General features: G+C 70.2%; 97 protein-coding genes, 1 pseudogene and 1 riboswitch (2 of these 99 running past the window's edge). Of the genes and pseudogenes, 50 read left to right on the forward strand and 48 right to left on the reverse strand.

Annotation, left to right across the window (positions count from 1 at the left end; all coding sequences use genetic code 11):
* Positions 1-915, reverse strand: partial view of a helix-turn-helix transcriptional regulator gene (locus F4560_RS27185; RefSeq protein WP_184924483.1) — the start only. It extends 1,743 nt beyond the left edge of the window; only the first 915 of its 2,658 coding nucleotides appear in the window; it begins with the start codon at positions 913-915; its stop codon lies off the left edge, out of view.
* 393 nt (positions 916-1,308) lie between these two features.
* On the opposite strand from F4560_RS27185, the gene F4560_RS27190 reads away from it, so the two are divergent.
* The 3 genes from F4560_RS27190 to F4560_RS27200 all read left to right on the forward strand — a co-directional run bounded on the left by F4560_RS27190 (position 1,309) and on the right by F4560_RS27200 (position 4,428).
* Entirely contained in the window at positions 1,309-1,830 is a 522-nt protein-coding gene (locus F4560_RS27190; protein ID WP_184924485.1) for a hypothetical protein, read from the forward strand.
* A 72-nt stretch (positions 1,831-1,902) separates the two neighbouring features.
* Positions 1,903-3,162, forward strand: a complete 1,260-nt coding sequence (locus F4560_RS27195) for a PepSY-associated TM helix domain-containing protein (RefSeq protein ID WP_184924487.1) — start codon at positions 1,903-1,905, stop codon at positions 3,160-3,162.
* Between the two features lie 96 nt (positions 3,163-3,258).
* Positions 3,259-4,428 carry an MFS transporter gene (locus tag F4560_RS27200; RefSeq protein WP_312869503.1) on the forward strand — a complete coding sequence of 390 codons (1,170 nt, stop codon included), beginning with the start codon at positions 3,259-3,261 and terminating at the stop codon, positions 4,426-4,428.
* Here F4560_RS27200 and F4560_RS27205 read toward each other — a convergent pair.
* The gene (locus F4560_RS27205) at positions 4,309-5,589 is read right to left on the reverse strand and encodes an isocitrate lyase/PEP mutase family protein (RefSeq protein WP_184924489.1); all 1,281 of its coding nucleotides are present in this window, start codon (positions 5,587-5,589) and stop codon (positions 4,309-4,311) included. The two genes, F4560_RS27200 and F4560_RS27205, sit on opposite strands and share 120 nt — an antisense overlap.
* A gap of 65 nt (positions 5,590-5,654) precedes the next feature.
* Here F4560_RS27205 and F4560_RS27210 point away from each other — a divergent pair, with 65 nt between their 5' ends.
* Positions 5,655-6,332 carry an ArsR/SmtB family transcription factor gene (locus F4560_RS27210; RefSeq protein ID WP_221483660.1) on the forward strand — a complete coding sequence of 226 codons (678 nt, stop codon included), beginning with the start codon at positions 5,655-5,657 and terminating at the stop codon, positions 6,330-6,332.
* A 15-nt stretch (positions 6,333-6,347) separates the two neighbouring features.
* On the opposite strand, the gene F4560_RS27215 is transcribed toward F4560_RS27210, so the two are convergent.
* A complete protein-coding gene (locus F4560_RS27215; RefSeq protein ID WP_184924493.1) occupies positions 6,348-7,100 on the reverse strand; it encodes a PP2C family protein-serine/threonine phosphatase in 753 nt (250 codons plus the stop codon).
* 55 nt (positions 7,101-7,155) lie between these two features.
* A complete protein-coding gene (locus F4560_RS27220; RefSeq protein WP_312869504.1) occupies positions 7,156-8,196 on the reverse strand; it encodes an ROK family transcriptional regulator in 1,041 nt (346 codons plus the stop codon).
* A gap of 52 nt (positions 8,197-8,248) precedes the next feature.
* On the opposite strand from F4560_RS27220, the gene F4560_RS27225 reads away from it, so the two are divergent.
* Positions 8,249-9,268, forward strand: a complete 1,020-nt coding sequence (locus F4560_RS27225) for a Gfo/Idh/MocA family protein (protein WP_184924497.1) — start codon at positions 8,249-8,251, stop codon at positions 9,266-9,268.
* Positions 9,265-9,729, forward strand: a complete 465-nt coding sequence (locus F4560_RS27230) for a heme-degrading domain-containing protein (protein ID WP_184924499.1) — start codon at positions 9,265-9,267, stop codon at positions 9,727-9,729. Before F4560_RS27225 ends, F4560_RS27230 begins: the two co-directional genes overlap by 4 nt.
* Positions 9,730-9,865: 136 nt before the next feature.
* On the opposite strand, the gene sigJ is transcribed toward F4560_RS27230, so the two are convergent.
* Positions 9,866-10,753 carry an RNA polymerase sigma factor SigJ gene (sigJ, locus tag F4560_RS27235; RefSeq protein ID WP_184924502.1) on the reverse strand — a complete coding sequence of 296 codons (888 nt, stop codon included), beginning with the start codon at positions 10,751-10,753 and terminating at the stop codon, positions 9,866-9,868.
* A gap of 153 nt (positions 10,754-10,906) precedes the next feature.
* Between sigJ and F4560_RS27240 the strand changes: the two genes are divergently transcribed.
* Entirely contained in the window at positions 10,907-11,422 is a 516-nt protein-coding gene (locus tag F4560_RS27240) for a carboxymuconolactone decarboxylase family protein (protein ID WP_184924504.1), read from the forward strand.
* 63 nt (positions 11,423-11,485) lie between these two features.
* On the opposite strand, the gene F4560_RS27245 is transcribed toward F4560_RS27240, so the two are convergent.
* Positions 11,486-12,589 carry a serine hydrolase domain-containing protein gene (locus F4560_RS27245; RefSeq protein ID WP_184924505.1) on the reverse strand — a complete coding sequence of 368 codons (1,104 nt, stop codon included), beginning with the start codon at positions 12,587-12,589 and terminating at the stop codon, positions 11,486-11,488.
* A 254-nt stretch (positions 12,590-12,843) separates the two neighbouring features.
* Between F4560_RS27245 and F4560_RS27250 the strand changes: the two genes are divergently transcribed.
* Positions 12,844-14,466 (forward strand): glycosyl hydrolase family 18 protein, encoded by a 1,623-nt coding sequence (locus tag F4560_RS27250; protein WP_184924507.1) that lies wholly within the window; start codon positions 12,844-12,846, stop codon positions 14,464-14,466.
* Between the two features lie 214 nt (positions 14,467-14,680).
* Here the strand turns inward: F4560_RS27250 and rfbB are convergent, their stop codons facing one another.
* On the reverse strand, positions 14,681-15,676 hold the full coding sequence (gene rfbB, locus F4560_RS27255) for a dTDP-glucose 4,6-dehydratase (protein ID WP_184924509.1): 996 nt from the start codon (positions 15,674-15,676) through the stop codon (positions 14,681-14,683).
* 68 nt (positions 15,677-15,744) lie between these two features.
* Positions 15,745-17,511 (reverse strand): M14 family zinc carboxypeptidase, encoded by a 1,767-nt coding sequence (locus tag F4560_RS27260; protein ID WP_312869505.1) that lies wholly within the window; start codon positions 17,509-17,511, stop codon positions 15,745-15,747.
* A 162-nt stretch (positions 17,512-17,673) separates the two neighbouring features.
* Between F4560_RS27260 and F4560_RS27265 the strand changes: the two genes are divergently transcribed.
* Positions 17,674-17,916: a DUF2630 family protein gene (locus tag F4560_RS27265; protein WP_312869506.1), complete on the forward strand. Its 243-nt coding sequence runs from the start codon at positions 17,674-17,676 to the stop codon at positions 17,914-17,916.
* A gap of 51 nt (positions 17,917-17,967) precedes the next feature.
* Complete coding sequence (locus tag F4560_RS27270) at positions 17,968-18,801, forward strand: MerR family transcriptional regulator (protein WP_184924513.1); 834 nt, start codon at positions 17,968-17,970, stop codon at positions 18,799-18,801.
* Between the two features lie 50 nt (positions 18,802-18,851).
* Here the strand turns inward: F4560_RS27270 and recD2 are convergent, their stop codons facing one another.
* Both recD2 and F4560_RS27280 read right to left on the reverse strand, forming a co-directional pair.
* A complete protein-coding gene (gene recD2 / locus F4560_RS27275) occupies positions 18,852-21,017 on the reverse strand; it encodes an SF1B family DNA helicase RecD2 (RefSeq protein ID WP_312869507.1) in 2,166 nt (721 codons plus the stop codon).
* 38 nt (positions 21,018-21,055) lie between these two features.
* Complete coding sequence (locus F4560_RS27280) at positions 21,056-22,024, reverse strand: hypothetical protein (RefSeq protein ID WP_184924515.1); 969 nt, start codon at positions 22,022-22,024, stop codon at positions 21,056-21,058.
* Between the two features lie 349 nt (positions 22,025-22,373).
* On the opposite strand from F4560_RS27280, the gene F4560_RS27285 reads away from it, so the two are divergent.
* The 5 genes from F4560_RS27285 to F4560_RS27305 all read left to right on the forward strand — a co-directional run bounded on the left by F4560_RS27285 (position 22,374) and on the right by F4560_RS27305 (position 27,273).
* Positions 22,374-23,048, forward strand: coding sequence for a response regulator transcription factor (locus tag F4560_RS27285; protein WP_184924517.1), 675 nt, complete (start codon positions 22,374-22,376; stop codon positions 23,046-23,048).
* Positions 23,045-24,064 (forward strand): HAMP domain-containing sensor histidine kinase, encoded by a 1,020-nt coding sequence (locus F4560_RS27290; protein WP_184924519.1) that lies wholly within the window; start codon positions 23,045-23,047, stop codon positions 24,062-24,064. The genes F4560_RS27285 and F4560_RS27290 overlap by 4 nt, the downstream gene beginning before the upstream one ends.
* A 122-nt stretch (positions 24,065-24,186) precedes the next feature.
* Entirely contained in the window at positions 24,187-25,524 is a 1,338-nt protein-coding gene (locus F4560_RS27295; protein WP_184924522.1) for a DUF4153 domain-containing protein, read from the forward strand.
* A 159-nt stretch (positions 25,525-25,683) separates the two neighbouring features.
* Entirely contained in the window at positions 25,684-26,823 is a 1,140-nt protein-coding gene (locus tag F4560_RS27300) for a mechanosensitive ion channel family protein (RefSeq protein WP_184924523.1), read from the forward strand.
* 48 nt (positions 26,824-26,871) lie between these two features.
* Positions 26,872-27,273, forward strand: coding sequence for a hypothetical protein (locus F4560_RS27305; RefSeq protein WP_184924535.1), 402 nt, complete (start codon positions 26,872-26,874; stop codon positions 27,271-27,273).
* Between the two features lie 79 nt (positions 27,274-27,352).
* Here the strand turns inward: F4560_RS27305 and F4560_RS27310 are convergent, their stop codons facing one another.
* A complete protein-coding gene (locus tag F4560_RS27310; protein ID WP_184924537.1) occupies positions 27,353-30,595 on the reverse strand; it encodes a S8 family serine peptidase in 3,243 nt (1,080 codons plus the stop codon).
* Between the two features lie 256 nt (positions 30,596-30,851).
* Here F4560_RS27310 and F4560_RS27315 point away from each other — a divergent pair, with 256 nt between their 5' ends.
* The gene (locus F4560_RS27315; protein WP_184924539.1) at positions 30,852-31,682 is read left to right on the forward strand and encodes a hypothetical protein; all 831 of its coding nucleotides are present in this window, start codon (positions 30,852-30,854) and stop codon (positions 31,680-31,682) included.
* Between the two features lie 291 nt (positions 31,683-31,973).
* Here the strand turns inward: F4560_RS27315 and F4560_RS27320 are convergent, their stop codons facing one another.
* Entirely contained in the window at positions 31,974-32,447 is a 474-nt protein-coding gene (locus F4560_RS27320; RefSeq protein ID WP_312869508.1) for a cupin domain-containing protein, read from the reverse strand.
* A gap of 71 nt (positions 32,448-32,518) precedes the next feature.
* Here F4560_RS27320 and F4560_RS27325 point away from each other — a divergent pair, with 71 nt between their 5' ends.
* Positions 32,519-34,174, forward strand: coding sequence for an FAD-binding dehydrogenase (locus tag F4560_RS27325; protein WP_184924541.1), 1,656 nt, complete (start codon positions 32,519-32,521; stop codon positions 34,172-34,174).
* A gap of 69 nt (positions 34,175-34,243) precedes the next feature.
* Complete coding sequence (locus tag F4560_RS27330; protein WP_184924544.1) at positions 34,244-35,068, forward strand: hypothetical protein; 825 nt, start codon at positions 34,244-34,246, stop codon at positions 35,066-35,068.
* Between the two features lie 16 nt (positions 35,069-35,084).
* Here F4560_RS27330 and F4560_RS27335 read toward each other — a convergent pair whose 3' ends face one another.
* Together F4560_RS27335 and F4560_RS27340 are read right to left on the reverse strand one after the other, a co-directional pair.
* Positions 35,085-35,876, reverse strand: a complete 792-nt coding sequence (locus F4560_RS27335) for a hypothetical protein (RefSeq protein WP_184924546.1) — start codon at positions 35,874-35,876, stop codon at positions 35,085-35,087.
* Between the two features lie 84 nt (positions 35,877-35,960).
* Entirely contained in the window at positions 35,961-38,690 is a 2,730-nt protein-coding gene (locus tag F4560_RS27340) for an AfsR/SARP family transcriptional regulator (RefSeq protein ID WP_184924548.1), read from the reverse strand.
* 221 nt (positions 38,691-38,911) lie between these two features.
* On the opposite strand from F4560_RS27340, the gene F4560_RS27345 reads away from it, so the two are divergent.
* From F4560_RS27345 to F4560_RS27355, 3 genes are read left to right on the forward strand one after another with little or no spacing between them, the layout of a single operon-like run.
* On the forward strand, positions 38,912-39,277 hold the full coding sequence (locus F4560_RS27345) for a hypothetical protein (RefSeq protein WP_312869509.1): 366 nt from the start codon (positions 38,912-38,914) through the stop codon (positions 39,275-39,277).
* Between the two features lie 13 nt (positions 39,278-39,290).
* Entirely contained in the window at positions 39,291-40,970 is a 1,680-nt protein-coding gene (locus F4560_RS27350; RefSeq protein WP_184924559.1) for a PPE domain-containing protein, read from the forward strand.
* A complete protein-coding gene (locus tag F4560_RS27355; protein ID WP_184924561.1) occupies positions 40,967-41,722 on the forward strand; it encodes an ESX secretion-associated protein EspG in 756 nt (251 codons plus the stop codon). Before F4560_RS27350 ends, F4560_RS27355 begins: the two co-directional genes overlap by 4 nt.
* A 111-nt stretch (positions 41,723-41,833) precedes the next feature.
* Here F4560_RS27355 and F4560_RS27360 read toward each other — a convergent pair whose 3' ends face one another.
* Positions 41,834-42,742: an NAD(P)-dependent oxidoreductase gene (locus F4560_RS27360; RefSeq protein WP_281391961.1), complete on the reverse strand. Its 909-nt coding sequence runs from the start codon at positions 42,740-42,742 to the stop codon at positions 41,834-41,836.
* Positions 42,743-42,951: 209 nt separating this feature from the next.
* Here F4560_RS27360 and F4560_RS27365 point away from each other — a divergent pair, with 209 nt between their 5' ends.
* Positions 42,952-45,054: a putative bifunctional diguanylate cyclase/phosphodiesterase gene (locus tag F4560_RS27365; RefSeq protein ID WP_184924565.1), complete on the forward strand. Its 2,103-nt coding sequence runs from the start codon at positions 42,952-42,954 to the stop codon at positions 45,052-45,054.
* Positions 45,055-45,198: 144 nt separating this feature from the next.
* On the forward strand, positions 45,199-45,681 hold the full coding sequence (locus F4560_RS27370) for a GNAT family N-acetyltransferase (protein ID WP_184924567.1): 483 nt from the start codon (positions 45,199-45,201) through the stop codon (positions 45,679-45,681).
* A gap of 11 nt (positions 45,682-45,692) precedes the next feature.
* Here F4560_RS27370 and F4560_RS27375 read toward each other — a convergent pair whose 3' ends face one another.
* On the reverse strand, positions 45,693-46,484 hold the full coding sequence (locus F4560_RS27375) for a hypothetical protein (RefSeq protein WP_184924569.1): 792 nt from the start codon (positions 46,482-46,484) through the stop codon (positions 45,693-45,695).
* 83 nt (positions 46,485-46,567) lie between these two features.
* Between F4560_RS27375 and F4560_RS27380 the strand changes: the two genes are divergently transcribed.
* Positions 46,568-47,878, forward strand: a complete 1,311-nt coding sequence (locus F4560_RS27380) for a hypothetical protein (protein ID WP_184924570.1) — start codon at positions 46,568-46,570, stop codon at positions 47,876-47,878.
* Positions 47,879-47,923: 45 nt separating this feature from the next.
* On the opposite strand, the gene F4560_RS27385 is transcribed toward F4560_RS27380, so the two are convergent.
* Positions 47,924-49,153, reverse strand: coding sequence for a class I SAM-dependent methyltransferase (locus F4560_RS27385; RefSeq protein ID WP_184924572.1), 1,230 nt, complete (start codon positions 49,151-49,153; stop codon positions 47,924-47,926).
* A 14-nt stretch (positions 49,154-49,167) separates the two neighbouring features.
* A complete protein-coding gene (locus F4560_RS27390) occupies positions 49,168-50,553 on the reverse strand; it encodes an FAD-binding oxidoreductase (RefSeq protein WP_312869510.1) in 1,386 nt (461 codons plus the stop codon).
* Positions 50,554-50,641: 88 nt separating this feature from the next.
* Between F4560_RS27390 and F4560_RS27395 the strand changes: the two genes are divergently transcribed.
* From F4560_RS27395 to F4560_RS27410, 4 genes are all read left to right on the forward strand, one after another.
* The gene (locus tag F4560_RS27395; protein ID WP_184924574.1) at positions 50,642-52,234 is read left to right on the forward strand and encodes an acyl-CoA dehydrogenase family protein; all 1,593 of its coding nucleotides are present in this window, start codon (positions 50,642-50,644) and stop codon (positions 52,232-52,234) included.
* A complete protein-coding gene (locus tag F4560_RS27400; protein WP_184924577.1) occupies positions 52,231-52,986 on the forward strand; it encodes a crotonase/enoyl-CoA hydratase family protein in 756 nt (251 codons plus the stop codon). Before F4560_RS27395 ends, F4560_RS27400 begins: the two co-directional genes overlap by 4 nt.
* 82 nt (positions 52,987-53,068) lie before the next feature.
* Positions 53,069-54,937 (forward strand): PPC domain-containing protein, encoded by a 1,869-nt coding sequence (locus F4560_RS27405; RefSeq protein ID WP_184924579.1) that lies wholly within the window; start codon positions 53,069-53,071, stop codon positions 54,935-54,937.
* A gap of 156 nt (positions 54,938-55,093) precedes the next feature.
* Positions 55,094-55,282: a nuclear transport factor 2 family protein gene (locus F4560_RS27410; RefSeq protein WP_221483661.1), complete on the forward strand. Its 189-nt coding sequence runs from the start codon at positions 55,094-55,096 to the stop codon at positions 55,280-55,282.
* A 32-nt stretch (positions 55,283-55,314) separates the two neighbouring features.
* Here the strand turns inward: F4560_RS27410 and F4560_RS27415 are convergent, their stop codons facing one another.
* The 4 genes from F4560_RS27415 to F4560_RS27430 form a co-directional block, all read right to left on the reverse strand.
* Positions 55,315-56,472: an acyl-CoA dehydrogenase family protein gene (locus F4560_RS27415; protein ID WP_184924581.1), complete on the reverse strand. Its 1,158-nt coding sequence runs from the start codon at positions 56,470-56,472 to the stop codon at positions 55,315-55,317.
* 3 nt (positions 56,473-56,475) lie between these two features.
* A complete protein-coding gene (locus F4560_RS27420; protein ID WP_184924583.1) occupies positions 56,476-58,392 on the reverse strand; it encodes an acetyl-CoA carboxylase biotin carboxylase subunit in 1,917 nt (638 codons plus the stop codon).
* 5 nt (positions 58,393-58,397) lie between these two features.
* Positions 58,398-60,002 (reverse strand): carboxyl transferase domain-containing protein, encoded by a 1,605-nt coding sequence (locus tag F4560_RS27425; protein ID WP_184924585.1) that lies wholly within the window; start codon positions 60,000-60,002, stop codon positions 58,398-58,400.
* A gap of 121 nt (positions 60,003-60,123) precedes the next feature.
* A complete protein-coding gene (locus F4560_RS27430) occupies positions 60,124-60,912 on the reverse strand; it encodes an SGNH/GDSL hydrolase family protein (protein WP_184924587.1) in 789 nt (262 codons plus the stop codon).
* Positions 60,913-61,101: 189 nt separating this feature from the next.
* Here F4560_RS27430 and F4560_RS27435 point away from each other — a divergent pair, with 189 nt between their 5' ends.
* Positions 61,102-61,677, forward strand: coding sequence for an SACE_7040 family transcriptional regulator (locus F4560_RS27435; RefSeq protein WP_312869511.1), 576 nt, complete (start codon positions 61,102-61,104; stop codon positions 61,675-61,677).
* A gap of 103 nt (positions 61,678-61,780) precedes the next feature.
* Positions 61,781-63,937, forward strand: coding sequence for a phospholipase A2 (locus F4560_RS27440; protein ID WP_184924591.1), 2,157 nt, complete (start codon positions 61,781-61,783; stop codon positions 63,935-63,937).
* A 9-nt stretch (positions 63,938-63,946) separates the two neighbouring features.
* Here the strand turns inward: F4560_RS27440 and F4560_RS46700 are convergent.
* The 4 genes and pseudogenes from F4560_RS46700 to F4560_RS27460 all read right to left on the reverse strand — a co-directional run.
* Positions 63,947-64,795: pseudogene (locus tag F4560_RS46700) on the reverse strand (acyltransferase family protein); the annotation flags it as partial.
* The gene (locus F4560_RS27450) at positions 64,795-65,463 is read right to left on the reverse strand and encodes an alpha/beta hydrolase (RefSeq protein ID WP_184924594.1); all 669 of its coding nucleotides are present in this window, start codon (positions 65,461-65,463) and stop codon (positions 64,795-64,797) included. The pseudogene F4560_RS46700 and the gene F4560_RS27450, both read right to left, overlap by 1 nt.
* Before the next feature lie 52 nt (positions 65,464-65,515).
* Positions 65,516-66,163 (reverse strand): response regulator transcription factor, encoded by a 648-nt coding sequence (locus F4560_RS27455; RefSeq protein WP_184924596.1) that lies wholly within the window; start codon positions 66,161-66,163, stop codon positions 65,516-65,518.
* A complete protein-coding gene (locus F4560_RS27460; protein ID WP_184924599.1) occupies positions 66,160-67,281 on the reverse strand; it encodes a sensor histidine kinase in 1,122 nt (373 codons plus the stop codon). The genes F4560_RS27455 and F4560_RS27460 overlap by 4 nt, the downstream gene beginning before the upstream one ends.
* Before the next feature lie 207 nt (positions 67,282-67,488).
* On the opposite strand from F4560_RS27460, the gene F4560_RS27465 reads away from it, so the two are divergent.
* From F4560_RS27465 to F4560_RS27490, 6 genes are all read left to right on the forward strand, one after another.
* Positions 67,489-67,989 (forward strand): hypothetical protein, encoded by a 501-nt coding sequence (locus F4560_RS27465; protein ID WP_184924601.1) that lies wholly within the window; start codon positions 67,489-67,491, stop codon positions 67,987-67,989.
* Positions 67,990-68,286: 297 nt separating this feature from the next.
* Positions 68,287-69,306 (forward strand): Gfo/Idh/MocA family oxidoreductase, encoded by a 1,020-nt coding sequence (locus F4560_RS27470; protein ID WP_184924603.1) that lies wholly within the window; start codon positions 68,287-68,289, stop codon positions 69,304-69,306.
* A gap of 43 nt (positions 69,307-69,349) precedes the next feature.
* Positions 69,350-70,924: an aklavinone 12-hydroxylase RdmE gene (rdmE, locus tag F4560_RS27475; RefSeq protein ID WP_184924605.1), complete on the forward strand. Its 1,575-nt coding sequence runs from the start codon at positions 69,350-69,352 to the stop codon at positions 70,922-70,924.
* Between the two features lie 42 nt (positions 70,925-70,966).
* Positions 70,967-71,320: an SSI family serine proteinase inhibitor gene (locus F4560_RS27480; RefSeq protein WP_184924607.1), complete on the forward strand. Its 354-nt coding sequence runs from the start codon at positions 70,967-70,969 to the stop codon at positions 71,318-71,320.
* 258 nt (positions 71,321-71,578) lie between these two features.
* Positions 71,579-73,495, forward strand: coding sequence for an ABC1 kinase family protein (locus F4560_RS27485; protein WP_184924609.1), 1,917 nt, complete (start codon positions 71,579-71,581; stop codon positions 73,493-73,495).
* 99 nt (positions 73,496-73,594) lie between these two features.
* Positions 73,595-74,080, forward strand: coding sequence for a glutathione peroxidase (locus F4560_RS27490; protein WP_184924611.1), 486 nt, complete (start codon positions 73,595-73,597; stop codon positions 74,078-74,080).
* 104 nt (positions 74,081-74,184) lie between these two features.
* Here the strand turns inward: F4560_RS27490 and F4560_RS27495 are convergent, their stop codons facing one another.
* Positions 74,185-75,711, reverse strand: a complete 1,527-nt coding sequence (locus F4560_RS27495; RefSeq protein WP_184924613.1) for an L-serine ammonia-lyase — start codon at positions 75,709-75,711, stop codon at positions 74,185-74,187.
* Between the two features lie 2 nt (positions 75,712-75,713).
* Positions 75,714-76,094 carry a glycine cleavage system protein GcvH gene (gene gcvH, locus F4560_RS27500; protein WP_184924615.1) on the reverse strand — a complete coding sequence of 127 codons (381 nt, stop codon included), beginning with the start codon at positions 76,092-76,094 and terminating at the stop codon, positions 75,714-75,716.
* Between the two features lie 140 nt (positions 76,095-76,234).
* Positions 76,235-76,331: riboswitch (glycine riboswitch) on the reverse strand.
* 204 nt (positions 76,332-76,535) lie between these two features.
* On the opposite strand from gcvH, the gene ald reads away from it, so the two are divergent.
* From ald to F4560_RS27525, 5 genes are all read left to right on the forward strand, one after another.
* A complete protein-coding gene (gene ald / locus F4560_RS27505) occupies positions 76,536-77,642 on the forward strand; it encodes an alanine dehydrogenase (RefSeq protein WP_184924617.1) in 1,107 nt (368 codons plus the stop codon).
* Positions 77,643-78,251: 609 nt separating this feature from the next.
* The gene (locus F4560_RS27510) at positions 78,252-78,626 is read left to right on the forward strand and encodes a hypothetical protein (protein WP_184924619.1); all 375 of its coding nucleotides are present in this window, start codon (positions 78,252-78,254) and stop codon (positions 78,624-78,626) included.
* A 48-nt stretch (positions 78,627-78,674) separates the two neighbouring features.
* A complete protein-coding gene (locus F4560_RS27515; RefSeq protein ID WP_184924621.1) occupies positions 78,675-79,997 on the forward strand; it encodes an ABC transporter ATP-binding protein in 1,323 nt (440 codons plus the stop codon).
* On the forward strand, positions 79,997-80,869 hold the full coding sequence (locus tag F4560_RS27520) for an ABC-2 transporter permease (protein WP_184924623.1): 873 nt from the start codon (positions 79,997-79,999) through the stop codon (positions 80,867-80,869). Before F4560_RS27515 ends, F4560_RS27520 begins: the two co-directional genes overlap by 1 nt.
* 96 nt (positions 80,870-80,965) lie before the next feature.
* Complete coding sequence (locus tag F4560_RS27525; RefSeq protein WP_184924625.1) at positions 80,966-84,715, forward strand: ABC transporter ATP-binding protein; 3,750 nt, start codon at positions 80,966-80,968, stop codon at positions 84,713-84,715.
* 15 nt (positions 84,716-84,730) lie between these two features.
* Here the strand turns inward: F4560_RS27525 and F4560_RS27530 are convergent, their stop codons facing one another.
* On the reverse strand, positions 84,731-85,666 hold the full coding sequence (locus tag F4560_RS27530; RefSeq protein WP_184924628.1) for a LysR family transcriptional regulator: 936 nt from the start codon (positions 85,664-85,666) through the stop codon (positions 84,731-84,733).
* 72 nt (positions 85,667-85,738) lie between these two features.
* Between F4560_RS27530 and F4560_RS27535 the strand changes: the two genes are divergently transcribed.
* The gene (locus F4560_RS27535; protein ID WP_184924630.1) at positions 85,739-86,164 is read left to right on the forward strand and encodes a nuclear transport factor 2 family protein; all 426 of its coding nucleotides are present in this window, start codon (positions 85,739-85,741) and stop codon (positions 86,162-86,164) included.
* 73 nt (positions 86,165-86,237) lie between these two features.
* On the opposite strand, the gene F4560_RS27540 is transcribed toward F4560_RS27535, so the two are convergent.
* Both F4560_RS27540 and F4560_RS27545 read right to left on the reverse strand, forming a co-directional pair.
* On the reverse strand, positions 86,238-86,723 hold the full coding sequence (locus tag F4560_RS27540; protein ID WP_184924632.1) for an SRPBCC family protein: 486 nt from the start codon (positions 86,721-86,723) through the stop codon (positions 86,238-86,240).
* Positions 86,720-87,100, reverse strand: coding sequence for an ArsR/SmtB family transcription factor (locus tag F4560_RS27545; protein ID WP_184924634.1), 381 nt, complete (start codon positions 87,098-87,100; stop codon positions 86,720-86,722). Before F4560_RS27545 ends, F4560_RS27540 begins: the two co-directional genes overlap by 4 nt.
* A 363-nt stretch (positions 87,101-87,463) precedes the next feature.
* Between F4560_RS27545 and F4560_RS27550 the strand changes: the two genes are divergently transcribed.
* Positions 87,464-91,174: a multifunctional oxoglutarate decarboxylase/oxoglutarate dehydrogenase thiamine pyrophosphate-binding subunit/dihydrolipoyllysine-residue succinyltransferase subunit gene (locus F4560_RS27550; protein WP_184924636.1), complete on the forward strand. Its 3,711-nt coding sequence runs from the start codon at positions 87,464-87,466 to the stop codon at positions 91,172-91,174.
* 72 nt (positions 91,175-91,246) lie between these two features.
* Positions 91,247-91,426, forward strand: coding sequence for a DUF6104 family protein (locus F4560_RS44980; protein WP_033439748.1), 180 nt, complete (start codon positions 91,247-91,249; stop codon positions 91,424-91,426).
* 79 nt (positions 91,427-91,505) lie between these two features.
* Here F4560_RS44980 and F4560_RS27560 read toward each other — a convergent pair whose 3' ends face one another.
* Positions 91,506-92,498, reverse strand: a complete 993-nt coding sequence (locus tag F4560_RS27560; RefSeq protein ID WP_184924638.1) for an aldo/keto reductase — start codon at positions 92,496-92,498, stop codon at positions 91,506-91,508.
* A 164-nt stretch (positions 92,499-92,662) separates the two neighbouring features.
* Between F4560_RS27560 and F4560_RS46295 the strand changes: the two genes are divergently transcribed.
* On the forward strand, positions 92,663-94,066 hold the full coding sequence (locus F4560_RS46295) for an O-antigen ligase family protein (protein ID WP_184924640.1): 1,404 nt from the start codon (positions 92,663-92,665) through the stop codon (positions 94,064-94,066).
* On the forward strand, positions 94,063-94,500 hold the full coding sequence (locus tag F4560_RS27570) for a hypothetical protein (RefSeq protein ID WP_184924642.1): 438 nt from the start codon (positions 94,063-94,065) through the stop codon (positions 94,498-94,500). Before F4560_RS46295 ends, F4560_RS27570 begins: the two co-directional genes overlap by 4 nt.
* A 42-nt stretch (positions 94,501-94,542) precedes the next feature.
* Here the strand turns inward: F4560_RS27570 and F4560_RS27575 are convergent, their stop codons facing one another.
* On the reverse strand, positions 94,543-95,439 hold the full coding sequence (locus F4560_RS27575; RefSeq protein ID WP_184924644.1) for a LysR family transcriptional regulator: 897 nt from the start codon (positions 95,437-95,439) through the stop codon (positions 94,543-94,545).
* 71 nt (positions 95,440-95,510) lie between these two features.
* Here F4560_RS27575 and F4560_RS27580 point away from each other — a divergent pair, with 71 nt between their 5' ends.
* Complete coding sequence (locus F4560_RS27580) at positions 95,511-96,413, forward strand: dihydrodipicolinate synthase family protein (RefSeq protein ID WP_184924646.1); 903 nt, start codon at positions 95,511-95,513, stop codon at positions 96,411-96,413.
* Here the strand turns inward: F4560_RS27580 and hutI are convergent.
* From hutI to F4560_RS27600, 4 genes are read right to left on the reverse strand one after another with little or no spacing between them, the layout of a single operon-like run.
* Positions 96,373-97,521 (reverse strand): imidazolonepropionase, encoded by a 1,149-nt coding sequence (hutI, locus tag F4560_RS27585; protein ID WP_184924648.1) that lies wholly within the window; start codon positions 97,519-97,521, stop codon positions 96,373-96,375. The genes F4560_RS27580 and hutI overlap by 41 nt on opposite strands.
* Complete coding sequence (locus tag F4560_RS27590; protein WP_221483664.1) at positions 97,518-97,718, reverse strand: DUF397 domain-containing protein; 201 nt, start codon at positions 97,716-97,718, stop codon at positions 97,518-97,520. The genes hutI and F4560_RS27590 overlap by 4 nt, the downstream gene beginning before the upstream one ends.
* Positions 97,715-98,551, reverse strand: a complete 837-nt coding sequence (locus F4560_RS27595) for a helix-turn-helix domain-containing protein (RefSeq protein ID WP_184924650.1) — start codon at positions 98,549-98,551, stop codon at positions 97,715-97,717. Before F4560_RS27595 ends, F4560_RS27590 begins: the two co-directional genes overlap by 4 nt.
* A gap of 51 nt (positions 98,552-98,602) precedes the next feature.
* Positions 98,603-99,871, reverse strand: a complete 1,269-nt coding sequence (locus F4560_RS27600) for a formimidoylglutamate deiminase (RefSeq protein ID WP_184924652.1) — start codon at positions 99,869-99,871, stop codon at positions 98,603-98,605.
* A gap of 104 nt (positions 99,872-99,975) precedes the next feature.
* On the opposite strand from F4560_RS27600, the gene F4560_RS27605 reads away from it, so the two are divergent.
* Complete coding sequence (locus F4560_RS27605; RefSeq protein ID WP_221483665.1) at positions 99,976-101,142, forward strand: RNA-guided endonuclease InsQ/TnpB family protein; 1,167 nt, start codon at positions 99,976-99,978, stop codon at positions 101,140-101,142.
* Here F4560_RS27605 and F4560_RS27610 read toward each other — a convergent pair.
* The 5 genes from F4560_RS27610 to F4560_RS27630 all read right to left on the reverse strand — a co-directional run bounded on the left by F4560_RS27610 (position 101,051) and on the right by F4560_RS27630 (position 106,927).
* Positions 101,051-102,229, reverse strand: coding sequence for an allantoate amidohydrolase (locus F4560_RS27610; RefSeq protein ID WP_184924655.1), 1,179 nt, complete (start codon positions 102,227-102,229; stop codon positions 101,051-101,053). The genes F4560_RS27605 and F4560_RS27610 overlap by 92 nt on opposite strands.
* Positions 102,222-103,865, reverse strand: a complete 1,644-nt coding sequence (hutU, locus tag F4560_RS27615; RefSeq protein WP_184924657.1) for a urocanate hydratase — start codon at positions 103,863-103,865, stop codon at positions 102,222-102,224. The genes F4560_RS27610 and hutU overlap by 8 nt, the downstream gene beginning before the upstream one ends.
* Positions 103,865-105,367: a histidine ammonia-lyase gene (gene hutH / locus F4560_RS27620; protein ID WP_184924658.1), complete on the reverse strand. Its 1,503-nt coding sequence runs from the start codon at positions 105,365-105,367 to the stop codon at positions 103,865-103,867. Before hutH ends, hutU begins: the two co-directional genes overlap by 1 nt.
* An 88-nt stretch (positions 105,368-105,455) precedes the next feature.
* On the reverse strand, positions 105,456-106,451 hold the full coding sequence (locus F4560_RS27625) for a hypothetical protein (RefSeq protein ID WP_184924660.1): 996 nt from the start codon (positions 106,449-106,451) through the stop codon (positions 105,456-105,458).
* Positions 106,448-106,927, reverse strand: a complete 480-nt coding sequence (locus F4560_RS27630; protein WP_184924662.1) for a SigE family RNA polymerase sigma factor — start codon at positions 106,925-106,927, stop codon at positions 106,448-106,450. Before F4560_RS27630 ends, F4560_RS27625 begins: the two co-directional genes overlap by 4 nt.
* A 45-nt stretch (positions 106,928-106,972) precedes the next feature.
* Between F4560_RS27630 and F4560_RS27635 the strand changes: the two genes are divergently transcribed.
* Positions 106,973-107,743 carry an IclR family transcriptional regulator gene (locus F4560_RS27635; RefSeq protein WP_184924663.1) on the forward strand — a complete coding sequence of 257 codons (771 nt, stop codon included), beginning with the start codon at positions 106,973-106,975 and terminating at the stop codon, positions 107,741-107,743.
* A 46-nt stretch (positions 107,744-107,789) separates the two neighbouring features.
* Here F4560_RS27635 and F4560_RS27640 read toward each other — a convergent pair whose 3' ends face one another.
* The 6 genes from F4560_RS27640 to F4560_RS27665 all read right to left on the reverse strand — a co-directional run bounded on the left by F4560_RS27640 (position 107,790) and on the right by F4560_RS27665 (position 114,641).
* Positions 107,790-109,490, reverse strand: a complete 1,701-nt coding sequence (locus F4560_RS27640; RefSeq protein ID WP_312869514.1) for a cellulose-binding domain-containing protein — start codon at positions 109,488-109,490, stop codon at positions 107,790-107,792.
* A gap of 268 nt (positions 109,491-109,758) precedes the next feature.
* Positions 109,759-110,643: an ABC transporter substrate-binding protein gene (locus F4560_RS27645; protein ID WP_184924667.1), complete on the reverse strand. Its 885-nt coding sequence runs from the start codon at positions 110,641-110,643 to the stop codon at positions 109,759-109,761.
* Between the two features lie 38 nt (positions 110,644-110,681).
* A complete protein-coding gene (locus F4560_RS46300; RefSeq protein WP_221483667.1) occupies positions 110,682-112,073 on the reverse strand; it encodes a zinc ribbon domain-containing protein in 1,392 nt (463 codons plus the stop codon).
* 186 nt (positions 112,074-112,259) lie between these two features.
* Positions 112,260-112,943, reverse strand: a complete 684-nt coding sequence (locus F4560_RS27655; protein ID WP_184924669.1) for an ABC transporter permease — start codon at positions 112,941-112,943, stop codon at positions 112,260-112,262.
* Complete coding sequence (locus F4560_RS27660; RefSeq protein WP_184924672.1) at positions 112,940-113,599, reverse strand: ABC transporter permease; 660 nt, start codon at positions 113,597-113,599, stop codon at positions 112,940-112,942. Before F4560_RS27660 ends, F4560_RS27655 begins: the two co-directional genes overlap by 4 nt.
* Positions 113,592-114,641, reverse strand: a complete 1,050-nt coding sequence (locus F4560_RS27665; RefSeq protein WP_184924674.1) for an ABC transporter ATP-binding protein — start codon at positions 114,639-114,641, stop codon at positions 113,592-113,594. Before F4560_RS27665 ends, F4560_RS27660 begins: the two co-directional genes overlap by 8 nt.
* Positions 114,642-114,744: 103 nt before the next feature.
* Between F4560_RS27665 and F4560_RS27670 the strand changes: the two genes are divergently transcribed.
* Positions 114,745-115,343: the start of a bis-aminopropyl spermidine synthase family protein gene (locus F4560_RS27670; protein WP_184924676.1), read on the forward strand. The gene runs 952 nt beyond the window's last position; 599 of the gene's 1,551 nt are visible here — the first part of the coding sequence; its start codon is at positions 114,745-114,747; the stop codon falls past the right edge of the window.

Consider the following 115,343-nt stretch of genomic DNA (forward strand, 5'->3'; position numbering starts at 1 on the left):
CCGGAACGACAGACCGGCCGTGCCGTCCACCAGCACGCCCGCCAAAGTCGCCTCCTGCAACGCGGGCAGCAGGTCCACCACCCGCATCCCCAGCACCGCGGCCAGATCGGCGACCGGGAAGTCCACGCCGAGCAACGCGGCGGCCACGAGCACCCGGCGCACCTCCGCGCCCAGGAACCCGATCCGGTCCGCGATCGCGGCCGACAACGACGGCGGCACGCCGGAGTCGGTCAACCGGGCGACCCCACGGGCGTCCACCTCGATCGCGCCGCCGCGCAACAGCGCCTCGACCAGCTCGACCAGGTAGAGCGGGTTGCCTCCGGCGTCCTCCGCGAGTCGTGCCAACGCCTCGTCCGGTGTGCCGCCGGCCAGTTCACCGGCCAGCTCCACCACGGCCGCCGACCCGAGCCGCGGCACCGATAATCGGGTCACACCCTTGCGCAACGCGGCCAGGTCGTCCCGGCGCGGCAACGGTCGCAGCACGCCGATCAGCAGCAACGGCAGTTGCGGCACGAGCCCAGCCAGCCGCCGCCACACCGCGACGCTGGCCTCGTCCGCCCACTGGAGGTCGTCCAGCACCAGCACCACCGGGCCGATCGCGCACAGGTCGTCCACCCGCGCCAGCAGGCGTTCGGCGGTGACCGCGGCACTCTCCGACCGGCCCGCGGCCAGCGCGTCCAACAGGGGAAGCAGTGGCAGGGGACGGCCCAGCTCGTCACCCGCGCCCCGGCAGACCCGGAACCCGCGGACCGCCGCCACGTCACACGCCGCGCGGACCAGCGCCGTCTTGCCGATGCCCGGCTCACCCTCCACGAGCAGCGCGGTGCCCCGCCCGTGGGACAGCTCGTCCACCAGCCCCAGTAGGCGGCCGATCTCCCGCTCGCGGCCCGCGAGACGCAGTGTGACGGCGCGCACACTTTGAGAATACGGCGCTAACGCCAGGTTAACAAGATGTTAAGTAACGGCGGATTAACCTGATCGTCGCGCAGTTCTCCGTTTGTTCACACCGATTCCGCCCGACGTGCCACGGTGCAATGCCACGGTAATCGCCGGAATTCCCCGACACCGTCGACCTGGAGAACACATGCGAAACGCACGAGTGCTCGTCGCCGCCCTGCTGGTCGCCGTCTTCACCACCGCCGCACAGGTGTCCACCAGCCCGTTCGGCGGAATGCCCTACAACTGACCGGCACTATTCCACGCGGGTTGTGCGATAACCCGCAATGGGGGTCGCGCGGACAACGGCGTCCGGCTACCCACCCATTCGCCCCTCCTGTCGCGGCGCTCCCACCGCTAGGCTGCGAAAGCGTGGCACCGGCCCCGACCCGAGGCGCCGCACGCGTGGTGCGCTGCGGTGCGGTCGGGCTGTCCACCGGCCTGCTGGCCGTGCTGGCGCACGCGAGCGGCGGCGGCCACGTCCCCTCCCTCCCGCACGTGCTGGTGTTCGCGCTGGCCATGGCGTGGACGTGCGTGCCGCTGACCGACCGGCAACTCGGGTTCGCCGAACTGCTCGGGCTGGTCGGCGTGGTGCAGGTGGCCGCGCACGTGTTCCTGGCCGTGCTCTCCCGGCACCCGCGTGACCTGCTGCCGGCGCCGTCGATGGCGCTGACCCACCTGGCGGCCACGGCGATCGTCGTCGCGGCCCTGGCGGGCTTCGAACAGGCCGTGTTCCGGCTGGCCGCCGCCCTCGCGTCCGTCCTGCCGCGCAGGCTCAGCCCACCACCGGCGGTCGCGCCGCTGCGCATCCCGATCGCCGCCCACGCGCCGCAGCCGCTGTCGGAAGTCCTGCGCCGCCGCACGCTGCCCCGCCGCGGCCCGCCCCACTCCTAGGTATGCGCCCTTCCCACCACCGTCCCGAGTCCGGGGACCGGTGGCATCCCCCCATACCCAGGAGTTCTCGCCATGACCGAGTCCTGGCGCGGCCTTGTGCTGCGCTTCCACTTCTACGCGGGCGTGCTCGTCGGCCCGTTCGTGTTGATCGCCACCCTGACCGGCGTCCTCTACGCCGCGACACCCCAACTGGAGTCGTGGCTCTACTCCGACCAATTGCGCGTGCCCGTGTCCACGTCGTCGGTGCCGTTGGCCGACCAGGTCCGGGCCGCGGTGGCGACCCGGCCGGACGACGACGTGGTGGCCGTCCGACCGGCGCCCGAACCCGGCGCGACGACCCGCGTGCTGTTCGCCGATGACGGTGAAGCCCGGCCGACGGTGTTCGTGAACCCGGCCGACGGCACGGTGGTCGGCGACCTGATGACCTACGGCACCACCGGCGTGCTGCCGTTGCGCACCACGATCGACGAGATCCACCGCAACCTGCTGCTCGGTGAACCCGGCCGCCTGTACAGCGAACTGGCCGCGTCGTGGCTGTGGGTGGTCGCACTGGGCGGTGTGTTCCTGTGGTTCAGCCGCCGGCGCACCCAGCGGACCAAGCCCACGACCCGGCGGCACGCCCTGCTCGGCCTGTGGGTGCTGGTCGGCGCGCTGGTCCTGTCCGCGACCGGGCTGACGTGGTCGACCTACGCCGGGGAGAACGTCGCCGACCTGCGCAAGACGCTGGGCTGGACCACACCGTCGCTCGGTGCGGGCGACCACGCCGGGCACGGCGGCATGACGTCGTCGGCGTCACCGTCCGATGTGGACGCCGTGCTGGCGACCGCACGTGCGGCGGGGATCGACGCGGGCGGCGTGGAGATCAGCCTGCCCGCGTCCGCCCACGCGCCGTGGACGGTGACCGAGATCGAACGTGGCTGGCCGTCCCAGGTCGACGCGGTGGCCGTCTCGGGCGGCACGGTGGTGGACCAGGTGCGGTTCGCCGACTACCCGCTGGCGGCGAAGCTCAGCCGGTGGGGCATCGACGCGCACATGGGCGTCCTGTTCGGCTGGCCGAACCAGGTGCTGCTGCTGGCATTCGGGCTCGGCTTGGTGGCCTTGGTGGTCCTGGGCTACCGGATGTGGTGGCTGCGCCGCCCGACCGGCGGTTTCGGCCGACCGGTGCCGCGCGGGCAGTGGCGGAAGGCGCCACGCGGTCAGCTCGTCGTCGTGCTGCTCCTGGCGGCGGGCGTTGGCTGGTTCGTGCCGCTGTTCGGGCTGAGCCTGGTGGCGTTCCTGCTGGTGGACGCGCTGCTGAGCCGACGGCGCGCGAAGGTCGCGGAGCCGGTTTAACCGCGTGACGGCCGAGCCGGGCGCGGGTTAGCCTGGGCCATGCCCTTTGGTTGACGCCCGTTACCGCCCCCGGCTCGGCCGCTCGCCCGCCTCGCGGTGGGCTGGGCGCTCCTGGCCGACACCGTGCCGATCTACCCGCTGTACGCGCTGCTGTTCGTGTCCACCGGGTTGTCGGATGTCGAGATCTCGGTCCTGTTCGCGATCTGGTCGACCGTCGGGGTCGTGGCGGAAGTGCCGTTCGGCGCGTTCGCGGACCGGTTCTCGCGGAAGTGGTCGATCGTCGGCGCAGGCGTGTGCCAAGCCGCCGGTTACGCGTTGTGGACGGTGTTGCCCGGGTTCACCGGGTTCGCGGTGGGTTTCGTGCTCTGGGGCGTGGGCGGCGCGATGTCGTCGGGCTCGGTGGAAGCCCTGTTGCACGACGGTCTCGCGGCGGCCGGCGCGGTCTCGCACTTCGGCAAGGTCCTCGGTCGGGTCACGGCGGTCGGCCTGCTGGCCCAGATCCCGGCCGCCCTCCTGGCCACCGTGCTGTTCTCGACCGGCGGATTCGTCCTGGTCGGTTGGGTGAGCGTGGCGACGTGCCTGGGCGCGGCCCTGGTGGCGACCCGGCTGCCGGAGACACCGCGACCGGAACGGGAGAGCTACCTGGCCACGTTGCGGTCCGGTCTGTCCGAGACCGCGCGCGTGCTGGACGTCCGCCTGGCGGTGCTGGTCGTGGCGATGCTGGCCGCGATCGACGCGTTCGAGGAGTACTTCCCGCTGATCGCGGCGGACTGGCGGGTGCCCGTGGCGCTGGTGCCGCTGGCGACGTTGGCCATCCCGCTGGCCGGTGCCGCCGGCGCCGCGTTGGGTGGCACGCGGCTGCCGTTGGGGGTGTTGCTGGGCGGAGTGGCGGTGCTGCTCGGCGCGGCCGGTCTGGTCGGCCACCCGGCGGGGTTGGCGGTGGTGGCGGTGTTCTACGGCGTGTACCGGCTGGTGTTGGTGACCGCCGAGGCCCGGTTGCAGGAGCGGATCACCGGTGACGCGCGGGCGACCGTGACGTCGGTGGCGGGGCTGGCGAGCGAGGTGTTCGCGTTCACCGTGTACGCGGCGTGGGTGTTCGGCGGCGTGGTCGGCGTGTCCGTGCCGGTGCTGGCGCTCGCGGTGTTCCTAGTCGGTCAGCGACTGAACCTCGCCGTACGTGGGGATGTCCGGCGGGATCGGGACGCCGTCGCGCACGGCTTGAGCGGTCCGGACGGCCTCGCCGAGCGCGGCGCGGAACAGGAGTGAGCCGGTGCTGACGCGGCGGACACCCAGGTCCTTCAACGTCCGGACGTCCAGCTGTGCCAAGACGTTCAGGGGCACGGGGACGGCCGCGACGACGTCGGCGATGTCCCGTTTGTCGGTGAGGCCGGGCACGAAGACGCCGTCGGCGCCCGCGTCCACGTAGCGGAGCGCGCGGTCGACGGTGGAGTCCCGGTCGACGCCCAGCCAGTGCGTGTCGACCCGGGCGTTGACGAACAAGCCGGGCGCGGCGTCCTTGAACGCACGCACGATCGCCGTCTGCTCGCCGGGATCGGCCAGGCCTTCACCGCGCCCGTCCTCGACGTTCACCCCGGCCACGCCCAGCTCCCACAGTTCGGCCGCCAACGACCGCACGTCACCGAATCCGGCCTCGACGTCCACCGTGATCGGAACCGGCAGCCGCACCAGCATCCGGGCCAGCGCCAGCGTCTCCTCACGTGCCACACCGGTCGCGTCCGGAATCCCGTGTGCCGCCGCGACGCCCAAGCTGGTCGTCCCGATGGCCGGGAACCCGGCCCGCGCCAACGCCGCCGCCGACGCGAAGTCCCACGCGTTCGGCAGCACTAGGAAGTCGTCGTGCAACCGGTGGAACGCCCGCGCCCCCTCGACCAACGCCCACGCGTGCGCCTGCCCCGGGCACTCATGCCGCCCGGCCCCGAACCACGCGTCGCTCAGGTCCACTTCGACCACCGACCCGTCCGGCGCGACCCGCCGCGTCACCGGCACCGGCGGCTCGACCCCGGCGATCAGCGCCCGCGTCGCGTCACACGCCTGCACCAGCAACCCGATCCGGTTGGCCGTCTCCTCGTCCCACACCCCGCCGCACGCCGCGACCAGCCGCGCGACCGCCTCATCAGCCTCAGGCGTCACGTCGACGTGCGGCTGGTAGCACCGGGCCGCCACCGCCACGTCCCCGGCGACCGACCGGGGCAATCCCAGCGCCTCGGCCAACACCGCCACCGGCATCCCCGGCCGCCGCAACGACTGAAGATCCACAGTGGACAGAGTCCGCTCCACGAACGCGCGCCGCCGCTCGTGGTCGGCGCCCTCGCTGAACCGCACCACCCCGGCCCGCAGCCACGCGACGCCCGACTCGGCCGCGGGCACCGGAGTCACCACGTAGGACTTGTCATGCAAGAAGCTCATGCGGCCAACGTAAGGCCCGGTTGCTTCGGCGCACGCCGAACCGTCGTCGGCGCACAATGGCGGGCATGGCAGCCGACGAACTGGCGAACCTGGCCGCGTTGCTGGCCGACCGCAGCCGTGCCCGGTTCCTGCTCGCGCTCATGGACGGCAAGGCGTGGACGTCCGGTGAGCTGGCCGACGCCGCCGAAGTCGCGCCGTCCACGGCCAGCGAGCACCTGAACAGGCTCGTCCACGGCGGTCTGCTGGTCGAACGCCGGCAAGGCCGCCACCGGTACGTCCAGCTCGCCGGTCCGAAGCAGGCTCAACTGCTCGAAGACCTGCTCGGCTACCTCGGGCCGACCGAACCGGCGAAACCCACGCTCCGCGCGTCCGCCGCCGACCAGGCTCTGCGGCGCGGCCGGACGTGCTACGACCACCTCGCCGGACGGCTGGGCGTGGCCATCACCGACGCCATGACGGCCCGCGGCCTGCTCACCGACGGACTGACGATCACCGACGACGGCCTGGCGTGGCTCGAGGCCGAACTCGCGTTCACCCCGCCCGGCACCCGCCGTCCGCTCGCCAGGGCGTGCCTGGACTGGACGGAACGCCGTTCGCACCTCGCGGGCACGGTGGGCGCGCACGTGTGCGCCCACCTCCACGCCCGGAACTGGGTGCGCCGGATCGGCACCGGCCGCGCCGTCCGCCTCACGCCGACCGGTGAAGCGGCTCTGCGCGACCTGCTCGGCGTGCTACCGGTCTAGCCGCCTAGGCGACGCTTAGACGCGCGTCAGCCAATTCGGCAGCCAGGAGGCGTTCCCCGCCGGCATCACGTCGACCACGACGCAGGTGATGTTGTCCGGGCCGCCGCCCGCGTTCGCCGCCTCGATCAGCGTGCGCACGGTCTCGTCACCGTCCGCCGTGGCCGTCAGCAGTCGGGCGATGTCCGCCTCGGCCACCACGTCCGACAGCCCGTCCGAGCAGATCAGGTACCGGTCGCCCGCCTCGACGTCCTGGAAGAACAGGTCCGGGTCGTGCGCGCTGCCCGCCTGGAGCGCCCGCATGAGCATGGACCGGCCGGGGTGCTCGGCGGCCTGTTCGGCGGCCATCCGACCGTCGTCCACCAACGCCTGGACCATGGTGTGGTCGCGGGTGACCTGGGTCAGCACGCCCTCGCGGACGACGTAGCAGCGCGAGTCGCCGATGTGCCCGACCGCGAACCGCTCACCGTCCCACCACAGCGCGGTGAGCGTGGTGCCCATGCCGCGCATGTCGAAGTTCTCCTCGGCCAGGTCGGTCAGCCGGATGGCGATCTCCCGCGCCGCGGCGGACAGCTCTCCGAGGGGGTCGTCGGCCTCCAGGTCGAGGTCGGCCAGCACCGCCACCGCGATCGAACTCGCCACTTCGCCGTACGCGTGACCGCCCATGCCGTCCGCTACGGCGAACAGGCGGTCGTTGAAGTACACGGAGTCTTCGTTCGCTTCACGGCGCAGGCCGGGGTCGGTGCCGACGGCGTACCGGAGCGCATACATGCCGCACAGTGAATCACCCGCACGAGTGCCCGTGAGCAGGGCATGTCCAATCCGGTCACCTGGGACGGCCGTAAAACTCGCTCAAGAGCAACATGGCCGCACCCGCCGCGACCACGTCATCACCCAGCGGGGTGATCGACACGTCCACCGGCAGCCACTCGTCCTTGGGCAGCCGGGCCCGCACGCCCTCGACGTAGGCGGTGGGCTCCGCGAGCACCGCGCGACCGGCCAGCACGACGTGGTCGATGTCCAGCAGCTGCACCAGGTCGGCCACCGCCACGCCCACGATGGACGTCGCCTCGACCAGGTCGCCCCGGGCGGCGGCGAGGTTGTGCAGCGCCTCGATGCACCCGCTCCGGCCGCACACGCACGGCGGGCCGTCGAGCTGGAGCGTGGTGTGCCCGTACTCGCCCGCGTTGGTCCGCACGCCCCGGTGCACGCGGCCGTCGAGCAGCATCCCGATGCCGAGGCCCGTGCCGACGAGCACGAGCACCGCGTCCCGCAGCTCCTCGCCGCGCCGCCACGCCTCCGCGACGACCGCCGTGTTCGTGTCCTTGTCGAGCACGACCGGCAGCCCGAGCTGCTTCTCCGCCATCGCCCGCAGCGGCACGTCGTGCCACGCGGTCAGGCCGGTCGGGTAGTGCACCACGCCGGTGCGGTGGTCGAGCGGTCCGACGAAGCCGATGCCGACGCCGAGCAGCCGGTCACTGCGCAGGCCGTCCACCAGGCGGTTCAGCTCGGCCACGAACGTCGGCGGGTCGAAGTCGCACGGCAGCGGCGCGACCGCCCGGTCCAGCACGGTGCCCGCCAGGTCGGTGAGCACGACCCGCAGCTCGTCCCGCTCGACCTGGGCGCCGAGCGCGAGCCTGCTGTCCGCGACGAGCTTCAGCAGGGTGCGCGGCTTGCCGACGCCGACGTTCCGGGTGCCGGACTCGACCAGCAGCCCGTCGTCGATGAGCCGGTTCACCACCTTGGACACCGCCTGGGGCGTGAGCCCGCTGCGGTCGGCCAGCTCGACCCTCGTCACCGCGCCGGACCGTGCCAAGCCCAGCACTACCGCGTCGTTGTATCCCCGCAGGAAGCGCAAGTTGGGCACGGGTCCATCATCGCATCTAGCAATTACTAAACGACGTTGCTTTAATCCCTCCATGCTTCTCCGCACCGGACTGCTCGGCTACGGCATCGCCGGCCGCGTGTTCCACGCACCGCTGATCGCCGCGACGCCCGGCATGGAGCTGAGCGCCGTCGTCACGACCGACCCGGCACGGCGGGCGCAGGCACAGGCCGCGTTCCCCGACGTCCCCCTGCCGCACACCGCCGAGGAGCTGTTCGCGCTCGACCTGGACCTGGTCGTGATCGCCACTCCCAACCGCACGCACGTGCCGCTGGCGCTGTCGGCGATCGAGGCGGGCCTGCCGGTCGTGGTGGACAAGCCGTTCGCGCCCACGTCCGCCGACGCCCGCCGGGTGCTCCAGGCGGCGCGCTACCGGGACGTGCCGGTGACGGTCTTCCAGAACCGGCGGTGGGACTCCGACTTCCGCACGATCCGGTCGCTGGTGGCCGACGGCGCGCTGGGCGCCGTGACCCGGTTCGAATCCCGGTTCGAGCGCTGGGTGCCGGACGTCTGGGACAACTGGCGCGAGTTGGGCGCGCCCGAGGAGGCCGGCGGGCTGCTGTACGACCTGGGCGCGCACCTCGTGGACCAGGCGATGGAGCTGTTCGGGCCGGTGGCGACGGTGTACGCGGAGCTGGACCGGCGACGGCCGGGCGTCGAGGTGGACGACGACGTCTTCGTGGCGTTGACGCACATGAACGGCGTTCGCTCGCACCTGTGGGCCAGCGCCGCCGCGCCACACCACGGGCCGAGGTTCCGGGTGCTCGGGTCGGCGGGCGCGTACGTTTCGGACGGCTTGGACCGCCAGGAGGACGCGCTGGCGGCCGGCAAGCCGTTCGACGACTTGTCGACATCCGGCCGGTTGGTCCTGCCGGGCGCGACCGAGGAGATCGTCGGCCTGCCGGGCGCCTACTCCGAGTTCTACCGGCTGCTGGTCGCCGCGCTCCGCGACGGTGGCCCGGTGCCGGTGGAACCCGAGTCGGCGGTCTGGGCGCTGGAAGTCATCGAGGCGGCGTTCACCTCCGCCCGGACCGGACAGGTGGTGTCGCTGTGAGCTTGCTGGAGACGTTGGCCGAGCAGGAGTCCCGGCTGGTGTTCCCGTCGTTCGACAACGAGGTGGCGCTGGCGTTGGGCGCGTTCCTGCTGTCGGCCGCCCGCGAACGGTCGTTGCCGGTGACGATCTCGGTGCGGCGCGGGCAGCAACGCCTGTTCCACGCGGCGCTGCCGGGGACGTCCGCGGACAACGACGAGTGGATCGACCGGAAGAGCCGGGTGGTCGACCGCTTCGCCCGCAGCTCGTACCGGGTCGGCGAGAGCTTCCGCGCGGACGGCAAGACGTTCGAAGTGGACTCCCGCCTGGACCCCGACCGCTACGCCGCGCACGGCGGCGTGTTCCCCGTGATCGTCGCCGGCGTGGGGATGGTGGGCACCGTCGGGGTGTCCGGCCTGCCCCAGGCCGACGACCACGCGTTCGTGGTGGAGCAGTTGGAGGAGTTCCTCGCCACCACGGCCTGACCCTGGCGCACCGGCTGCCGCCCAGCCGGCGTGCCCATCCCCACCCGACGAGCGTCCTGCCCCCGGACGGCCGTCGGAAAGGCGGTGAGGGGCTTCCCACCCCTGGGAAGCCCTTCACCGCCTTGGAACCGCTGGACTACAGCTCCGGACCGGCGAGGTCGAGGCGTGCCAGCCGCTCGGGGTCGGAGAGGATGTCGATCCCGACGATCCTCTCGTCGGCGATCGTGAAGCCGATGATCGAGATGAGTTCGCCATCGACGGTGTTGACCAGTCCGGCCACGCCGTTGACCAGGGCCGGGCGGGTGGTCGAGGTGGTCGCCATGCGGTGGAAGGTGGCGAGCTGACCGGCCACGGCCTGTGCGCCGTGCAGGACCTTCATGCCGCCGGGTAGTGCCTTGCCACCGTCGGCGCGCAGCGTGACGTCCGGGTCCAGGACGGCCAGAAGTGCGGTGAGGTCGCCACCGCGGGCGGCGGCCAGGAAGGCGTCGACCACGCGTCGTTGAGCGGCCGGGTCCGGGTCCGGTGCGGGTGCCGCCCCCTGCACGCGTTGACGGGCACGGCTGGCCAGTTTCCTGGCGGCGACCGGTGTGCGGCCCAGGATCGGCGCGATCTCCTCGAATGGCATGCCGAACAGGTCGTGCAGGACGAACGCCAGCCGTTCGGCGGGGTTGAGCGATTCCAGCACCACGAGCAGCGCCAGGCCCACCGAGTCGGCCAGCACCACTTGGTGCTCGGGATCGACCACCTCGTCGGTGACGACCGGGTCGGGCAGGCGGTCCTCCAGCGGGTCCTCCTGGCGCAGGCGGCGTGAGCGCAGCATGTCCAGGCAGACCCGGCCCACGACGGTGGTCAGCCAGCCGCCGAGGTTGTCGATGTCGTCGGACTCGGAGCGGGCCAGCCGCAGCCAGGCCTCTTGGACTGCGTCGTCGGCCTCGGTCAGCGAGCCGAGCATCCGGTAGGCCACCGCCTTCAGGTGCCCGCGGTGTGCTTCGAAGCGCCCGGCCAGGAAGTCGCTGTCGTTCATGGTCACCCCTCGTGTCGGCGGCCGGAACTGCCGGCGTTCACGACGATGACGAACGGAACGTCCGCGATGTGACCGCCGGGATCCGGTCACATCCACCGCTCGCCACGCGTCAAGGCGGTGACAGCAACGAAATCCGGAAGGACGCATCCCACCATGACCACCACGCAGGACACCCGGACCACCACGCAGGACACCCGCCAGTCGCGTCTGCCCAACCCCGCCGTGCTCGTGCCCGAGATGGGGCAGGTCGCCGGAGCCCTGTTCAAGGCCGTCGGCAACGGCTCGGTCCCGCAGACCACCGTCGGCCTGGTGCACCTGCGCGCCGGGCAGCTCGTCGGCAACACCTACCTGACCACGCTGCACACCGGCAACCTCCGCAAGGCCGGCGAGACGGAGGACCGCATCACCGCCGTCGCGTCGTGGCGGGACGCACCCCACTTCACCGCCGCCGAACGTGCCGCGCTGGCACTCGTCGAGGCCGTGCTCACCCCCAACCCGCACGGCGAGCGCGTCCCCGACGAGCTGTACGCCGAGGCGTCCGCCCACTACGACGACAAGGCGCTCGCCACGCTCGCCATGGCGATCGGCCAGGTCTGCTTCTTCATCCCCGTCGCCCTCATCGGCAGGCCGCTGCCGGGCGTCGCGCCCGCGGAGCAGTGGAGGGACTGAGACGCCGAGCGGTGAGGGCACCCGAACCCGGGTGCCCTCACCGCTTCTACCCGTGCCGGATCGTCAGCAGAACACCTCGTTCAGCACCTCGTTGTAGCCCTCCAACTCACCGGGGTCGGGGGCGGAGGTGATGGACGCGGTCAGGCGGGTCTTCGTGTCCGGCGTGCTCGCCATCACGCTGGAGTAGCCGGGGATGCCGCCGCTGTGGCCCCACACCGTGACGCCGCACGGCAGTTCGGTGGACGTGAAGCCTAGGCCGTAGCCGTGCGTGTTCGGCAGCACCGACGTCAGCTCCTTCTGCTCCGCCGGACCGAGCAGACGGCCGTCCAACAGGGCGTCCACGAACCGGTCCAGGTCGCCGGTCGTGGAGATCATCTCGCCCGCCGCGTACGCGATCGACGGGTTGATCTCGGTGATGTCGACGACCTGCCCGGCCACCCGCACGTACCCGTGCGCGTGCGGACCGGGGATGCCGATGCGGGTACCGGGCACGGACGTCGCGCCCAGACCCAGCGGACGCAGGATGCGCTGCGCCACCGCGACCTCGTACGGCCGTCCGGTGACCTTCTCGACCAGCATCCCGGCGACGACGTAGTTCGTGTTCGAGTATTTCCAGTCGGTGCCGGGCGCGAAGTCCAGCGGCTTCGCGGTGGACAGGGCGACCAGCTCGGCGGGCGTCCACGTCTTGTAGCGGATGGCCTCGAACTCGTCCGGGTTCAGCGGCAGCGCGTTCGTGTAGTTGTAGAGGCCGCTGGTGTGCTGGAGCAGGTGCCGCACGGTGATCTTGTCGCCGTCCGGCAGCAGGCCCGGCAGGTACCGCTGCACGGGCGCGTCGAGATCGACCTCGCCCTCGCCGACCAGCTGCAGCACGACCGTCGACACGAACGTCTTGGTGATGCTGCCGACCCGGAACCGGCCGTCCGTCGGCACCGGCCGCGACGAGTCGACCTTCGCCGTGCCCGCGCGGGCGGTGAACTGCTGCCGTCCGTCGGTGACCCGGATCTGCACCCCCTGTGCCCCGGTGCGGGTCATGTCGTCCAACGCGCGCTGCACGACCTTCCGGTCGATCCGGTGGTCAGCGGTCCCCGGCTCCGCTACCGCCGTCCCCCCGATGCCCACGGCCGCCAACCCCACGACGGCGGCCAGAGCGATTCCCCTCTTGCCCATCAACGTGTCCTCCCTGTTGACGTTGAGGACACCGAGTCTTGCCGTCCGGCGACGTCCGCACGTCGGCCCCTGGTCTGGGAGTGGGCGCGACTTTAGGCTGATCCACCCCTAGTGGTCGCGAAGCTGCGGAACCGGTTCCGAGGACCCTGACACTAGTCCATTCGAGTGACGAGAATGGTCTAGACCTTGACCGTGAAGTGGTCTGAACCACATGGTGGCGTCAACCCTGCACTCCTTTCCTGACAAGGAGCACGATGTCCAAGATCCGATGGCATGTCACAGCGTTGTTCGTGGCGGTCGCCACGTTGGTGGTGGGGCTGGTCGTCGCGCCCGCGGCGAGCGGCGCGGGCGGCGTTTCGGCCACCTTCAGCAAGGGCTCGGACTGGGGCACCGGGTACGAGGGCAAGTACACGATCAAGAACGGCGGCACGTCCGCCCTCACGTCGTGGACCGTCGAGTTCGACCTGCCCGCCGGCCACCGGGTCGGCTCCCTGTGGGACGGCTCGTACACGGCCAGCGGCCAGCACGTGACGGTCAAGAACACGTGGAACGGCAGCGTGGGCGTCGGCGGCACGGTGAGCTTCGGCTTCAACATCGCCTACTCCGGCGCGTACTCCGGCCCGGCCAACTGCAAGCTGAACGGCGCGTCGTGTGACGCCGGCGGGACCAACCCGACGACGACCACTACCACCACGACGACGACCACGACCACGACGACCACCACGGGTCCGACCACGACCACCAGCAACCCGCCGGTCGGCACGCGGAAGAACCTCGGCTACTTCACCCAGTGGGGTGTCTACGGCCGCCAGTACTTCGTGAAGAACATCCACACCAGCGGTTCGGCCTCGAAGCTGACGCACATCAACTACGCGTTCGGCAACGTGCAGAACGGCCAGTGCACCATCGGCGACTCCTACGCCGACTACGACATGGCGTACACCGCCGCGAACTCCGTCGACGGTGTCGCGGACACGTGGGACGCCGGTTCGCTGCGCGGTTCGTTCAACCAGCTGCGCAAGCTGAAGAAGATGTACCCGCACATCAAGGTGCTGTGGTCGTTCGGCGGCTGGACCTGGTCCGGCGGCTTCGGCCAGGCGGCGCAGAACCCGGCCGCGTTCGCCGAGTCCTGCTACAAGCTCGTCGAGGACCCGCGCTGGGCGGACGTGTTCGACGGCATCGACATCGACTGGGAGTACCCGAACGCCTGCGGCCTGACCTGCGACACGTCCGGCTTCAGCTCGATGAAGACGGTCTCGCAGGCCCTGCGCACCCGGTTCGGCGCCAGCTACCTGGTAACGGCCGCCATCACGGCGGACGGGTCGAACGGCGGCAAGATCGACGCGGCCGACTACGGCGGCGCGGCGCAGTACCTCGACTGGTACAACGTCATGACGTACGACTACTTCGGCGCGTTCGCGGCGCAGGGTCCGACGGCGCCGCACTCGCCGCTGACGGCGTACCCCGGCATCCCGCAGGCCGGGTTCAACTCCGACGCGGCGATCCAGAAGCTGAAGGCCAAGGGCGTGCCGGCGGCCAAGCTGCTGCTCGGCATCGGGTTCTACGGGCGTGGCTGGACGGGCGTGACGCAGGCTGCTCCGGGCGGCACGGCGACCGGCGCGGCGCCGGGCACGTACGAGGCCGGTATCGACGACTACAAGGTGCTGAAGACGAAGTGCCCGGCCACCGGGACCGTCGCGGGCACGGCGTACGCGTTCTGCGGCAACCAGTGGTGGAGCTACGACACCCCGGCCACCATCGGCGGCAAGATGACGTACACCAAGAACCAGGGTCTCGGCGGCGCCTTCTTCTGGGCGCTCGACGGTGACACCACCAACGGCGAGCTCATCACCGCGATGGGCAACGGCCTGCGCTAGCACTTCCCTGCACACACGGCACACACACGACGGGCCCTGCGGGCATTCCCCCGCAGGGCCCGCCGCCGTCCCGAACGTTGAATTCACCCGTCCCGAACGTAGGACTCACGCGTTCTGAACGTAGGACTCACGCGGTGGTCGCGTGAGTCCTACGTTCGCGTCGCGTGAGTCCTACGTTCGGAACAGGCGTGTCCTACGTTCAGGACCCCCGAATTCAACGCTCGGGTGACGGGGTCCAGGACGTTTCGGAGACCGGGCTGCGGTCGCGCAGGGGTTCCCACCAGGAGCGATTGTCGGCGTACCAGCGGATGGTGTCGCGGACGCCGGTGGCGAAGTCCACCCGCGGCTCCCAGCCGAGCTCACGGCGGATCTTGGTCGAGTCGAGCAGGTAACGGCGGTCGTGCCCCGGACGGTCCGGCACGGTGGCCTTGCGCGACGACGGCAGGCCCAGCTCGTCCAGCACCAGGTCCGCGATCTCCTCGACGCTCGCCTCCACCCCCGTCCCCACGTGGTACGTCTCCCCGACCCGCCCACGCAGCAGCACGGCCTCGATCGCCCGGCAGTGGTCGAGCACGTGGATCCACTCGCGGCGGTTGTCCTTCGACGCGTAGACCGGCAGGTCGCCCCCGTCCAACGCCCGCGTCGTGAACAGCGGCAGCACCTTCTCCGGGAACTGGTTCGGCCCGTAGTTGTTCGCGCAGTTCGTGATCGTCACCGGCAGCCCGAACGTCTCGTGGTACGCCCGCACCGCGTGGTCCGCCCCTGCCTTGCTCGCGTTGTACGGCGTCCGCGGCCGGTACGGCGACTCCTCCGTGAACGCCGACACAGCGTCCAACGCCAGGTCCCCGTACACCTCGCACGTCGAGATGTGGTGGAACCGCCGCACCCCCGCCCGCCGCGCCGCCTCCAGCAACGCCTGCGTGCCCATCACGTTGGTCCGGAAGAACCGGGTCGGGTCCAGCACCGCCAGGCTGTTGTGCGACTCGGCCGCGAAGTTCACCACCACGTCGATCCCGCTCAGGTCGAACGACGCGATGTCGCCGTGCACGAACGTGATCCGGTCCCGCACGTCGGCGAGGTTCGTCTCCGTCCCCGCGTACGTCAGCGCGTCCAGCGCCACCACCCGATCGGAGGGATGCTCCCGCACCCAGTGACGCGTGAAGTGCGACCCGATGAACCCGGCCGCGCCGGTCACGAGAACTGATGTCATACCGCACGCTACCCACGTCGACGGCCCGCGTGCCGGAGCGCGCGGGCCGTCTACAAGACAAAGCCGGCCTAGAGCGTCAGGCTCCAGGAGTTGATGTGCCCGGTGTCCGCCGAGTACACGTCCTGGACCCGCAGCTTCCACGCGCCGTTGCGCGCCTCGGACGAGACGTTCGCGGTGTACGTGGTGTCGATGTTGTCGCCGGAGTCGTTGTTCGACGCCTTCAACCGGTACGCCGAGCCGTCCGGCGCGACCAGGTCGATCACCAGGTCACCCCGGTAGGTGTGCACGATGTGCACCTCGACCTGCGACGTCGCCGAAGCGTTGCCCTCACACCCGGCGATGGTGATGGTGCTGGTGACGGCCGCCCCGTTGTCCGGGATCGCCACATCGGCGTCGTTGGTGGCCTTCGCGCACCCGGGCGGCGGGGTGCCACCGCCGTACGGGCTGGTCGCCTTCTTCGCCGCGTACATCAGCATCGGCTTGACCTTCGGCCAGAACGTCGACGCCTGGCACGAGTACGTCGGGAAGAAGCCCGAGCAGGTGCCGGACGACGGCCCGACCTCCCACACGAACGACGCCACGCCCAGGTCGTCGTACACCCAGTCGTCCGTCGCGCCGGCCGCGTTGTACAGCACCTCGCCCGGCTGCCCGTACTGCCAGCCACCGGCCAACGTCGCCATGTCCCGCGCCATCCCGCGCAGCGCCGCGTCGTTGCCCGTCTTGTACGACGTGGTCCAGCCCCACGGGAACAGCACCAGGTTCGAGTAGCTGTGCATGGAGATGACGACGCCGGTCGTGTCGGCGGGCGCGGCGTCGGTGACGGCGGTGCCGCGCCGGTCGCGGTACAGGTTGCGCCACAACCCCTGCAACGCCCGCGTCTCGACCTCGGAGTTCGCCGACGGACCCTTGTAGGTCTGGGCGCACGGGTCGGACGACGTGCCCGCGCCACCCCAGTGCGAGTCGGTGTTGCGGTTGAGGTCGATGCCGATCTGCGACGACGACGTGCCGGAGCAGCTCGACCCGTTCGTGGTGTTGGCGTTCTTGCGCTGGTAGCGCGGCGAGTTGCCGCCCTGCTGCACGATGTTCACGCCGTCCGGGTTGGCGATCGGCACGACCCACACCTCGGTGGTGTCGAGCAGCGCGGTGACCTCCGCGTCGACGCCGTAACCGGTGGTCAGGTGGTCGATCCAACGCCAGGCGATGTCACCGGTGGACAGCTCGCGGGCGTGCAGCTGACCCATCACGAAGAACCGGGGCTTCGGCGCGGACGTGTTCAGCGCGCAGTCGCCGGCGTTCTTCTTGGTGATGCAGATCGCGCGCAGGTCGTACCCGCCGGCGCCCTGGGTCTTGCGCCACGAGTCGCCGTAGTCGACCAGCGTGGTCAGACCCGGGTGCTGCTGGCCGACCAGGTCGAGGTGCGACCAGTGGGCGTTGATGGTGCGGTAGCCGCCGTAGTACGTCTCGTTGATGTCCGCCGCGTCGAACGTCGGCGACTGGGACTTCTTGGCCGGCGGCTGCCACTCGGGCGCGGGCAGCACCTCGTCGATGACGGCGGTGAAACCGGACTGCTTGAGGCCTTGACCGGTGTCCTTGTCGCCGAGCACGAACAGGTAGTCACCGTCGCGGTCCTCCAGCACGTCGAAACCGCGCCCGAGCAGGTTCTGGGCGGCGGCGCCGAGGGGCGCGTGGACCTTGTAGACGTAGGTCGGTCCGGCTTGCACGGCGGCGACCTCGGGTGCGGGACCGGCGGTGCCGGGCGTGCCCCCGGTGACCACCGCCGCCGCCGCGACACCGGCTATGGCCAGCGTCAGCAGTGAACGTCTGGTCGACTTCACGGTTGTTCCTCCTTGGCAGGGTGAATCGGAGGATGGGGTATGGGGACCTGCTTGCACACCCGCCATCCGGCCATACCTGGTCGTGGCGGCCGGGGGTTGCGGCCCGGGTTTTGACGGATGACGGTGAGGTACCCCGATCTTGGTCCGGATGGAGGAGGAGTCGTGACGGACGAAGAACTAGTCGAGCGCATCGGCCGGCTCGTGGAGGAAGAACACCGGCTGGAGGGTTCGCGCGTCGGCGAGGGTCTGAGCGCTGGTGACGCCCGGCGGCTGCGCGACCTCGAAGTCGCCCTGGACCAGACGTGGGACCTGCTCCGCCAGCGCCGGGCACGACGTGCGGCCGGTATGGATCCGGACGCCGCCAAGCCCCGCGACCCCGACACCGTGGAGGGTTACCGACAGTAGTCGCCGCGCCGCCTTGACCCGGCCCCTGGGGCAGCCCGGATGGTCGTCGCCATGGAGGATGTGCGGGTGGCACGGCTACTGGGCATCGGGGAGTTCGCCCGCCGGTCGAGGCTGTCGGTGAAGGCACTGCGGCTGTACGAGCGCCAAGGCCTGCTGCGGCCCGCCGAGATCGGCGAGGGCAACGGCTACCGGTGGTACGGCGAGGAGCAGTTGGCCGGGGCACGCCTGGTCGCGCTGCTGCGCAGGCTGGACATGCCGTTGGCCGACGTCGGCCGGATCGTCGCCGCGCCCGAGGACGAACGGGCCGACCTGGTCGCCGACTACTGGGCCGAGGTCGAGCACCGGATGGCCGTCCGGCGCGGGCTGGCCGCACACCTCCGTGTCGTGTTGTCCGGAGGAAAGGGCTTGGTGGACATGTACGAGGTCAAGCAGCGTGAAGTGCCCGAACAGGTGGTTTTGACGGAGCAGCGGCACGTGCTCCAGCCGGGGTTGGTGGACTGGATCGGCGCCGCGATGGCCCGCTTGGAGAAGGCGGCCCAGGCGTACGGCGGGGTCTCGGCCGCCCCGTTCGTCATCTACCACGGCGAGGTGAACGAGGACAGCGACGGCCCGGTCGAGGCCTGCGTCCCGATCAACCCCCCGACCGACTCGGGTGACCCGACCACCGCCTACCGAATCGAACCGGCCCACAAAGAGGCCTATGTCAGGCTGACAAAAGCCCAGGTGGTGTTTCCGCAGATTCTCTCGGCCTACGACGCCGTCGCCGTGTGGTTGAAGGAAAACGACCTCACAATCGCGGACTCGCCCCGTGAGGTCTACTTCGAGAACATCACCGAGGCAGGTCCGGACGACGTGGCCTGCGACGTGGCATTCCCGATGCGCTGACCGCGCTGACCGCGTTAGACCGCCGTCGGCACATGGCACTGGACGGAGCTTCAGAGCAGCTTCGCCAGCCGGTGGTCCAGCGCCGTGTGCCGACGGCCGGCCCCCACCGTGCGGACCGCCTGCCCGATCGCCTTCCGCGACCCGACCAGCACCACCAGCTTCTTCGCCCGCGTCACCGCCGTGTACAGCAGGTTCCGCTGGAGCATCATCCACGCGCTCGTCGTGATCGGGATGACCACGCACGGGTACTCGCTGCCCTGCGAACGGTGGATCGTCATCGCGTACGCGTGCGTCAGCTCGTCCAGCTCGCCGAACTCGTAGTCGACGTCCTCGTCCTCGTCGGTCCGCACCGTCAGCTTCTGCTCCACGAGGTCGATCGCCGTGACGACACCCAACGTGCCGTTGAAGACGTTCTTCTCGTAGTTGTTGCGCATCTGGGTGACCTTGTCGCCGACCCGGAACACCCGGCCGCCGAACCGGCGTTCCGGCATGTCCGGTTTGGACGGTGTCAAAGCCTCTTGCAGCAACGTGTTCAGCCCACCCGCGCCCGCCGGCCCTCGGTGCATCGGCGCGAGCACCTGCACGTCCGTGCGCGGCTTCAGGCCGAACTTGCGGGGAATCCGGTTGGCGACGACGTCGACCACGAGCGCCGCCGCGTCCTCCGCCTCCTCCGCCGGGAACAGGAAGAAGTCCGGCATCCCTTGCACGATGGGATAGTCACCGCTGTTGATCCGGTGCGCGTTGGTCACCACGCCGGATTGCTGCGCCTGCCGGAAGATGTGCGTGAGCCGGACGTTCGGGATCGGGCTCCCGTCCGACAGCACGTCGCGCAGCACCTCACCGGCGCCGACGGACGGCAGCTGGTCGACGTCGCCGACCAACAGCAGGTGCGCGCCCGGCGCGACGGCCTTCACCAGCTTGTTCGCCAGCAGCAGGTCGAGCATCGACGCCTCGTCCACCACGACGAGGTCCGCGTCGAGCGGTCGGTCGCGGTCGTAGGCGGCGTCACCGCCGGGCTTCAGCTCCAGCAACCGGTGCACGGTGCTCGCCTCGTGCCCGGTCAGCTCGTTCAGCCGCTTGGCCGCACGGCCGGTCGGCGCGGCCAGCACGACCTTCGCCCCCTTCGCCACCGCCAGCTTCACGATCGACCGCACGGTGAAGCTCTTGCCGCACCCCGGACCACCCGTCAGCACGGCGACCTTGCTGGTCAGGGCCAGCTGGACCGCGTCACGCTGCTTCTCCTCCAGCGACGCGCCGAGCCACGCGAACGCCCGTTCCCAGTCGACCGACTGGAACGCGGGCATCCGCTCGTCACCGGTCCTGAGCAGCCGCAACAGCTGGTTCGCCAACGAGATCTCGGCCCGGTGGAACGCGACCAGGTAGATGCCCGGCTCGCCGTCCGGCATGATCTCGCGGACCACGCCCTCCTCCGTCACCAGCTCGGCCAGGCACTCGATGACCAGGCCCGCGTCGACCTGGAGGATCTTGATCGCGTCGCCGATGAGCTCGTTCTCAGGCAGGTAGCAGTTGCCGTTGCCGGTGGCCTCGGACAGCGTGAACTGGAGCCCGGCCTTCACCCGCTGCGGGCTGTCGTGCGGGATGCCGACGGCCTTGGCGATCACGTCGGCGGTGCGGAAGCCGATGCCCCAGACGTCGTTCGCCAGGCGGTAGGGCTCCTGGCGGACGACGTCGATCGCCTTGTCGTTGTACTGCTTGTAGATGCGCACGGCCAACGACGTCGACACGCCGACGCCCTGGAGGAAGACCATGACCTCCTTGATCGCCTTCTGCTCCTCCCACGCGTCGGCGATCAGCTTGGTCCGCTTCGGGCCGAGCTTGGGCACCTCGATGAGGCGCTGCGGCTCGTGCTCGATGACGTCCAGCGCGTCGACGCCGAAGTGGGTGACGATCCGGTCCGCCAGCACCGGGCCGATGCCCTTGATCAGCCCGGAGCCGAGGTAGCGGCGGATGCCCTGGATCGTCGCGGGCAGCACGGTCGTGTAGTCGTCCACGTGGAACTGCTTGCCGTACTGGGGGTGCGAGCCCCACCGGCCGCGCATCCGGATCGACTCGCCGGGCTGCGCGCCGAGCAGCGACCCGACCACGGTGATGAGGTCGGCTCCTCGGCCGGTGTCGACGCGGGCGACGGTGTAGCCGGTCTCCTCGTTGGCGAACGTGATCCGCTCCAGCACTGCTTCGAGGATCGCGTCAGCCACCGGGTCACCCTAGGACGTGCCACCGACGACCAGCGCGGTCAGGGCCACAGGACCGCGCGTCCGCCGTACTCGCCGACCACCACGCCGTGGTCATTGATGCCCTGGGCGAAGCCGTAGTTGCCGTCCGGTACCGGCAGCAGCGTGACCTTGCCTGATTTCGACCACCTGATCGGGCGGTTGTACCTGCTGATCGCGGTGCCGGCGGCCTCGCCGTGGTCGTTGAGCAACGTCACCTCGCCGGCCGTGTACCCGGTCGGCAGCGCCATGTCCGTGACGGTGCCGTCGGTGGACCACCGGACCGGGCGGCTGCCCGCCTGCCCGAACGCGGTGCCGTCCGCGTCCACGGCGGCCAGGGTGCTGAACTGGTCGGGCGGTGTCGGCAACTCGGCCAGGGCTGCACCGTCCCAGCGCACGCCGTAGCCGGTCCGGTCGCCGCGCTGGATATCGCCGACGACGTACCGCCCGTTCACCGCCTTCGCGTTGGCCCAGGTGCTGCTGGGCGCGGCGCCCAGGTCCGTCAGCACGCCGTCGTCCCACCGCACGAAGTGGATCAGGTAGTCCGAGGTGTAGGCGAGGCCCGCGATCCTGCCGTTCTCGTCGACCGCGGTGGCCTCGGTCGCGTAGCCGGTCCCCGGCAGCACGGTGGCGGTGCCGTCACGGCCCCAGCGGATCGCTTGACGCGTGCGGTTCGCGTCGCCGCCGTAGCCGACCACCAGGCCGCTCTCGGTCACCGCGGTGGCGACGCTGTACTCGCCGCCGGGCAGCAGGTCGAGGACGGTCGCCGAGCCGTCGGCGTTCCACCGGGTGGCCTGCGACCAGTGCTCGGCGGTGCTGGTGTTGCCGTACGCCACGCCGTCCGCGTCGACTCCGAAGAGCGTCGCGTAATAGGCCCCGGCGGGCAGTGCCAGCTCGCTGATCCCGCCTTTCGCATCCCACCGCACCTGGCGCGTCTGCCCGTCCGCGCCGATGGAGCGCCCGACGACCACCCCGGCGTCGTTGATCGCCACCGCCGACCCCTTCGTGTCGCCGGGTAGCGTGGCCAGCTCTACGAACCCTGGCTGGGCATGCGCTGCGGGCGCACCGAAAACCACCGTGACAAGCGCCAAAGCGGCGCCAACCATCCGTCTCACGACAAACCCCCTTGGTGAAGTCCCTCCCGGCCACCAGCAAAGCAGCCCGCACCCGGAAAGGCTCCCGAAATCCCCCGTTCAGCCGCCGCCGAGCCGGGCGGGCGACACCAGGGCGCCTCCGGCCGCGAGGACGTCTGACCTGCGCCGAGGTTGCCTGCGAATCTCTCCACAGGACGTTCACAACTCGCACCGTCCACCTCCACGGCTCCCACCTAGAGTCGGCCCCATGACACGCCGCGTTCTGGTGGTCGAGGACGACCTGACCATCGCCGAGTCCGTGGCCGCACGGCTGCGGGCCGAGGGGTTCGAGGTCGACTTGGCGCACGACGGGCCGTCCGCCGTCGCCCGTGCCCGGGACACCCGGCCGGACCTCGTGGTGCTGGACGTGATGCTGCCGGGGTTCGACGGGCTGGAGGTGTGCCGGCGGATCCAGGCGCAGCGGCCGGTGCCGGTCCTCATGCTGACCGCCCGTGGTGACGAGACGGACCTGTTGGTGGGGCTCGCGGTCGGTGCTGACGACTACCTGACCAAGCCGTTCTCGATCCGTGAACTGGCCGCACGGGTGCACGCGCTGTTGCGTCGGGTGGAACGGGCGGCTTCGGCCGCGGCGGCCCGGATCACGGTGGCGGACCTGGAGATCGACTTGGCGGAACGGCGGGTGGTGCGGGGCGGCGCGGAGGCGCACTTGACGCCGACCGAGTTCGAACTGCTGGTGCACCTCGCCGAACGGCCGCGCGCGGTGCAGTCCCGTGAACGGTTGTTGAGCGAGGTGTGGGGGTGGTCGGACGGCACCGGGACGCGGACCGTGGACAGCCACATCAAGGCGTTGCGGCGGAAGTTGGGGACGGACCTGATCCGGACCGTGCACGGGATCGGCTACGCGTTGGAGGTTCCGAGATGAGTCTGCGGTCGGCGTTCTTGACCACGGTGGAGCTGCTGCCGCGCCCGTTGGACCCGGTGCGGTCGATCAAGTTGAAGCTGGGGATCCTGGTGGTGTCGGCGACGGCGGCCGGGTTCACGTACTTCCGGCTCCGGATCGGGTGGCTGGCGCCGGGCACGACGTACGGTGCGGTCGCGATCATGCTGGTGACGTCGCAGATCCTCGCGCACGGGATGACCAAGCCGTTGCGGGAGATGACGGCGGCGGTGCGGGCGATGAGGGCGGGCGACTACAGCCGGCGGGTGCGTGCGACGGCGCGGGACGAGGTCGGCGAGCTGGCCGGTGCGTTCAACCAGATGGCGGCCGATCTCGGTGCGGCGGACCAGCAGCGGCGGGAGCTGATCGCGAACGTCTCGCACGAGTTGCGGACGCCGATCACGGCTTTGCAGAGCGTGCTGGAGAACGTGGTGGACGGGGTCGCGAAGCCCGATGCGGCGACGATGCGGACGGCGTTGGCGCAGACCGAGCGGTTGAGCCGGTTGGTGACGGAATTGCTTGACCTGTCGCGGATAGACGCGGGCGCGCACAAGTTGGACAAGGCTTCTTTCGCTTTGGCGCCGTTGTTGGAGGACGTCGTGGCCGAGGCTTCGGTGGCCGCCCGGGGGGTGCGGTTCACCGTCGACGTTTCGCCGCCTGATGCCACGGTTTATGCCGACGAGGCGCGATTGGCCCAAGTGGTGGCGAACCTCTTGGACAACGCCGCTCGACACGGCCCGGCCGGCGGCGAGGTGCGCATTTCGGCTTTCGTGGGCACTGATCTGGTGCTCGAAGTGGCCGATGACGGGCCGGGAATCGCGCCACAGGACCGTGAACGCGTTTTCGAGCGCTTCACCCGTGGTGAACGGGCGGGCGGCGGTGGCACCGGCCTCGGCCTGAACATCGCCCGCTGGGTCGTCGACCTGCACGGCGGCACCATCGCCGTCGTCGACGGCCCCGGCTGCCGAATCCGAGCCACCCTCCCCGCCACCCCCACCTGACCTCCCGCGTGAGTCCTACGTTCAGGACGCGTGAGTCCTACGTTCAGAACACCCGAATTCAACGCTCAGAACGCCTCCGCGCACTCGGCGGACGATGACGCATGCCCTGGAGGCAACACCCGATGTCACCCAACCGTGCACTGCTCACCTGCGCCGCAGCCGGAATCGGAGGGGCCGTTCTCCTCCCCGACGGACCGGGCCTCGGCTGGTCGCTGACCGCCGCCGTCGTCTTCGCACTCCTGCGGAAAGTCAGACCGGTGTGGGCGGTGCTGTCGGTGGCGTTGTTCGCCGTCGGCGCGTTCGTCGCGGCGGAATGGCTCTTCGTGCTCTGCGCCTTGGCCGGGTGCGCCGCCGGATCACTCGCGGTCGTCGGGGGGCGGACCGCGCGTGGCCTGGTGTTCGGCGCCGGTGCCGTGCCGGTCGCGACAGTGTGGGCGCTGCCGTGGGTGGCACGCGGTGTGAAGGAACGGGGAACGCCGCCGATGACGCGCCCCATCCTGGTGACGGTCGGGCTGCTGCTGGTGTTCGTGCCGCTGCTCGCCGGGGCCGACGCGGCGTTCGCGGACCTGCTCAGCTTTGTCATTCCCGAGGAATCGGCTGGCCGGCCGATCACGCTGTTCCTGTCGGTCGCTTTCCTCACGGTCGGCGCGTGCTACCTGCTCGCCTCACCAGTCGACTTGGACGGGACGGCCGTCCTCCCCCGCACGGTTGCGCGGCGTGACTGGGTGCTGCCCGTGGGCGCGTTGGTGCTGCTCTTCGCCGCGTTCGTGGCCGTGCAGATCACGACCCTCTTCGCGGGCGACGAGCACGTGATCACCACGGCCGACCTCACGTACGCCGACCACGCGCGCGGCGGCTTCTGGCAACTGCTGGCCGTCACCGTGCTGACCCTGTGCGTGATCGCCATGGTCGCCCGCCTGGCCCAGCTCGACTCACCCACCGACCGCCAGTGGCTGCGCGTCCTGCTCGGTGCGCTCAGCGTGCTGACGCTGGTGATCGTCGCCTCCGCCCTCACGCGCATGTGGCTCTATCAGCAGGCTTACGGGTTCACGGTCCTCCGCGTCCTCGTCTCGGCATGCGAGCTGTGGCTTGGCGTGGTGTACCTGCTGGTCCTGGCCGCGGGCGTGCGGCTGGAAGGCGCGTGGCTGGCACGTGCCGTCGTGGGCACGGGGTTCGCCGCGCTCCTCGGGCTGGCCGCGCTCAACCCGGACCGGTTCATCGCCGAGCGCAACATCGAACGCTGGCACGCCACTTACAAGATCGACATCCGGTACCTGAGCCGGCTGTCCGACGACGCCGTGCCCGCCCTCGCCTCGCTCCCGCCGGAACTGCGCGACTGCGCCCTGGCCTACCGCCGCGTCCCGGCCGACGACTGGCGCGCGTGGAACCTCGGGCGGCAGAACGCCCGGACCACCCTCGCCGAGATCGAGAATCTCTGGTGCACACGTTCTGAGCGTTGAATTCGGGGGTCCTGAACGTAGGACTCACGGGGTCTGGAGGTTCGACACGCGGGACCTGGGGGTTCGACTCGCGCGGAGGGGAAGGGTGGGAGGGGGGCGGGATGGGTACGGGAGGGGGAACGTCCGGATCCGGAAGAGTGGAAGTGGAGGTGCCCGTCCGTGCTCGCAGCCGTCCTCACGTTCACCGGCTCGCTGCTCGTCGCACTGCTCGCCGTCACGCTCGTCCACCGGGTGGTCCAGCGCATCGGCCGCCGGTCCGCCCTGTTCGAGGGCCTCGCCCGGCACGCGCACAAGCCCGCGGTGGCCATGGCGGTCCTGGTGGCGGTGCAGTTCTCGCTGAGCGTGTCGGCCCGCGGCGACTGGCGACCGACCGCCCTGCACGCCACGGGCATAGCGCTGATCCTCGCCGGCGCGTGGCTGCTCGCCGCACTGCTCGTGGTGATCGAGGACGCGACGCTGGCACGCATCAGGGTCGACGTGTCGGACAACCGCCACGCCCGACGCGTGCACACGCAGATCACGTTGGTGCGCCGGGTCACCGTCGTGATCGTCAGCGTCCTGGCAGCCGCCGCCGTGCTGATGACGTTCCCCGGCGCACGTGCCGCCGGAACGAGCCTGCTGGCGTCCGCCGGTGTCATCGGCGCCATCGCCGCACTCGCGGCGCAGTCCTTGCTGGGCAACGTCTTCGCCGGCGTCCAGATCGCGTTCAGCGACGCGCTGCGGCTGGACGACGTGGTGATCGTGGAGAAGCAGTGGGGCCGGATCGAGGACATCACCCTCACCTACGTGGTCGTGCACCTGTGGGACGACCGGCGCCTGATCCTGCCCACCGCCTACTTCCTCAAGTGCCCGTTCGAGAACTGGACGCGCACGCAGTCGGCGCTGCTCGGCACGGTGGAGCTGGACCTCGACTGGACCGTGCCGGTGGAGGAACTGCGGCACGAGCTCCGACACGCGCTCGAAGGCAGCGACCTGTGGGACGGCCGGGTGTCGGTGATGCAGGTGACGGACGCGGTCGGGTCGTTCGTGCGGGTCCGTGCCCTGGTGAGCGCGTCGGACGCGGGCCGGCTGTGGGACCTGCGGTGCGTGGTGCGCGAGCACCTGGTCGGCTGGCTGCGGGCGCACCACCCCGGTTCGCTGCCGCAGGTGCGGGTGCGCGACCTGCCCCGGGCCACCGACCACGCGCCGGTGCCGACCATGCACGAATCGTCCGACAACCGCGTGTTCGGCGAGAGCGCGGACGGTGAAGAGCGCGTGCAGGCGTTCAGCGGACCCGACCAGCCCGTGCAACCCCGCTGACCTCGACTTCCGTCCTTGTGATGGCAGGATCGCTCCACGGGAGGGTGCATGCGGAGACTCGTACTACCGGTGCTGGCAGGGCTGGCGCTGGCGGGCTGCGGCGACCGGCAGGACACCGGTTCCCACCCCGTCCTCACGATCCCGACCAGTGCGATCTCGGAGGTCCAAGTGGTCCCGAAGCTGAGCCCACAGGGCAAGGACGTGCTCGAACAGGCCAAGCGCTCGGGCGTGAAGACCGTCGTGCTGACCGTCGCCACCGAGCGGGACAAGACCGATCAGGTGGCCGCCGGCCTGCGACGCCTGGGCGGCACCGTGGAGGCCACCGACACCACGATCGGCTACGTCCGCGTGTCCGTCCCGGTCGATCTGGCCGAGCAGGTGACGGCGATCGAGGGCATCAGCCGGGTGGACGTCGACGAACCGTTGTCCAACATCGACCCCACCCCGTAGACCACGGACAAGACCACGCACAAAACTCAGGGCCACCCCCGCGCGAAGCGGAGGTGGCCCTGAGGTCGATCAGGTGGCGTCAGGCCACGTTCTGCACGATCACCGCGCTGCGGCCGACGGTCACGCCGTCCGCCGTGCGCACGGTCAGCTCACCGCGCAGCACGCGACCGGCACCGGCCTGGCCGGCGACCGTCACCGTGCCCGGCACCGTCCACGTCTCACCGGCGGTGCGCTCGGAGTCGGTGTCGGTCACGTCGACCGAGCCGAGGCCCGGAGCGGCGAACAGGTCGATGTAGTCGTACTCCGTGGTGCCCGCGGGCACCTCGTAGCCGTCCACCCGCACCTGCCACGCGCCCGCGGCCGGGTTGTTGATCGTGACGGACTCCTCCGAGTCGCCGTCCGCCGCCTGACCGGCCAGCACGCAGGTGCCGGACGTGCAGTTGTAGACGAACAGGTCGAGGTCGGCGGACACGTCACCGGTGTTGCCGATCGTCGCGCGCAGCGACGTGGAGCCCGGCGCCACGACCAGGTCGTACGCCTGGACCGTCGCGTCGGCGATCGACGGGCGGGAGATCCGGGCGCTGGACAGCGAACCGCCGACGAGCTTGCCGGTGAACGTGGCCAGCGAGTTGGTCACCGTGTACTCGCGGCTGATCGGGGTGCCGATCGTGGCCGACGGGATGGTGTCCGGGTTCGGGCTGACCATCGTGCCCAGGACGGACGCGGACACCGAGAACGGCGCCGAGTCGGCGTCCGAGGTGCGACGCCCTTCGACCACGATCTCCCACACGCCCGGCGTCGGGTTGCTCACCGTGCGGCTGGTCGGCGTGCCACCGGCACAGCCGGCGCCCGCGTCGGGGTTGTAGCAGTTGGTCGACGACGTGGTGTCGAACGGCACGCCGTACGGGTCGTAGCGCAGGAACCGGACCTGGCCCTTGCCCGCCTCGGCGCCACCGGCCGCCATGTCGACCTTCAGCGCGCTGGTGCCGACCGGCACCTTCACGAAGAAGTTCTGCGACTGGTTGCGCGCGATCGAGCCGGTCTTGGTCACCGCGTACTTGCCCGCCGCGGTGAACTCGTCCGCCGCGAACACGGTGTTCAGGGTGAACACGTCGATGCCCGGGGTGACCGCGTTGTCGAGCTTCAGCACGGCCGAGTGCGCGCCCGCCGTGGCCGGCTTGACCTTGACGTCGAACGTCACCGGCGTGTTCAGCGGCAGGGTGACCGAGGACTTGGACGAGAACGTGCCGTCGTTGCCCTGCCACTTGACGGAGAACCGCTGGTTGCCGGCCGGACCCGTGGTGCGGGTCAGGGTGTAGGTGCGCGTGTACTCCGCACCCACGGACACGCCCTCGCGGTCGTGGATGCCGACGCCCGTGTTCGGGGTGGCCAGCAGACCGGACAGCGCGGTGTTCACGGCCACCGACGTGGTGACGGCGTGCGTGTCCGGGTGGGCGTTGAGCTGTGCCCACGCGCGCTTGGTGTCGAAGAGACCGGCACCCTGCTCGTAGGCCTGCAACGTGGTGACCCACTTGGCGCCGGACTGGATGGCGTTGCGCAGCGCCGCGACGGGCGGGCGCTCGCCGTTGTGCTCGGCCTTGTACGCGCTGATGAGCAGCGCGGCGGCGCCGGTCGCCTGCGGGGCGGCCATCGACGTGCCGTTGAACATGGCGTAGCCGGCGGGCAGGTCGTAGGTGCCGGCCACCGGGCCGGGCGCCTGCCACTGCGGCGTGGTGGAGATCGCCGAGCCGGGCGCGACGATGTTCGGCTTGAAGCCGCCGTCCTCACGCGGACCGCGCGACGAGAAGCCGTGCAGGCCCTCGCGCTGCTGCGTCACCGAGCCGTAGTTGGACAGCCAGGTGTCGGCGGTGATGTACGAGCCGACGCTCATCGCGTCCGTGGTCACCGACGGGTCGCCGACGGTGTTCGCGCCCGCGCCGCTGTTGCCGGCGGAGATGAACACCTGCACGTTGTACTCGGCGATGGTGCGGTCGTAGAGCTTCGCCCGCGCGTTGTTGCCGTCGTTGAGCGCCGGCAGGCCGCCGATCGAGATGTTGACGACGTCGGCGCCGTTGCGGGCCGCGTACAGCAGGCCGTCGATCAGGCCGCTGCTCGTGCACGACGGGGTCGACAGGCAGACCTTGACGGCCATCAGCTTGGCGCCGGGCGCCGCGCCGACCATCCTGCCGCCGAACATCTTGTTCGCCGACGTGATGCCCGCGACGTGCGTGCCGTGCGCGGCCGACATGCCGATGTTGACCCACGCGGTGGCGCCGGCGTCGTAGTTCGACTTGTCGGTCTGCACCACGAACGCGATGGTGTCGAGCACCGGCGTGGCCGGGTTGTCGACGCCGAAGTGGCCGACGTCCTTCTTGTACTTGAAGTCGATCATCGCGGTCTGGTCGGTGAAGTCGCCGTCACCGTCCACGTCCACGAGGACTTCCTTGGTGGTGACGTCCTGGATCACGCCGAACGCGTCCACGCGGTCGCCGTCGCGGTTGATGTCACCGCCCATCTCGCTGTTGGCGAGGCCCAGGTCGCCCGCGGTCTCGCGGAACAGGCCGAAGCTGTACGGGCCGCCGGTGGCCGGGGCCTTGTAGTTCACGCCGGCGTTGGCGAACGCGCCGTTGTAGCGGCCGGCGAGCTGGACCCACGTGCCGTCACCGGAGTTGGTGGCGTTGGCGTTGTACCAGTCGACGACCTTGCGCTCACCGGTCGTGGTGGTCGCCAGGGCCGGGTGGTCCAGGTCGATGCCGGAGTCCATGATCGCGATCGTGGTGCCGCGGCCGTCCCAGCGGGGGTGCTCGGACGTGAACTGCGCGGCCTTGGTGTCCTGCGTCGGCATGTACGGGTTCATCTTGGGCGTCGACGCGCCCGGAGCCGACTGCGGCAGCGGGGACGACGCGCCCTCGGGACGCGGGTTGTCGAGGACGACCAGGCCGTCCACGTCCACCGCGTTCACCGACGCGAGCTTGGCGGCCTGCTCGGCCTTGTCCCGCGGCACCGAGACCTTGAGGTAGTCGACGTCACGCTCGGTGGACTCCACCACGCCGCCCAGACCCTTGAGGTCGTTGACGGCGGAGTCGAGCTTGCCCTCCTCGGCGGCGACCAGGAGCGTGACGTTCGCCTGGCCGGCCTTCGCGGCCTCGGCGACGCGCTCCCTGTCCTGCTTGTCGAGTTGCTTGTCGGCGGGCGCGGGGGCGGATGGCGCCTCCTGCGCGACGGCCGACCCGGCGACGAAGCCGAACCCAGTGGTGCCCAGCACGGCGGCCAGCAAGGCCGCACTGGTGCGGTGTCTCCACCGGCTTCCTGAGTTGATCACGGCGCAAACCCTTCGTGGGGAAAGATTGGCGCAAGCACATCTCTCCGACCACCGGGTGACAATCGGGCGAATGGCCCCAATGACAAGTCCACATTGGACTGATCGGGCTATTGCGCAAACGCGCGAGAAGTGCCGCACAACTCCGGAACGGGTGCGACTACTCCAGTCAAGAGCCGACCGGCCGGAATGTCAAACACTGTCAACGGTGAACCGCTCGGAAGCGTGGGAAATCCGTAACAAATCGCACATCAACGCGATGGCGAGCACACTGGACTACATCGTGGACACAGAGCCGATCGACCGGATCGCCGACGAGCTGTACGCCCTGCCGCCGGCGGACTTCGTCGCGGCCAGGGACACCCACGCGCGCATCGCCACCGAGCACGGCGACAAGGCGTTGGCCAAGCAGATCTCGGCCCTGCGCAAGCCGACCGCGTCGGCGTGGGCGCTGAACCTGCTGGCCCGCGAGGGCGCGTCCGACCTGGCCGAAGCAGTCGCCCTGGGTGACGAGCTGCGTACCGCGCAGGAGGAATTGCGCGGTAGCGCGCTGCGGCAGCTCGGTGCGCGGCGGCGTGCGGTGCTGAGCGCGCTCGTGCGGCGGGTGGAGTCGTTGGCGAAGGACGCCGGTCAGCCGCTCGGGTCGGACGCGGTGCAGCAGGTGCGCACCACGTTGACCGCGGCGTTGGCCGACGCGGTGCTGGCGGCGCGGATCAAGGCGGGTCGGCTGGTCAAGCCGGTCGAGCTGTCCGGCTTCGGGCCGTTGAGCGAGCACGCCGTGCCGGTGCGCGACGACTTGGCTCCACGCCGTGAGCAGCGGCGGGAACGGCAGCTGGCGCGCGCTCGGGACGACATCAGCGCCGCGCAGGCCGACGTGAAGAAGGCGGACACGGCCGTGACGGAGGCCGAGCAGACGTTGGCCGAGCGCGAGGAGCACACCGCCACGCTGCAGGCCGAGCTGCGGCGGGCGCAGCAGGCCGAGCAGGAGGCGTCCACCAGGCTGGCGCGGGCCAAGCGCCGGGCCGAGACCTCCCGGGAGAAGCTCGCAGGGGCCGAGACCCGGATGACCGAGCTGCGCGGTGACGCCTGATCGACTTCGGACCGTCACCGCCGGCGCTGACGCTCCGTAGTGATGCCTGCCACGCCGGGGGTAATCCGGGGAACACCCACCGGACACCCCCCGTTCTACTGTTGGTCGGCAAGTGGACGCCGCACCGGACGTCAGGCCCCGCAGGCACCACCCCCCAATGCCCGCGAGGCAACCTCTCCCCGAGACGTTGCAGGTTGCGCCCACGCACACCCGACCGCCGTCGGCCGAACGGTTCCCCCACCGGACGGCCGACGGCCTTTACTTGGGTCACCGGTAATCGGTAGCCGCAGCTCAGACCATGTACTGGTCGTGCCGGGCGTAGAATTCGGCCCACTCCTCGCGGCTCAACTGCCGCCCCGAATCAAGGATCTCCGCGAGTTCCAGGAAGAACTTCTCCCGGGGCGGGGCGGGCGCGAACAGGATCAACATCGAGGCGGGTTCGTCGGTGTCGTTGCGGAAAGCGTGGACACCGCCTTCCGGCACGTACAGGAAATCACCCGCTGCGCCGTTCACCCACGTCTCGCCGTTGAACAGGCTGACCACTCCGGCGGTCACGTAGAACGACTCCGAGAACGTCTTGTGGAAGTGCGGTGCGGCGCCGCCCGCGCGCGGCTTCATCCGCCAGTCGAACAGGCCGAACTGGTTGCGCGTGACGGTGCCCGGCGCGACCAGCCGTGCCTGGCTCTGCGGCCGGTCGATGGTCCGCACCTCCGCCACCGGTCGCCACACCGCGCTGACCTCGCCCACGTCACCCGTGTACGTCACCGTGACCACTCCCTAAAGTGAATCTTCTTCAACTCTCGTCCACCACGCGCACTTCGATCTAGACTCGCCCGATGGCACATGACGCGGATGTCATCGTCGTCGGCGCGGGTCTGGCGGGTCTCGTCGCCACCGCCGAGCTGGTCGACGCGGGACGCAAGGTCATCCTGCTCGACCAGGAGCCGGAGGCGGCGTTCGGCGGGCAGGCGTTCTGGTCGTTCGGCGGGTTGTTCCTGGTGGACAGCCCGGAGCAGCGGCGGCTGAAGGTCAAGGACTCGGCGGAGCTGGCGTTGCAGGACTGGCTGGGCTCGGCCGCGTTCGACCGGGAGTGCGACCACTGGCCGCGTCGGTGGGCCGAGGCCTACGTGAACTTCGCGGCGGGCGAGAAGCGGTCGTGGCTGCACGCGATGGGCGTGCGCTGGTTCCCGCTCGTGCAGTGGGCCGAGCGCGGCGGGTACCTGGCCGACGGCCACGGGAACTCCGTGCCCCGGTTCCACGTCACCTGGGGCACCGGGCCCGGGATCGTCGCGCCGTTCGAGCGGCGGGTGCGGGAGGGCGTGGAGCGCGGGCTCGTGCAGCTGAAGTTCCGGCACCGCGTCACCGGGCTGACCATGACGGGCGGTGCGGTGGACGGCGTGCGCGGCTCCGTGCTGGAGGACAGTGCCGTCGAGCGTGGGGTGGCCAGTTCGCGCACGGTCGTCTCGGACTTCGAGCTGCGTGCGCAGGCGGTCGTCGTCACGTCCGGTGGCATCGGCGCGAACCACGACATGGTCCGCCGCAACTGGCCCGCGCGCCTCGGCACGCCGCCCGCGCACATGCTGTCCGGTGTCCCCGACCACGTCGACGGCGAGATGCTGAAGGTCGTGCAGGACACCGGCGGCGAGATCATCAACGAAGACCGCATGTGGCACTACCCCGAGGGCATCGCCAACTACGCGCCGATCTGGAGCAGGCACGGCATCCGCATCCTGCCGGGGCCGTCGTCGCTGTGGCTGGACGCCACCGGGCAGCGGCTGCCGATCCCGCTGTTCCCGGGCTTCGACGCGTTGGGGGCGTTGGAGCACATCGTGAAGACCGGGCACGGGTACTCGTGGTTCGTGCTGAACCAGCGGATCATCGGCAAGGAGTTCGCGCTGTCCGGGTCGGAGCAGAACCCCGACCTGACCGGCAAGGACGTCCGTGCGGTGCTGAAGCGCGCGCTGCCGGGCGCCGTCGCGCCGGTGGAGGAGTTCGCGAAGCGGTCGGAGGAGTTCATCTTCGGGCGCACGGCGGCCGAGCTGGCGGCCGGGATGAACAAGCTGACCGGCACGTCCATGATCGATGCCGCCGCCCTGCACCGCACGATCGTCGAGCGCGACCGGCAGGTGATCTCCGGGCTGGGCAAGGACATGCAGATCAACGCCATGCGCGAGGCCCGGAAGTTCATCACGGACAAGCTGATCCGGGTGGTCGAGCCGCACCCGTTGCTGGACCCGAAGGCCGGGCCGCTGATCGCCGTGCGCCTCTCCGTGCTGACGCGCAAGACCCTGGGCGGCTTGCACACCGACTTGTCGGCCCGGGTCCTTCAATCTGACGGCTCGCCCCTGCCCGGCGTCTACGCGGCCGGTGAGGCGTCCGGTTTCGGCGGCGGCGGCGTCCACGGCTACCGCGCGTTGGAGGGCACGTTCCTGGGCGGCTGCCTGTTCTCCGGCCGCGTGGCCGGCCGCGCCGCCGCCGAGGCGACCGGCTGACCGCGCACCACCCGTTCGTGTAGGCAGAACTGCGGACCGCCACACCGGACCCACCGCTACCTTCGGCTGATGGCGTGGGTACGGCGGGTGGCGGTCGCGTTGGTGGCGGTGGTCGTGCTCGGTGCCGCCGCGTGGACCGGCTACCGCCTCACCGCCGACCCACCCGCGACCGGAGCCGTGCCGTCCGCGTCACCGACGTCGACATCGGCATCGGCACAGCCGGATAACCGGAGCGACCCCGAACCGGACGAGCCCGCCGACTTCTACGCCGGACGCGTCCCCGGGTCGTGGGCGCAGGTGATCAGGACCCGACCGGACGGGCTGCCCGAGGTCGGCGGTCCGCCGGGCGACTCACGGGCGGGCGCCGGCGACTGCGCCCCGCCCTACCGCGCCGCGCGTGCGGCCGGCGGGGTCGACGGGCACCAGACGAACGTCCGGATCACCGTGGTGCCCAGGTCGTTCAAGACCGTCACGGTCACCGCGCTGCGGGTTCGCCGCCTGGACGTCCGCTGGGTGGGCGACGCGCCGCGCTACCTCTACCAGTGCAAGCAACCCCGTGACAGCGGCGGGTGGCGGAACGACTTCGAAGTCCACGCGCACGAGGCCGAGGTGCACGAGCCGCTCCGGGACGGCGCCACCCTGCCGAACACCGTGACCGCGGACCGCGGCGAGGCGTGGACGGTGGAGGGGTTGGTCGTCGCGATGGGCAACGTCCACCAGTGGCAGGTCGAGATCGACTACACCGCGGACGGCGTGCAGCGCACCAAGGTCCTCGACCGGGACGGCTACGGACAGGCGTTCGTGACCGAGGCGGCTCAGCGCACCTACGACTTCGACGAGGTCTTCGTCTGGTGCGCCGAGCCCGGTCCGCCGGGGTTCCGCGCCGAGTGCTGACCGTCGCGGAGGTCTGCTAGCGGCCCGACCACACCGTGCCACCGAGCGACGCGTACGAGTGCGCGACGCCGCTCGTGGCGGCGGTGGCGAAGTCGCCGTCCGGCCCGGTCACGGTCTTGGTGCCCGGCTTGCCGCGGCTGGTGTACTCGACGTCGATCTGCCAGCGGCACAAGCACTTCGTGGTGATCGGGGTGATGTCGATGGTCTTGGTGGCGTCGTGCGCCAACTCCTGCACGGTGTCCGCCGCGTAGGGGCTGCCCGCGCTGCCGTCCCGGGTCTGGTGGCGCACGACCGGGCTGTCCTCGTCCAGGTCCACCACGACGCGGTCGGGCGAGCCGGACGTGACGCAGCCGAACGCCGTGCCGGTCGGCGGGGCCAGCCGTTCGGTGACCCGCACGACGATGCGGTTCACCACGGCCGTGCCGCCCTGGTTGTGCAGGTTGAGGCGGACCACCGTGCCGCTCGCGTAGGTGCCGCCCCGCGCGACCGCCCACTGGACGACCGATCGGCAGCTCTTGTCGTTCGGGAAGTCCCGCGGCCCCAGGTTCTCCCCGAGCACGGCGGCGGGCAGGTCCACGTCCGGCTGGTAGGCGGCGGTGGCCGTGAGGTCGGATTCGCGCGACCAGTACCCGTAGAAGGCCGCGCCACCGAGCACCAGCCCGATCGCCGCGACCGCGGCCCACGCGTGCCACCAGCGGAAGCCGCGCTTGTCCACGTGGATGCCGCCGTGCACCACACCGGCCTGCAACACCGTTCCGCCGGTGGTGCGGTCCACCGAGTTCCGGAAGGTGGATTCGTCGTTCACCATCGCCGCCCCTCGATGTCCCGGACCAATGTAGGGGCGCGGTCATCGGACCGAATACGTAGAAGGGCGGATTCCCCCATTGGTGTGTCAGAGGGTCGGGCAGGTCGTCAGGTCCAGCTTGCGGGCCAGGTCGTCGGCGTCGGCCAGGCGCAGGTCGCGGTAGAGCTGGTGGGCGGCTTGCCAGTGGGGGCGGGCGGCGGTGGGGCCTTCGGACTGCTCCAGGACGTCGCCGATCGCCCGGTGGCACAAGGCTTCCTGGTAGTGGTCGCCCAAGCGGGCCGCCAGCGCGAGGCCCGCGCGGTACGACTCCAGGGCCTCGTCGGCACGGCCCAGTTGCTGGGACGCGGTGCCCACGGTGTGGAGGGCGGCGGTGTGTGCCTTGGACGGCGCGGACGGGAACAACGTCAGCGCTTCGGTCGCGTGGCGTAACGCCGCCTCCGGCTGGTGCTTGCGCAGCAGCACGTTCGCCAGGTTGTTCTGGATGCTCGCCTGCGACCGGCGGTCCCCCACCTCCCGCGCCACGTCCAGCGCCTCCAGGATCACCTCCTGCGCCCGGTCCAGTTGGTCGTCCGCCATCAGGCAGTACCCCAGGTTCGCCAACGCCGCCAGCTCCAGGTGCCGGTCACCGCCCGCCAACGCCGCCGCCCGCGTGCACGCCTCGACCGCCTCGTCGATCCGCCCCAGGTCGGCCAACGTCGAGCCCAACCGCAGCAGGAACGTCGCCTCCGCGTGCGCGTCACCCAGCGAACGCGTCGCGGCCAACCCGATGCGGCACAACGCCAACCGGTCCATCCGGTTGCCACGACGGAAGTGGAACGCGTCCAGGCACAGCGCGAGCTGCCACGTCCGCTCCCGCAGCCCGCCGTTCACCGCCATGTCCAGCGCCAGCCCCAGGTTCGCCTCCTCCGACGTGAACCAGTCCAACGCCGTCGCGTGCGACAACAGCTCCGGGAACGACGACGGCGGGTGCTCGGCCGGACCGAACGGCCGGACGTGGTCGGACAGGTGCGTCCGCGCCCGGTCCGCCACGTGCAGGTAGTAGTCCAACAGCCGGTGCGTCGCCAAGTCCACTTCGGACTCGGTGGCCGCCAGGTGGTGCGTGAACAGCCGCACCAGGTCGTGCCGCGAGTACCGGTCCGGCGTCGACTCGTGCAACAGGTTCGCGTACGCCAGCGTCCGCAGGTGCGTCCGCGCGCTGACCACGTTGATGTCCAGCAACGCCGCCGCCGTGTAGCTGTCCAGGTCCGTTCCCGGGTGCAGCCCGAGCCGGCGGAACAGCCGCGCCGCGCCCTCCGGCAGCTCCCGGTAGCTCACCGCCAGCGCCGCGTGCACCCCACGCCCCGCCTCCGGCAGCGACAACGCCGACAGCCGCCCCTGCTCGTCACGCAGCTCGTCCACCAGCGACTGGATCGTCCACCGCGGCCGTGACGCGAGCCGCGCGCCCGCGATCCGCAGGGCCAGCGGCAGCCGGTCGCACTGCTCCACCAGCTCGGCCACCGCGTCCGGTTCCTGCTCGATCCGTTGCCGCCCGAGCAGAGCGGCCAACAGGTCCTCGGCGTTCGACTCCGGCAACGTCGGCACGTGCAGCGACGACGCGCCCTCCGTCACCACGAGGTCGTCCAGCCGGTGCCGGCTCGTCACCAGCACCAGGCACCGGGCCGACCCCGGCAGCAGCGGACGGACCTGCGCGGCCGACCGGGCGTTGTCCAGGAACACCAGCACCCGACGCCCGGCCAGCAGCGACCGGTACTGCGCGGCCTGGTCCTCCAGGTCGACCGCGATCTCCGTGTCGGTCAGCCCCAACGCCCGCAGGAACCCGATCAACGCCGTCCGCGGGTCCAGCGGCTCCGTCTCGTCGAACCCGCGCAGGTTCACGAACAGCTGGCCGTCCGGGAAGTCGCCGGCCACCCGGTGCGCCCAGCGCAGCGCCAACGCCGTCTTGCCCACCCCGGCCGGACCGACCAGCAGACCGATCGCCGAGTCCTGCCCGCTCAGGCTCTCACCCAGGTCCGACAGTTCCGGCTCACGTCCGACGAACCCGCGATGTTCACGCGGCAACTGCGCGGGCGCACGCCCCACCGGCACGGACGGCGCGGTGTCACCCGCCAGCACGGTCTGGTAGGCGTCCCGCAGCTCCGGCCCGGGGTCCACGCCCAGCTCCTCGACCAGCCGTTCCCGCGTCCGGTGGAACAACGCCAACGCCTCGGCCTGCCGTCCGGTCCAGTGCAGCGCCAGCACCAGCCGTGACACCAACGCCTCGCGCAACGGGTTCGCCTCCACCGCGTCCCGCAGCACGGACACCGCCTCGGCCGCCCGGTTCAGCCTCGACAGCCGCGTCGCCAGCTCCTGCACGGCCACCAGCCGCAGCTCCTCCAGCCGCGCGGACACCGCCTCGCGCAGCTGGTCGCCCGGCACGTCCGCGAGCACCGGCCCGCGCCACAACGCCAACGCCTCCCGCAGCAGCTCGACCGCGTCGGCGTCCACCGCGTCACGTGCGGTCGCCAGCAGGTCCTCGAACCGGAACACGTCGACAGCGGAACGTTCGCCGGTCAACACGTAACCGGGAGCACGGGTGACGAGCGCGACACCGCCGGTCAAAACCTTGCGAAGCTGGGCGATATGCCCCTGAAGGGCGGCTTTCGCCTGTGGCGGCGGTGAGCCGTCCCACACCAGGTCGAGGAGCCGGTCGCCGGACACCACGCGGTTCAGCTCCAGGGCGAGGGCCGCGAGGACCGTCCGCCGCTTGGCCGCACCCAGCCGGACAGCTTCCCCACCTGGGCAAACCAGCTCAACGGGACCGAGCAGGTTCACCCGCATTCGCAGCCCTTTCGGCGTTGTCACCGTGTAGTCGCAGAGTTTCCCACAGTGGCGGGCCTGGTCCGGGGTACCGCGCGCGACGTCACGTTGGGGCGGCGTTGGCCGGGCGTTGGAGCGCACCGCGAAGGTGGGTTCCGTCCATCAGACCGCCTTCACGAGGGATACCGATGTACATCGCCGAAACCGGGGATGCAGTGGCCCCGCCCCAGGAGATCCCGACCGTGAACGGGAAGGTCGTGGCACTCCAGGAGACCGTGAACACCGGCCAGGTGTCGCTCGATCCCGTCACCGGCGAAGAGTTGCGCAAGATGCTCGTGGAGCAGATGGACCTGGTCGACTCCTGGCTGGAGCGCGCCGGTCGGCTGGCCCGTCCCGCGCCGCTGGGCGCCAACCCCGTCGGCGACCGGATGGCGCACAAGTTCGAGGCTCGCGCCGACGGCGGCGACCCGCGCTCGTTCGTCGCCGTGATGACCGCCTACCGCGAGGTCTTGCAGCAGACGCACGACTCGGTGCAGTCCGCGATCCGCAACTTCATCGCCGTCGACGAGGAGCACGGCTCCGCGTTCGTCCGGCTGAGCGCGAACTGAGAGGGCGGCGACGATGGCGGAGCAGACACAGCAGACGCAGCTGGAACGGCTGCGCGCGCAGGAGATCGACCTGGTGCTGACGGACGCGCAGAACTGGGCGTCCCGGTCGCACCGCGAGCTGTACGAGGCGGTGCACAACAACAACGACCCGGGCCAGACCGGTGAGATCGGCTCCGAGTGGGGCCAGTTCGGCACCGAGCTCACCGAGTCCGCGCGGCTGATCACCGAGCGGGTGGCGGTCAGCGAGTCCGGGTGGACCGGTGCGGCGGCGGACGCCGCGCGGCTCGCGATCAAGGGCCTGGCCGACTGGGTGACGCACACCGCCGAGACCGCGGTCGAGGTCGGCAAGCGGGTGCAGGACCAGAGCCAGATCATGGAGAACGCGCGGGCGAGCATGCCCGAGCCGGTCGAGTTCAACTGGGACCAGGCCACCGGGGCGTTCACGGCGGGCGGCATCGCCGGGTTCGCGGCTTCCGCCACGGACATGCAGGCGGCCAACGACAAGGCGCGGGCGTCGCACGAGCACGCCGTGACGGTCATGAGCACGATGGAGAACGAGTCGCGGGCGGTCGACCAGACCACGCCGCGGTTCACCGCCCCGTTCAACCCGGTCACCGGTCGGACCGAGGAGCCGCCGGCCATGCTGATGCGGGCCCTGATCGTGGAGGGCGGGAGCGGCGGTGGTGGTGGCGGCGGCGGTGGCGCTGCTGGTGCCGGTGATGCCGGTGGCACCGCGCCTTCGAACTTCCTGACGGCGACGCAGCAGGGCAGGCAGGCCGAGGCGGCGCAGCCGATGACGTCCGCGCAGGCCGCGACGTACACGCCGGCGGCCACGGCTTCGACCCCGACCAGTACGTACACAGGCCCGGCCGGTGCCTATGCGGGTGGTGGCGGCGGGACGTACACGAGCGGCAGCCCCACGTCTGCCGGCGTGGCGCCGAGCCCGGCGATGTACCGGCCCGAGGGCACCACGGCTGCCGCGGCGGCGGCGCAGGTTCCCGTGGCCAACCCGTACACGCCGCCGTCCAGCGCGCCCTACACGCCGTCCGGTACCGGCTACACGCCTCCCGGCAGTGGTTACACGCCTCCGGGCAGTGGTTATGTGCCGCCGTACCAGCCGGCCAACCCGAACGCCGTGCCGCGCCAGGGCGGTGGCACCCTGCCTCCCGGCGTGAAGCCGCCGAACTACGTCCCGGCCGGCACCCCGGGCACCCCCGGCACGCCTCCGTTGCCCGGCGGCGGTCCTGGAGGCGGTCCTGGAGGCGGCGGCGGTGGTCGGCTGCCGATGGGCGGTATGCCTCCCGGCGGCTTCGGCGGCGCTACCGGTGCCGGTGGCGCTCCGGGCTTCGGCGGCGCTCCGGGCTTCGGCCCGACAGGATCAGGTGGTGCGGGCGGTGCCGGTGGGTCACTCGCCGCGGGTGGTTCGACCGGCGCGGTCGGTGGTCCGGGTGGTCCCGGCGCCCGTGGCGCGATGCCGGTCGGCGGGTTCGCTCCCGGTGGCGCGGGCGCGGCCGGGATGCCGATGGCCGGGGCGCCGGCCGGTGCCCCGGCGGGCGGTCAGCAGGGTGAGGACAAGGAGCACCGGACCGCCGCGTACCTCCGCGGTGAGGACATCTTCGAGGTGCCGGGCGAGCACCTGCCGCCGTCGGTGATCGGTGGCGCGAAGCCGCGCAAGAAGGGCGACCAGCCGTGATCGAGCCCGAGTTCGTGCTCACGCCGCGACAGCTGGACGTGCTGTGGCACCACCTCGACCTGGGCCGGCTGCCGTACCCGCTGGACGTGCCGAGCCTCGGCGCCACGGAAGAAGAGCGTCAGCGGCTGCGGGAGGAGGTGCTCGCGGAGTACGGCGAGCCCGATCCCCGGCTGGTGGCGTCGCTCCGGCTGCTCGGCGATCACGAGGTGGCGGTGGACGCGGTCGCCCACATCGACCGCGCGGTGCGGGCGGTGGCCGTGTCCGACGGTGAGCGGGGCGCGTTGGCGCTGATCGACAGCGGTTCGGTCGGCGTGCTGGAGATCCGGCCGACCGCGTTGGCCCGGTCGATCGTGGACGTGCTGCCGGACGGGTCGGCGGGGCCGGGCAGCGCGCTGTCGCTGCGGCTGGAGGCGTTGACCGCGGCGGCGCAGGAGGAGCCGGAGGACGACGAGGACGACCCGTGGGGCGGCGGGGAGCTGGACGAGCGGGAGGCGTTGCAGAAGGCCGGGTTGTCGCGCGAGGACGCGACGGTGGTCAGCGAGTTGGCCGGCAGCCGGGTCGCCGGTGGCCAGTTCGGGGTCACCGTCGGCGCCGGCTACCGGCGGGACCGGGCCGCGGCGCTGATCACGTGGTTCGACACCCACCAGGGCCGCTACCTGATGGTGAGCGAGGACGGCTGGCTCAGCCTCGCCCCCACCGACAACGACCGCATCGCCACCCGGATCGCCACCCTCCTAGCCTCCGTCACCTAACCCACCCCGCGTGAGTCCTACGTTCAGAACGCGCGAGTCGTACGTTCAGAACGCGCGAGTCCTACGTTCAGGACCACCGTGTCCTACGTTCAGGACCCCCGAATTCAACGCTCAGGACGCGGGCGACGACCGGAACCGCTCGACCAGCCGCGAGTAGCTGTCGTCCCCGTGCCCGTCCTCGACCACCGCACGCACCAGCCGCAAGGTGTACGACGGGAACTCGTCGTCGATCCCCCGATCACGGCTCTCCCGCACCAGGTCCGCCACGGCCGGCAAGTGGTGCTTCAACGCCCCGAACGGCACCGCGTACTCGCCCCGGTCCACCTCCTCCGCCAACGACGGCAGGTACCCGAGCAACCCGCTCAACGACGCCGTCGCGTGCTCCAGGAACCGCTTCACCTCGACGCCCTCGCTCGACAGCAACGCCGCCGCGTGCAGGAACCCGTTGAGCGTCCCCCACATCGTGTCGTTCATGGCCAACCCGAACAGCGCCGGCGTCCCCGCGTCGTCACCGAGGTAGGCCCCACGCCCACCCAACAACGACAGCACCTCACGATGACGCTCGTAGGCCGCCGAGTCACCGCCGTAGAACACGACCGAGTCGGCATGCCCGATCGCCGGCGCGATGGTCATGATCTGCCCGTGCACGTACGCCGCGCCCTGATCGGACACCCGGGCGGCCAAGTCCCGCGCCTCACCGGACGTCCCATCGGTCAGGTTGACCACCACCCGCCCGTCCAGTGACCCGGCCGACGCCAGGATCGCCCGCACGGCGTCGTTCCCCTTGACGTTCACCACCACGAGATCACTCTCCGCGACGGCCTCCGCCACGGACCCCGCACGCACCGCACCCTCCGCCACCAACGCGTCGGCCTTGCCGGCAGTGCGGTTCCACACCGTGGTCCGCTGCCCACCCGCCAGGAACGCGGCGGCCAACGCGGACCCCATCTCTCCCAAACCCAACACAGTCACAGTCATGCCGGCGACGCTAAAACCTCGACTAAACTTGAGGTCAAGCATCGCCCCAGTGGCATTCCGGGACGTCGTGATCACCCGCCCGAGCCGCCGCCGAAGGCCGCTAAGCTCACTGCGCCCCAACGGCCCACCCCTTACACCATCCGAGTGATAATGGGCCGGAATTCGCACGTCGGAGTACCACTGTGATCACTTCACGCGATACGTCGAAAACAGGGTGCCCCATGACGATTGGCCGACAGAGCTGAATGAGAATGGTCGAACAGGCAGGCGCGGCGCGACTCGGTGACGAACCCGGGGAATCCTCGGCGACCCGGTTCGCGTGCGGTTGGGCCGCCGCCATCACACCCACCGCCCCCTCGGCCGCCGACCTGCCGCGTCCCCTGCTGGAGGCGTTGCTCGCCGGTTTCACCGACGACCTGCGCACCGCGCTCCGGCACGATCGCCCCACGTCCGCGCGCCGGGTCGGCCGCGGCCTGGTCGAGCACGGCCTGGCGTCCGCCGAGACGCTGGAGCGGACGATCGCGTTCGTCGGCGAACACCTGACGACCGACCTGATTGCCGGCCACAAACACCTGATCGCCGTACTCGGAGCGCTTGCCGCCGGATTCAGTGACGCTCTGCGCACCAAAACGCGGGAACAGAACGCGGCAAACTCCACCCGATCAGTCGAATCCGCCGTACGAACGGGTGAAGCGAAGTTCCGGGCCGTATTCCAGACCTCGGCGCTCGCCATCGCGGTATCCGACGTGAACGGCCTGATCCTCGACTGCAACGAGGCGTTGCTCGCCATGCTCGACCGCACCGCCGAGGAACTCGTCGGGACGGTCTCGCGCGACTTGGTGCACCCCGACGAACGCGACGTGATCTCGCACGTCGCCCAGCAGTTGTCCGCCGGGCGCGAGCACGTGCGCATGGAGACGCGGCTGGTCCGGGCGGACGGCGAGGCCGTCGACGTGCTCATCGCGTTGGCCTTATTGCGTGACGACGACGGCGCGCCCGCGTTCTACGTCACGATGATCGAGAGCCTGGACGAGCTCCGCGCGCTCCAGGCGCAGTTGCTCCGGCAGAGCCTGCACGACATGCAGACCGGCCTGGCGAACCGGGCGCAGTTCGTCGGCTGGCTGGAGGGCGCGGTCGGCTCCATGGGACCCGCGACGCTCGCGCTGGTCGTGTTCGACCTCGACGGGTTCCGGGTGGTCAACGACGCGTTCGGGCACGAGGTCGGCAACCTCATCCTGGCCGCCGTCGCCGGGCACCTGCGCTCGGTGTTCGACGGGATCGGGCAGCTGGCCCGGATCGGCCCGGACGAGTTCGGCGTGCTGATCCGCGACCCGGCCGACGTGCCGACCGTGGTGGCGCTCGCCGAGTCGGCCGTCGAACGGCTCGCGGAACCGGTGTGGGTGGGCGATGACGGCATCGGCGTGACGGCCAGCGTCGGCATCGTCGTGCAGGCCGCGCGCGGGGCGGACGCGGTCGACTTGCTGCGGTGCGTCGACCTGACCGTGCGGTGGGCCAAGGACGACGGCAAGGCGCAGTGGGCGCTCTACGACCACGGCCGTGACCAGCGCGAACGTGCGCGGATGCGGTTGGCCGCGTCCATCTCGGGCGGGTTGGAGCAGGGCGATTTCCGGGTCGACTACGAGCCGGTGTACTCGCTGGCGGACGGGTCGCTGCTGGCCGTCGAGGCGCGGTTGCGGTGGGACCACCCGACGGAAGGGCTGCTGGACCCGCAGACGCTGGTGTCGCTGTCGACGTGCACCGGGATGGTGGTGCGGCTCGGGGAGTGGGCGATCGGGCAGGCGTGCGCCGACGCCGGCCGTTGGCACGCCGAGTTCGGGTCGGCGGCGCCGGTGCTGAGCATGGACCTGAGCGCGCGGCAGTGCCAGGAGCCGGAGCTGGTGGCGACCGTGCGGCGGGCGTTGCGGGAGAGCGGGCTGCCGGCCGCGATGCTCCAGTTCGAGCTGGGCGAGCAACTGCCCGCGTTGATCAGCGACGACCAGGTGGACGAGCTGACGTTCCTGGCGGATCACGGGGTGCGGCTGGTGCTCGACCAGGTCGGTGGCGGCAACGTGCCGGTGGACCGGCTGCGGCGGATCCCGTTGAGCGGGGTGAAGTTCCAGGGTGCGCCGGTGTACGGGCTGGCGGAGGGCGCGAACCGGATCGACGAGAGCGCGGCCGTGACGCTGCTCAACTGGACGCGGACGTTGAGCATTCCGGTGTACGCGGCGGGTGTGCGCACGGAGTTCGAGGCGCGGCGGTTGGCGGAGCTGGGCGTGACGGGGGCGCAGGGGCCGCTGTACGGGTCGTCGTGGCTGACGTTCGACGAGGTGTCCGCGCTGCTCGGCCGGTCGTGATCCCGAGAGCAGGCGCAAAAGCTCTGATCCCAGGCGTGACGGGTGTTCTGAGCGTTGAATTCGGGGGTCCTGAACGTAGGACACGGTGGTCCTGAACGTACGACTCGCGGGTTCTGAACGTAGGACTCACGGCATAGTTGGGGGGTGGACGTTGAACTTCTGGCGGTCGCCGAGGCGGACAAACCCGTGCTGGCCAACCTGATCCAGCTGTACCAGCACGACTTCTCCGAGATCCGCGAGCTGCCGCTCACCCGGCACGGCACCTTCGGCTACTCCTACCTGGACCACTACTTCACCGAGCAGACGCGTGAGGCGTACTTCATCGAGGCGGGCGGCGAGTTGGCCGGGTTCGCGCTGGCCCGCGGCGACGTGGACCCGGACGGGTCGTGGAACGTCGCCGAGTTCTTCGTCGCCCGCGGCCACCGGCGGAAGGGGGTGGCACGGGAAGCGGCACGCCTGCTGTTCGCCCGCCACCCCGGCGTCTGGACCTTGAACTTCGACCACGCCAACACCGCCGCCGCGGCGTTCTGGCCGTCCGTCACCGCGTCCGTCGCGACCGGGCCCGTGGAGGAGGTCGACGTGTTCGAGGAGGTGCCCTGCACGCGCCTGAGATTCCGGGTGGGCTGAACACCAGGCCGTCAACGGACCGGGCGGAGGGGGACGGCCGGGTCCACCACAACCGGGCGGAGCGGGACGGCCGGGTCCACCACGACCAGCCGGGACGGCGCAGGCCGAGGCAGCGGGATGTCATCCGGCGCAGGCCGTGCGGACCGCCGCGGCACGTGCACCCACCCGGCGTGCCGCTCCTCGCCCAGCCGCACGTCCACCAGCCGCCGGTAGGCCGTGGCGTCGATGCCGGGGTAGCCGTGCCGCACGAGCGACCGGTGGATGTCCTCCGAGACCACGAGCACCAGCGGCTCGCGGACCTGGCGCAGTTCACGCCTGGCCTCGTCGGCGTCGAGCAGTCGGCACGCGAGGTCCAGCGCCTCACCGAACGAACTCCACCGGTCGTAGTGCACCTCGCCGGCGTGCAGCACGGCGCGCAACCTGATCGGTTTGCCGGGATGTCCGATCGCGTGCCGGTCGAGCAGCGCGCTCAGCCTCGGCGCCACGTCGGACAGGAACACCGTCTTCGGCACCTCGTCCACCGGGCGGACGATCACCAGGGCGCCGTCGCCGCGGTCACGGATCGGGTCGCGGAACCGGTCCGTGACGCCCGCTTCGTCCAAGGCCTGTTCGAGGAGCGCGTACATGATCTGCCGCAGCACGGCGCGTTCCGGGTTGGTGCGGCAAGTCGAAGCCTCCACGTCCACGCCGAAGATCACGCGGTGTCGCGGCGGCGGTGACACCTCCGCGGGACCGATCACCTCCGCCGGCCCGGTCACCTCCGGCAAGCCCGTCACGTCGGGGCAGTTCGCGTTCGTCATCATGGTTGGAGCGTTGCCGATCGTGATCGGGGCGTCCCGAATTCCGATCGTTCCCGATCACCCGCCGCTGTGCCAAGGTAGCCAGGGTGAGGACTGTTGATCGTGGGGCGCCGGTCGGCCCTCCACCCGAGCCCGGCCCGACGCCGGACCTGGCCACGCTGACCGACCGGTTGGCGCGGCTGCGCGAGTGGGCCGGTCTCTCCCTCCGCGACATCGCCGAGCTGGTCGAACGGTTGCGGCTGGCCCGCCGCACCCCGGACGAACCGGGACGGCGGCCGTCCTACGGCGCGGTGCACGCCCTGTTCCAGCACGACCGGAAGCGGCTCAACGAAGGGCTGTTCCTCGACGTCGTGCGCGTCCTGCTGGACCGCCAGTCGCCGCACCAGAGCTGGCGGGAGCAGCAGATCACCCTGTGGCGCAACGCGTACCGGACCGCTATGGGCGGCCGACCGGTCTCCGACGGGCCGCACCGGGACTTCTCGATCGGGCCGCTGCGCACACCATGTCGGATCCTGGAGGGCGACGGCGAGCACCCCATCCCGGAGGAGAACGTGCGGGTCGTGGTGAACCCGGTGAACGTCAAGCTGCCCGCCGAGGTCGCCCAGTGGCGTGACGTGATCGTTGACCGCCAGCTCCGCCTGCGCCACGACGGCCGTGAGCACGTGTGGAACGGCCCGCGCTACGCGGTGGAGGACTTCTTCGCGACCCGCGTCGGCCCGGTGGAGAGCCCGGAGGTGACGTTGCGGCTCAAGCACTCCGACTACTACACGTTCCTGGCCGCGCAACGCCTGGACGACCAGCTGAGCGACGGCGGCACGCTGCGCAGCGAGTACCTGGACGGCCGTGACCCGCGCGAGGTTCCGGAGTTCATGCGGTCGAGCTTCGGGCTCAACGTCGCCGTGGTGACGGCGGACGGCTGGCTGGTCGTGTCACGGCGCAGCAGCCGCCTCGGCATCGGACAAGGCCAGTGGAACTCGTCGGCGAACGAGGGCCTGCACCGCAACCTGGACGGGCCCGGCGGCGTCGCGCCCAACCTGTTCCGCGCCGCCGAACGGGGTGTGCGGGAGGAGTTGCGGCTCGACCAGGACCAGTACGAACTGCGGCTGCTCGCGTTCGTCGTGGTGACCAGGCTGTCCCAGTGGGCGGCGCTGTTCCTGGCCCGGCTGCACACCACGACGAGGGCCGGGTTCGAGGCGAACGCGGGTCGTGGCATCGCGGACGGGTGGGAGCACCCCGAGTTCGACTTCGTCCGCTTCACCCCGGCGGACGTCGTCGACTACCTGCTGCGGGACGACCGGCGCGACTACTGGGCGCCGGCCGCCCCCGTGCTGTTCTACCTGTCGCTGGTCAACGCGTTCGGCCGCCGTGCCGTGGACGCCGAGGTCGAGCGACGCTGAGGTCGAGCGACGCTGAGCCAGGGCGACGCTGAGCCAGGGCGACGGTCACCACTCCGGGCGCAACGGCATGTGGGACGTGGCGCCGTCCAGCTTCACGCCGAGCACCTGGTGCAGCTGGATGTTGTTCCGCTCGAACCCGAGCCGGGACGCGGCCAGGTACAGCCGCCACACCCGCGCCCGACCCAGCCCCACCTCGGCCACCGCGTCGTCCCAGTGCTCTTCGAGGTTCGCGCACCACGCCGCCAGCGTCATGGCGTAGTGCTCGCGCAGGTTCTCCTCGTGCCGCACCTCGAACCCGGTGTCGTGCATCAACGACACGATGTGCCCCGGCCCGACCAGCTCGCCGTCCGGGAACACGTACCGGTTGATGAAGCCGCCGGTCCGCGCCGGCTGCTTGTTGTCCGGCCGGGTGATGCAGTGGTTCAGCAGCCGCCCGCCGGGCCGCACCTTCCGGTGCAGCGAGCGGAAGTACGCGGGCAGCTTGGCCTTGCCGATGTGCTCGGTCAGGCCGATCGAGCTGACCGCGTCGAACCTGTCCTCCCGCACGTCCCGGTAGTCCAGGTGCCGCACCTCGGCCAGGTCGGACAGCCCGGCCTCCACGATCGCCTTCTGCGCCCACTCCGCCTGGTTGCGCGACAGCGTCACACCCAGCGCGCGCACGCCGTACTCACGCGCCGCGTGCATGACCATCCCGCCCCAGCCGCAGCCGACGTCCAGCAGCCGCATCCCCGGCTCCAGCCCGAGCTTGCGCGCCACCAGGTCGTGCTTGGCGAACTGCGCCTGCTCCAAAGTGGACTGCGCCGTCGGGTACACCGCGCACGTGTACGCCATGGACGGCCCGAGGACCCACTCGTAGAACGTGTTCGACACGTCGTAGTGGTGCGCGATCGCCTCACGGTCACGCGCCTTGGAGTGCCGCACGCCGCGCAGCCGGCGCTCCTGCGGCGGGACTTCGATCCGCGTCCGCAGCCGGGTGCGCCCGAGGGTCGCCAGCAACTCCATCCGCTCGCCCCACGGCACCTCCCTCAGCGACATCTCGGACAGGTGCCGCAACGCGCCGTACACGTCGCCGATGATCTCCAGGTGCCCGGACACGTACGCGCGTGCCAGGCCCAGCTCTCCGGGCGCCGACGCCAGGTACGACAACGCTTCCGGCGTCCGCACCTCGATGCCCACACTCGCGTCGGCCGGCCCCGCCTTGCTGCCGTCGTACGCGCTGAAGCGCACGGACGCGTCGCCTCCGACCGCCCGCTGGAACACCTCCGCCAACCGCATGACCCCGGCTCCCTTCACCTACGGAGAACACACTTGGCGTACAAATCGGGCAGCCTGCCCGCAGGGTCGTACCGCTCCTTCAACTCCTGGTACGTCGGGCCGTTGTAGTTGGCCCAGAACTCCTCCTCGCGGTAGTACGAGTCGGAGTACAGCGACTTGTGCCCGCCCAGCTCGGTGACCTTGTCCTCGATCAACCGGTTCCGGCTGCCCTGCTCCTCGCCCGGCCGCAGCGACACCGTCGACCAGAAGCCGACGTTGACGTACAGCACGTCCGGGTCCATCGGGTACAGCGGCCAGACGCCGTCCCGGCTGCGCAGCCGCACCGGGCACAGCCACACCGGGCTGATGCCGATCTCGCGGTGGAAGAAGTCGAGGAACTCGGCGAGCCGGTCGACCGGGATCTCCACGTCCTGGATCACCGGCTCCTGCACCGCCTTGCTCAACCGGTCCGACAGCTTGTGCCGCCGGTCCCACGCCACGACCTTGCGGTACACGTCCGACCGCAGGTACCGCTTGGGCACCAGCCGCCGCACCAGCGGGTGCTGCACGCCGAACGCCCGTGAGCACCAGAACCAATCCGTGTCCCACCGCCACAGGTAATCCCGGACGGTCAGGTAGTCGGTCCGCCGCCGTTGGATGGACCGGTAGTAGACCTCGTTACTGGTGTAGTCCGACGTCCGCGGCGCGGTGTCGGCCCAGCTGCCCAACGTCAGGTACTGCTCTCCGCCGGAGAACACCGTGCCGTCCACGAAGTCGACCGGTTCGCCCTGGTAGGAGCGTTCCGCGCAGACCGCGGCGATGACCTCGGCGCACTGCGCGGCATCACCGAACGGCACGTGCCGCAACTTGACGTACGGCTTCACCGGTTCGAGTTCGATCTCCAGCCGCAACGCGTAGCCGAGCGTGCCGTACGAGTTCGGGAAGCCCCGGAAGAGACCGCCGTGCTCGTCGTCGTGCGGACCGGTCACGACGACCTCGCCGTCGCCGGTCATCACCTCCAGCTCGCGCACCGACTCGTGCGGCAGGCCGTTGCGGAACGAGCTGGACTCGATGCCGAGGCCCGCCACCGCGCCGCCCAGCGTGATCGTCTTGAGCTGCGGCACGACCAGCGGCATCAGGCCGTGCGGCAGGGTGGCGTCCACCAGGTTCTCGTAGGTCGTCATGCCCTGCACCCGGGCGGTGCGGGCGTCCGGGTCGACCGACAGCACCCGGTCGAACCGGGCCACGTCGAGGCCGCCGGACTGGTCGGCGCGGAAGCGGAAGAGGTTCGACGTCGACTTGGCGAGGCGCACCGGCGCGCCCGCGGGGATGGCCGCGTACTGGCCGCGCAGCGCGGCGACCGCCCGCCCGTGATCGGACTCCCGGCTCTGTCGGGAGTGGTCCTGCACGTGATCCCTCACGAGTGCGACGTTAGGCCGCCATCGCTTGATCAGCACCCCCAAAATTCACCTCCAACCAAGTTACCGACGGGTAGTACGCTGAGTGGTTATGACCCACGCCACGCACGAGGTGACCAACCAGGTCCCGCCGCTGGAAGGCCACGACGTCTCCGCCGACCCGGCGCTGCTGGACGGCCTGCGTCGCGGCGGAGCGGAGTGGGCCGAGCCGGAACTGCGCGCACTCGGCGTGCTGGCGGGCACGGAGCACGTCCAGGACCTGGGTCGACAGGCGAACGCTCACCCGCCCGTGCTGCACACGCACGACCGGTACGGGCACCGGATCGACGAGGTCGAGTTCCACCCCGCCTGGCACGAGCTGATGGGGACCGCGGTCTCGAACGGCCTGCACGCGACGGCGTGGCGGGACGAACGGCCGGGCGCGCACGTCGCCCGCGCGGCCAAGTTCTTCGTGTGGAGCCAGGCCGAGGCGGGGCACGGGTGCCCGATCTCGATGACGTACGCCGCCGTGCCCGCGTTGCGCCGGACGCCCGCGCTGGCGGCGCAGTACGAGCCGCTGCTGGCGTCCACCGAGTACGACTTCGGGCTGCGCGCGCCGCTGACCAAGCGCGGGTTGATCGCGGGCATGTCGATGACCGAGAAGCAGGGCGGCTCGGACGTGCGGGCGAACACCACGCGGGCCGCGCCGCGGGGTGACCACTACGTGCTGACCGGGCACAAGTGGTTCACGTCCGCGCCGATGTCCGACCTGTTCCTCACCCTGGCGCAGACGCAGGGCGGCCTGTCCTGCTTCCTGGTGCCGCGCGTGCTGCCGGACGGCACGCGGAACGCGATGTTCCTGCAACGGCTGAAGGACAAGCTGGGCAACAAGTCCAACGCGTCCGCGGAGGTGGAGTACGACGGCGCGGTCGGGTGGCTGGTCGGCGAGGAGGGCCAGGGGGTGCGGACCATCATCGAGATGGTCAACACGACCCGGCTGGACTGCGTGCTCGGCTCGGCGTCCGGGATGCGGCTCGGGTTGACGCAGGCCACGCACCACGCGGCGCACCGCAAGGCGTTCGGGGCGTACCTGATCGACCAGCCGGCGATGCGGAACGTGCTGGCCGACCTGGCGGTGGAGTCGGAGGCGGCCACGACGGTGGCGCTGTGGCTGGCCGGCAACCGCAGTCGGCTGGGGCTCGCGGTGACGAAGTACTGGGTGTGCAAGCGCGGTCCGGCGCACGCCGCCGAGGCGTTGGAGTGCTTGGGCGGCAACGGTTACATCGAGGACTCGGGGATGCCGCGGCTGTTCCGCGAGTCACCGTTGATGTCGATCTGGGAGGGCTCGGGCAACGTCGCCGCGCTGGACGCGTTGCGTGCTCTCGGGCGTTCTCCCGAGGCGGTCGAGGAGTTCTTCGGCGAGCTGGACGCGGCCCGGGGTTCGGATCGGCGGCTGGACGCGGCGGTGGACGGGATCAAGGCCGAGTTGACCGACCTCGGCGACCTCGAAGTGCGGGCGCGGCGGCTGGTGGAGCGGATGGCGTTGGCGTTGCAGGGTTCGCTGCTCGTGCGGCACGGGCAGCCGGCGGTGGCGGACGCGTTCTGCGCGTCCCGGCTGTCCGGCGACTGGGGCGTGGCGTTCGGTACCCTGCCGCGCGGCGTCGATTTCGGCGCGATCGTCGAGCGGGGGTTGCCGAAGCTGTGAGTTCCGTACGGGTGGAGCGTTCCGGTCCGGTGTTCACGGTCCTGCTGAACCGGCCGGCGGTGCGCAACGCGGTGGACGGACCGACCGCGCACACGTTGACCGAGGTGTTCCGGGAGTTCGACGAGGACCCGACGGCGGCGGTGGCCGTGCTGTACGGCGAGGGCGGCACGTTCTGCTCGGGCGCGGACCTGAAGGCGCTGGGTTCACCCCGGAGCAACGATCCGGAGTCGCCGGCTGGTCCAATGGGCCCGACCCGGCTGCGCCTGTCGAAGCCCGTGATCGCCGCCGTCTCCGGTCACGCGGTCGCGGGCGGCTTGGAGCTGGCGTTGTGGTGCGACCTCCGGGTGGCCGACGAGGACGCGGTGTTCGGCGTGTTCTGCCGGCGTTGGGGCGTCCCGCTGATCGACGGCGGCACGGTGCGGCTGCCACGCCTGATCGGCACGTCGCGCGCCATGGACCTGATCCTGACCGGCCGAGCGGTGGCCGCCGACGAGGCCCTGGCCATCGGCCTGGTGAACCGCGTGGTGCCGACGGGCACGTCCCGGTCGGCCGCCGAGGCGCTGGCGCTGGAGATCGCCGCGTTCCCCCAGGTCTGCCTGCGTGAGGACCGCATGTCGGTCCTCGAACAGGAAGGCCTCTCGGAACAGGAAGCCCTGGTCAACGAGCTGGAGCACGGCCTGACGTCCCTGCGGGAGGTGGAGCAGGGCCTGCGCCGCTTCCACTCCGGCGAAGGACGGCACGGCCGCTTCTGAACGGTCCAACCTCGCCCAAAGCCCGGACCCGTCGTCCCCCACGCGGTTTCCTGGGGAATCCGGAGCTTTAGGGGGAAACACGATGGCAAAGCGCTTACTCGGCGTGCTGGCAGCGGGTGTGGTCTTCTCGCTCGTCCTGGGCGGGCAGTCCGCGGCCACACCCGACCAGCAGTCCGTCCAGCGAATCCAGCCCGACCCGATGCTGATGTTCCCGTCGAACCCGACCGGGACCGACTGGGTCGCGGTCGCCCGCGATCGGGCGGCGAAGGCGGAGGCACGCGGCCAACGCTTCGACGCGCAGGCCGCGTTGCCGTACCAGGAGCGGGAGGTGGCGGGCACCGCCGGCGCCAACGACACACCGGCGACGGCCGAGCACATCGCGGGGTTCGGCACCCGCCGGAACACGAACCCGAAGGTCGCGCTGACCGGCGACCTCAAGCCGGACGAGACGATCCCCACGCTGCCGCCGTTCGCCGAGACCAACGACGCGATCGGCCTCGCGAGCGACCTCGGCATCGGGGACGTCCGCAAGACCGTGCGCACCAGCGGCACGATCGGCGACGGCCCGTACGGCAGCGCCGGTGACGGCACCGGTGACATCGACTTCTACCGGCTCGCCGGCGGGACGTCGGGGGCGACGTTGAGGGTGCGGACGTCCACGCCGGTCGGGGACCTGGACACGGTCCTCGCGTTGTTCGACCCCGACGGCAACCTGTGGAACTACAACGCCGACACCGTCGACTCCACCGACTCGGCCATCACGTTCACCATCCGGCCGGGTGAGGAGTTCTACCTGATGGTGGGCTCCGACCCGATCGGGCTGCCGCGCGACCCCAAGACGCCCGGCACCGGTGACGGCGTCCGCACCGAGGGCCCGTACGAGCTGCGGATCACCAGTGGCAGGAGCGGCGGCGACCTGGACTACTACTCGTTCGACCTGCGTGCCGGAGACGTGCTCGGCGCTGCCCTCTCGGGTGGGGGAACGCTGCTCACGGTGCGCGACCCGGCGGGCCGCGAGGTGTTCGGCTCCGAGCAGGACCTCACCACCGTCTTCGCCCTCGACTCGCCGATGCCGGGTGGCGGCAACGCCGTCGTGGACTTCGTGGCACCGCGCGACGGCCGCTACCGGGTCGGCGTCGAGGCGGGCGAAGGCCCGTACGGCATCAAGCTCGAAGCGTTCCGCCCCGGCACGGAAACCGCTCCGCGCGGCTCCGTGCACACGGTCTTCCTGGACTTCGACGGCGCCAGGGTGAACACGGCGATCTACGGCACCGGTGGCGGCATCCGCGACCTCTCCCCGCTGTCCACCTTCCTGCCCAGGTGGGGCCTCACCACGCGGGACGAATCGGCGTTGATCAACGGGATCATCGCGACCGTGCGGGAGAACCTCGAACGGGACATGATCGCCAAGGGCACCAACCCCCGGTTCGCGCTGCGTTTGCTCAACAGCCGCGACCACGCCGACCCGTGGGGACAGCCGAACGTCAGCCGCGTCGTCGTCGGCGGCAGCATCGCCGAGTCGGGCATTCCCACGATCGGCGTCGCGCAGTCGATCGACGCGGGCAACTTCGGTCGTGAGGAGACCGCGCTGGTGCTGCTGGACGTGATCAGCGAACCGGCGGGGCCGACGTGGTCGCTCAACTCGTACGTGGGCGCGGGCAGCGACAAGACCACGTTCATCGGCCGTGCGGTCGGCAACATCACGAGCCACGAGATCGGGCACATGTCGGGCAGTTGGCACACGAACGGGCTCAACGACGTGCACGGCATCATGGACCCGGGCGGCAACCCGGCGGTGATGTTCGGCGTCGGCCCGGACGGCCTCGGCGGCACTGCCGACGACCCTGACCTCGACCTGGTCGAGGAGGAGCTGAGCCCTGACGAGGGCTTCACCGGCGTCCAGGACACGGTCAACCGCACCGCTTGGGCGTTCGTCCGCGGCACCGGCTGACCCGCGGCACGGCGCGCTGGACCCGTGCCGCACTCCGGCACGGGCCCAGGCGGTGTTTCGGAAGTCTTCGCTGGTGCCAGGCGCTCAGGGCTCTGCTGTTGCCCCGATCACCTTCAGTTGATCTCCAGTATGGTCGAGGTTTAGTCGTACGAAGTCGTGCACGTGCTCTTCATCCGGCCGGACGTGGCCGCGGTCAAAGTCCGCCGGCGGTACTTCTCCCTGGAGGGCGAGCCGCTGACCGAGGAGGGTGAGGGCACCCCGATGTACGTGATGTCCAAGGAGGGCGGCCAGTGGCGTTTGACCGCCAACCAGAACACGGCCGTGCCGGTCGAACGAGCGAGCTGAACCCGATCTGCCGGACACGGCCTGGGCATCGGCTAGCTCGTCAACCCGAGTTCACGGGCGATCAGCATCTTCTGGACCTCGCTGGTGCCCTCGCCGATCTCCAGGATCTTGGCGTCGCGGTAGAACCGGCCCACCGGGAACTCGTTCATGAAGCCGTAGCCGCCGAAGATCTGGGTCGCCTCACGGGCGTTGTCCATCGCCGCCTCGGACGACACCAGCTTGGCGATCGCCGCCTCGCGCTTGAACGGCTCACCGCGCAGCATCTTCGCCGCCGCCTGGTAGTACGCCAACCGCGAGGTGTGCGTGCGCGCCTCCATCTCGGCGATCTTGAACTGGATCGCCTGGTAGGAGCCGATCTTGTGGCCGAACGCCTCGCGCTCGCCCACGTACCGCACGCACTCGTCCACGCACCCCTGCGCCAGCCCGACGCCGATGGCCGCGATCGCCACCCGGCCCTCGTCCAACGTCTGGAGGAACTGCGCGTACCCACGCCCGCGCTCGCCGACCAGGTTCCCGACCGGCACCCGGCAGTCCTGGAACGACAGCTCACGCGTGTCGGACGCGTTCCAGCCGACCTTGGAGTACTTGCGCGACACCGAGAACCCCGGCGTGCCGCTCGGCACGATGATCGCCGAGATCTCCGCCTTGCCGTTCTCCCGCTGCCCGGTGATCGCCGCGACCGTCACCAGGCCGGTGATGTCCGTGCCCGAGTTGGTGATGAACGCCTTGGTCCCGTTGATCACCCACTCGTCGCCGTCGAGCCGCGCGGTGGTCCGCAACGCGCCCGCGTCCGATCCGCCACCGGGTTCGGTCAGCCCGAACGCGCCCAGCACGGAGCCGGAGCACATCTGAGGCAGCCAAGCGGCCTTCTGCTCGGCGGAACCGAACCGGTACAGCGGCATCGAGCCCAGCGAGACCCCGGCCTCCACCGTGATGGCCACCGACGAGTCGACCCGCGCCAACTCCTCCAACGCCAGGCACAACGCGAAGTAGTCGCCGCCCATGCCGCCGAACTCCTCCGGGAACGGCAGGCCGAACAGGCCCATCCGCCCCATCTTGGCGACGATCTCGTACGGGAATTCCTCGCGCTCGTAGAACCCGCCGATGACCGGCGCGACCTCGTCGCGGGCGAACTCCTCTACGGTCTTGCGCAGCGCCTCGTATTCCTCGTCAAGGCGGAAGTCCAACATCGTTCACTCCTCGTGGGGCACGACGACGGCCAGGGTTTCGTCCAGCGCGACCTGTTGGCCCGCCTGGACCCGCACTTCGGTGAGCACGCCCGCCACGGGTGCCGTGACGGTGTGCTCCATCTTCATCGCTTCGACCACGAACAACGGCTGGCCGGCGGTCACGTGCTCGCCTTGGCCGACCCGCACCACCAGCACCGTGCCGGGCATCGGGCTGGTCACCGGCCCACCGCTGCCCGCCGCCGACGACGACTCGGCCTCCGACGGCAGGGTCTCGGTCAACGCCCAGGCCCTCCCGTCCGCGCCGAGCCACAGCACGTTGCCCGCTCGGGCCATTGCATACCGTCGACCGCCGACAGTCAGCGATGTACCGTCGACGGAAGTGGTGAGGCGCAACGGTTCTTTGTCTGCAATCGACACTTCGTCGCCGCGCACCCGGACCTCGACGCCGTCGATCAGCCACTTGGTCCACGCGTGCTCGCCGACCCGCCACCCGCCGGACTTCTCCCACGGGTCGTCACCGCGCACGGCGAGCTGCCGCTCCAACGCCGCCGCCGCCAACACCTCGTCCGGCACGTCGTGCCGCACCAACGACTCCAGCTTGCGCTCCACCAACCCGGTGTCCAACGCGCCCGCGCGGACGTCCGGATCGGCCAGCAACGCCCGCAGGAACGGGATGTTCGTCGTCACGCCGAGCACGACCATCCGCCCCAGCGCGGAGTCCAACCGGCGCAACGCCTCCTCACGCGTCGACCCGTGCGCGATCACCTTGGCCAGCATCGGGTCGTAGTCGCTGCCGACCGCCAACCCGACCGCCAGCGCCGAATCCACCCGCACGTCCGACGGCTCGTGCAGCGCCAGCACCGTGCCACCGGTCGGCAGGAACCCGCGCGCCGGGTCCTCGGCGTAGACCCGCGCCTCCACGGCGTGCCCGGAAAGCGTCAAGTCACCGAGCACCAAGTGTTCACCGGCCGCGACCCTCAGCTGCCACTCGACCAGGTCGACCCCGGTCACCAGCTCGGTGACGGGGTGCTCCACCTGGAGCCGGGTGTTCATCTCCATGAAGAAGTAGTCGCCGGACGCACCGTCCACAATGAACTCCACGGTGCCCGCGCCGACGTAGCCGACGGCCTTCGCCGCCTCCACCGCCGCCGTGCCCATGGCGTCCCGCATCTCCGGGGAGACCAGCGGTGACGGCGCCTCCTCGATGATCTTCTGGTGCCGCCGCTGGAGGCTGCACTCCCGCTCGCCCAAGTGCACCACCCGGCCGTGCGCGTCGGCCATCACCTGGATCTCGATGTGCCGCGGGTTGGTGACGAACCGCTCGATCAGCAACGCGTCGTCACCGAACGACCCGCGCGCCTCCCGCCGTGCCGACTCGATGGCGTCCCGCAGACCGTCACCGGACTCCACCAGCCGCATGCCCTTGCCGCCACCACCGGCGGACGGCTTCAGCAGCACCGGGAACCCGATCTCACCGGCGGCGGCCACCAGGTCGTCGTCGGTCATCCCGACCTCGGTCCGCCCCGGCACCACCGGCACGCCCGCCGCGGCGACCGTCAGCTTGGCCCGGATCTTGTCACCCATCGCCTCGATCGCCTCGACGGGCGGCCCGATGAACACCAATCCGGCCTTGTCGCACGCCCGCGCGAACTCCGCGTTCTCCGCGAGGAACCCGTACCCGGGGTGCACGGCCTGCGCGCCGCTCGACACCGCGGCCTCGATGATCCGCTCGATCGACAGGTAGCTCTCCCGCGCCGACGCCGGCCCGATCCGCACCGCCACATCCGCCTGCCGCACGTGCAGCGCGTCCACGTCCGCGTCGCTGTAGACGGCCACCGACCGGATCCCGAACCGCCGCAACGCGCGGATCACCCGCACCGCGATCTCACCGCGGTTCGCCACCAACACGCTGTCGAACATTGCCCTCACATCCGGAAGACGCCGTAGGAAACCGGCTCGATCGGGGCGTTCGCCGCCGTGGACAGGGCCAGGCCGAGCACCATGCGCGTGTCGAGCGGGTCGATCACGCCGTCGTCCCACAGCCGGGCCGTGGAGTAGTACGGGTTGCCCTGGTCTTCGTACTGCTGCCGGATCGGCGCCTTGAACGCCTCTTCGTCCTCCGCGGACCACGCGTCGCCGAGCTGGTCGCGCCGCACCGTCGCCAGCACGGACGCCGCCTGCTCACCGCCCATCACCGAGATCCGCGCGTTGGGCCACATCCACACGAACCGGGGCGAGTACGCCCGCCCGCACATCGAGTAGTTGCCCGCGCCGAAAGACCCGCCGATGACCACGGTGAACTTCGGCACGCGGGCGCACGCCACCGCCGTCACCATCTTCGCGCCGTGCTTGGCGATGCCCGCCGCCTCGTACTCCCGGCCGACCATGAACCCGCTGATGTTCTGGAGGAACACCAGCGGCACGCTGCGCTGGTCGCACAGCTGGATGAAGTGCGCGCCCTTCAACGCCGACTCGCCGAACAGCACGCCGTTGTTGGCGACGATGCCGACCGGGTGGCCGTGGATCCGGGCGAACCCGGTGACCAGCGTCGCGCCGTACTCCTTCTTGAACTCCTGGAACCGGCTGCCGTCCACGATCCGCGCGATCACCTCGCGCACGTCGTACGGCGTGCGGCTGTCCGTCGGCACGACCCCGTACAGCTCGGCGGGGTCGACGGCCGGCTCGACCGGCGGCTCGACCTGCCACGGACGCGGAGCGCGCGGCCCCAGCGTGCTGACGATCGAACGCACGATCCGCAGCGCGTGCGCGTCGTCCTCCGCCAGGTGGTCCGTGACGCCGGACGTGCGCGAGTGCAGCTCGCCGCCGCCCAGCTCCTCCGCCGTGACGACCTCGCCGGTCGCGGCCTTCACCAGCGGCGGGCCGCCGAGGAAGATCGTGCCCTGGCCGCGCACGATCACCGCTTCGTCCGACATCGCGGGCACGTACGCGCCGCCCGCCGTGCAGGAGCCGAGGACGGCGGCGATCTGCGGGATGCCCCGGCTGGACATGGTGGCCTGGTTGAAGAAGATCCGGCCGAAGTGCTCGCGGTCCGGGAACACCTCGTCCTGCCTGGGCAGGAACGCGCCGCCGGAGTCGACCAGGTAGACGCACGGCAGGTTGTTCTGCAACGCCACCTCTTGGGCGCGCAGGTGCTTCTTCACCGTCATCGGGTAGTACGTGCCGCCCTTGACGGTGGCGTCGTTGGCGACGACGACGACCTCACGGCCGGAGACGCGGCCGACGCCCGTGATGACGCCCGCGGCGGGCGCTTCGTCGCCGTACATGCCATCGGCGGCGAGCGGTGACAGTTCGAGGAACGGCGAACCGGGGTCCAGCAGCGTGTCCACCCGGTCACGGGGCAGCAGCTTGCCGCGCTCGACGTGCCGGGTGCGCGCCTTCTCCGGACCGCCGAGCGCGGCGGCGCCGAGCTTGGCGCGCAGGTCGTGGACGAGCCGGGTGTGGTCGTCGTGGTAGCGCCGGAAGGCGTCGGCCGACTTGTCGGCCGTGCTGCGCAGCACCGGGGCGTCCATCGGGCTCCTCGCGGTTAGCAGTCGTTAACCCAAGGAGATGTTAGCGCCTGTTAACGCCGGTTCACAAGCCGAAGGGGGCCGCGCCTGCGGCCCCCTTCGGATCACGTCAAGCCCTAAGGGCTCAGCCCGTGACGGCGTTGAGCTGCGGCAGGTAGCCGAGGCGCTGGCCGTTGCGGTTCGGGTGGTAGGACTCCTCCACCGGCCAGGACAGGCTGTTCAGCCACCAGTCCCCCGAGCAGATCTCGTGCCCGGTGAACGCGCCGCGCAGGTCGCGGTAGGAGAACGCCTTGGCGCCCGCCCGTGCGGAGATGACCTGGTGCAACGTGTCGGAGGCCGAGTTGATGGCCGAGCGCTTGGTGTCGCTCAGGCCGACCGAGCAGCTGCCCGGCACCTTGTACAGGCGCGGGTAGCCCAGCACGACGACCCTGGCGGACGGCGCACGGCTGCGGATCTGCGTGTAGACGTTGTCGAGCAGGCCGGGCAGGGTGTTCGTCGCGTACGCCTTCGCCTGGTTGACCCGGTTGATGCAGGTCGAGTCGGAGCCGAAGGTGCAGGTGGTGATCACGTCGGTGAACCCGGCGTCGTTCCCACCGATCGAGATGCTGACCAGGGACGTGGCCGAGGTGAGCGCGCTGACCTGGTTGTTCAGCACGTCACCGGTCCTCGCGCCGGAGCAGGCGACGAACTTGAACGACGTCGGCGCGTGCGACGCGGCCCAGAGGGCCGGGTAGCTGTACGGGCTGCGTTTGCAGCCGCCGGAGTCGCCGTAGTACGAGCCGGTGCCCGTTCCGGACGAGTAGGAGTCGCCAAGCGCGACGTAGTTCGCGCCGGCCGCTTCGGCCGGCACGACGAGTGCGAGCGAAGCGGCTAACGCCAGCGCGGCGGTGGACAGGATTCGGACAAGGCGCATCGGAGCCTCCCGGAGGGAAACAACGCAGGGTGATGCGGAACACGTCAAGTGTTACCAGCAGGTAAGGCTGCTTAAGAAGAGTGGGTCAAGAGTTAACTACGTGTTTCGCGGTCCGGTTGGTGATCTTCCGGCGACCACGCGGTTAACGGACGTTTACGCGTGCCGGGCCTGCCGTTTAAGATGGGCGGCGTGCCAGCCGAGACAGCGAAGCAAAACCGCCGGGACCAGATCCTGGCCGCCGCCGCCGAACTGTTCGCCCGGCACGGCTTCCACGGCGTCGGAATCGACGATATCGGTGCAGCGGTGGGGATTTCCGGGCCGGCGCTGTACCGGCACTTCCGCAGCAAGGACGCGATGCTGGGCGAGATGTTGACGTCCATCAGCGAACGGCTGCTGGAAGGCGGCCAGGCCAGGGTGGCGGCGTCCAGCGACCCGGAACACGCACTACGGGAACTGATCCGGTGGCACGTCGATTTCGCGCTGGACGACCCCGCGTTGATCACCGTGCAGATTCGCAACCTGGCCAACTTGACCGACCCGGACCGGCGGCGGGTGCGAGCGCTCCAGCGCCGTTACGTCGAGGTGTGGGTGGAGATGATCCGCAAGACCTCGCCCGAGGTGGACGAGCCGACCGCCCGTGCCGCGGCGCACGCCGTCTTCGGCCTGATCAACTCGACCCCGCACAGCGCCCACCTGGACCGGGACCAGATGGCCACCCTGCTCTCGCAGATGGCCCTGGCGTCGTTGTCCGGCGCCCTGCCGTAGTGCTCCGAACGTCCGAACCTCGCGTTCCGAGCGTTGAATTCGGGGGTCCTGAACGTAGGACTCACGGGTTCTGAACGTAGGACTCGCGTACCGTGGGCTGCCAATGAGCGACTTGGCGGTGAACACCACCGGGGGGTGGCCGGGGCTCCGGTTGCTCGCCCGCCTGCCCGCCTGGTTCAGGTTCCCGCTGGTCGCCGTGGCCGTCTTCGTCTGCGGCGTGATCGCGTCCCGCCCGGCGGGAGCCACCGACCCCACCCCGCTCACCGGTGACGTCGCCGCCGCGGCCCACGCGGTCGAGGCGATGACGAACCCTGCCGGGACCAGCCCGCTCACCGCGTTCCCCCCCGACTTCAACCAGGTGGTCAACCGCCATCCGGTGCTGGTCGCCGCCCCGGACGGCACCACCCGGGCGATCGACCCCAACGGCGGGTGCTCGGGTCCGGCGGGCAACACCGAATGGGACTTCGGCACCGGCTGCAAGGCGCACGACCTCGGCTACGACCTCCTCCGCTACGCCGAGCAGAAGGGCCGCCCGCTCGGCCAGGACGCCCGCAAGGCCCTGGACACCCGCCTCGCCCAGGACATGCACGCCCAGTGCGACCTCAACCCGCGCGGCCACGCCACCCGGTGCCACGCCACCGCGCAGCTCTACGCCGCCGGCCTGGAGTTCAACTCCTGGCGGCAGCGCTGGGGCCCGCCCGGCCACGAACCGGTCCTCGCCTGGGGCTTCGGCAGCGCCGTCGTCGTCTTCCTCTTACTCGCCCGCCTGCCCCGCCGGCCGGAACGGAGACCGGAACGCGAACCCGCGCCGCGACCGCGCGTGACGGGCGACCGCTACGCCACGTTCCTCCGGCTGGGAGCGCTCGGCCTGGTGATCATCAGCCAGTCCATGCTCACCGTGCTGCACTGGGCGGGCGTGAGCGCGAACTGGCTGTGGCTGCTCACGTGGGCGCTGCAAGCCATCCCCGTCTTCTACTTCGCGGGCGGCCACGCCAATCTCATCAGCTGGCACGCCGTCCAGGCCGACCACGGCGGCTACGGGCGCTACCTGTCCGCCCGCGTCTCCTGGCTGCTCCGCCCGGTGCTGGCGTTCGTGCTGGCCTGGCTGGTCCTGCCGCTGCCGCTCGAACTGCTCGACGTGGACAAGTCCAGGGTGGAGATGTTCGGCCGGCTGATCGCCCACCCGCTGTGGTTCCTCGGCGTCTACCTGGTCGCGGTCGTCGCCACCCCGGTCATGGCCTGGCTGCACCGCAACGCCCGCCTGGTCACGCCGGTCGCACTCGTCGCCGCGATGGTCGTGGTCGACCTCGCCCGCATCGCCTTCCAGTGGCGCACCGGCGGCTACCTCAACCTGGTGCTGGGCGCGCTCCTGCTCCAGCAGCTGGGCTTCTACTACGCCGACGGCAGCCTGCACCGGATCTCGCGCAAGGTGCTCAGCGCCCTCGCCCTCGCCGCCGTCCCCGCGCTACTCGCGCTGATCACGTTCGGCGGCTACCCGCGCACGATGATGTCGCTGCCGGGTGAGGGCAGTTCGAACCTCAGCCCGCCCACCGTCTGCCTGCTGGTGCTCGGCCTGGCGCAGATCTGCCTGGTCATGCTGCTCCGGTCGCGCGTCACGACCTGGCTCGAAGGCCACCGCCAGTGGAGCGTGGTCGAGTTCGCCCGGACCACCCCGATGACCGTCTACCTCGGCTACCTGACCGTGCTGGCCACCGTGATCGGCCTGCTCGGCCTGCTCGAAAGCTCTCCCGTCGCGTACGACTGGATCTCCACCCGGCCACGCTGGCTGGCCGTCCTGGTGCTGCTCCTCCTTCCGGTGCTCCTGGTGTTCCACCGCTTCGAGCGCAACGCCGCCCTGAGCCCCTGCCGCACCCGTGAGACCCACCGCACCCGACTCGCCGTCACGCTCGGCGCGGGCTACGGCGTGCTGGGCGTCCTCGGGTTCGTCGTCACCGGTTTCGCGGGCGCGGGCGGCACGCTGGTCGTGTTCAAGGTCGACCCGCTGCAGAACCTGATCCACCTGCTGCTCGCCTGGTACCTCCTGCACTCCGCGCGCGCCGGCACCTGCCACGACCGCCGCCCTTGGCTGCTCACCGCGTTGGCCTGCGTCCCGCCACTGCTGGTCCTGGAGCCGACCGCCGCGATGGTCGCGCTGCACGGCGCGACGATCGTGGCCGCCCTGCTCGCGGCGATACCGAAGCAGCACCAGGCACACGCACCCGAACACCGGCAGCCACGTCCCGCGCTCCAACACCCATAGCGCTTCCGACGGCGGCGTGTGCAGGCCGCGCAGCGAGCCGAACACCGACCCGACCAACGTCACCACCAGCAAGGCGCTCTGGTGCACCAGGAAGATCGGCAACGCCCGCGCGTTCACCGCCGGCGCCCGGAACGACGGCCGCAAGACCAGCACCAACCCCACCTGCGCCAACGCCAACGCCAAGGCCAAAGCCGACGGCGGCGACAAGTTCGACTCCGCCGCACCAGGCACACCGACCGCACTGACCGGATAACCCGCGCCCAGCAGCAACGCGAACGCCCCCGCACCCACAACGAACAGCGCCACACCCCACGAACGCCGCTGCCCACGTTGAGCGACAAGCACCCCTATCTGCCACGGCGCCCACCACACCGCAACCACGTTCACCCACCCGACATCCAAAACAACCAACCCAACCGCAAAGCCCACACCCCACCACCCCAGCCGCGACACCAAGGGCGTGAACGCCAACAGCACGACGTAAACGGCAAGGAACCACAACGGCGTGACAACGAGGTACCCGACAGTAGAAACGGTCTGCTGCGGCAACCCGCGCAAGGACAGTCCAAAAAGGACGGCAGCCCAAACCCCGACCAACACCACCACCGGCAACACAAGCTTCCGCGCCCGCAACCACCAAGGCACCGCCGACCGCGCCGCCCCGAACCCACCCACGAAGAAGAACAACCCCAACGTCTGAAACACCCAGCTGACCGGCGCCAACTCGGGCATCCACCGCAACGGGCTGTCCACCACCAACCCGTCACCCGTCAGCACAACGGCCGTCACCAGCCAGTGCCCCAACACCACCCCGACGATCGCGATCGCCCGCGTCGCGTCAATCACCGGATCCCGCATCACGGCGCCGCACCCACAGCGATCCGGCCAAGCGCACGCAACGACACCGTGCCCTCCCGGAAGTACTCGTCGTGCTCGATGTCACCGACGTCGAACACCCGAGCCCCGAACGCCGGATCGACAGGATCCACCCCGTGCCCGAGGTCCCCAAGCCGCACCGACGGCACCCACCGCGTCCAGTCACGCCCACCCCGAGCCGCCCACACCCGCGCCGACCCCACCGAATCCACCCGAACCCCCGGCGAACCCAAGAAGACCACGTCATCGACCGACGGCCGTGCCAGCGCGCACACCACCGACCCATAGCTGTGACACATCAGGTGAACGGACCCGGGCAACGTCCGCACGTACTCACCCAAAGCAACGGCACCGGCCCGAGCCAACCGCCCACCCGCCGCGTCCACACCCAGCCCGGACGGCGTCCGATAGCCCAGCCAAGCCACCACCGCGACGTCGTCCCGCCCAACGGCCGCGTGCAGCGAACGCGCCATCCGCCCCACCGTGACGTCGAACCGAGAACTGTCCACATCAGACCCGGGAACCACCACAACAACGTGCGCAGCCCCCGCCAGCCCCCCATAAACAGCAACCTTCACCCCGAACGGAGCCACATCACCGCCCGGCGTAACCAGGACCAGCAACGCCGCCACCAACGCGATCTTCGACATGACACCGAAACTAGGAAGACCACAGCCCCGAAATCGTCACCCCGGAGTGCCGCTACCCCGGTACCACCAACCCCGACTCGTAAGCCGCGATCACCGCCTGCGCCCGGTCACGCAGCCCCAGCTTCATCAAGACCCGGCTCACGTGCGTCTTCACCGTCTGCTCGGCCAACACCAGGTGCCCGGCGATCTCGCCGTTCGACAGCCCCTGCGCGATCAGCCGCAGCACCTCGGTCTCCCGCTCGGTCAACGCCCCCAACGCCGCCGGCTTCACCACCCGCACCGGCTGCGCCTTCACGAAGTCCTCGATGAGCCTCTTGGTCACCGACGGCGCCAGCAACGCGTCCCCCCGCGCCACCACCCGCACCGCCGCCAGCAGCTCACTCGCCGGCGCGTGCTTCAACAGGAACCCGCTCGCACCCGCCCGCAACGCCTCGTACACGTAGTCGTCCAGGTCGAACGTCGTCAGCACGAGCACCTTCACCGGATCACCGGCCAACAACCGGGTCGCCGTCAGCCCGTCCATCTCCGGCATCCGCACGTCCATCAGCACCACGTCCGGCCGGAGCCGACGCACCTCGCTGACCGCCGCGACACCGTCACCCGCCGACCCGACCACGGTGATGTCGTCCTGGGCGTTCAACAGCGCGGAGAAGCCCTCCCGGACCATCTCCTGGTCGTCCGCCACCAGCACCCGGATCACCTCAGCACCACCGGAATCACGGCACGCACTTCGAACCCCCCGTCCGCGGTCGGCTCGGCCGACATCGACCCCCCGTGCACCGCCACCCGTTCCCGCATCCCCCGAAGCCCGTTCCCCCCACCGCCGCCCAGCGACGCCCCGCCGGCAGTGTTCCGCACGACGATCCGCAACTCCCCGTCCACCAGATCCACGGACACCGACGTCGTAGACCCGGGCGCGTGCCGACCAGCGTTCGTCAGCGCCTCCTGCACGATCCGGTAGGCCGTCAACCCCACCGCCTCCGGCACCTCCACATCATCAACCGACGCCCCGCCGTCCAACGCCCGGATATCGGCCAACCCAGGCTGCGGCACCCGCTCCACCCGCTGGTCCTCGGCCCGCAACACCCCCAGCAACTGCTGCATGTCGGTGATCGCCGCCCGTGCCGCCGCCCCCAACTCGGCGAACTCGCGCACCCCAGCCTCCGACAGACCCTCAATCCGATAGGGCGCCGTCTCACACCTCACCACCACCAACGACATGTGGTGCGCGACCACGTCGTGCATCTCCCGAGCGATCCGCGCCCTCTCGACCAGCGCCGCCTTCTCGTCCCTCTCCTCGTGGAACCGCCGCTCAGCCCGCCCCCGCGACCCCACCGCGTACCCGGCAAGAAGCACGAGGAACAGGAAGCCGATCAGCGGCAGCAGGTAGTCGGACGACAGCCCCGTGACCCCTGCCACCATCCCGGCCGTGAGCACGCCGACGACGAGCACCACCCGGCCGCTGTGGATCATCCCGACCGCCAGCAGCACCGGCAGGTACCAGCACCACTGCAAGGCGCCGAAAACAGGCAACTCGGAGTACAGCAGCATCCGGGTGACCAGCAGACCCGCCGTGGCCAGCCGCCAAGCCGCGAGCGTCGAGCGCAGCAGGAACACGAAACTGCCGGCAACCAGAGCGAACAGCAGCGGCCACCAGCCGTCCGGATCGGCCAGCGTGACGTACTGCGAGCTGGTCCCGATCGCGATCACCAGGCCGTAGACCAGCACCGCCACGGTGACGAGGTGCCGGTACCGGAAGCCCTCGAAGACCCGCGTGCGGTCGCGGAGCAGCACGACCTGGAGGAGAGTGCGGATCACGGCCCCGATGCTAGGCCGCGGGTCGTGCCCGCACATGCCACCGTGGGCTGACATACCCGGGTAGCACCCGGCCGGCCCCCACCCATACCCGAGACCGCACCCACCGGACAAGCCGTTGCGGCAGGCGAACGCCACCAGGTAGGCAATACGGCAGAGCCGCGAAACGGCAGACCTGTGCGCCCCTACTCCGTGTTGGAAGATGGCTGAATGCACCCGCAGCAAGATCCGGATCGCTGGTCACGGCTCCAGGCCGTGGCCGGCGAGGCGCTGGCCGCTGCCAAGGTCGGGGAGGACGCTGTCGCGGTCGACCTGGTCACGGGCTACCTCAGCGGTTCGCCCGAGGGCAACGAGGAGATCCGGGAGCTGGTGCTCCTGCTGTTCGCCGAGTGCAGCGCCATGGTCGCCGCACTCGGCTCGGGCGGCGCGACACCGGTGAAGATGCAGGTCTTCGACGAGGACGGGCAGGAGGTGCCGATCGACGACGCCGACCCACCCGTCCGCACCGCGATCCGCACCCTGCTGGCCGAGGTGCACGGCGACCAGGAAGCGGCAGCCGAGCAGATCGAGATCGCACTGGCCAACGGACAACCCCAAGAACTGGCCACCGTCGTCCTCCAAGCCCTCCGCTGGACGGTGAAGCTAGCCGTCGAGTGCGAACTGCGAGACCTCCCCGTAGCCCCCTGGATCGCCACCGCCCTCGACGACTAGCCCTTCAACACCCACACCCCACACCCCAACGGACCCGCATCCGACCCACCAAGGCCCGATTTGACATGGGTTCGGGTGCCATAGGCTGGTCGAAGCCGGGCAGGCTTGGCGGGCGCTTTATCCGCCATGCCTGCCCGGCTTTGGCCTGTCTGGGGTGCCCGTAAGGGCCCCGTGTCAAATCGGGCCGAACCCACCCACCCGCCCCCACCCCACCCGAACCCACACCCCACCCGAACCCACCCACCCCACCCGATCCCACACCCGACCACCCCAACCAAACCCACCTAGGGTTCCGCCATGCGCACAGCACTACTCGGCTACGGCCTGGGCGGAGCCGCCTTCCACGCCCCGTTCATCTCCACCACCCCAGGCCTGACCCTCACCGCTATCGTCACCTCAAACCCCGACCGCCAAGCCGAAGCAGCATCCCGCTACCCCACCGCCGAACTGATCCCGTCACCCGACGACGTATGGCGACGTGCCGACGAGTTCGACCTCGTAGTGATCACGACCCCCAACCGCTTCCACGCCGACCACGCCCGCACAGCGCTGGAACACGGCCTCAACGCCGTCGTGGACAAGCCGTTCGCCCCGTCCGCCGCGGCAGCCCGCGACCTCGCCGAACTGGCAGCACAACGCGGCCTCCTCCTCGCCCCGTTCCACAACCGCCGCTGGGACGGCGACTTCCGCACCGTCGCACGACTCCTCAGCGAGGACGCCCTGGGCAACGTTCACCGCTTCGAGTCACGGTTCGAACGCTGGCGACCGCAGGTCAAGGACAGCTGGAAGGAATCCAGCGACCCGGCCGACCTCGGCAGCATCGTGTTCGACCTGGGCACGCACCTCGTGGACCAATCAATCGCACTGTTCGGCCGCCCGACCACGGTCTACGCCGAGATCCGCACCCTGCGCCCGACTGCCCAAGCCCACGACGACGCGTTCATCGCCTTGACCCACCCCTCCGGCGTCGTCTCACACCTCTGGGCATCAGCCCTGACAGCCTCGCTGGGCCCCCGCTTCCGCGTCCTGGGCGACCGGTCCGCCTACGTGAAGTACGGCATGGACCCCCAGGAAGAAGCCCTGAAGGCAGGCGAGACGCCGGGCGGCGAAGGCTGGGGCGAGGACCGCGTAGACCAATGGGGCCTCCTGGACGAGGAACCTCTACACACCGAACCAGGCTCCTACCAGGACTTTTACGCAGCCATCGCCACCGGCAACGCCCCCGTCCCCGCCACCGACGCGATCACCGGCCTGGAAGTCCTCGAAGCAGCCTTCAAATCAGCAACCACCGGCACCACCATCCACCTCGCCGACTAAACCCACCTTGCCGGCAAGTCTCTTAGCAACTAAGATTCTTGGCATGGAAGACAGGCGAGCACAAGTACTGGTGGTCGGAGCAGGGCTGAGCGGCTTGTCCGCCACCCTGTTCCTCGCCCAGCAAGGCATCGACGTGCTGGGCATCTCCAAGCACAGAGGCACCTCACCCCACCCGAAGGCCACCGGCCAGACACACCGCACGATGGAGCTGCTCCGCCGAGTGGGCGTAGCCGACGAGGTGCTGGCAGGCGCCGCCGGCCTGGGCGGCGGCGTAGTCATCAAGGTCGCGGAGAGCCTGCAAGGCCAGGTGTTCCACACGATCGTGCACGAGGACCACGACTGGGGAACCGACCTCAGCCCCGAACTCCCCGGGATGGCGAGCCAGGACCACGTCGAGCCCGTCCTCTTACGACGAGCTCGCGAACTGGGCGCCGAGGTCCTGTTCGAGACCGAACTGGTCTCCTTCACCCAGCAGCCGGACCACGTGACAGCCACGCTGCGAACCCGCCAGACCGGCCACGAGTGGACCGTCAGAGCCGACTACCTGGTAGCCGCCGACGGCCACCGCGGCACCGTCCGCGAGACGCTGGGCATCGCCCGCCAAGGCCGCGGCCCTCTGGCGCACCACATCGGCGTGGTGTTCGACGCCGACCTGGCCGTGCACCTCGTCCCCGACAAGATCACCCTCTACTACCTGCGGAATCCGGCGTTCACCGGCGCGTTCGCAGCCACCAACACCGAGCGGCGCAACGTGTTCACCATCGAGTACGACCCGGCTCACGAATCGCTCGCCGACTACCCTCCGCAGCGCTGCGCCGAGCTGCTCCGGATCGCAACGGACGCACCCGATCTCGACCCCGACATCCGCGAGATCACCGCGTGGGAGATGGCCGCGTGGCTCAGCGACCGCTTCCGCTCAGACCGCGTGTTCCTCGTCGGCGACGCCGCGAAGGTGACACCACCCACCGGCGGTCTGGGCGGGAACACCGCGATCGGCGACGGCTTCGACCTGGCGTGGAAGCTGGCGGCCGTGGTGAAGGGCGAGGCCGGCGAAGCGCTCCTGGACAGCTACGAAGCCGAACGGCGCCCGTACGCGAAGCTCGTGGTCGACGGATCGTTCGCCAACTACGTGCCGCGGTTCGCGCCGCACCTGGCCGGCCCCGACGTGCCGGACGAGATCGACCACCTGCACCTGACGCTCGGCTACCGCTGCCGATCCAACGCCGTCCTGATCGACGACACCGACCAGGCCCCGATGGAGGACCCCGCCGACCCCAGCGGCCGACCGGGCTTCCGCGCACCGCACGTCACGATCGAACTCGACGGCACGAAGAAGTCCACAGTGGACCTGTTCACCACCTGGACCCTGATCACCCTCAACGAAGCCTGGAAGGGCGACGTCCCGTCCCTGTACATCCCCGACATCCAGGACCCGACCGCCGAACTGGCCAAGCGCTACGGCATCGGCACCGAGGGCGCGAGCCTCATCCGCCCCGACGGAGTGATCGCGTGGCGCACCACCAACCCGCCCACCGATCACACCCACCAACTAGCCACAACCCTCGCCACCCTCACATCCAAACCCCACCCCCACCCGCACCACCACACGATCAGGTGAGTTCCCTGGAGAGAGTGGTGCCGGGCCGCCAGGCTGAGGAGCATGGCACCACTCCCTCTGCTCGCGGCGTTGGCCGCTTTGTTCCCCGCGGCGTCCGCACCCGAGTCGATGTTCGTCCTCAGCATGGCGCGCGGCGAAACCGTCCACATGGCCACGTTGACGTGCCAACCGGCCGGCGGCGGGCACCCCAGCCCCGACGACGCCTGCCTCGCACTATCCGATGTGGACGGCCAGTTCACCGGCCTGTCGACCGGTCAGGCGTTCTGCACCCTGGAGTACGACCCGGTAACCGTCCGGGCGTCCGGCAAGTGGCGCGGTGAAACCCGCCTGTTCGAGGCCACGTTCCCCAACCCGTGCGTGATGCGCGCCGAAACGGGCCCGGTGTTCGACTTCTAACACGCCACGCGAGACACCCAAACACCGTGCCCAACCCAACCCACCACGCGAAACACCCGTAGCGGGGCCCACGACACCGCCGCCGAAGTCATGGGCCCCGCCACGGGGTTCCTGCGAAGGTCCTCGGACCTCTGTTGCCGACCGTAGGGACTCAACTCCATATCGTCAACAATCTTCACATTCGTGAAACCCGAGAACCGCCCACCGTCTCAGCAGGCACGCTCTATCCTCCGCCCGAACCGCTTTGGGGGATGACGTATGGGTGACTTCCTGCTGTACACGGTGGGCCTTCCACTGACGTTCCTGTTCCTGGTGCTGGGCATGGCGATGGCCGCCCGCCGCATCCTGGGGCTGCACGTCGGCCTCGTCCGCACCACGTTCGCGTGCCTGCTCGGCGTGTCGCTGAGCGAAGTCGCGCTGAGCGCGATGCCGACCCCGGACACGCCCGCGCTGACCACGGTGCAGATCGGCATCTCGCTCTTGCTGATGATCGCCGTGCTGACCTTCGCCGAGATCGTGGTGCCGACCGGGTCCATCCCGCCGCCCACCGAATGGTGGCGTGCGCTGCGCGGACGCGTGAGCCGGACCCGCCGGTACTCACGGATCACCGCGATCGCGTTCCGCCACGGGCTGGGCCCGTACCTGCGCGGCCGGGAGCGCACCGACACCCGCCTCGCGCGGTCACTGCGTCTCGCGCTCGAAGAGGGCGGCGTCACGTTCGTCAAGCTCGGCCAGGTGCTCTCCACCCGACCCGACCTGCTGCCCCCGGACGTCATAGCCGAGCTGACGTTGTTGCAGGACAACGTCCCCGCCGCCCCGTGGCCCGCGGTGCGCGAGCTCCTGGTGGCCGAGCTGGGGCAGCCGCCGGAGGACGTGTTCGCCGAGTTCGACGAGCAGCCGCTGGCCGCCGCGTCCGTGGCCCAGGTGCACCGCGCCCGGCTGAAGTCCGGCGAGGACGTGGTGGTGAAGGTGCAGCGTCCGGGCGTGCGACGGGTGGCCGAGGGCGACCTGGACATCGTGAACCGACTCGGCTCGACGCTGCACGACAGGACCCGGTGGGGCAGGGCGATCGGCGTGCGCGACCTGGCCGCCGGGTTCTCCACCGCGTTGCGCGAGGAACTGGACTTCCTGGTCGAGGCGCGCAACCTCGCGGCCGTGCGTGCGGCTTCGACCGACTCGGACATCGTGCTCCCGGACGTGCACCACGAACTCTGCACGTCACGCGTCCTGGTGATGGAACGGCTCGACGGCGTGCCGATCCGGTCCGCGCCGCTGGAGTCGACCGACCGGGACGCGCTGGCCCGGTCGCTGCTGGACGTGCTGCTGCGCCAGGTGATGGTCAGCGGTGTGTTCCACGCCGATCCCCACCCCGGCAACATCATGCTCCTGCGCGATGGCCGGCTCGGGATGCTGGACTTCGGATCGGTCGGCCGACTCGACGCGCAGCTCCGCTCGGCGCTGGGCAAGATGCTGCTGGCGATCGACCACAGCGATCCGGCCGGCCTGCGGGACGCGTTATTGGAGCTGGTGACCCGACCGGACGAAATCGACGAACTCCAGTTGGAGCGCGCGCTCGGCCAGTTCATGGCGCGGCACCTCGGCGCCGGGATGCGGCCGGACGTGGAGATGTTCAGCGACCTGTTCAAGCTGGTCTACCGGTACGGGCTGAGCGTCCCGCCGGAGATCGCGGCGGTGTTCCGGGCGTTGGCGACGGTGGAGGGGACGCTGGCCGCGCTGTCGCCGGGGTTCAACATCGTGGTTGAGTCGCGGGCGTTCGCGGACAAGCAGTTCAGCGCGCACCTCACGCCTGAGTCGTTGCGGCGCACGGTGACCGAGGAGCTGCACTCGATGCTGCCGATGCTGCGGCGCCTGCCCCGGCGGGCCGAGCGGATCTCCAGCGCGTTGGAGCAGGGTCGGCTCGGGTTGAGCATGCGGCTGTTCGCGGACGAGCGGGACCGGCAGTTCATCGTGTCGCTGCTGCACCAGGTGATGCTGACCGTGCTGGGTGCGACGGCGGGCCTGATGGCGGCGCTGCTGCTCGGCGCGGACGGTGGTCCGGTGGCCGGTCCGGGCGTCTCGCTGTTCCAGGTGCTCGGCTACAACCTGCTGGTCATCAGCGTGCTGCTCGGGCTACGGGTCGTAGTCACCATCTTCCGACCACGCACACAACGTTGACGTGGATGCGTTCCTCTCTACTTCGCCGGGGCGGGCCGCGTCGCCGGCAGAGATGAGTGCGCTGCGCGCGCTCGTGGAGCGCCACGTAGCCTCGGGCTCATGAGCATCCACGACATCCCCGTGCACACCTTGTCCGGCGAGCCGTCGAGCCTGGGTTCGTTGGCGGGCAAGGCGTTGCTGGTGGTGAACGTAGCGTCCAAGTGCGGTTTGACGCCGCAGTACAAGGGGCTGGAGCGACTCCAGGAGCGGTACGCGGAGCAGGGCTTTTCGGTGGTCGGGTTCCCGTGCAACCAGTTCGCCGGGCAGGAGCCGGGCACCGCGGAGGAGATCGCCACCTTCTGCTCCACCACGTACGGCGTGACGTTCCCGCTGTTCGAGAAGATCGACGTCAACGGCCCCGAACGGCACCCGCTGTACGCCGAGCTGACCGCGTTCGCCGACTCCGACGGCACCGCCGGTGACGTGCAGTGGAACTTCGAGAAGTTCCTGCTCACCCCCACCGGCGACATCACCGCCCGCTTCCGTCCCGCCACCGACCCGGAGGACGAGACCGTAGTGAAGGCGATCGAGTCCGTACTCCCTTAACGAGTCCGTACTCCCCTGACCTCCGCCCCCTCCCCCCACACCACGACGACGGGCTCCACCCCCACGCCACGAGGGTGGAGCCCGTCAAGCAAGGCCCACGAACGTCAGCACTCGATGACGTTCACGGCCAAGCCGCCGCGTGCCGTCTCCTTGTACTTCACCTTCATGTCCTTGCCGGTCTCACGCATGGTCTTGATGACCTTGTCCAGCGACACGAAGTGCGACCCATCGCCACGCAACGCCATCCGAGCAGCCGTGATGGCCTTGATCGCCGCCAACGCGTTCCGCTCGATACAAGGGATCTGCACCAACCCGCCGATCGGGTCGCACGTCAGCCCCAGGTTGTGCTCCATGGCGATCTCGGCCGCGTTCTCGACCTGCTCCGGCGTGCCACCGAGCACCTCGGCCAGACCGCCCGCCGCCATCGAGCAGGCCGAGCCGACCTCACCCTGGCACCCGACCTCGGCGCCCGAGATCGACGCGTTCTCCTTGAACAGCACGCCGACCGCACCCGCCGTCAACAGGAACCGCACCACCCCGTCGTCGGACGCGCCCGGCACGAACTTCGTGTAGTAGTGCAACACCGCCGGCACGATCCCGGCCGCTCCATTGGTCGGCGCGGTCACCACGCGGCCACCTGCGGCGTTCTCCTCGTTGACCGCCAAAGCGAACAGCGTCACCCAGTCCATCACCCGCAACGGGTCGGTGGCGTAGTGCTCGGCTTCCAACGACTGCCGCATCTCCGCCGCACGCCGCCGGACCTTCAGACCTCCCGGCAGCACACCGGTCTGGTTGCACCCGCGCTCGACGCACTCCTGCATGACGGCCCAGATGTGCAGCAGCCCCGACCGCACGGAAGCCTCGCTCCGCCACGACAACTCGTTGGCCAGCATCACTTCGCTGATCGACGCCCCGGTCTCCCTGGTCCGCGCCAACAGCTCGTCACCCGACAGGAACGGGTGCGCGAGCGGCGTCTCGTCGGACTTGATCCGGTCCGTCCCGGTGGCCGTGTCGTCCACCACGAACCCGCCGCCGACCGAGTAGTACACCGCCGAATCGACCAGGACGTCACCCGAGTGGGCGGTGAAGCTCATGCCGTTGGGGTGCAGGGGCAACGACTTCCGCCGGTGCATGATCAGGTCGGTGTTCTCGGTGAACGCGATGTCCCGCTCACCACCCAGCCGCAGCCGCCCGGTCGCCCGGATCTCCTCCACCCGCCGCTCGGCCTCCGCCGGGTCGACGTCCTCCGGCCGGTGCCCCTCCAACCCGAGCAGCACGGCCTTCGGACTGCCGTGCCCGTGCCCGGTCGCGCCCAGCGACCCGAACAACTCCACGTGCACCCGATCGACCGATGCCAAGGCCGAACCAGCCACCGAACCAGCCACCGACCCCTGGACCGAACCCGGACCAGCCACCGAACCCGACGCCGACCCCTGGACCGAACCCGAACCCGAATCCGACACCGGACCCGAACCCAAACCCGAATCCGAACCCGACACCGAACCCGACCCCTGACCCGAGGCCGAACCCAACCGGGCCGCGAACATCGCCGCCGCCCGCATCGGACCCACGGTGTGCGAACTGGACGGTCCGATCCCGACCGAGAACAGGTCGAACACACTGATGGCCACGCTCAGTCCCCAGTCAGTTCCGCGTACTTCGCGGCGGTCAGCAACCCGGTCGCGTCCTCGACCGCCACCTTGAACAGCCACCCGCGCCCGTACGGGTCGTTGTTGATCAACGACGGGTCGGACACCGCCTCGGCGTTGATCTCGACCACCTCGCCGCTCACCGGCGCGTACAGGTCGCTGACCGACTTGGTCGACTCCAACTCGCCGCACACCTCGCCGGACTTGACGTGGGTGCCGGGCTCGGGCAGCTCGACGAACACGATGTCGCCCAACGACTCCGCCGCGTACGAGGTGATGCCGATCGCCACGGGCTCCTGGGTACCCGGCGCCCAGTCCACCCACTCGTGCTCGGCCGTGTACAGCAGTTTGTCCGGAAATGTCATGGCAGCGCGCTCCCTGGGTGAGGTTCGGATCCCCACTCTGTCCTGGGACCTGAGAGCTTCACCGGGGCACGACGGCCGACCGTCGAACCGATCCCGGCTTGCACCGTGGGTGCGCGCCGAAGCACGCTTTCCAGAGTCGCCTCACCCGAGCGGTTCTCGCTGCCTGAGAGTGTGCGGGGGTTGCTTGCTCCTTCGGCGCCTCGGCACGAACACCGAGGTCTCTCCCGCGCGGGTTCCGGCGCTCGACAACGCGCCGCGGCCGATGTTCAGTTGGTGTGCGCACGCTAAGCCCCACCCGGACGGGTGTCAACGCGGCACCGAACCGGCCCCAGGTTTGTTCCGGCAGCACAACCGGTGACCCCACCGTTAGTGCCGCCGGCACGATGACACCGAAACCCCGGTACCGGACCTTGGGTGTAACAAATCCTGAAGGAGCCCACCGTGCGGATCGCCGTTCCCCGCGAGATCAAGAACCACGAATACCGCGTCGCGCTGACGCCGGCGGGTGCCCACGAGCTGACACAGCGCGGTCACGACGTGGTGGTCGAGGCCGGCGCGGGCCTCGGTTCGGCCATCACCGACGAGGAGTACCTGGCCGCCGGCGCGAAGGTGCTGGCCACGGCGGACGACGTGTGGGCCGAGGGCGACCTCGTGCTCAAGGTGAAGGAGCCCGTCGCCGCGGAGTACCGGCAGCTGCGCAAGGGCCAGGTCCTCTTCACGTACCTGCACCTGGCCGCCGACCGGCCGTTGACGCAGGCGCTGCTGGACTCCGGCACGACCGCCATCGCCTACGAGACCGTGCAGACCCCGAACGGCGCGCTGCCGCTGCTGGCCCCGATGTCCGAGGTCGCGGGCCGCCTCGCGCCGCAGGTGGGCGCGTTCGCGTTGATGAAGCCCTCCGGCGGACGCGGTGTGCTGCCCGGCGGCGTGCCCGGCGTGCACCCGGCGCGCGTGGTCGTCATCGGCGGCGGCGTGGCGGGCCTGAACGCCGCCGCGATCGCCGTCGGCATGGGCGCCGACGTGCAGATCCTGGACACGAACGTGGACCGGCTGCGCCACATCGACGCGATCTACCAGGGCCGCCTGCGCACCGTCACGTCGAACCGCTTCTCGGTCGAGCAGGCCGTCCGCGAGGCCGACCTGGTGATCGGCGCGGTGCTGGTGCCCGGCGCGAAGGCGCCGAAGCTGGTGTCCAACCACCTGGTGTCCGAGATGAAACCCGGTTCGGTGCTGGTGGACATCGCGATCGACCAGGGCGGCTGCTTCGCCGACTCGCGGCCGACCACGCACGACGACCCGACGTACGAGGTGCACGACTCGGTCTTCTACTGCGTCGCCAACATGCCGGGCGCGGTGCCGCGCACGTCGACCTACGCGCTGACCAACGTGACGCTGCCGTACGCCGTGGCGCTGGCCGACCGGGGCTGGCAGGCGGCGCTGCGCGCGGACCAGTCGCTGGCGCTGGGCCTTAACGCGCACGAAGGCCTCTTGACCAATCTGCCGGTCGCCGAGGCGCACGACATGCCGCACACCGCGCTCGACCTCTGACCGCTCTAACCGACCAAGCCGCCAAAGCCGCCAAAGCGAGCAATCCGGCAAGCCCGCCGACACCGTCGCCAACCCCGTCGACACCGTTCAACGCAGAGGGCCCCGCTCACAGCACGTGAGCGGGGCCCTTCGACGATAAGACGGCCCGCTCAACCAGCCTGGGGGTCACTGGGAGCGGGCCGCGCCACCAATCTTAGCCGGGAACCACGTTCCCTGCCCAGCGGCCCCACCGATCCGGCCGACATTTCCTCCTCACTTGGCAACAGACCGTGTGCGATCTCAAGCAAACGAGTGAATTCGCGTCGTAACAGGTAAGTCACGACAACCGGCCGACCGATGCACTGGATGGGACTCCGCAGCTACGCAGCGGGGTCGTCCACCAGTGCGGCGCTCTGCCGCGCCGCCCCCGATCGGAGTGCAGATGGCTGAACCCCAAGGTTGGATCGACTGCCACGACCCATTCGGACGAGATCGGTCGATGACCGTTCTCGTCGAGGACGACCGGGTTCTGCTGGTCGCGCCACCAGGCGAGTCCGCTGTGATGTCTGTCACACAAACGCGGAGGTTGCACCACTTGCTCGACCAAGCCGCCGACAGGATGTGACCCGCGTGGACGAGGCACTGCGGGCTGCCGTGCTGCGCCGGCTCGCGCACCTGGACGAGGTGGTCGAGAACGGCGAAGCGGACGCCCTCGTGCCGCTGGCCCGGGCCGAGATCCACCGCCTGGCCGACGGCTGGCGCCTGCTGTTGACCGTGCACCAACCAGATCCGGACGGCCGCTGCGGCGCGTGCCCCGGCATCCTGCGGCACAAGAAGTGGCCGTGCCAGGTCTGGAACATGGCCCACCAACACCTCATCGGCGAGGGCGTGCCGCACCGCGAACGCCGCCGCCCGCTGCGCCCGTTGCGCCGCCCGAACGACGCCGAGACGACGGCCGAGATCCCGTCGGTCGGGTCGAAACCCCGACATGCCCTACCCGAGTGAACCGCCTAAGGCAGGATGACCCCCGGTAGGAGTAATCGGGAGGGACGCGTGCACGACGGCACAGGCCGCATCGTGGTGCAGAACTTGACCAAGCAGTTCGGTCCGGTCGCAGCGGTGCAGAATCTCAGCTTCACGGTGGAACCGGGTTCGGTCACCGGATTCCTCGGCCCCAACGGATCGGGCAAGACCACGACACTGCGAATGCTGCTCGGCCTGGTGACCCCGAGCGCGGGTCGAGGGCTGATCAACGGCACCACGTTCGCGCAGCTCGGCCAGCCGGCGAGGGTGGTCGGCGCGGTGCTGGAGGCTCAGGGCTTCCACCCCAAGCGCACGGCACGCAACCACCTGCGGGTCTACGCCGCGGCGATCGGCGTGCCGGACTCGCGCGCCGAGCAGGTGCTCCAGCTCGTCGGCCTCGGCGCGGCGGGTTCGCGCAAGGCGGGCGGTTTCTCGCTGGGCATGAAGCAGCGCCTGGCCCTGGCCACCGCGCTGCTCGGCGACCCGCAGATCCTGGTGCTGGACGAGCCGGCCAACGGGTTGGACCCGGAGGGCATCGCGTGGCTGCGGTCGTTCCTCCAGTCCTACGCGCGCAGCGGGCGGACGGTGCTGATCTCCAGCCACCTGCTGGCCGAGGTCGAGCAGACGGTCGACCAGGTGGTCATCATCAGCCGCGGCCAGACGATGTACTACGGGCCGCTGGACAACCTGCGCGACCAGCAGCAGAGCCGGGTCCTGGTGCAGCCGTCCGACAGCGCCGGGTTGGTCGCGGCGCTGCGCGAGGACGGGGTCAACGCGATCGAGCAGCTGCCGGACGGTCGGATCGCGGTCACCGGCGTGGAGTCCAAGCAGGTCGCGGACATCGCGTTGAAGGCGGGCGTGTCGATCTACGGCATCCAGGAGGAGAAGGCCGACCTCGAACGGCTGTTCTTCCAGCTCACCAACGGCCAGTACGCGGCGCCCGGCCAGAACCAGTACACCCAGCAGCCGCCGCCGGGCTACCAGCAGCCCGGCTACCAGCAGCAGGGTCCGGGCGGCTACCAGCAGCAGGGTCACCAGCAGCCGGGTCACCAGCAGCAGGCGTACCAGCAGCAGCCGGGCTACCAACAGCAGCCGGGTTACCAGACCCCGCCGCAGGGGCCGTACACCCAGCCGCCGGCGGGTTACGAGCAGCAGTACCAGCAGCCCCCGCAGGCTCAGCAGCCATCGCAGGGGTACCAGCAGCCCGCGCCGGCCCAACAGCCCGCGCAGGGCTACGAACCACCGACGGGCTATGAACCACCACCGGGACAACAGCCGGGACAACAGCCGCCGCCCCAGGACAACCCGTACGGGCAGCAGCACGGTCAGAGCGGCCTCGGGGGCGGTGCGTGATGGGCGACCTGATCAAGGCTGAGTTCCGCAAGACGACCACCACCGGTCTGTGGTGGGGCCTGATGATCCCGGCCGTGCTGATGGCGCTGGGCTGGTCTCTCGGCACCGGCGCGATCTTCACCAGCGTCGGCGACGTCATGAGCAGCTCGGAGGCCGAAGACCTCACCACGATGCTCGGCGTCGACCCGTCGCAGTGGCAGCTGTCGGTGTTCGGGATGACCCGCAGCATCAACGTGGCCACGATCTTCCCGATGATCTTCGGTGGGCTGGCGATCTCGAACGAGATCAACCGCCGGACCATCACCACCACGTTCCTCACCGCGCCGACCAGGGTCTCCGCGATGCTCGCGAAGATGGTCGTCTACATCGCGTGGGGCGCGATCTTCGGCGTCGCGATCGTGGCGTCGGTGAGCATCGGCATCGGCCTGACCTCGAACTCCAACAACCTGCCCGACGCGGGCGGCTGGCTCGCGCTGGCCGCGGTCGGCATCCTGTCGTCGATCCTGATGACGATGTTCGGTGTGGGTGTCGGCGCGCTGATGACGAGCGTCGTGGGCACCACCGTGGTGCTGATCCTGTACATGCTGCTGATCGAGAACGGCCTGCACTTCGTGCTGGCCTCGCAGGACCTGTCGGGGATCATCGGCTTCCTGCCCAACGGCGCCGTGAACGGACTGACCGGCTCGGTGGCGGCATCGCTGTTCCTGTCGAACGCGGGTGTGGTGCCGGACGAGCTGGTGGAGGTCGTACGAGCCTTCGCGGGCGCGCTGGGCGCGTTCGACTGGTGGCTGAGCGGCCTGATCTTCCTGGTGTGGACGGGGCTGTTCTTCGTCGGCGGCTGGGCCGCCACGCAGCGCAAGGACATCACCTGATCGCATGTTCTTGAACGCCTGACGAAGGCCGTCCCGAAGCCCGGGGCGGCCTTCGTCACATCTCGCGGCCCGAAGCTGTCGGTGGTCCGTCCTACTGTGGATCCCGTGACCAAGACCGACGGCTGGATCCGCAGACTCGCCACCGCATGCTGGCAGCACCGTGCGCTCGTGGTGTGGTCGATCCTGGCCGCGGTCGTGGGTGTCGGTCTCCAGGCCGTCGGCCCGTTGCTGATCAAGGTCGCCGTGGACGACGCGATGGCCGGCCGCACAGACCGGTTGACGTGGCTGGCGGTCACGCTCGTCGGCTTGGAGCTGCTGACGTTCGGCACCGCGTTCGTGCGCCGGTTCCTGGGCGGGCGGCTCGCCGTTGACGTCCAGCACGACCTGCGCCAAGGCGTGTTCGGCGCGGTGCAGCGGTTGGACGGGCCGAAGCAGGACGCGATGCGCACCGGCCAGGTGGTGTCCCGTTCGATCACCGACCTGCAACTGGTCAACAGCCTGCTCTCCATGACACCGCTGGCCTTCGGCACGGTCGTGTTCGCGGTGGCGGCCATCGTGGCGATGTTCTGGCTGTCACCGCTGCTGACCGTCATCGCGCTGGTGATCGTGCCCGCGGTCGGGGTGGTCGCGGCGCGAAGCAGGCTCACGCTGTTCCCGGCGACGTGGTCCGCGCAGCAACGCGCTGCGGACGTGGCGCAGCACGTCGAGGAGACGGTCACCGGTGTGCGCGTGGTCAAGGGCTTCGGCCAGGAGGCCAGGGAGATCAGCAGGCTGGAGTCGCGGGCGAAGCTGCTGTTCGCCGAGCGGATGCGCGCGGCCCGCCTCACCGCCCGCCCGTCCGCGACGCTGACCGCCCTGCCGTACCTGGGTCAGGTGGCCGTGCTGGCGCTGGGCGGTTGGCTGGCGCTGCGCGGCGAGGTCACGTTGGGCACGTTCCTGGCGTTCTCGACCTACGTGGCGACGCTGGTCGGCCCGACCCGGCTGCTGTCGAGCCTGATGGTGACGGCCCAGCTGGCCCGAGCCGGCGTGGAGCGGGTGTACGAGCTGATCGACTCGCAGCCGGACGTGGTGGACGGCGAGCACGACGTCCCGCCCGGCCCGGTGGCGGTGGAGCTGCGGGACGTGACGTTCGGGTACACGCGCAGCGAGCCGGTGCTGTCGCAGGTGTCCCTCCGCGTGGAGCCGGGCGAAACGCTGGCCATCGTCGGCACCGCGGGCTCGGGCAAGTCGACGGTCTCGCTGCTCCTGCCCCGGTTCTACGACGTGCACGAGGGCGCCGTGTCCGTGGGCGGCGTCGACGTCCGGGAGCTGCGGCTCTCGTCGTTGCGGCAGACCGTCGGGACGGTGTTCGAGGAGGCGTTCCTGTTCTCCGACACCGTCCGGGCGAACATCGCCTACGGCCTGCCGGACGCCTCCGACGAGCAGGTTCACGCGGCAGCGCGGGCGGCCGAGGCGCACGAGTTCATCGAGGCGCTGCCGAACGGCTACGACACCGTGGTCGGCGAGCGCGGCCTGACCCTTTCCGGCGGCCAACGCCAACGCGTCGCCCTGGCCCGTGCGCTTCTGTCCGACCCACGTGTCCTGGTCCTGGACGACGCGACGTCGGCGGTCGACACCGCGACCGAAGCGGCGATCCACCGCACGCTGGCCGCCGTCACGGCCGAACGCACCACGCTCCTGGTCGCGCACCGCCGGTCGTCACTGACGTTGGCCGACCGCATCGCCGTCCTGGACGCGGGCCGCGTGGTCGACATCGGCACCCACGCCGAACTGCACAAACGCTGCCGCCTCTACCGCGAGCTGCTGGCCGGCCCGGGTGAGGCGATCGAGCAGGTGGCCCCCCGTTCCGACGCCCGCCTGGAGCCGGGTCCGGACGGCACCACCCCAGAGCTGTGGCCCGAGTCCGACGAGGACGAGCTGGCCGTGCGCGCGGCGAACCGCGCGGTGGGCGGCGTCCCCAAGGTGGCCAGGGGCGGTGGCGGCACCTCGGCCCTGCTGGGCGGCACCCCGCCGACCCCGGACCTGATGGACCGCGTCCACGCCCTACCTCCCGCGCTGGACGTCCCCGAGCTGCACGGCGAAGACCCACGCGCACCGGATCCGGGCTTCCGCCTGCGCACGCTCCTGCGCCCGGTCCGCTGGGCGATGCTCGGCGTGGCGGGCCTCCTGCTGATCGACACGGCGCTCGCGGTCGCGTCACCGAACCTGGTCCGGCTGGGCATCGACCGGGGTGTGGTCGGCGGCGGGCTGGGCTGGCTCTGGATCGCGGTCGCGATCAGCTTCACGCTGGTGGTGCTGGGCTGGGCGTCCGCCGCGGCGGGCACGATCGTGACGTCGAAGGTGGGCGAGCGCCTGCTGTACCTGTTGCGCGTGCGCAGCTACGCCCACCTGCAACGACTGGGTCTGGACTACTACGAGCGCGAGATGGCCGGCCGGATCATGACCCGGATGACCACCGACGTGGACGCCCTGTCGAGCTTCCTCCAGACCGGGCTGACCACGTTCGTGATCAGCGTCCTGACCGTCGTCGGGATCGCCGTGGCGCTGGTGATCACGGATCCGGGGTTGGCCCTGGTCGCCCTGAGCGTCCTGCCGATCCTCCTCATCGCGACGGTGATCTTCCAACGCCTCTCCTCCGCCGCCTACGGGGAGGCGCGGGAACGGATCAGCGCCGTCAACGCCGACCTCCAGGAGAACGTCTCCGGTCTCCGCGTGTCCCAGGCGTACACCCGCGAGGCGCGTTCCGCGGAGGCGTTCGCCGAGCGCAGCAACGCCTACCGCCGTTCCCGCATCCGGGCCCAGCGGTACATCGCCACGTACTTCCCGTTCCTGTCCCTGCTGTCCGGTGTGGCGCAGGCCGGGATCCTCGTGGTCGGCGCCTACCGGGTCGCGGACGGCACGCTGTCGCCCGGCGTGCTGCTGGCGTTCGTGCTGTACCTGGGCCTGTTCTTCTCGCCGCTGTACCAGCTGTCCGGCGTGTTCGACGGCTACCAGCAGGCCAGGGTCGGCCTGAGCCGCATCGGCGACCTGCTCCGCACGCCCACCACCGTGCCGCCGGCCGAGGACCCGGTCGGGGTGACGACCTTGCGCGGCGAGGTGGAGCTGCGGGACGTGACGTTCAGGTACCAGGGCACCACCAAGCCGGCGGTCGAGCGGATCTCCCTGCACGTCCTGCCCGGCGAGACCGTGGCACTCGTGGGCGCCACCGGGGCGGGCAAGTCGACCCTGGTCAAGCTGGTGGCGCGGTTCTACGACGCGACCGAGGGCACGGTGTTGATCGACGGCGTGGACGTCCGCGACTACGACCTCTCCGCCCTGCGTCAACGGCTGGGCATCGTTCCGCAGGAGGCGCACCTGTTCGGCGGCGACATCGCCGAGAACGTCGCCTACGGCAACCCGGAAGCCACTCGCGCCGAGATCGAAACGGCCGTCCGCGCGGTGGGCGCCATGCCGGTGGTCGCGTCGCTGCCCGCCGCGTTCCACCAGCAGGTGGGCGAGCGAGGCCAGGGCCTGTCCGCGGGCCAACGCCAACTGGTGGCCCTGGCGCGCGCGGAACTCGTCCAACCGGCCCTTCTCCTCCTGGACGAAGCCACCGCCGCTCTCGACCCGGCAACGGAGTCGGCGGTCCTGGAAGCCAGCGACCACCTCGCCGGCGCACGGACCACGTTCGTGGTGGCCCACCGCCTGGCCACCGCCGCCCGCGCGGACCGGATCGTGGTCCTCGACGACGGCCGGATCGTGGAACAGGGCTCCCACGCCGAGCTGCTGGAGGCGAACGGCCACTACGCGCGTCTCTGGTCGCACGGCGCCGACCTCGACAAACCGGAGCTCACCACCACCCACTGACGCGGTCGGCGTTGGTCAGCCGGCTGCGCCGCGCGCACGCAGCCGGTGCCGGACCTCGGCCGACAGATCGGCGGCGGAATCGCGCAGCGCGTCGATGAACATCTGCCGACGGTGGTCGTGCGGGATGTCGTCGCGGTGCGCCACGGCCGTGGCGCGCACGGCGGCGGGGTGGTCGATGCGCACGATGGCGATGGTCGGGGGTATGGCCGGCACGGCGAGGCCGGGCACGACGGTGATGCCCAGTCCGGCGGAGACGAGGCCGAGCTTGGCGACCCAGTCGCGTGCCACGAACGCGATGTCGGGTTGCCAGGAAGCGTCGGTCCACGCGCCGAGGAGGGTCGCGTCCCGCTGGGAGCTGCCCGTGATCCACCGTTCGTCCCGCAACCGCGCGCCCGTGACGCTCGCGCGGCCGGCCAAGGGGTGTCCCGGTGCGACGGCCACGAACAGCGGGTCGTCGAGCAGCGGGATCAGCTCGACGCCCGCTGGTGGCTGCAGCGGCGGTGTCACCACCGCGACGTCGAGACGTCCTCGGACGACGGAGAGCAGCAGACCGGCGCTGGCGTCCTCGCGGATCGGCACCCGCGTGCGCGGTTCCCGCCCGGTGAAGGCGGCGATCGCCCTGGGCACCAACGCCGCCATGGCGGTGGAGAACGAGCCCACGCGCAACCGGCCGGCCGGGCGCGCGCCCACGTCCCGCAGGTCCTGTCGGATCGCGAGGAGTTCGCCGAGCACCGCTTCGGCGCGGCGGACCACGGTGCGGCCGGCCTCGGTCAGCCGCACGCCGCGCGCCTGGCGTTCGAACAGCGCCTGGCCGGCCGCCTGCTCCATCAGCGCGATCTGGCGGGACACGGCCGACTGCGTGTAGCCCAGTCGCTCGGCCGCCATCGAGAACGAGCCTTGACGGGCTGCCTCACGCACCACGCGCAGACCCAGGACGGTGAAGTCGGACATGCGAAACACTGATAGCACACATGCCAGACTGTCGTTTGTCGCATACCCGCGACCTGCCTAGCGTTTGTCCGCATGAGCATCGACCAGCACGACACCGCGCGGAACAAGAAGCTCGTCGAGGACATCTTCGACCAGATGTCCCGGGGGAACACGCGTGCGATGAGCGACGCGATGGCCGACGAGTTCCAGTGGGTGCTCGCGGGGAACTGGTCGTGGTCGGGCACCTGGGGGCCGAAGTCCGTCGCGGTGAACGGGCTGCTCCGACCGCTCATGGCGCAGTTCGCCAACGGCTACCGCACCGAGGTGGACCTCGTCGTCGCCGAGGGCGACCGGGTCGTGGTCCAGGCCCGCGGGTACGCCACCACCAAGCGCGGCGACGACTACCGCCAGACGTACTGCTTCATCTTCCGAGTCTCCGACGGCCGCCTCACCGAGGTCGTCGAGCACTGCGACTCGGCGCTGGTCGAACGGGTTCTCGACCCCATCCCCCGGGGGTAGACCACCGACTCAGCGGACTCGGGCACGGGGCAGCCCCGCAGCCCGTGCGGCCTGCGGGGCGAAGAGCGATCGCTCAGGCCTCGGCGAGCAGGTCGTCCAACTGCTCGTACCCCTCGACCACACCGGTCTCCATCCCGCTGGCCAACATCATGTCGCGGGCGTCCTTCGTCTCGAACATGCTGGTGCTGCGGATGCGCGTCCGTCCGCCACCCAGGTCCTCGAACGTCAGGGTCTCCAGCGACACGCTGTCCGGGAAGCCCTCGTACGTGAAGGTCTGCACGATCCGCTCGTTCGGCCGGACCTCGTGGAACGAGCCGAAGAACCGGTACTCCTCGTCGCCCTGGCTGTGCACGTAGCCGTAGGCGCCGCCGGTCGAGGCGTCCCACCGGTCCACCCGCATGGTCAGGCCGCGCGGCCCCAGCCACTTGGCCACGAGGTCCTGCTCGACGTGCGCGCGGAACACGGCCTCCACGGGAGCGTTGAACTCGCGGGTGATGTGGACGGCCGGCAGGGCCTGGTCGGCGCTGATCGTGGTCTCGGGGTGCGTGGTCGTGGTCATGATGCCTCTCCTTCGATACGGGTCTTCGCGATACGGGTCTTCGCTTGCTCGGGTCCTTCGACCGCCATCTCGGCCAGCACCGCGTCCAGCCGCTGGTAGCGCTGCTCCGCCTCCAGCCGATAGCGCTCGATCCACTTCGTCATCAGGTCGAACACCTCCGCCTCGAGGTGGACGGGCCGCCGCTGCGCCTGCTTGCCGCGACTGACGAGCCCGGCGTCCTCCAGGACCTTGAGGTGCTTCGACACGGCCTGCACGGTCACGGCGTACGGCTCGGCCAACTCGTTCACCGTCGCGTCGCCCACCGCCAGCCGCGCCACCATGTCGCGCCGGATCGGGTCGGCCAGAGCCGAGAACACCCGCGACAACCGGTCGTCCACCGCTTCCGCCTCTCTTACTCAACCTCTCGGTTGAACACAACCATACGAAGCTGCCCGCGCCATGTCAACCAGAAAGTTGAACACGCAGGTCAGAAGCCCGAGTTCAGCCATCTGAACCCCTCACACCGCCACCCCGGCCGCAGTGCGCACAACTACTCCAACTCGAAGCCAACCGAGACACGCGCGGGGCTTAACCTCAAGCCATGCTCAAGCACCCATAACGGGACCGATGACCTGATCGATCCTGTGAGAGAACACTCCTTGCCTGCCCCCTCCTGTGTGTGAACTGCACCAGACGGGGGACTAGCCTGACCATGAGTGAGTCATTACCAAGAGCGAGATGGATAGAGGCGAGCGCCAGCCGTGTCCAGCAGCAGTTCTGCTTCACAGTTCGGCCCCAATGAGTGGCTGGTCGAGGAGATGTACGAGCAGTTCCTCACCGACCCGTCGTCGGTAGACCCGGCCTGGCACGACTTCTTCGCCGACTACAAGTCGACGCAGCGGTCGGGCAACGGGGTCGCGACGACGGCCGCGGAGAACGGCACCACGACCGCCACCAAGCCGGCCCCGGCCCAGCAGGCCCCGCAGCAGCCGAACAGGTCGGCGCCCGCCGCCCCCGCTCAGCAGCAGCCGCCGCAGCCGACAGCGTCGAAGAGCACAGCTCCGGCCCAGAAGCCCGCGAGCAAGCCCGCTCCCGCCGAGGCCGCCAAGGCCGCGCCGGTGCAGCCGGCCCAGGGCAAGGAGCAGAAGCAGCTCCGCGGGGCCTCCGCCGCCATCGCGAAGAACATGGAGCTGTCGCTCACCGTTCCGACCGCGACGAGCGTGCGCGCCGTGCCCGCGAAGCTGCTGGCCGACAACCGCATCGTGATCAACAACCACCTCAAGCGCACCCGCGGTGGGAAGGTCTCCTTCACCCACCTGATCGGGTACGCGGTGGTCCGGGCGCTCCAGGCGTACCCGAACATGAACCGGCACTACGCCGCGGTCGACGGCAAGCCGTTCGTGGTCACCCCCGAGCACGTGAACTTCGGCCTGGCGATCGACCTGCCCGCCAAGGACGGTTCGCGCACGCTCGTCGTGGCGTCCATCAAGGGCTGCGAGAACATGACGTTCACGCAGTTCTGGCAGGCCTACGAGGACCTGATCCGCAAGGCGCGGTCGGGCTCGTTGACCACCGAGGACTTCTCCGGCACCACCATCTCGCTGACCAACCCGGGCACGATCGGCACCAACCACTCGGTGCCGCGGCTCCAGGCGGGCCAGGGCACGATCATCGGCGTCGGCGCGATGGAGTACCCGGCGCACTTCCAGGGCACCAGCGAGCAGGCCCTGACCGACATGGGCGTCAGCAAGGTCATCACGCTGACCTCCACCTACGACCACCGCGTCATCCAGGGCGCGGAGTCGGGCGAGTTCCTGCGGCGCATCCACCAGCTGCTGCTGGGCGAGGACGGCTTCTACGACGACGTCTTCACGTCGCTGCGGCTGCCGTACGAGCCGATCCGCTGGGTCGCCGACATCCCCGAGGGCGCGGTCGACAAGACCGCCCGCGTCATCGAGCTGATCGACGCGTTCCGCACCCGCGGCCACCTGATGGCCGACACGGACCCGCTGAACTACCGGCAGCGCAGCCACCAGGACCTCGACGTCCTGTCGCACGGCCTGACCCTGTGGGACCTGGACCGGGAGTTCCCGGTCGGCGGGTTCGCGGGCGAGGAGCGGATGCGGCTGCGCGACATCCTCGGCGTGCTGCGCAACTCGTACTGCCGGACCGTCGGCGTCGAGTACATGCACATCCTCGACCCGGAGGAGCGCCTCTGGATCCAGGAGCGCGTCGAGGTGCCGCACGAGAAGCCGCCGGCCACCGTGCAGAAGTACATCCTGTCGAAGCTCAACGCCGCCGAGGCGTTCGAGACCTTCCTCCAGACCAAGTACGTCGGCCAGAAGCGGTTCTCGCTCGAAGGCGGCGAGACGGTCATCCCGCTGCTCGACGCGGTGCTGGACAAGGCCGCCGAGCACGAGATCGACGAGGTCGTCATCGGCATGCCGCACCGCGGCCGGCTGAACGTGCTGGCGAACATCGTCGGCAAGCCGATCTCGCAGATCTTCCGCGAGTTCGAGGGCAACCTCGACCCCGGTCAGGCGCACGGCTCCGGCGACGTCAAGTACCACCTGGGCGCCGAGGGCAAGTACTTCCGGATGTTCGGCGACGGCGAGACGAAGGTGTCGCTGACCGCGAACCCGTCGCACCTCGAAGCCGTTGACCCGGTGCTGGAAGGCATCGTCCGGGCCAAGCAGGACATGATCGACAAGGGCGGCGAGGGCTTCACCGTGCTGCCGGTCGCGCTGCACGGCGACGCCGCGTTCGCGGGCCAGGGCGTGGTCGCCGAGACGCTGAACCTGGCGCTGGTGCGCGGTTACCGCACCGGTGGCACGGTGCACGTCGTGGTGAACAACCAGGTCGGCTTCACCACCGCGCCGGAGCACTCGCGCTCGTCGAAGTACTCGACCGACGTGGCGAAGATGATCGGCTCGCCGGTGTTCCACGTGAACGGCGACGACCCGGAGGCGTGCTACTGGGTCGCCAAGCTGGCCGTGGAGTACCGGCAGCGGTTCAACAAGGACGTCGTGATCGACATGGTGTGCTACCGCCGCCGCGGTCACAACGAGGGCGACGACCCGTCGATGACGCAGCCGGCGATGTACGACGTGATCGACACCAAGCGCTCGGTGCGCAAGACCTACACCGAGTCCCTGATCGGCCGCGGCGACATCTCCGTCGAAGAGGCGGAGAAGGCGCTCCAGGACTTCTCGTCGCAGCTGGAGCACGTGTTCAACGAGGTCCGGGAGCTGGAGAAGCACCCGATCAAGACCTCGCCGTCGATCGAGGCGGAGCAGCAGATCCCGGCCAAGCTGCCCACCGGGATCGACCGGTCGATCATCGAGAAGATCGCCGACGCGCACGTGAACCTGCCCGAGGGCTTCACCCCGCACCCGCGGGTCAAGCCGGTGCTGGAGCGTCGCGCCAAGATGGCCCGCGAGGGTGGCATCGACTGGGCGTTCGCCGAGCTGCTGGCGTTCGGGTCGCTGGTGATGGAGGGCCGCACGGTCCGCCTCGCCGGTCAGGACTCGCGGCGCGGCACGTTCGTGCAGCGGCACGCGACGCTGGTGGACCGGAAGAAGTCCGAGGAGTACACGCCGCTCCAGAACCTGGCCGAGGGTCAGGGCAAGTTCATGGTGTACGACTCGGTGCTGTCGGAGTTCGCGGCGCTGGGCTTCGAGTACGGCTACTCGGTGGCCAACCCGGACGCGCTGGTGCTGTGGGAGGCGCAGTTCGGCGACTTCGTCAACGGCGCGCAGCCGATCATCGACGAGTTCATCTCGTCCGGTGAGGCGAAGTGGGGCCAGCTGTCCGACGTGGTGCTGCTGCTGCCGCACGGTCACGAGGGCCAGGGCCCGGACCACACGTCCGGTCGGATCGAGCGGTTCCTCCAGCTGTGCGCGGAGGGCTCGATGACGATCGCGGTGCCGTCCACGCCGGCGAACTACTTCCACCTGCTGCGGCGGCACGCGCTGGACGGCGTGAACCGGCCGCTGGTGGTCTTCACGCCGAAGTCGATGCTGCGACTGAAGACCGCGACCAGCCCGGTCGAGGACTTCGTGGAGCACCGGTTCAAGTCGGTGATCGACGACGAGACCGGGCTGGACCAGAGCGCGGTGCGCAAGGTCCTGCTGTGCAGCGGCAAGATCTACTACGAGCTGGCCGCCGAGCAGGAGAAGCGTGCCGCCAAGGACGTCGCCGTGCTGCGGGTGGAGCAGCTCTACCCGGTGCCCGCGCGCAAGCTGACCGAGGCACTGGACCGCTACCCGAACGCCACCGAGGTCCGCTGGGTCCAGGAGGAGCCGGCGAACCAGGGTGCGTGGCCGTTCTTCGGGTTGGCGTTGCCGGAGTTGCTGCCGGAGCGGTTCGCCGTGAAGCGCGTTTCGCGCCGTCCGATGGCCGCGCCGTCGGCGGGTTCGTCCAAGGTGCACGAGCTGGAGCAGCGCGAGCTGATCGCGAAGGCGTTCGAGTAGGACCTGATGGGTTGCGCCGAGCCGTCGAGACCTCCGGGTGTCGACGGCTCGGCCGTCTGTGGAGGAAAGACCGTGTACTTCACCGATCGTGGCATCGAGGAACTGGAAACGCGGCGGGGCGAGGAGGAAGTGAGCTTCGCCTGGCTGGCCGACAAGCTGCGCGCCTTCGTCGACGCCAACCCCGACTTCGAGACGGCTGTCGAGCGGCTGGCCACCTACCTGGCCCGGGACGACGAGGACTTCGAGGACTGAGCCGCGATTGCCGCACCAGTGCGCAGCGTTTGTTGCGCCTGAGTGCGACAAACGCTGCGACCCGGTGCGATCGTCCCTCTTACCAGGCGTAGGCCTCCGGAGCGGGCTTGGTGCCGTTCGGGCCGGGGGCCGGGAACAGGTCGTCCAGTGTGGTCAGCACGTCGTCGTCCAGCTTGATCTCGGTCGACCGCAGCGACCCGTCGAGCTGGTCCGCCGTGCGCGGACCGATGATCGGGGCGGTCACGCCTTCCTGGTGCAGCAGCCAGGCCAAGCCCAAGTGGGCCGGGTCTTCGCCCAGGTCGGCGGCGAGCTTCTCGTACGCCTCGATCGCGTCACGGTGCTTCTCCAGCGCCTCCAGGCTTCGACCGGACGTGCCGCGTGACCCGCCGCCCTCCCGCTGCTTGCGCAGCACGCCACCGAGCAGACCACCGCCCAGAGGCGACCACGGGATGACGCCGAGGCCGTAGTGCCGTGCCGCGGGCAGGACTTCCAGTTCCGCGAAACGGTTCACCAAGTTGTAGATCGACTGCTCGCTGACCAGACCGAGGAAGTGCCGCGCGCGTGCGGCCTCCTGCGCCTGCGCGATGTGCCACCCGGCGAAGTTGGACGACCCGAAGTAGATCACCTTCCCCTGCTGCCGCAGCACCGAGAACGCCTCCCAGATCTCGTCCCACGGCGTGTCACGATCCACGTGGTGCATCTGGAGCAGGTCGATGTAGTCGGTCCCCAACCTCGCCAGCGACGCGTCCGCGGCCCTCCTGATGTGCAGCGCGGACAGCCGACCGTCGTTCGGCCAGTCCCCCATGTCGCCGTACAGCTTGGTGGCGAGCACCGTCTTCTCCCGACGCCGACCGCCCTGCGCGAACCACCGGCCGATGATGTTCTCCGTGACGCCCTCGCCCCGCTGCCACCCGTAGACGTCCGCGGTGTCGAAGAAGTTGATGCCGTGCTCGTGGGCCCGGTCCATGATCTCGTGGCTGTCGGCCTCGGACGTCTCCGGCCCGAAGTTCATCGTGCCCAGGCACAAGCGGGACACGGACAGGCCGGAACGGCCGAGCTTGGTGTACTCCATACCGTCCAGCCTGCCCGAACCCGATCGGCACGACCACCCGGGCAGCCGATCAATCGTCACGTTCCACAAACCGCTCTACAGCAGCGGTTTCCGCGGTTAAGATCCGCGCGAACACCACATGCAGGCCTCGAACGCTGTGTGTGAAAGGGCTTGGGGAGGCCTGCGTGGGGGGAGCTCTACCGAACGACGCCGTGCCACGGGACGGGGCACGGGACGGGGCATCGCTGCCGAACGCCGTGCTGCTCCTGCTCGCCGCCATCGCGGCCTCCGTCGTCGCCCAAGGCGGCTACTACCTGCCCGGACGGCTCCTGTCCGCCGCACTGGTCGCGTTCGCGCTGGTCCTGGCCCTGCGAGACCGACCTGTCCGCCCAGGCATCCTGCCGGTGGCGTGTGCCGGGTTCGCCGCGTGGGCCGTGCTCCGAGCAGTTCTGAACGGCGCCAACGCACTGCCCACGGTCGCCGCCATCGGCTGCCTGGCCGCGGCGGCCTTCGTGGCCCAACGCGCCGACGCGCGACAACGTGACCTGTACGCCTCGGTGGTCGTCGGTATCGGCGCGCTGGTGGCGCTGACCGGCTGGGCCGCCGTGGTGTGGCGGATCCCGTCGTGGTCGGTGGTCGCCGAAGGCCTGGTCCGCGCCGCGTCGACGCTCACCTACCCCAACGCCGCCGCCGCCCTCCTCGCCGCGCTCGCCGTCCTCGCGCTCGCCCTGAACGCCGCCCATCCGCACTCGTTGCCGCTGGCCGGCGCCGCGTACGCGCTGCTGGTCGGGGTCGGCGCGACGCTCAGCCGTGCCGGTCTGCTCGCGTTGGCGGCCGGGTTGGTCGCGTTGACGGTGTTCGGCGGCATCCGACCGACCCTGCGGCACGCCGGTCCGGCCGGACTCGGCGCGCTGATCGCCTTCGGCGCCCTCGCACCGTCCTTCCCGGCGGGATATCCGGCTGAGGCCGGCTTGGCGGTGCTCGGGCTCGTCGTCGGCCTGGCGGTCACGCTCGGGCTCAGCCGGGCGAACGCGATGTTCCGGGTGTTCGGCGTGGTGGTCGGGTCCGCCGCCGCCGTGCTGGTCCCGCTCATGGTCTACCGCCGTGACCTGGAGACGATGCTGCAAGGCCGGATCTCCACCAGTTCACCTGACCGCGGCGGTGCGACGCGGGCCGCGCTGGACCTCGTGGCCGCGCAGCCGTGGGCCGGAGTGGGACCGGGCCGCGGGTGGTTCGTGTTCAGCACACCCGACGGCGCCCGCGTCATGCGGTACGTCCACAACGAGTACCTCCAGGTGCTGGTCGAACTGGGCGCGATCGGCCTGGGCCTCCTGCTGCTCGTGCTGGCAGCACTGGCCGTCACGGTCTGGCGTGGCCGCACGGGAACGCCGCTGTGGGCCGGAGCCGCCGCCGCGTTGGTCGTGCTGCTGGTGCACAGCGGGTTCGACTTCCTGTGGCACCTGCCCGTGATCGTGCTGACCGCCGGGCTGCTCACCGGCCTGGCCGCGTCGCCGGTCCACCACTCCCTACCCGCTGCCGAAACACCCGTGGACGCAGCAGCAGTCCCCACCGCAAAGGAGAAACTGTGAAGCTTTCCACAATCCGAAACGTGCGTCCGGCCAAGGCCGCCGCGGTCCTCGCCGTGGTCGCGGGCGCGATCTTCGCGTCCGTGCTGCCGTCCAGCGCCGACGTGAGCGCCCAGTCCCCGTCCCAGCACGGCCTCCGCATCCAGTCACCGGCTCAACAACTGGCACGCGGTGCGGCCGTCAGAGTCGAGACCCTGGCGACCTGCCCGGCGAACTGGTCGGGCTACATCAGCATCCGGCTGACGCAGCGCGTCGGCTCGGACGTCGCGACCGGCTACGGGTACACGAACTTCGTGTGCACTGGCGGCCTCCAGACGGTCATGGTCACCGTGACCGCGGAGCAGAACGCGTTCCGCGCGAGCACTGCCTACGCCACGGGCAATATCAGTGGCGGCGGCTCGGCCTTCGACGAGCGTGAGATCGAGATCGTCAGGTGACGTGGCGGGGTGGGGCTCGCCGATCCGGTGCGCCCCACCCCGTTAGTCCCGGTACGCCCTGGTCGACGCCTCCAGTGCGGCCACGCACGCGGCGACGGCGGGATGTGCTCCGGCGCCGCGCCGGTAGGTGATGCGGGTGCGTCGGTGGACGTCGAGCGGCAGCAGCCGGACGTCCGCAGGTGGGTGTGTCGCACCGAGTTCCGGCACCAGGGCGACACCCTGACCCGCCGCGACCAAAGCCAGAACGGCGGTGAAGTCGTCGGCATGATGGCGCACCCTCGGCGTGAAACCGGCTGTCTGGCAGACCCTCAGCGCCACGGTGTGGCAGAGCGTGCCCGGAGTGCCCACGATCCACGCGGCGTCGCGGGCGGCGTCGATCGGATCGCCTGTCGCGTCGCCCCAGGTGTCTGCCGGCACCGCGAGGAACACCGTTTCGTCCAGCAGCCGCACCGAATCCACACCGGGGTCGGGCTCGACGGGTGCGGTGTCGTAGTCGTGCCAGAGCGCAACGTCCAGGCGACGATCGCGCAGCGCGTCCGGCATGTCCACAGGATCCAACTCGGTGACCATGAGGTCGAGCGTCGGGTGGTCACGCCCCAACGCGACCAGCGCCGCCGGCAGCAGCGTGGGCACGGCGCTGGGGAACGCGCCGATGCGCACGGTTCCGGATAGGCCGGTGCGTGCGGCGGCCAACGTGGCGGACGCGGCTTCCAGGGCGGCGAGCACGGTCTCGGCGTGCTCGACCAACGCCCGGCCTGCGGGCGTGAGGCTGACGCTCCGGCCGGTGTGTTCGAGCAGCGGCACGCCCGCTTCCCGTTGCAGCGCGGCGAGTTGCTGGGACACGGCGGACGGCGTGTAGGCGTGCGCCTGGGCCACCGCCGCGATGGTGCCCAAGCGGGCCAGGTCGCGCAGGAGTTGGAGGCGTCGGACGTCGAGCATCAGTTCAGCTTACGGTTCTGTTGAGAAATGCGCGCTGGTCCTTCACGGTTCGGGCGGGCAAGGTGCGATCCATGACGCTCACCGGCTTGTACGTCCCGCTGATCACGCCGTTCGACCGGTCCGGGGCGGTGGCCTTGGACGCTCTCGAAGCCCTCGCCAACGAGGTCCTGGACGCCGGGGCACGCGGTGTGGTCGCGCTGGGCACCACAGCGGAAGTCTCGTCGCTCACCACAGCCGAACAGCAGCTGGTGATCGACGTGGCGGCCGGGGTGTGCCGCGCGCGGCAGGCCCAGTTGGTGGTCGGCGCGAACACCCCGCAGGCGCTGGAAGCGTTGGGTGACCGGGACGTCGTGGCCGCGCTGAGCGTGGTGCCGCCGTTCGTCCGGCCGGGCGAGGCGGGCGTGGTCGCCCACTTCACCCGACTCGCCGCCGACAGCCCCGTGCCGCTGGTCGTCTACGACATCCCGCACCGGACGGGCCAGTACCTGTCGGCGGACACCCTGCGGCGTTTGGCGGCCGTGCCCGGTGTGGTCGGCCTGAAGTACTCGCCTGGCGGGATCAACGCCGACACCGTTGCGTTGTTCGCCGACCAGCCGTCCGACCTGGCGGTTCTCGGCGGCGACGACACGTTCATCTCGCCGCTGCTGGCACTCGGCGCCCACGGCGGCATCCTGGCGTCGGCACACCTCGCCACCGGCGAGTTCGTCCGGCTGATCGAGGCCTGGCACTCCGGCGACGTCACCACCGCGCGGCTGGTCGGCGGCGGTCTGGCCGTCATGTCGGCCGCGCTGTTCGCCGAGCCGAACCCCACCGTGATCAAGGCCGTCCTGCACGCCCAGGGCCGAATCCCGACGCCGGACGTCCGCCTACCGCTCCTGGCCGCTCACCCGGACACGACCGAGGCGGCCTTGACCGCCCTCACCGCTGTCGCCCTCACCGCTGCCGAACGCCCGCTCGCCACACAGCGTGGGTGAGCGGAACGCCCGGTCGGTAGGCGAGGTGGGTGGTGGAGGGCGCGTCGAGGACGTGGATGTCCGCCCTGGCTCCGGGTGACAGGTGGCCGATGTCAGTGCGCCGCAACGCTTTCGCGCCGTTCAAGGTCGCGGCGGTGACGGCTTCCTCGATGGTCATGTGCATTTGGAGTACTGCCGTCGTTATGCAATATGCCATCGAGGTGGTGTACGAGCTGCCCGGGTTGCAATTGCTGGCCAGGGCGACGGTCGCGCCCGCGTCGATGAGCTGACGGGCGGGCGGTAGGGATTGGCGCGTCGACAGGTCGCACGCCGGGAGCAAGGTCGCGACGGTGGACGAGTTCGCCAGCGCGTCGATGTCGGTGGCGGACAGGTAGGTGCAGTGGTCGACGCTCGCCGCGCCCACCTCCACCGCCAGCCGGACGCCCGGCCCTTCGCCCAGCTGGTTGCCGTGCACGCGCAGACCCAGGCCCTTGGCACGGGCGGCCTCCAGCACGGCCCGGGACTGGTCCTCGTCGAACGCGCCTCGCTCGCAGAACACGTCCGCCCACCGAACGTGCGGTGCGACGGCATCGAGCATGTCCCCGATCACCAACGCCACGTACTCGTCCGCGTCGGCACCCGGCGGTACGAGATGTGCACCCAGAAAGGTGACTTCATCCGCTTCCAAAGCCGCGATCCGAGCCGATCGCACTTCGTCTACAACATTCAGTCCATAACCGGTCTTGGTCTCGATCGTGGTCGTGCCCTGCGCCACGGCCTCGGCGACGTGCCGTCGCAGATTGTCTGCAATATCCCCATCCGACGCCGCCCGAGTCGCCTCGACCGTCACCGCAATACCGCCTGCTGTATACAATAGCCCGGCCATCCGGGCCTCGAACTCGGCAGTCCGGTCGCCGGCGAACAGCAGGTGGGTGTGGCTGTCCACCCACCCGGGCAGGACCGCGCGACCTGCCACGTCGACCCGCGAGTCGGCGGCGGGTGCGGAGGACGCGGGGCCAACCCAGTCGACGCGGCCGTCGGTGAAGACGAGCGCGGCGTCGGTGAGGCGGCCCAGCTGAGGGTCGTTGGTCGTCAACTCACCGATGCCGGTGATGAGTGTGCTGGTCACTGCCGCACAAACCGCTGCCAGGCGCACGAGGGAAACGTCAACCGGCCCACGTCGGGCCTCTTCGAGTCACGGACCCACACCGCCGGGACCGAGAATGCGACTTCGACGCAATTGCCACCACTGCCACCACCGCTGCGGCTGCTCTTCCGCCACACCGCGCCGGTGAAGTCCACAGGAGACAACGGACGGCCCCTCATTCGTGCTCGGCAATGATCTGCTCGATCAGAGCAACCGATTCGTCCGGACTGAGCGCTCGGTCGAGCAGGTGGTCGAACAGCAGCTTAGCCCGCCACACTTCGGTGGGTTCCTCTACTTGGATGGAGCCGGTCGGGTATTCCACGTACAGGATGGTCCGATCTTCGGGGTCGGGGAAGTCCAGGAGGGTGAAGGAGCTGGTCTGCCCGCCGTGCGCACCGATCTTCCTCGGCAGGACGCGCATGGTGACGGTATCCAGCTCGGCCGTGATCACGAGGTGTTCGAGTTGTTCCCGCATGACAGCGGGGCCGCCGATCGTCTGGTGGAGCGCGGACTCGTCCAGCAGGGCGAACAGGTGCAACGGCTGCTCTTCGTCGATCAGCCGGCGCTGCCGAATCATCCGCACCTGGACATCGGTCTTGAATTCGGTCCTCGTGCGCTTCAGGGCGTCCGCCTCGAAGATCGCCTGCATGTAGGGCTTGGTTTGCAGCAGGCCCGGTATGTAGACAAGCCCCAGTTCCCGGATCTCCTGAGCTTCGGTCTCCAGGTCCACGTACCCCAGGGAACGCATCCCGAACTTCATCCACCATCGCGGCTTCAGGGTGTCGCGGACGTCATCGATGAGGTCGGGGTCGTAGTGGTCGTAGACGTCCATCATCGATCGGGCGAGGTGGACATCGACCTTCGTCTCACCCGCTTCCAGTCGGTAGAGGCTGTTGCGGTGCTTGTCGAGCGCGGCAGCGGCGTCTTCGACGCTCATCCCGGCCGCCTCCCGCATCCGGCGCAAGCGGCGGGCCAACTTCCTGCGGCGAAAGGTCGGGCGAGGTGGGGGCATGTGGTCATGATGCTGAGCGGGTCTGACAACAGTGGGAATCCCGTCACCCGATCAGGCGAGCACGTCGGTCAGCAGCCGCGCGACATCGCCCAACTGCTCGTGCACGCCGTCACGGGCGACGATCTTTCCGCCGACGACCACCATCGACACATCGGACGCGGTCGCGGCGAGGATCAGTTGGTCGGGCTCGGACCCTGCGGTCCGGACTGAATTCATCCGAACGGCTACGAAGTCGGCCGGGGCGCCCACCTCGATCCGACCGGCCTCGGGCCAGCCGATCGACGCGTGGTTCGTCAGCGCCCCGACCAGTTCCGCAGGGGTGAACCGACCTCGTTCCCCGGTGCGCAAGCGCTCGTTGTGCTCCAACGCCCGCGCCTCCAGCAACGGGTCGACCACCGCATGCTGATCACTGCCCAACGACAACGGCGACCCGGCATCCGCCAACTCCCGCGCCGGACCGATCCCATCCGCCAGGTCCGCCTCCGTCGTGGGGCAGAAGCACACCCCGGTCCGCGTCGAACCCAGCAAACCGATGTCCTTTGTGGACAAGTGTGTCCCGTGCACGGCCGTCGTCCGTGGCGTCAACGCACCGGCCTCCGCCAACAACTCCGTCGGAGTCACCCCGTACGCCTCAAGGCAAGCCTGGTTCTCGGCCGGCTGCTCCGACAAGTGCACGTGCAGCGGCCGATCCGGAAAAGCACCCGCCACCAGCGACAACGTCTCGCGCGGCACCGCACGCACGGAGTGGATCGCGGCGCCGATTCTCGTGTTCTCGTCACCGCGCAGCTCGGCCACCCGATCGAGCCACCGGTCACCGGTACCGTCCGAGAACCGCTCCTGCACCCCCCGCACCGGCTGGCCGATCCCACCCGCCAGGTAGCACGCGTCCAACAGGGTGAGCCGGATTCCCGCATCCCGTGCCGCCTGGCGCAGGGCTTCGGCCATCTCGTTCCCGCCGTTGTGCAGGTAGTGGAACTCCCCCACCGCCGTCACGCCGGCCACGGCCATCTCCGCGTACACGGCCCTCGCCAACCGCAGGTACGAGTCCGGAGTCAGGCGCTCCGCCACCGCGTACATCCGGTCGCGCCACGTCCAGAACGTGCCACCATCCGAATGCGTGCGTCCGCGCAACGCCCGGTGGAACGCGTGCGAGTGCGCGTTGGCGAAACCCGGGAACACCATGCCGTACAGGCGTTCCGCCCCCAACGGAATGGTGTCTACAGTAGACAGAGATGCGATGACACCCTTGTCCACCCGCACAAGCACCCGCGACGCGACACCGTCCGGCAACCACACCCGCTCACACCAGTAGCTCTTCATCTGGGCTCCTGTCGGTGGATACCTCGGCGTTCACGCCGGGGAGGAAACCGATGTTTTCGACCGTGTCGGCAGGGTTTACTTGCTGAAATGCTAACGTGCGGGGAATGGCGTCGGTGTCGGTGGTGAAGCGGGCGTTCCGGTACCGCTTTTATCCGACCCCAGGGCAGGAAGTGGAGTTGTCGCGCACGTTCGGGTGTGTGCGGGTGGTGTACAACCGGGCGTTGGAGGCCCGCACGGCGGCGTGGTTCGGTGAGCAGCGCCGGGTCAACTACGTGCAGACGTCGGCGTTGCTGACGGAGTGGAAGAAGACCGACGGGCTGTCGTTTCTCAACGAGGTGTCGTCGGTGCCGTTGCAGCAGTCGCTGCGGCACCTGCAGACCGCGTTCGCCGCGTTCTGGGAGAAACGGTCCCGCTATCCCCCGGCCGGCCGGTGGCATGTGTCGATCCTGGTCGAGACCACCGTCGACCACGCCCCTCCCGTCGACCGCGTGGTGGGTGTCGACGCCGGGATCACTTCCCTGCTCACCCTCTCCACCGGGGAGAAGATCACCAACCCGAGACACGAACGACAGGACCGGGAACGTTTGGCCCGCGCCCAGCGGGCCCTGGCCCGCAAGGAGAAGCTCTCCGCGAACCGGGCGAAGGCGCAGCTGCGGGTGGCCCGTGTCCACGCCCGTATCGCCGACCGCCGGCGGGACCTGCTGCACAAGCTGACCACTCGACTCGTCCAGGAGAACCAACTGGTCGTGATCGAGGACCTGGCGGTCCGCAACATGGTCAGGAACAGGTCGTTGGCCCGCGCCATCTCCGACGCGTCGTGGTCGCAGTTGCGGTCGATGCTGGAGTACAAGTGCGACTGGTACGGCCGCGACCTGGTCGTGGTCGACCGCTGGTTTCCGTCCAGTAAGACCTGCTCGGCCTGCGGGCTTCTGCTGGACATGCTGCCGCTGCGGGTGCGGGAGTGGACCTGCCCCGGTTGCGGGGCACGGCACGACCGCGACGTGAACGCCGCGCGCAACATCCTGGCCGCCGGGCAGGCGGTCACAGCCTGTAGAGCCGGAGTAAGACCGACCCGACGCCAGTCGGCGAGGCATCCGGTGAAACCTCCCTCGGGAGAAGAAGCAGGAACTGCCGGGCGCGAGCCCGGCGGGCACTCCCCTCTTCAGGGAGGGGAGGTTGTCAACGCGCCAGGTGCTCCAACGTCGTCGCCAACGCCACCACACCCGCCGCGCAGTCGTCCGACTCGGCGAACTCGTCCGGCGCGTGGCTGATCCCGGTCGGGTTGCGCACGAACAACATGGCGGTAGGCACGTGCGCGGCCAGGATCCCGGCGTCGTGACCGGCGCCGGTGGGCAAGTCCGGCGTGTCCGACCCGAGCGCACCACGGATGTCAGCCATCAGACCGGGATCGAAGTGCACAGTCCCGCCCCAGCTCTCCTCCGTCACCCGCACCGCGCAGCCCTCGTCCTCAGCCGCCGCACGCGCCGCCGACGTGATCCGGTCGACCACCTCACGGGTGCGCGGCTCGTCATCGGCCCGCGCATCCAGCCAGACGTCCACGGACGAAGGAATGACGTTGGTGCCACCGGGGTTCGGCACAAGCCGGCCGACCGTCGCACGGGCCCCGGAAGTAGCCGCACGCCGCGCCGCCAGCACCATCTGCGCCGCCGGCAGCATCGGATCACGACGATCCTCGATCAACGTCGCGCCGGCGTGGTTGCCCTCCCCGGTGAACGTGTACCGCCACCGACCATGGGCCAGGATCGAACTCGCCAAACCCACCGGCACGTCCAAGCCACGCCCCTGCTCGACGTGCAGCTCGACGAAGGCGCCGATCGACCCCAGTGCACGGTCATCCCGCCCCATCCGCAACGGGTCGAAGCCCGACGCGTGCGCCGCCTCGCCGAACGTGACGCCGTCGGCATCGGTCAGCTTGGCGGCGACCTCCGGTGCGATCGCGCCGGTCATCAGCCGTGACCCGAGGCAGGCGACACCGAAGCGCCCACCCTCCTCCTCCACGAACACGACGATCGCCAACGGCTTCGAAGGCGTGAAACCACGAGCCCGCAACAAGTCCACCGCTTGCAGAGCCGACACCACACCCAACGGCCCGTCGAACGCCCCACCGCCCGGCACCGAGTCCAGATGACTGCCGGTGATCACCGCACCCGGCCCCGGCTTGCCCCACCACGCCCAGAGGTTGCCGTTCCGATCGGGTCGGACGTCGAGCCCCCGACGGCGGGCCTCTTCCGCGAACCACGCGCGCAACTCAAGCTCGACCTTGTCGAAACCGTGCCGCGAGTAGCCGCCACGTCGCCGGTCGCGGCCGACGTCGGCGATGTCCTGGAGGTCAGTCATCGCTGCTCATCGGGATGGGGACGTGCTTCTCGGCGGCGACGTCCACGGCCCGCTGGTACCCGGCGTCGACGTGCCGGATCACGCCCATCGCCGGGTCGTTGGTCAGCACCCGCTCGATCTTCTGCGCCGCCAACGGGGTCCCGTCCGCGACCGTCACCTGACCCGCGTGGATGGACCGGCCGATACCGACCCCGCCGCCGTGGTGCAGGGACACCCAGGTGGCGCCGGAAGCGGTGTTGACCAGGGCGTTCAGCAGCGGCCAGTCGGCGATCGCGTCGGAGCCGTCGGCCATCGCCTCGGTCTCCCGGTACGGGGACGCGACCGAGCCGCAGTCCAGGTGGTCCCGGCCGATGACGATCGGCGCGGACACCTCGCCGGACGCGACCATCTCGTTGAACTTGAGCCCGGCGAGGTGGCGTTCGCCGTAGCCCAGCCAGCAGATGCGGGCGGGCAGGCCCTGGAACTCGACGCGTTCGCCGGCCAGCTTGATCCAGCGCGCCAACTGCTCGTTCTCCGGGAACAGCTCCAGGATCGCCCGGTCGGTCGCCGCGATGTCGGCCGGGTCCCCGGAGAGCGCCGCCCAGCGGAACGGGCCCTTGCCCTCGCAGAACAGCGGCCGGATGTAGGCGGGCACGAAACCGGGGAAGTCGAACGCCCGGTCGTAGCCGCCGGCCTTGGCCTCACCGCGGATGGAGTTGCCGTAGTCGAACACCTCGGCGCCGCGGTCCATGAAGCCCACCATGGCCTCGACGTGGTCGGCCATCGACTCGCGGGCCCGGTCGGTGAACTCGTCCGGCTTGGCGGCGGCGTAGTCGGCCCAGTCCTCCACCGCGACGCCCTTGGGGCAGTACGCCAGCGGGTCGTGCGCGGAGGTCTGGTCGGTGACGATGTCCACCGGCACCTCGCGGCGCAGCAGCTCGGGCAGCACCTCGGCGGCGTTGCCGATGAGGCCCACGGACAGCGCCCGGCCTTCGGACTTCGCCTTCAGCACCCGCGCGATCGCGTCGTCGAGGTCGTCCGCGATCTCGTCCAGGTAGCGGGTCTCCACGCGGCGGCGGGCGCGCTGCGGGTCGACCTCGACGCAGAGCGCCACGCCCTCGTTCATGGTGACCGCAAGCGGTTGCGCGCCACCCATCCCGCCGAGCCCGGCCGTGACGGTGAGCGTGCCGCGAAGGGTGCCGTCGAACCGCTTGGTGGCGACGGCGGCGAACGTCTCGAAGGTGCCCTGGAGGATGCCCTGGGTGCCGATGTAGATCCACGAACCGGCCGTCATCTGGCCGTACATGGTCAGGCCCTCGGCTTCGAGGCGGCGGAACTCGGGCCAGTTCGCCCAGTCCGGCACGAGGTTGGAGTTCGCGATCAGCACGCGGGGCGCCCACTCGTGGGTGCGCATGACGCCGACCGGACGGCCGGACTGGACGAGCAGGGTCTCGTCGTCCTTCAGGTTCGTCAGCTCGCGGGTGATGGCGTGGAAGCTCGGCCAGTCGCGGGCGGCCTTGCCGGTGCCGCCGTAGACGACCAGGTCGTCGGGACGTTCGGCGACGTCCGGGTCGAGGTTGTTGTGGAACATCCGCAGTGCGGCCTCGGTCGGCCAACTGCGGGCGGTGAGGTCGGTTCCCCGTGCGGCGCGCACCATCAGAGGACTCCCTTCCGGATCAGGTCTTCGGCGGCGGCGATCTCTGGCGCGAGGTGGCGGTCCGGGCCGGGGCCCTCGACGTGCTCGCGGAGCTTCTCGACGGCCGCCGCGGTGGCGGGGGCGGGCTTGAGCGGTTTACGCAGGTCCAAAGCACGGGCGGCGGTCAGCAGCTCGATCGCGAGGACGCGGCGCAGGCCGTCGACGGACTGGCGGAGCTTGCGTGCGGCGGACCAGCCCATGGAGACGTGGTCCTCCTGCATGGCGCTGCTCGGGATCGAGTCGACCGACGCGGGCACGGCCAGGCGCTTGAGTTCGCTGACGATCGCGGCCTGGGTGTACTGGGCGATCATGTGGCCGGAGTCGACGCCCGGGTCGTGCGCGAGGAACGGCGGCAGGCCGTGCGAGCGGTTCACGTCGAGCATCCGGTCCGTCCGGCGTTCGGCGATGCTCGCCACGTCGGCGGTCGGGATGGCCAGGAAGTCCAGCACGTAGGCGATCGGCGCGCCGTGGAAGTTGCCGTTCGACTCGACCCGGCCGTCGGCCAGCACCACCGGATTGTCGATGGACGACGCCAGTTCGCGGTCGGCGACGGTCTCGGCGTAGGCGACGGTGTCGCGGGCCGCGCCGTGCACCTGCGGCGAGCAGCGCAACGAGTAGGCGTCCTGAACGCGGGTGCAGTCCGGGCCGCGGTGGCTCGCCATGATCTCGGAGTCGCGCAGGATCTCCGCCATCCGCTGGGCGGACCGACCCTGGCCGGGGTGCGGGCGCAGGGCCTGGAGGTCGGCGGCGAACACGCGGTCCGTGCCGAGGAGGGCTTCCACGCTCATCGCGGCGGTCAGGTCGGCGACGTCCAGCAGGTAGTGCAGGTCCTTGAGGGCGAGGATGAGCATGCCGAGCATGCCGTCCGTGCCGTTGATCAGCGCCAGGCCCTCTTTCTCGGCCAGGCGGACGGGCTGGATGCCCGCCTTGGCGAGGGCTTCGGCGGCCGGGACCAGGTGGCCGTCCGCGTCGTGCACGTCACCCTCGCCGGTGAGGGCCAGGGCGGCGGCGGACAGCGGGGCCAGGTCGCCCGAGCAGCCGAGCGAGCCGAACTCGTGCACGACCGGCGTGATGCCCGCGTTCAGCATCGCCGCCATCGCCTCGGCCGTCTCCAGCCGGATGCCGGTGTGACCGCTGGTCAGGGTCTTGAGGCGGAGCAGCACGAGGGCGCGGACCACCTCGCGCTCGACCGCGGGACCCGCGCCCGCCGCGTGCGAGCGGACCAGGGACTGCTGGAGGGCGGCCCGGCGGTCCGGCGGGATGTGCCGGACGGCCAGCGCGCCGAACCCCGTGGAGATGCCGTACGTGGGCTGCTCGGCGGTGGCCAGGCGTTCGATGTGCGCACGGGCGGTGGTGACCGCCTCGCGCGCCGCCTCCGTGATCTCCACGCGCGCGTCGCCTCGGGCCACGGCGTGGACGTCATCGCGGGTCAGGGGTTTCGGACCCAGCTGCACGGGTTGCATGCACCCATCTCAACCCGGCAGCCGGGTCCGCACGACCCGACGTCCGCCGATCGTGTCTGGTATCCCAGACTCGCCCGGGACTCTTCGGCTAGGGACCGGCCCAGGCCATGTCCGGGTCCGGGTCGACCACCACCGCCTCGGCCGCCGCGATCAGCTGCTCCAGCCCGGCGGACTTCGTGCCGGCCGGCGAGACCTGGAGGTACATCTCCGGGCCCAGCTCCACGACGAGGGCACCGGTGTTGGCGGTGTAGTAGCGGGCCGTGTGACCGCGGGCGGAGAACATCTTCGGCACCGCCCCGTCGAAGTCCCACGGGTGCTGCCTCAACGTCACGCTGTAGCCGACGCCGTCGTGCTCACCCGAGGTGAGGACCTGCCAGCCTTCCGAACTGCCCGCTTGTGCCTGGATGCCGCGCGAGCCGCCCAACGACACCGGCATCCGCACCGGTTCCGGATCCGGGCGCACCGACTCGGCGACGCGCAGGGCGGTGGCGCGGGCGTCCGGCGTGTTCTTCAGGCCGATCGACAGGAACACGCCGGGTTCCGGCTGCCACAGCACGGTCGTGTCACCCGAGACGACGCCTTGTGCGCCGTTGACGGTGACGCGGTCGGCCGCGGGTGCGTCCGCGATCAGGTCCGTCAGCGCGCCCGTGCTCGCGTTGGCGGGCTGCACGCTCAGGTCCAGGTACGGGTAGGTGGGCTTGGCGGTCTGCTCGCCGCGTGCCCAGGTGCGCTGGTTGTAGGTATCCGGGTCGATCACGCGCTGCCGCTCGGTGAAGCCCTCGGGCACCCACGTCGGGCTGTAGCCCAGCGAGACCGTCGGGATCGTCGGCTCGATCAGGATGCTCGCCGACGTGGCCGGTGGCGACTCGGCCGTGGGCCGGCTGACCGTGGTGGCCACGATGGCGACGGCCGCCGCGGTGGCCGCCGCAGCCAGGACCAGGAAGAGCGGTGTGCGGGACTTCCTCGGCCGGCGCAGGGCGACCAGCACCGGGCCGGGTGGTGGGGCCTGGTCGGCGCGCATCCGCAGTGCGTCCCGGATCAGGCTTTCGGTCCCGTTGGAGTCGGTCGCCTTGGAGTCGGTCACAGTTCCTCCTTCACCCGGACGTTCGTGCGCAGCGTGGCCAGCGCGCGGGAGATGTGGCTGCGGACCGTGACCTGGGAGCAGCCCAAGGTCTCGGCGATCTCGGCGTCGTCGTAGCCCTCGTAGAACCGCAGCACCACGGCGGCCTTCTGCTTGCGCGGTAGCCGGTCGATGCGCTGGAGCATCGCCTGGCGCTCGTCGTGGTGACGGGTCTCGTCCGGGCCCGGTGGGTCTATGCCGTGCAGCGACACGTGCGGCTTCCAGCGGCGACGCCAACTCAGGTACTCGTTGGTGACCATCCGCTTGAGGTACGCGGTGGGCGCGTCGAGCTTCGCTATCCGTGACCAGCGCTGTTGGGCCCTGAGCAGGCACTCCTGGACCACGTCCTGGGCGAGGTGCGGATCACCCGTCAGCACGGTGGCGTAGCGCAGCAGCGGGGTGACCTGCCCGGTGGCGAAGTCCTCGAAGCTGGTCGTCATAACCCTCCAATGCGCTTCACCCCGGATTTGTTGAGAATGGGTTTCGTGGGAGGCAGCAGCGAGGTGCCGGCGTTGCGCCGAGGGCTCGCGGTGCTGCGCCTGTTGGCGGGCAGGCCCGGTCCGGTGTCGGCGGCGGCGGTGGCGCGTGAGCTGTCCCTGCCCAGGTCCACGACGTACCACCTGCTGGCGGAGCTGACGGCGGCCGGGTTCGCCACCCACTTCCCCGAGGAGCAACGCTACGGGCTGGGCGTGGCGGCGTTCGAACTCGGATCGGCGTACCTGCGGCACGACCCGTTGGAACGGCTCGCCCGGCCGTTGCTGCGGCGGTTGGTCGACTCCGTCGGGCGCACGGCCCACCTCGGCGTGCTGCACGGCTCGGAGGCGCTCTACCTGGTGCGGGAGCAGCCTCGGCACCCGACCACGATCGTGTCGGACGTGGGCGTGCGGCTACCGGCGCACCTCACCGCTTCCGGGCGGGCCATGTTGGCGCGGTTGCCGGCGGCGCAGGTGCGGGCGTTGTTCCCCGGCCCGTTCGTGGACCGGACCGGGCGTGGGCCGCGGAACCTGCCCGCGTTGCGGCGGTTGCTCGCGCTGGAACGGCGGCGCGGGTGGGCGGTGGAGGACGGGTACGTGACGGCCGGGTTCGCTTCGGTGGCGGCTCCGGTCTTCGATCACGGCGAACGGCCGATCGCGGCGATCACGGTCACGTTCCGGCACGTCTGCGAGGTGGAGTGCGGTGAGACGTGGCCGGAGTTGGCGGTGGAGATCCGACGTGCGGCGGACGAGCTGACCGGCCGGATCGGGGGTCGGGGCTGACGGGGGTGGGAACCCGCGGACGGCCGCGGGTCCCCACATCGGACGGTCAGTTGGGTGCGTGGATCCGGTCGGCGGAGTTCGCGGCGTAGTCCCTCGTGGCGCCGCGGACGAACATCTGCACTGCTGCGTGGTTGCCCGAGAAGTGCTGCTGGATCGAGCCGGTGAACGGTGTCGTGGACGCGTTGCGGCCGTACACGTCGGTGTAGACGGTGGCCGGTCCGGTGTTGCGCACGGTGAAGCCGCCCGGCCGGAACTCGCGCAGCGTGCCCTTGAACGGCGAACGCGGGTCGTCCCACGCCACTCGTTCACCGGTCTGCTGCGTGATCTGGCGGACCGTGTTGCAGTAGTCGCCGCGGATGCCGTCGTAGCAGAGGTCGACCTGGCGGGCGAGCCGGTTCGGCTTGCTCGCGTCGTAGTAGCGGCTGGGGTTGAGCACGTAGAACAAGGGCTGGATGTTGAACGTCAGCTGCGAGGTGGTGACGGAGACGTTCGAGAACCAGAACTCGTGCAAGTCGTTGGTGTCGAACGGAACCTCCGTGCCCGTGATCACCTCGAAGTGCGTCTTGCCCTCCCGGATCGCCTGCACGCAGCTCGCGTCGGTGATGAGCCGGCCGAGGGAGCGGGTGTCCGACGGGGAGTCCGCGGGCACGGCCGCGCCGACGTTGGTGAACTTGTTGTTGAACGGGCCGGGGCAGTCCGTGGCGCCGAACCCACCCGGGCGGCCGTTGGGGATCAACGCGGTGAACCGGGCCTCGCTGATCTGGCCGTTGTCGTTGTGCGAGCACCGGTTGTAGTAGATGAGCTCGTGCGCGTTGTTGGTGAACGCGTCGGGCGAGTGGGTGCCCTGGTGGAACTTCAGCAGGATGTCGCACACGGCGATCGTGGTGCCGCTGGGCGGGAAGAAGCTGGTGCCGTCGTCGCCCTGCTTGACGTTGGAGTTGTTGACCGCCAAGACTTTGTGCCCGACGTGGTCCTCGTGCCGGTGCGCGCCACCGGGGTTGGCCGACATCATCACTTCGCTGGTGTAGCCGAACGGCGCCCACTTGGCCGTGGAGAAGAGATCCGACGTGCGCGGGTCGTCACCGTGCTCGTGCCCGAACGCGCAGCCGCTCGCGTCGCGCGGTGGGTGCCACGTCGGGTAGACCTTGCCGTCCGGCCCGTAAGTCCAGTACCGCGCGTGGATCTCGCGCGAGCATTCGTTGGCGCGCGGGGTGTAGCCGCTGCCGCTGGACGACGCGACGATGTCGTACGCCATGCTGGTCCGCGCGTCCGCCGGCGGCAACGACTTGCCCCAGTTGGGGTTGTCACTCGGCGGGACGGACGTGGTGGACGTCGGGCTGGTGGACGTGGGGCTGGTGGACGTGGGGCTCGATGTCGTGGACCCGCTTGACGTCGTGGTGGTGGTCGTCGACGGCGCGCCCGTGCACGTGGTGCCGTTGAGGGCGAACGAGGTCGGCGCGGGGTTGCTGCTGCTCCACGAGCCGTTGAAGCCGAACGACGCGGTGGCCCCGGTCGCCAGGCTGCCGTTGTAGGTGGCGTTGCGGGCGGTGACCTGGCTGCCGCTCTGCGACGCGGTGGCGTTCCACGCCTGGGTGACCTGCTGGCCGGAGGCGAAGCTCCACGTCAGCGTCCACGAGCTGACCGGATCGCCCAGGTTGGTGACGGTGACGTTCGCGGTGAAACCGCCCTGCCACTGCGACGGGACGGCGTACGTGACGGAACACCCCGTGGTGGCGGCCCGCGCCACGACCACCCCGCTACCGACGACCGACGCGGCGACCGCCGCAATCGCTAAGAATCTTGACCGGTATCGACGAGAATGCATTCTGCCCTCCACAAAGGAAATGGCGGCGGAATGGCGGTTCCGGGACCGATAAGAGGCCGAGGACGGCGGTGCGGACAGTGTTCGACCGACCGCGAGCGGTTGTCAACGGTTCGCGTAATGTTGCGAAAACGCTCGTGGGCCGGGGTGATCACCCCGGCCCACGCGTGCGAAACGATCAGAGGCTGAACGTTCAGAGGCTGACGGTCTTCAGGAACTCCGCCGCGACGTTGGCCACGGTCTTCTTGTCGACGTCCACCTGCTTGACCAGGTCGGCCAGGTTCTCGGTGGTGAGCGCCGCGGAGACCTTGTCCAGCGCCTCCTTGCCCTTCGCGTCCACCGCGTCCGAACGCAGCAGCGGCACGATGTTCTGGGCCGGGTACATCGTCTTCGGGTCTTCCAGCTCCACGAAGCCGTTCGCCTTGATGTCGGCGGACGTGGTGTAGAGGTTGATCACCTGCACGGTGCCGTTCTTCAGCGCGTCCACGGTGATCGGACCGCCCGCGTCGGTGGTCTTGATCTCGGTGAACGTCACCCCGTACAGGTCCTTGATCTTCGCTTCCCAGCGCTGCTGCCATTCACCGGCCGCGCCGAGCACGTACTTGCCGGACCCGAGGTCGGCGATCGACTTCACGCCGCCGTCCGCCGTGGCCTTGGTGACCACCAGGACGTCCTTGTCCTCCGCGTCCGACTTCTTCAGCACCTCGAGGCCCGCCGGCGTCTTCGACTTCAACGCCGCGTAAACGGCCTCCGCCTCGGTCGTGGTGTTGGTCTTGTCGAAGTAGTTCAGCAGGTTGCCGGTGTACTCCGGCACCACGCCGAGCGACTTGTCCTGCAACGCCTTCACGACCAGCTCGCGGGCGCCGATGCCGGGCTTGACCGACACGGTCGCGCCGGTCGCCTTCAACGCGCCGGCGTAGATCTCGGCCAGGATCTTGTTCTCGGTGAAGTCGGCCGAACCGACCACGACCTCACCCGACGCGGCTTCCTGCCCGGTCCCGCCCAGGTCCTCTTTGGACCCGCAGGCGGAAACGACCAGGGTGGCCGCGGCGACGATGACGGCCAACGTGCGCTTCATGCCGGACTTCCTGCTTCCTACTCGCTGATCAAAAATGATCATTCGGATAATTCGCTCTCCGCCCACGACGTGGACTGGAGTCCAGGATCGGCAGTCTGATCCGATCGGCGATCGGCCCGTTCCCGCACTATGCTTCCCACCCGCCGGTAGGGGGTGTGCAAGGTGATGTCGGGGTCACCCACTCGATGCAGGACGTTGATCGCTGCCGCATGGTCCGCCTGCCACACCACCCCGCACCGGGTGCAGTGAAGCCGGTCCCCGCTGCGGCGCCCGAGAGCGTCGCAGCAGGGCACGACTTGTGAGGTGTAGGCCGCATTGACCAGCGTGAGCGCAGAACCTCTGCGCTCCGACACATTCATGAGCGCCTCGGCGGTGACACCCTTGGTCCACGCCGCCAGACGCCGGTTGACGTCGCGGCCACGACGAACACGGCCGGTGAACGTCCTGGTGAGGTCTTCTGCCGCGACCAACGCGGCTTTGTCGACCACAGCGTGCACCGCACGGAACGTAACGGTGCGCACCGTTTGCCGCCAGCGGGACGAACGCCGGTCCCTCTTGGCCGTGCCAAGATTGTGACGGGCGATCCGCTGCGCCTTGTCGTGGCCGCCCGCGCCACGGTCCCTCTCCGCCACGGACCGGATCTTCGCGCGACGCACGTTCCGCACCTTGCGGTGATCGGACTCCGAGCTGAGCAGGCGGCCCAGTTCGGTGCCGTGGTGCACGCCGTCAGAGTCGGTGAGCACTTCGGTATAGCCCTTGTCCACCCCGATCTCACTGCCGCCCGCCGGCCGCTTCGAGGATCTCAGGGAGAACGCGTCGATCTGGTAGTGCACCTCGACTCTCTTGTCGCGCAGGATGAGCCTCAGTGTCCCAGATGGAGCCACGGTCGTGTCCAGCGGAATCAACACCGACTGGCGCCGCTCCACGCCTGGAACGGAGAGCCAGGAATCACCACCCCCGGTGAGGGTGAAGGTGCGGTACTGATCCGAGCGGATCACGATCTGGTTGTGTGTCCGGTTACGGCCGCGTTTCCGGTGCTTGCGCATCAACCTGGAAAGGAACGGGTCCTCGGCCCAAGTGTCGGTCTTGAGAGCGGAGAACAGGCGCTTGCGCTCGGCAACGTCCACGACGCGACGGCTCACCACCTTGCGGACGTGTGCCTTGGCAGCGGCGCGGTTCGCGGTGATGTCCCCGACTGCGTCCCGCAAGGTCTCCTTCCAAGCGTTGGCCAGTACCCCGAACCGGGCGGCGGTGCCCGCGGCCATCCACTGGTCACGAATCTGCCGGTCCGAGAGCCGACTACCCGACACAGACCCGTATCGCTGCCACACCTCGCTGCGAACACGGCCCAACCGGCGGGCCTGCTCGACCAGCAGTGCGTACTTGCCCGCGTTGAGGTTCCGGCTGTAAGCGATCCGGGTGACCTTCACCTGATCACCTCGCCGGACATGGGGCGGACTCGGTCGGCGGAACCCGCCGATGCAAGACATGCTGCACCACCATAGCCAACCCTGCGCGACAACGATTCATAACCGCGCTTGGAACACGGGCTCCGGGTTCGACGTGCGCGCAGTTCATCCACGGCGCTTCAGTTGCGTCCACTTCGACCGCCCTGCTCACGCTTTCCTGCCCGCTCGGGCGGACAGCCGCACACCCGCGGGGACGACGAGCTTGCCCACGCCCGCGAGCACCGCGTCCAGCGCGACCGCGAGCAGCGCGATGAGGATCGCGCCGCCGACGAACTGCGCGTAGTCCAGGACCCGCACGCCGTCCAGGAGGGGACGCCCCAACGTCTCGATGCCCACGTACGCCGCCACCGACGCGGTGGCCACGACCTGGAGCATCGCGTTGCGCAGACCGCCGATGAGCAGCGGCAGGGCGTTCGGCACCTCTACCCGCCACAGCCACTGCGTCCCGGTCATGCCCATGCCGCGCGCCGCGTCCACCACACCGCGGTCCACGTCCTGGATGCCCGCGTACGTGCCCGCCAGGATCGGCGGCACGGCGAGCACGATCAGGGCGATCAGCACACCGACCGTGCCGCCGCCCGTGATCAGGTACAGGAACGTCACCAGGCCCAGCGTCGGCAGCGCGCGCAACGCGTTGCTGCCGCCGACGAGCACCACCCCGCCGCGCCCGGTGTGGCCCACGAACAGGCCGAGCGGCACGGCGATCAGCGCGGCGCCGAGCACCGCGCCGACGCAGAACAGCAGGTGGACGCCGACCCGCACCGGGATCGACTTGCCGCCCGACCAGTTGACCGGGTCGACCAACCACGCGAACGCCTCGGCGAAGATCATGGCTTACCCACCAGCACCCACGGGGTCAGTCGGTTGCGGAGCAGCACCAGCAGCACGTCGACCACCAGCGCCAACACCAGGGTCAGCACGATGCCGACGATGATCGGCGCGAGGTAGCGCTGCTGGAAGCCGTCGGTGAACAGCGTGCCGAGACCGCCGGTGCCGATCAACGCGCCCACGCTGACCAGGCTGATGTTGCTCACCGACCCGACCCGCACGCCCGCCGCGAGCACCGGCACGGCCAGCGGCAGCTCCACCGTCAGGAACCGGCGCCACGGCCGGAAGCCCATCGCGGTGGCGGCGGCGATGATGTGCGACGGCACCGCGTCCAGCGCCTCGGCGACCGGCCGGACCAGCAGCGCGGTGGTGTAGAGGGTCAGCGCGCTGATCACGTTGATCGGGTCGAGCACCCTGGTGCCGATCAACGCGGGGATGATCGCGAACAGGGCCAGCGACGGGATCGTGTAGAGGACGTTCGACAACGCGATCAGCGCCGCGTTGACCGGCCGGAACCGGTGGCACAGCAGGCCGAGCACGATCGCCAGCGCCACCGACACGACCAGCGGCACCAGTGACAGGTAGACGTGTTCGAGCAGCCGGTCCAGCAGCGCCGCCCTCGTGCCGGCGTCGCTCAGGTAAGTGCCGATGTCACCCACGGCGGCTCTCGATCACGTCCAGCACCTGCCGGGCCGTGACGACGCCGGCCAGCCGTCCCTCGGCGTCCACCGCGACGCCCAACCCGGACGGCGACGACAGCGCGGAGTCCAGCGCGCCCCGGATCGACGCGCCCACCTCGTACAGCGAGCCGCCGGGCACGACCGACGCGTCCGGCGCGACCCAGCCCTGCGGGCGCTTGTCCGCGTCCACCACCAGCCGCCAGTCCGAAGAGGACTCGAACGCTGAACCTTCGGGTACGGTGGGCACCTCGACCACTTCGACGCCCGATGAGTCCACAAAGGACAGGCTGCGGTAGCCGCGGTCCTTGCCGACGAAGTTCGCCACGAAGTCGTCCGCCGGCCTGGTCAGCAGCACGGACGGCGGCGCGTACTGGGCGAGGAAGCCGCCGGTCCGCATCACCGCGACCTTGTCGCCGATGCGGATGGCCTCGTCGATGTCGTGCGTGACGAAGACGATGGTCTTGTCCAGCTCGGCCTGGAGCCGCAGCAGCTCGTCCTGGAGGCCTTCGCGCACCACCGGGTCGACCGCGCTGAACGGCTCGTCCATCAGCAGCACCGGCGGGTCCGCCGCCAGCGCACGGGCCACGCCGACGCGCTGCTGCTGGCCGCCGGACAGCTGCACGGGGTAGCGCCTGCCCAGCTCGGCGGGCAGTCCGACCAGCTCCAGCAGCTCGGCGGCACGCGCACGCGCCTTGCGCCTGGTCCAGCCGATGAGCAGCGGCACCGTGGCGACGTTGTCCAGCACGGTCCGGTGCGGGAACAGGCCGGCCTGCTGGATCACGTACCCGATACCGCGCCGGAGCGTGGGCGGATCCACGCCGAGCACGTCCTCGCCGTCCACCAGGATCGTGCCGGACGTCGGGTCGAGCATCCGGTTCACCATGCGCAGGGACGTGGTCTTGCCGCACCCGGACGGTCCGACGAAAACGGTGATCGTGCCGGCCTCGACCACCAGGTCCAGGCCGTTCACCGCGGTGGTCCCGTCGTCGAACCGCTTGGTCACGTCGCGGAACTCGATCACCCGTGGTCCTCCTGCCGATGGGTATCAAGCGTCGCCCGACCCTAGCCCGTTGGTACGACCGTGGCACGGCGTTCCACACTTCGGTCAGTAGGCTGCGTCGTTTGTGGCCACTGAACCAGTACGCGCCCTCCTGACCGAACGCGGTGCGCACGCCCGCAAGCTGCGGCGCGTGCTCGACCTGCTCGCCGGCGACTGGCACACGTTGGCCGAACTGGTGCGGCTTCCCGCCGTGCCGCGGCGCACCGTGCAGGAGCTGCTGACCGCGATCGGCGACGACCTGGAGACCAGCGGCGACCGCTTCCGGCTGGCGTCCGCGAAGGCTGCCGACTACGCGGCGTTCGGCGCCGGTGAAGACCTGGTCGACCCGGTGGACACGCTGGTGTCCAGGCACACGTCGGAGCTGCGGTCGATCCTGGCCGACATCGCGGACGTGCCGCCGCCGTTGTCCGCGCTGGACCACGTGCAGGCGACGGCCGAGACGGCGTTGAAGCGCGCGCTGTGGTTGGACACGACGTACGACCTGGCCGGGCGGACGTTGCTGTGCCTGGGCGACCACGACCTGACGTCGCTCGCGGTGTGCGCGGTGAACCCGGACGTCGAAGTCGTCGTGGTGGACGTGGACGACCGGCTGCTGGAGTACATCTCGACGCGTGCCGCGGCACGCGGGTGGTCGGTGCGGACGGTGCACGCGGACTTCCGGTT

Source organism: Saccharothrix ecbatanensis (assembly GCF_014205015.1).
GTDB classification, from domain to species: domain Bacteria; phylum Actinomycetota; class Actinomycetes; order Mycobacteriales; family Pseudonocardiaceae; genus Actinosynnema; species Actinosynnema ecbatanense.

What these genes read in the sequence shown, in the direction of transcription:
- F4560_RS27195 (WP_184924487.1), top strand. Translation starts at nt 1,903, where the DNA reads ATGACCGAGTCCTGGCGCGGCCTTGTGCTGCGCTTCCACTTCTACGCG.
- F4560_RS27205 (WP_184924489.1), bottom strand. Translation starts at nt 5,589, where the DNA reads ATGAGCTTCTTGCATGACAAGTCCTACGTGGTGACTCCGGTGCCCGCG.
- F4560_RS27210 (WP_221483660.1), top strand. Translation starts at nt 5,655, where the DNA reads ATGGCAGCCGACGAACTGGCGAACCTGGCCGCGTTGCTGGCCGACCGC.
- F4560_RS27215 (WP_184924493.1), bottom strand. Translation starts at nt 7,100, where the DNA reads ATGTATGCGCTCCGGTACGCCGTCGGCACCGACCCCGGCCTGCGCCGT.
- F4560_RS27225 (WP_184924497.1), top strand. Translation starts at nt 8,249, where the DNA reads ATGCTTCTCCGCACCGGACTGCTCGGCTACGGCATCGCCGGCCGCGTG.
- sigJ (WP_184924502.1), bottom strand. Translation starts at nt 10,753, where the DNA reads ATGAACGACAGCGACTTCCTGGCCGGGCGCTTCGAAGCACACCGCGGG.
- F4560_RS27240 (WP_184924504.1), top strand. Translation starts at nt 10,907, where the DNA reads ATGACCACCACGCAGGACACCCGGACCACCACGCAGGACACCCGCCAG.
- F4560_RS27245 (WP_184924505.1), bottom strand. Translation starts at nt 12,589, where the DNA reads ATGGGCAAGAGGGGAATCGCTCTGGCCGCCGTCGTGGGGTTGGCGGCC.
- F4560_RS27250 (WP_184924507.1), top strand. Translation starts at nt 12,844, where the DNA reads ATGTCCAAGATCCGATGGCATGTCACAGCGTTGTTCGTGGCGGTCGCC.
- rfbB (WP_184924509.1), bottom strand. Translation starts at nt 15,676, where the DNA reads ATGACATCAGTTCTCGTGACCGGCGCGGCCGGGTTCATCGGGTCGCAC.
- F4560_RS27270 (WP_184924513.1), top strand. Translation starts at nt 17,968, where the DNA reads ATGGAGGATGTGCGGGTGGCACGGCTACTGGGCATCGGGGAGTTCGCC.
- F4560_RS27285 (WP_184924517.1), top strand. Translation starts at nt 22,374, where the DNA reads ATGACACGCCGCGTTCTGGTGGTCGAGGACGACCTGACCATCGCCGAG.
- F4560_RS27290 (WP_184924519.1), top strand. Translation starts at nt 23,045, where the DNA reads ATGAGTCTGCGGTCGGCGTTCTTGACCACGGTGGAGCTGCTGCCGCGC.
- F4560_RS27295 (WP_184924522.1), top strand. Translation starts at nt 24,187, where the DNA reads ATGTCACCCAACCGTGCACTGCTCACCTGCGCCGCAGCCGGAATCGGA.
- F4560_RS27305 (WP_184924535.1), top strand. Translation starts at nt 26,872, where the DNA reads ATGCGGAGACTCGTACTACCGGTGCTGGCAGGGCTGGCGCTGGCGGGC.
- F4560_RS27315 (WP_184924539.1), top strand. Translation starts at nt 30,852, where the DNA reads ATGGCGAGCACACTGGACTACATCGTGGACACAGAGCCGATCGACCGG.
- F4560_RS27325 (WP_184924541.1), top strand. Translation starts at nt 32,519, where the DNA reads ATGGCACATGACGCGGATGTCATCGTCGTCGGCGCGGGTCTGGCGGGT.
- F4560_RS27330 (WP_184924544.1), top strand. Translation starts at nt 34,244, where the DNA reads ATGGCGTGGGTACGGCGGGTGGCGGTCGCGTTGGTGGCGGTGGTCGTG.
- F4560_RS27335 (WP_184924546.1), bottom strand. Translation starts at nt 35,876, where the DNA reads ATGGTGAACGACGAATCCACCTTCCGGAACTCGGTGGACCGCACCACC.
- F4560_RS27340 (WP_184924548.1), bottom strand. Translation starts at nt 38,690, where the DNA reads ATGCGGGTGAACCTGCTCGGTCCCGTTGAGCTGGTTTGCCCAGGTGGG.
- F4560_RS27350 (WP_184924559.1), top strand. Translation starts at nt 39,291, where the DNA reads ATGGCGGAGCAGACACAGCAGACGCAGCTGGAACGGCTGCGCGCGCAG.
- F4560_RS27360 (WP_281391961.1), bottom strand. Translation starts at nt 42,742, where the DNA reads ATGCTTGACCTCAAGTTTAGTCGAGGTTTTAGCGTCGCCGGCATGACT.
- F4560_RS27365 (WP_184924565.1), top strand. Translation starts at nt 42,952, where the DNA reads ATGGTCGAACAGGCAGGCGCGGCGCGACTCGGTGACGAACCCGGGGAA.
- F4560_RS27375 (WP_184924569.1), bottom strand. Translation starts at nt 46,484, where the DNA reads ATGATGACGAACGCGAACTGCCCCGACGTGACGGGCTTGCCGGAGGTG.
- F4560_RS27385 (WP_184924572.1), bottom strand. Translation starts at nt 49,153, where the DNA reads ATGCGGTTGGCGGAGGTGTTCCAGCGGGCGGTCGGAGGCGACGCGTCC.
- F4560_RS27395 (WP_184924574.1), top strand. Translation starts at nt 50,642, where the DNA reads ATGACCCACGCCACGCACGAGGTGACCAACCAGGTCCCGCCGCTGGAA.
- F4560_RS27405 (WP_184924579.1), top strand. Translation starts at nt 53,069, where the DNA reads ATGGCAAAGCGCTTACTCGGCGTGCTGGCAGCGGGTGTGGTCTTCTCG.
- F4560_RS27415 (WP_184924581.1), bottom strand. Translation starts at nt 56,472, where the DNA reads ATGTTGGACTTCCGCCTTGACGAGGAATACGAGGCGCTGCGCAAGACC.
- F4560_RS27420 (WP_184924583.1), bottom strand. Translation starts at nt 58,392, where the DNA reads ATGTTCGACAGCGTGTTGGTGGCGAACCGCGGTGAGATCGCGGTGCGG.
- F4560_RS27425 (WP_184924585.1), bottom strand. Translation starts at nt 60,002, where the DNA reads ATGGACGCCCCGGTGCTGCGCAGCACGGCCGACAAGTCGGCCGACGCC.
- F4560_RS27430 (WP_184924587.1), bottom strand. Translation starts at nt 60,912, where the DNA reads ATGCGCCTTGTCCGAATCCTGTCCACCGCCGCGCTGGCGTTAGCCGCT.
- F4560_RS27440 (WP_184924591.1), top strand. Translation starts at nt 61,781, where the DNA reads ATGAGCGACTTGGCGGTGAACACCACCGGGGGGTGGCCGGGGCTCCGG.
- F4560_RS27450 (WP_184924594.1), bottom strand. Translation starts at nt 65,463, where the DNA reads ATGTCGAAGATCGCGTTGGTGGCGGCGTTGCTGGTCCTGGTTACGCCG.
- F4560_RS27465 (WP_184924601.1), top strand. Translation starts at nt 67,489, where the DNA reads ATGCACCCGCAGCAAGATCCGGATCGCTGGTCACGGCTCCAGGCCGTG.
- F4560_RS27470 (WP_184924603.1), top strand. Translation starts at nt 68,287, where the DNA reads ATGCGCACAGCACTACTCGGCTACGGCCTGGGCGGAGCCGCCTTCCAC.
- rdmE (WP_184924605.1), top strand. Translation starts at nt 69,350, where the DNA reads ATGGAAGACAGGCGAGCACAAGTACTGGTGGTCGGAGCAGGGCTGAGC.
- F4560_RS27480 (WP_184924607.1), top strand. Translation starts at nt 70,967, where the DNA reads ATGGCACCACTCCCTCTGCTCGCGGCGTTGGCCGCTTTGTTCCCCGCG.
- F4560_RS27485 (WP_184924609.1), top strand. Translation starts at nt 71,579, where the DNA reads ATGGGTGACTTCCTGCTGTACACGGTGGGCCTTCCACTGACGTTCCTG.
- F4560_RS27490 (WP_184924611.1), top strand. Translation starts at nt 73,595, where the DNA reads ATGAGCATCCACGACATCCCCGTGCACACCTTGTCCGGCGAGCCGTCG.
- gcvH (WP_184924615.1), bottom strand. Translation starts at nt 76,094, where the DNA reads ATGACATTTCCGGACAAACTGCTGTACACGGCCGAGCACGAGTGGGTG.
- F4560_RS27520 (WP_184924623.1), top strand. Translation starts at nt 79,997, where the DNA reads ATGGGCGACCTGATCAAGGCTGAGTTCCGCAAGACGACCACCACCGGT.
- F4560_RS27530 (WP_184924628.1), bottom strand. Translation starts at nt 85,666, where the DNA reads ATGTCCGACTTCACCGTCCTGGGTCTGCGCGTGGTGCGTGAGGCAGCC.
- F4560_RS27535 (WP_184924630.1), top strand. Translation starts at nt 85,739, where the DNA reads ATGAGCATCGACCAGCACGACACCGCGCGGAACAAGAAGCTCGTCGAG.
- F4560_RS27540 (WP_184924632.1), bottom strand. Translation starts at nt 86,723, where the DNA reads ATGACCACGACCACGCACCCCGAGACCACGATCAGCGCCGACCAGGCC.
- F4560_RS27560 (WP_184924638.1), bottom strand. Translation starts at nt 92,498, where the DNA reads ATGGAGTACACCAAGCTCGGCCGTTCCGGCCTGTCCGTGTCCCGCTTG.
- F4560_RS27575 (WP_184924644.1), bottom strand. Translation starts at nt 95,439, where the DNA reads ATGCTCGACGTCCGACGCCTCCAACTCCTGCGCGACCTGGCCCGCTTG.
- F4560_RS27580 (WP_184924646.1), top strand. Translation starts at nt 95,511, where the DNA reads ATGACGCTCACCGGCTTGTACGTCCCGCTGATCACGCCGTTCGACCGG.
- F4560_RS27590 (WP_221483664.1), bottom strand. Translation starts at nt 97,718, where the DNA reads ATGAGGGGCCGTCCGTTGTCTCCTGTGGACTTCACCGGCGCGGTGTGG.
- F4560_RS27595 (WP_184924650.1), bottom strand. Translation starts at nt 98,551, where the DNA reads ATGCCCCCACCTCGCCCGACCTTTCGCCGCAGGAAGTTGGCCCGCCGC.
- F4560_RS27600 (WP_184924652.1), bottom strand. Translation starts at nt 99,871, where the DNA reads ATGAAGAGCTACTGGTGTGAGCGGGTGTGGTTGCCGGACGGTGTCGCG.
- F4560_RS27605 (WP_221483665.1), top strand. Translation starts at nt 99,976, where the DNA reads ATGGCGTCGGTGTCGGTGGTGAAGCGGGCGTTCCGGTACCGCTTTTAT.
- F4560_RS27610 (WP_184924655.1), bottom strand. Translation starts at nt 102,229, where the DNA reads ATGACTGACCTCCAGGACATCGCCGACGTCGGCCGCGACCGGCGACGT.
- hutU (WP_184924657.1), bottom strand. Translation starts at nt 103,865, where the DNA reads ATGGTGCGCGCCGCACGGGGAACCGACCTCACCGCCCGCAGTTGGCCG.
- hutH (WP_184924658.1), bottom strand. Translation starts at nt 105,367, where the DNA reads ATGCAACCCGTGCAGCTGGGTCCGAAACCCCTGACCCGCGATGACGTC.
- F4560_RS27630 (WP_184924662.1), bottom strand. Translation starts at nt 106,927, where the DNA reads ATGACGACCAGCTTCGAGGACTTCGCCACCGGGCAGGTCACCCCGCTG.
- F4560_RS27645 (WP_184924667.1), bottom strand. Translation starts at nt 110,643, where the DNA reads ATGAAGCGCACGTTGGCCGTCATCGTCGCCGCGGCCACCCTGGTCGTT.
- F4560_RS27655 (WP_184924669.1), bottom strand. Translation starts at nt 112,943, where the DNA reads ATGATCTTCGCCGAGGCGTTCGCGTGGTTGGTCGACCCGGTCAACTGG.